104 protein-coding genes are annotated in these 89,591 nt (G+C 50.3%); 52 read left to right on the top strand and 52 right to left on the bottom strand.

Annotated features, from left to right (window positions below; all coding sequences use genetic code 11):
- The coding region (locus HYT77_04250) for a DUF1543 domain-containing protein (GenBank protein ID MBI2067205.1) at positions 1-238 on the bottom strand (238 nt) is incomplete at its 3' end.
- Between the two features lie 76 nt (positions 239-314).
- Between HYT77_04250 and HYT77_04245 the strand changes: the two genes are divergently transcribed.
- On the top strand, positions 315-581 hold the full coding sequence (locus tag HYT77_04245; GenBank protein ID MBI2067204.1) for a zinc ribbon domain-containing protein: 267 nt from the start codon (positions 315-317) through the stop codon (positions 579-581).
- Between the two features lie 16 nt (positions 582-597).
- On the opposite strand, the gene HYT77_04240 is transcribed toward HYT77_04245, so the two are convergent.
- Positions 598-1,629 (bottom strand): zinc-binding dehydrogenase, encoded by a 1,032-nt coding sequence (locus HYT77_04240; GenBank protein MBI2067203.1) that lies wholly within the window; start codon positions 1,627-1,629, stop codon positions 598-600.
- Positions 1,630-1,745: 116 nt separating this feature from the next.
- On the opposite strand from HYT77_04240, the gene HYT77_04235 reads away from it, so the two are divergent.
- The 5 genes from HYT77_04235 to HYT77_04215 all read left to right on the top strand — a co-directional run bounded on the left by HYT77_04235 (position 1,746) and on the right by HYT77_04215 (position 6,198).
- Positions 1,746-2,066: a ferredoxin family protein gene (locus tag HYT77_04235; GenBank protein ID MBI2067202.1), complete on the top strand. Its 321-nt coding sequence runs from the start codon at positions 1,746-1,748 to the stop codon at positions 2,064-2,066.
- A 51-nt stretch (positions 2,067-2,117) separates the two neighbouring features.
- Entirely contained in the window at positions 2,118-2,318 is a 201-nt protein-coding gene (locus HYT77_04230; GenBank protein MBI2067201.1) for a hypothetical protein, read from the top strand.
- 62 nt (positions 2,319-2,380) lie between these two features.
- A complete protein-coding gene (locus HYT77_04225) occupies positions 2,381-3,835 on the top strand; it encodes a hypothetical protein (protein MBI2067200.1) in 1,455 nt (484 codons plus the stop codon).
- A gap of 63 nt (positions 3,836-3,898) precedes the next feature.
- On the top strand, positions 3,899-4,609 hold the full coding sequence (locus HYT77_04220) for a phosphoadenylyl-sulfate reductase (GenBank protein ID MBI2067199.1): 711 nt from the start codon (positions 3,899-3,901) through the stop codon (positions 4,607-4,609).
- A 20-nt stretch (positions 4,610-4,629) separates the two neighbouring features.
- Entirely contained in the window at positions 4,630-6,198 is a 1,569-nt protein-coding gene (locus HYT77_04215; protein MBI2067198.1) for an FAD-dependent thymidylate synthase, read from the top strand.
- A gap of 15 nt (positions 6,199-6,213) precedes the next feature.
- On the opposite strand, the gene HYT77_04210 is transcribed toward HYT77_04215, so the two are convergent.
- The 3 genes from HYT77_04210 to HYT77_04200 form a co-directional block, all read right to left on the bottom strand.
- Positions 6,214-7,887: a carbon starvation protein A gene (locus HYT77_04210; protein MBI2067197.1), complete on the bottom strand. Its 1,674-nt coding sequence runs from the start codon at positions 7,885-7,887 to the stop codon at positions 6,214-6,216.
- Between the two features lie 108 nt (positions 7,888-7,995).
- Positions 7,996-8,298 (bottom strand): helix-hairpin-helix domain-containing protein, encoded by a 303-nt coding sequence (locus tag HYT77_04205; GenBank protein ID MBI2067196.1) that lies wholly within the window; start codon positions 8,296-8,298, stop codon positions 7,996-7,998.
- Between the two features lie 11 nt (positions 8,299-8,309).
- Complete coding sequence (locus tag HYT77_04200) at positions 8,310-8,504, bottom strand: hypothetical protein (protein ID MBI2067195.1); 195 nt, start codon at positions 8,502-8,504, stop codon at positions 8,310-8,312.
- Positions 8,505-8,614: 110 nt separating this feature from the next.
- Here HYT77_04200 and HYT77_04195 point away from each other — a divergent pair, with 110 nt between their 5' ends.
- Positions 8,615-9,259 (top strand): hypothetical protein, encoded by a 645-nt coding sequence (locus HYT77_04195; GenBank protein ID MBI2067194.1) that lies wholly within the window; start codon positions 8,615-8,617, stop codon positions 9,257-9,259.
- A 6-nt stretch (positions 9,260-9,265) separates the two neighbouring features.
- Here HYT77_04195 and HYT77_04190 read toward each other — a convergent pair whose 3' ends face one another.
- Together HYT77_04190 and HYT77_04185 are read right to left on the bottom strand one after the other, a co-directional pair.
- Positions 9,266-9,454 (bottom strand): hypothetical protein, encoded by a 189-nt coding sequence (locus tag HYT77_04190; GenBank protein ID MBI2067193.1) that lies wholly within the window; start codon positions 9,452-9,454, stop codon positions 9,266-9,268.
- Positions 9,429-10,010, bottom strand: coding sequence for a toxin-antitoxin system HicB family antitoxin (locus tag HYT77_04185; protein ID MBI2067192.1), 582 nt, complete (start codon positions 10,008-10,010; stop codon positions 9,429-9,431). Before HYT77_04185 ends, HYT77_04190 begins: the two co-directional genes overlap by 26 nt.
- Before the next feature lie 105 nt (positions 10,011-10,115).
- Here HYT77_04185 and HYT77_04180 point away from each other — a divergent pair, with 105 nt between their 5' ends.
- Positions 10,116-10,550 (top strand): hypothetical protein, encoded by a 435-nt coding sequence (locus HYT77_04180; GenBank protein MBI2067191.1) that lies wholly within the window; start codon positions 10,116-10,118, stop codon positions 10,548-10,550.
- 22 nt (positions 10,551-10,572) lie between these two features.
- On the opposite strand, the gene HYT77_04175 is transcribed toward HYT77_04180, so the two are convergent.
- Positions 10,573-11,547 (bottom strand): polyprenyl synthetase family protein, encoded by a 975-nt coding sequence (locus HYT77_04175; protein MBI2067190.1) that lies wholly within the window; start codon positions 11,545-11,547, stop codon positions 10,573-10,575.
- A gap of 115 nt (positions 11,548-11,662) precedes the next feature.
- On the opposite strand from HYT77_04175, the gene glpK reads away from it, so the two are divergent.
- From glpK to HYT77_04120, 11 genes are all read left to right on the top strand, one after another.
- Complete coding sequence (gene glpK / locus HYT77_04170) at positions 11,663-13,135, top strand: glycerol kinase GlpK (protein ID MBI2067189.1); 1,473 nt, start codon at positions 11,663-11,665, stop codon at positions 13,133-13,135.
- A 97-nt stretch (positions 13,136-13,232) separates the two neighbouring features.
- Positions 13,233-13,469 (top strand): ribbon-helix-helix protein, CopG family, encoded by a 237-nt coding sequence (locus tag HYT77_04165; GenBank protein ID MBI2067188.1) that lies wholly within the window; start codon positions 13,233-13,235, stop codon positions 13,467-13,469.
- The gene (locus tag HYT77_04160; protein MBI2067187.1) at positions 13,470-13,754 is read left to right on the top strand and encodes a type II toxin-antitoxin system RelE/ParE family toxin; all 285 of its coding nucleotides are present in this window, start codon (positions 13,470-13,472) and stop codon (positions 13,752-13,754) included.
- Between the two features lie 48 nt (positions 13,755-13,802).
- The gene (gene ilvD / locus HYT77_04155; protein ID MBI2067186.1) at positions 13,803-15,473 is read left to right on the top strand and encodes a dihydroxy-acid dehydratase; all 1,671 of its coding nucleotides are present in this window, start codon (positions 13,803-13,805) and stop codon (positions 15,471-15,473) included.
- A gap of 104 nt (positions 15,474-15,577) precedes the next feature.
- Entirely contained in the window at positions 15,578-17,125 is a 1,548-nt protein-coding gene (locus HYT77_04150) for a hypothetical protein (protein ID MBI2067185.1), read from the top strand.
- A gap of 170 nt (positions 17,126-17,295) precedes the next feature.
- Entirely contained in the window at positions 17,296-19,299 is a 2,004-nt protein-coding gene (locus tag HYT77_04145) for a hypothetical protein (GenBank protein MBI2067184.1), read from the top strand.
- Between the two features lie 30 nt (positions 19,300-19,329).
- Entirely contained in the window at positions 19,330-20,958 is a 1,629-nt protein-coding gene (locus HYT77_04140; protein MBI2067183.1) for a DUF4215 domain-containing protein, read from the top strand.
- 61 nt (positions 20,959-21,019) lie between these two features.
- On the top strand, positions 21,020-21,640 hold the full coding sequence (locus HYT77_04135; GenBank protein ID MBI2067182.1) for a DUF47 domain-containing protein: 621 nt from the start codon (positions 21,020-21,022) through the stop codon (positions 21,638-21,640).
- Positions 21,633-22,637: an inorganic phosphate transporter gene (locus tag HYT77_04130; protein ID MBI2067181.1), complete on the top strand. Its 1,005-nt coding sequence runs from the start codon at positions 21,633-21,635 to the stop codon at positions 22,635-22,637. Before HYT77_04135 ends, HYT77_04130 begins: the two co-directional genes overlap by 8 nt.
- Complete coding sequence (locus HYT77_04125) at positions 22,634-22,882, top strand: hypothetical protein (GenBank protein ID MBI2067180.1); 249 nt, start codon at positions 22,634-22,636, stop codon at positions 22,880-22,882. Before HYT77_04130 ends, HYT77_04125 begins: the two co-directional genes overlap by 4 nt.
- Entirely contained in the window at positions 22,863-23,600 is a 738-nt protein-coding gene (locus tag HYT77_04120) for a phosphoribosylaminoimidazolesuccinocarboxamide synthase (protein MBI2067179.1), read from the top strand. The genes HYT77_04125 and HYT77_04120 overlap by 20 nt, the downstream gene beginning before the upstream one ends.
- A 65-nt stretch (positions 23,601-23,665) precedes the next feature.
- Here the strand turns inward: HYT77_04120 and HYT77_04115 are convergent, their stop codons facing one another.
- Positions 23,666-24,310: an HAD-IA family hydrolase gene (locus HYT77_04115; GenBank protein ID MBI2067178.1), complete on the bottom strand. Its 645-nt coding sequence runs from the start codon at positions 24,308-24,310 to the stop codon at positions 23,666-23,668.
- 67 nt (positions 24,311-24,377) lie between these two features.
- Here HYT77_04115 and HYT77_04110 point away from each other — a divergent pair, with 67 nt between their 5' ends.
- From HYT77_04110 to HYT77_04100, 3 genes are read left to right on the top strand one after another with little or no spacing between them, the layout of a single operon-like run.
- The gene (locus HYT77_04110; GenBank protein ID MBI2067177.1) at positions 24,378-25,229 is read left to right on the top strand and encodes a hypothetical protein; all 852 of its coding nucleotides are present in this window, start codon (positions 24,378-24,380) and stop codon (positions 25,227-25,229) included.
- The gene (locus tag HYT77_04105) at positions 25,226-25,549 is read left to right on the top strand and encodes a hypothetical protein (protein MBI2067176.1); all 324 of its coding nucleotides are present in this window, start codon (positions 25,226-25,228) and stop codon (positions 25,547-25,549) included. Before HYT77_04110 ends, HYT77_04105 begins: the two co-directional genes overlap by 4 nt.
- A gap of 51 nt (positions 25,550-25,600) precedes the next feature.
- Positions 25,601-27,928 carry a hypothetical protein gene (locus HYT77_04100; GenBank protein ID MBI2067175.1) on the top strand — a complete coding sequence of 776 codons (2,328 nt, stop codon included), beginning with the start codon at positions 25,601-25,603 and terminating at the stop codon, positions 27,926-27,928.
- Here HYT77_04100 and HYT77_04095 read toward each other — a convergent pair.
- Complete coding sequence (locus HYT77_04095; protein MBI2067174.1) at positions 27,880-28,212, bottom strand: hypothetical protein; 333 nt, start codon at positions 28,210-28,212, stop codon at positions 27,880-27,882. The two genes, HYT77_04100 and HYT77_04095, sit on opposite strands and share 49 nt — an antisense overlap.
- Before the next feature lie 64 nt (positions 28,213-28,276).
- Here HYT77_04095 and HYT77_04090 point away from each other — a divergent pair, with 64 nt between their 5' ends.
- On the top strand, positions 28,277-28,660 hold the full coding sequence (locus tag HYT77_04090) for a hypothetical protein (protein ID MBI2067173.1): 384 nt from the start codon (positions 28,277-28,279) through the stop codon (positions 28,658-28,660).
- Positions 28,661-28,667: 7 nt separating this feature from the next.
- On the opposite strand, the gene HYT77_04085 is transcribed toward HYT77_04090, so the two are convergent.
- Positions 28,668-32,036: a LamG domain-containing protein gene (locus HYT77_04085; GenBank protein ID MBI2067172.1), complete on the bottom strand. Its 3,369-nt coding sequence runs from the start codon at positions 32,034-32,036 to the stop codon at positions 28,668-28,670.
- The gene (locus tag HYT77_04080) at positions 32,033-32,923 is read right to left on the bottom strand and encodes a PEGA domain-containing protein (GenBank protein MBI2067171.1); all 891 of its coding nucleotides are present in this window, start codon (positions 32,921-32,923) and stop codon (positions 32,033-32,035) included. Before HYT77_04080 ends, HYT77_04085 begins: the two co-directional genes overlap by 4 nt.
- A gap of 245 nt (positions 32,924-33,168) precedes the next feature.
- Here HYT77_04080 and HYT77_04075 point away from each other — a divergent pair, with 245 nt between their 5' ends.
- Positions 33,169-33,909, top strand: coding sequence for a hypothetical protein (locus tag HYT77_04075; protein ID MBI2067170.1), 741 nt, complete (start codon positions 33,169-33,171; stop codon positions 33,907-33,909).
- A gap of 29 nt (positions 33,910-33,938) precedes the next feature.
- Positions 33,939-34,169: a hypothetical protein gene (locus tag HYT77_04070; GenBank protein MBI2067169.1), complete on the top strand. Its 231-nt coding sequence runs from the start codon at positions 33,939-33,941 to the stop codon at positions 34,167-34,169.
- A 91-nt stretch (positions 34,170-34,260) separates the two neighbouring features.
- On the opposite strand, the gene HYT77_04065 is transcribed toward HYT77_04070, so the two are convergent.
- Genes HYT77_04065 through HYT77_04055 form a run of 3 tightly spaced genes read right to left on the bottom strand, consistent with a single transcriptional unit; the run spans position 34,261 to position 37,198 of the window.
- On the bottom strand, positions 34,261-36,129 hold the full coding sequence (locus HYT77_04065; protein ID MBI2067168.1) for a radical SAM protein: 1,869 nt from the start codon (positions 36,127-36,129) through the stop codon (positions 34,261-34,263).
- 2 nt (positions 36,130-36,131) lie between these two features.
- Entirely contained in the window at positions 36,132-36,611 is a 480-nt protein-coding gene (locus tag HYT77_04060) for a hypothetical protein (GenBank protein ID MBI2067167.1), read from the bottom strand.
- Between the two features lie 17 nt (positions 36,612-36,628).
- The gene (locus HYT77_04055) at positions 36,629-37,198 is read right to left on the bottom strand and encodes a hypothetical protein (protein MBI2067166.1); all 570 of its coding nucleotides are present in this window, start codon (positions 37,196-37,198) and stop codon (positions 36,629-36,631) included.
- A 124-nt stretch (positions 37,199-37,322) separates the two neighbouring features.
- Here HYT77_04055 and HYT77_04050 point away from each other — a divergent pair, with 124 nt between their 5' ends.
- A complete protein-coding gene (locus HYT77_04050) occupies positions 37,323-37,406 on the top strand; it encodes an FAD-dependent oxidoreductase (GenBank protein ID MBI2067165.1) in 84 nt (27 codons plus the stop codon).
- Here the strand turns inward: HYT77_04050 and HYT77_04045 are convergent.
- Positions 37,401-38,375, bottom strand: a complete 975-nt coding sequence (locus HYT77_04045) for an ATP-binding protein (GenBank protein ID MBI2067164.1) — start codon at positions 38,373-38,375, stop codon at positions 37,401-37,403. The genes HYT77_04050 and HYT77_04045 overlap by 6 nt on opposite strands.
- Positions 38,376-38,899: 524 nt before the next feature.
- On the opposite strand from HYT77_04045, the gene mnmG reads away from it, so the two are divergent.
- The 12 genes from mnmG (at position 38,900) to atpC (ending at position 49,207) form a co-directional block, all read left to right on the top strand.
- Positions 38,900-40,696 (top strand): tRNA uridine-5-carboxymethylaminomethyl(34) synthesis enzyme MnmG, encoded by a 1,797-nt coding sequence (gene mnmG / locus HYT77_04040; protein MBI2067163.1) that lies wholly within the window; start codon positions 38,900-38,902, stop codon positions 40,694-40,696.
- 18 nt (positions 40,697-40,714) lie between these two features.
- Positions 40,715-41,353 (top strand): 16S rRNA (guanine(527)-N(7))-methyltransferase RsmG, encoded by a 639-nt coding sequence (gene rsmG, locus HYT77_04035; protein ID MBI2067162.1) that lies wholly within the window; start codon positions 40,715-40,717, stop codon positions 41,351-41,353.
- Between the two features lie 90 nt (positions 41,354-41,443).
- On the top strand, positions 41,444-42,262 hold the full coding sequence (locus HYT77_04030) for a ParA family protein (protein ID MBI2067161.1): 819 nt from the start codon (positions 41,444-41,446) through the stop codon (positions 42,260-42,262).
- A complete protein-coding gene (locus tag HYT77_04025; GenBank protein ID MBI2067160.1) occupies positions 42,223-43,137 on the top strand; it encodes a ParB/RepB/Spo0J family partition protein in 915 nt (304 codons plus the stop codon). Before HYT77_04030 ends, HYT77_04025 begins: the two co-directional genes overlap by 40 nt.
- 16 nt (positions 43,138-43,153) lie before the next feature.
- Entirely contained in the window at positions 43,154-43,555 is a 402-nt protein-coding gene (locus tag HYT77_04020) for a polymer-forming cytoskeletal protein (protein MBI2067159.1), read from the top strand.
- Between the two features lie 88 nt (positions 43,556-43,643).
- Positions 43,644-44,075 carry an ATP synthase F0 subunit B gene (locus HYT77_04015; GenBank protein ID MBI2067158.1) on the top strand — a complete coding sequence of 144 codons (432 nt, stop codon included), beginning with the start codon at positions 43,644-43,646 and terminating at the stop codon, positions 44,073-44,075.
- Positions 44,072-44,563 (top strand): ATP synthase F0 subunit B, encoded by a 492-nt coding sequence (locus tag HYT77_04010; GenBank protein MBI2067157.1) that lies wholly within the window; start codon positions 44,072-44,074, stop codon positions 44,561-44,563. The genes HYT77_04015 and HYT77_04010 overlap by 4 nt, the downstream gene beginning before the upstream one ends.
- Positions 44,560-45,111: an ATP synthase F1 subunit delta gene (gene atpH, locus HYT77_04005; protein MBI2067156.1), complete on the top strand. Its 552-nt coding sequence runs from the start codon at positions 44,560-44,562 to the stop codon at positions 45,109-45,111. Before HYT77_04010 ends, atpH begins: the two co-directional genes overlap by 4 nt.
- An 18-nt stretch (positions 45,112-45,129) precedes the next feature.
- Positions 45,130-46,638, top strand: a complete 1,509-nt coding sequence (locus HYT77_04000) for a F0F1 ATP synthase subunit alpha (protein MBI2067155.1) — start codon at positions 45,130-45,132, stop codon at positions 46,636-46,638.
- Complete coding sequence (atpG, locus tag HYT77_03995) at positions 46,639-47,493, top strand: ATP synthase F1 subunit gamma (protein ID MBI2067154.1); 855 nt, start codon at positions 46,639-46,641, stop codon at positions 47,491-47,493. It abuts the gene before it with no gap.
- A 41-nt stretch (positions 47,494-47,534) separates the two neighbouring features.
- On the top strand, positions 47,535-48,956 hold the full coding sequence (atpD, locus tag HYT77_03990; protein MBI2067153.1) for a F0F1 ATP synthase subunit beta: 1,422 nt from the start codon (positions 47,535-47,537) through the stop codon (positions 48,954-48,956).
- Entirely contained in the window at positions 48,956-49,207 is a 252-nt protein-coding gene (atpC, locus tag HYT77_03985) for an ATP synthase F1 subunit epsilon (protein ID MBI2067152.1), read from the top strand. Before atpD ends, atpC begins: the two co-directional genes overlap by 1 nt.
- Here the strand turns inward: atpC and HYT77_03980 are convergent.
- On the bottom strand, positions 49,195-50,007 hold the full coding sequence (locus tag HYT77_03980; GenBank protein MBI2067151.1) for a hypothetical protein: 813 nt from the start codon (positions 50,005-50,007) through the stop codon (positions 49,195-49,197). The genes atpC and HYT77_03980 overlap by 13 nt on opposite strands.
- A gap of 59 nt (positions 50,008-50,066) precedes the next feature.
- Between HYT77_03980 and HYT77_03975 the strand changes: the two genes are divergently transcribed.
- From HYT77_03975 to HYT77_03965, 3 genes are all read left to right on the top strand, one after another.
- Positions 50,067-50,618: a DUF177 domain-containing protein gene (locus HYT77_03975; protein ID MBI2067150.1), complete on the top strand. Its 552-nt coding sequence runs from the start codon at positions 50,067-50,069 to the stop codon at positions 50,616-50,618.
- Positions 50,615-51,172, top strand: a complete 558-nt coding sequence (locus HYT77_03970) for a hypothetical protein (protein ID MBI2067149.1) — start codon at positions 50,615-50,617, stop codon at positions 51,170-51,172. The genes HYT77_03975 and HYT77_03970 overlap by 4 nt, the downstream gene beginning before the upstream one ends.
- A gap of 208 nt (positions 51,173-51,380) precedes the next feature.
- Positions 51,381-52,637 (top strand): hypothetical protein, encoded by a 1,257-nt coding sequence (locus tag HYT77_03965; GenBank protein ID MBI2067148.1) that lies wholly within the window; start codon positions 51,381-51,383, stop codon positions 52,635-52,637.
- Here the strand turns inward: HYT77_03965 and HYT77_03960 are convergent.
- The 3 genes from HYT77_03960 to hpt are packed head-to-tail and all read right to left on the bottom strand — an operon-like array spanning position 52,618 to position 55,600.
- Complete coding sequence (locus HYT77_03960; protein ID MBI2067147.1) at positions 52,618-53,736, bottom strand: HEAT repeat domain-containing protein; 1,119 nt, start codon at positions 53,734-53,736, stop codon at positions 52,618-52,620. The genes HYT77_03965 and HYT77_03960 overlap by 20 nt on opposite strands.
- 53 nt (positions 53,737-53,789) lie before the next feature.
- Entirely contained in the window at positions 53,790-55,088 is a 1,299-nt protein-coding gene (locus tag HYT77_03955) for an NCS2 family permease (protein MBI2067146.1), read from the bottom strand.
- Positions 55,085-55,600, bottom strand: a complete 516-nt coding sequence (gene hpt / locus HYT77_03950; protein MBI2067145.1) for a hypoxanthine phosphoribosyltransferase — start codon at positions 55,598-55,600, stop codon at positions 55,085-55,087. Before hpt ends, HYT77_03955 begins: the two co-directional genes overlap by 4 nt.
- A gap of 167 nt (positions 55,601-55,767) precedes the next feature.
- Between hpt and HYT77_03945 the strand changes: the two genes are divergently transcribed.
- Positions 55,768-56,658 (top strand): hypothetical protein, encoded by an 891-nt coding sequence (locus HYT77_03945; protein ID MBI2067144.1) that lies wholly within the window; start codon positions 55,768-55,770, stop codon positions 56,656-56,658.
- On the opposite strand, the gene HYT77_03940 is transcribed toward HYT77_03945, so the two are convergent.
- On the bottom strand, positions 56,651-57,463 hold the full coding sequence (locus HYT77_03940; GenBank protein ID MBI2067143.1) for an amino acid ABC transporter ATP-binding protein: 813 nt from the start codon (positions 57,461-57,463) through the stop codon (positions 56,651-56,653). The genes HYT77_03945 and HYT77_03940 overlap by 8 nt on opposite strands.
- Positions 57,460-58,920 (bottom strand): ABC transporter permease subunit, encoded by a 1,461-nt coding sequence (locus HYT77_03935; GenBank protein MBI2067142.1) that lies wholly within the window; start codon positions 58,918-58,920, stop codon positions 57,460-57,462. Before HYT77_03935 ends, HYT77_03940 begins: the two co-directional genes overlap by 4 nt.
- Positions 58,921-59,009: 89 nt before the next feature.
- On the opposite strand from HYT77_03935, the gene HYT77_03930 reads away from it, so the two are divergent.
- Both HYT77_03930 and HYT77_03925 read left to right on the top strand, forming a co-directional pair.
- Positions 59,010-59,633 carry an HAD family phosphatase gene (locus HYT77_03930; protein ID MBI2067141.1) on the top strand — a complete coding sequence of 208 codons (624 nt, stop codon included), beginning with the start codon at positions 59,010-59,012 and terminating at the stop codon, positions 59,631-59,633.
- 24 nt (positions 59,634-59,657) lie between these two features.
- Positions 59,658-59,933, top strand: a complete 276-nt coding sequence (locus HYT77_03925) for a heavy-metal-associated domain-containing protein (GenBank protein MBI2067140.1) — start codon at positions 59,658-59,660, stop codon at positions 59,931-59,933.
- A gap of 56 nt (positions 59,934-59,989) precedes the next feature.
- Here HYT77_03925 and HYT77_03920 read toward each other — a convergent pair whose 3' ends face one another.
- The 3 genes from HYT77_03920 to HYT77_03910 form a co-directional block, all read right to left on the bottom strand.
- Positions 59,990-60,142 carry a hypothetical protein gene (locus HYT77_03920; GenBank protein MBI2067139.1) on the bottom strand — a complete coding sequence of 51 codons (153 nt, stop codon included), beginning with the start codon at positions 60,140-60,142 and terminating at the stop codon, positions 59,990-59,992.
- 62 nt (positions 60,143-60,204) lie between these two features.
- The gene (locus HYT77_03915) at positions 60,205-60,570 is read right to left on the bottom strand and encodes a glutathione S-transferase domain-containing protein (GenBank protein ID MBI2067138.1); all 366 of its coding nucleotides are present in this window, start codon (positions 60,568-60,570) and stop codon (positions 60,205-60,207) included.
- A gap of 13 nt (positions 60,571-60,583) precedes the next feature.
- Complete coding sequence (locus HYT77_03910) at positions 60,584-61,126, bottom strand: hypothetical protein (GenBank protein ID MBI2067137.1); 543 nt, start codon at positions 61,124-61,126, stop codon at positions 60,584-60,586.
- A 243-nt stretch (positions 61,127-61,369) separates the two neighbouring features.
- Here HYT77_03910 and HYT77_03905 point away from each other — a divergent pair, with 243 nt between their 5' ends.
- Positions 61,370-61,588, top strand: a complete 219-nt coding sequence (locus HYT77_03905) for a DUF167 domain-containing protein (protein ID MBI2067136.1) — start codon at positions 61,370-61,372, stop codon at positions 61,586-61,588.
- Between the two features lie 49 nt (positions 61,589-61,637).
- Here the strand turns inward: HYT77_03905 and HYT77_03900 are convergent, their stop codons facing one another.
- Both HYT77_03900 and HYT77_03895 read right to left on the bottom strand, forming a co-directional pair.
- Positions 61,638-62,876 (bottom strand): DEAD/DEAH box helicase, encoded by a 1,239-nt coding sequence (locus tag HYT77_03900; GenBank protein ID MBI2067135.1) that lies wholly within the window; start codon positions 62,874-62,876, stop codon positions 61,638-61,640.
- Between the two features lie 139 nt (positions 62,877-63,015).
- The gene (locus HYT77_03895; GenBank protein ID MBI2067134.1) at positions 63,016-63,210 is read right to left on the bottom strand and encodes a cold-shock protein; all 195 of its coding nucleotides are present in this window, start codon (positions 63,208-63,210) and stop codon (positions 63,016-63,018) included.
- A gap of 226 nt (positions 63,211-63,436) precedes the next feature.
- Between HYT77_03895 and HYT77_03890 the strand changes: the two genes are divergently transcribed.
- Positions 63,437-64,483, top strand: coding sequence for a beta-mannanase (locus HYT77_03890; GenBank protein MBI2067133.1), 1,047 nt, complete (start codon positions 63,437-63,439; stop codon positions 64,481-64,483).
- A 4-nt stretch (positions 64,484-64,487) separates the two neighbouring features.
- On the opposite strand, the gene HYT77_03885 is transcribed toward HYT77_03890, so the two are convergent.
- The 24 genes from HYT77_03885 to HYT77_03770 form a co-directional block, all read right to left on the bottom strand.
- Entirely contained in the window at positions 64,488-64,772 is a 285-nt protein-coding gene (locus HYT77_03885) for a GIY-YIG nuclease family protein (GenBank protein MBI2067132.1), read from the bottom strand.
- Positions 64,756-65,466, bottom strand: a complete 711-nt coding sequence (locus tag HYT77_03880; GenBank protein MBI2067131.1) for an enoyl-CoA hydratase/isomerase family protein — start codon at positions 65,464-65,466, stop codon at positions 64,756-64,758. The genes HYT77_03885 and HYT77_03880 overlap by 17 nt, the downstream gene beginning before the upstream one ends.
- 2 nt (positions 65,467-65,468) lie before the next feature.
- On the bottom strand, positions 65,469-66,317 hold the full coding sequence (locus tag HYT77_03875) for a 3-keto-5-aminohexanoate cleavage protein (GenBank protein ID MBI2067130.1): 849 nt from the start codon (positions 66,315-66,317) through the stop codon (positions 65,469-65,471).
- Complete coding sequence (locus tag HYT77_03870; protein ID MBI2067129.1) at positions 66,314-67,900, bottom strand: acyl-CoA carboxylase subunit beta; 1,587 nt, start codon at positions 67,898-67,900, stop codon at positions 66,314-66,316. Before HYT77_03870 ends, HYT77_03875 begins: the two co-directional genes overlap by 4 nt.
- The gene (locus HYT77_03865) at positions 67,885-69,039 is read right to left on the bottom strand and encodes an acyl-CoA dehydrogenase family protein (protein ID MBI2067128.1); all 1,155 of its coding nucleotides are present in this window, start codon (positions 69,037-69,039) and stop codon (positions 67,885-67,887) included. Before HYT77_03865 ends, HYT77_03870 begins: the two co-directional genes overlap by 16 nt.
- 79 nt (positions 69,040-69,118) lie before the next feature.
- On the bottom strand, positions 69,119-69,532 hold the full coding sequence (locus HYT77_03860) for a hypothetical protein (GenBank protein MBI2067127.1): 414 nt from the start codon (positions 69,530-69,532) through the stop codon (positions 69,119-69,121).
- Positions 69,533-69,635: 103 nt separating this feature from the next.
- Positions 69,636-70,061 (bottom strand): arsenate reductase ArsC, encoded by a 426-nt coding sequence (locus tag HYT77_03855; protein MBI2067126.1) that lies wholly within the window; start codon positions 70,059-70,061, stop codon positions 69,636-69,638.
- Positions 70,058-70,768, bottom strand: coding sequence for an aquaporin family protein (locus HYT77_03850; GenBank protein MBI2067125.1), 711 nt, complete (start codon positions 70,766-70,768; stop codon positions 70,058-70,060). Before HYT77_03850 ends, HYT77_03855 begins: the two co-directional genes overlap by 4 nt.
- Before the next feature lie 164 nt (positions 70,769-70,932).
- Positions 70,933-71,466: a DNA-deoxyinosine glycosylase gene (locus HYT77_03845; protein ID MBI2067124.1), complete on the bottom strand. Its 534-nt coding sequence runs from the start codon at positions 71,464-71,466 to the stop codon at positions 70,933-70,935.
- Between the two features lie 115 nt (positions 71,467-71,581).
- The gene (locus HYT77_03840; GenBank protein ID MBI2067123.1) at positions 71,582-71,872 is read right to left on the bottom strand and encodes a hypothetical protein; all 291 of its coding nucleotides are present in this window, start codon (positions 71,870-71,872) and stop codon (positions 71,582-71,584) included.
- A gap of 32 nt (positions 71,873-71,904) precedes the next feature.
- Positions 71,905-72,333, bottom strand: coding sequence for a hypothetical protein (locus HYT77_03835; GenBank protein MBI2067122.1), 429 nt, complete (start codon positions 72,331-72,333; stop codon positions 71,905-71,907).
- Between the two features lie 31 nt (positions 72,334-72,364).
- Positions 72,365-73,219 (bottom strand): DMT family transporter, encoded by an 855-nt coding sequence (locus tag HYT77_03830; protein ID MBI2067121.1) that lies wholly within the window; start codon positions 73,217-73,219, stop codon positions 72,365-72,367.
- The gene (locus HYT77_03825; protein MBI2067120.1) at positions 73,216-74,124 is read right to left on the bottom strand and encodes a PLP-dependent cysteine synthase family protein; all 909 of its coding nucleotides are present in this window, start codon (positions 74,122-74,124) and stop codon (positions 73,216-73,218) included. The genes HYT77_03830 and HYT77_03825 overlap by 4 nt, the downstream gene beginning before the upstream one ends.
- A gap of 227 nt (positions 74,125-74,351) precedes the next feature.
- Positions 74,352-74,738 (bottom strand): hypothetical protein, encoded by a 387-nt coding sequence (locus tag HYT77_03820; GenBank protein MBI2067119.1) that lies wholly within the window; start codon positions 74,736-74,738, stop codon positions 74,352-74,354.
- 80 nt (positions 74,739-74,818) lie between these two features.
- The gene (locus HYT77_03815) at positions 74,819-75,475 is read right to left on the bottom strand and encodes a TVP38/TMEM64 family protein (protein MBI2067118.1); all 657 of its coding nucleotides are present in this window, start codon (positions 75,473-75,475) and stop codon (positions 74,819-74,821) included.
- On the bottom strand, positions 75,462-76,034 hold the full coding sequence (locus HYT77_03810; GenBank protein ID MBI2067117.1) for a TIGR04282 family arsenosugar biosynthesis glycosyltransferase: 573 nt from the start codon (positions 76,032-76,034) through the stop codon (positions 75,462-75,464). Before HYT77_03810 ends, HYT77_03815 begins: the two co-directional genes overlap by 14 nt.
- On the bottom strand, positions 76,034-77,077 hold the full coding sequence (locus tag HYT77_03805) for a methyltransferase domain-containing protein (protein ID MBI2067116.1): 1,044 nt from the start codon (positions 77,075-77,077) through the stop codon (positions 76,034-76,036). The genes HYT77_03810 and HYT77_03805 overlap by 1 nt, the downstream gene beginning before the upstream one ends.
- 79 nt (positions 77,078-77,156) lie before the next feature.
- Positions 77,157-78,206 carry an arsenosugar biosynthesis radical SAM protein ArsS gene (gene arsS, locus HYT77_03800; protein MBI2067115.1) on the bottom strand — a complete coding sequence of 350 codons (1,050 nt, stop codon included), beginning with the start codon at positions 78,204-78,206 and terminating at the stop codon, positions 77,157-77,159.
- The gene (locus HYT77_03795) at positions 78,203-78,865 is read right to left on the bottom strand and encodes a glycosyltransferase (protein ID MBI2067114.1); all 663 of its coding nucleotides are present in this window, start codon (positions 78,863-78,865) and stop codon (positions 78,203-78,205) included. The genes arsS and HYT77_03795 overlap by 4 nt, the downstream gene beginning before the upstream one ends.
- A complete protein-coding gene (locus tag HYT77_03790; GenBank protein ID MBI2067113.1) occupies positions 78,862-80,361 on the bottom strand; it encodes a mercuric reductase in 1,500 nt (499 codons plus the stop codon). Before HYT77_03790 ends, HYT77_03795 begins: the two co-directional genes overlap by 4 nt.
- A 161-nt stretch (positions 80,362-80,522) precedes the next feature.
- Positions 80,523-81,818: a hypothetical protein gene (locus HYT77_03785; GenBank protein MBI2067112.1), complete on the bottom strand. Its 1,296-nt coding sequence runs from the start codon at positions 81,816-81,818 to the stop codon at positions 80,523-80,525.
- Positions 81,819-81,904: 86 nt separating this feature from the next.
- Positions 81,905-82,393, bottom strand: coding sequence for a DoxX family protein (locus tag HYT77_03780; GenBank protein ID MBI2067111.1), 489 nt, complete (start codon positions 82,391-82,393; stop codon positions 81,905-81,907).
- Positions 82,387-82,893, bottom strand: a complete 507-nt coding sequence (locus tag HYT77_03775; GenBank protein ID MBI2067110.1) for an SPASM domain-containing protein — start codon at positions 82,891-82,893, stop codon at positions 82,387-82,389. Before HYT77_03775 ends, HYT77_03780 begins: the two co-directional genes overlap by 7 nt.
- Positions 82,871-83,497, bottom strand: coding sequence for a radical SAM protein (locus HYT77_03770; protein MBI2067109.1), 627 nt, complete (start codon positions 83,495-83,497; stop codon positions 82,871-82,873). The genes HYT77_03775 and HYT77_03770 overlap by 23 nt, the downstream gene beginning before the upstream one ends.
- 147 nt (positions 83,498-83,644) lie before the next feature.
- Between HYT77_03770 and HYT77_03765 the strand changes: the two genes are divergently transcribed.
- Positions 83,645-83,932 carry a hypothetical protein gene (locus HYT77_03765; protein ID MBI2067108.1) on the top strand — a complete coding sequence of 96 codons (288 nt, stop codon included), beginning with the start codon at positions 83,645-83,647 and terminating at the stop codon, positions 83,930-83,932.
- A gap of 104 nt (positions 83,933-84,036) precedes the next feature.
- On the opposite strand, the gene HYT77_03760 is transcribed toward HYT77_03765, so the two are convergent.
- The gene (locus HYT77_03760; protein MBI2067107.1) at positions 84,037-85,200 is read right to left on the bottom strand and encodes an ATP-binding protein; all 1,164 of its coding nucleotides are present in this window, start codon (positions 85,198-85,200) and stop codon (positions 84,037-84,039) included.
- Between the two features lie 88 nt (positions 85,201-85,288).
- On the opposite strand from HYT77_03760, the gene HYT77_03755 reads away from it, so the two are divergent.
- The 5 genes from HYT77_03755 to HYT77_03735 all read left to right on the top strand — a co-directional run.
- Positions 85,289-85,912, top strand: a complete 624-nt coding sequence (locus HYT77_03755; GenBank protein MBI2067106.1) for a sigma-70 family RNA polymerase sigma factor — start codon at positions 85,289-85,291, stop codon at positions 85,910-85,912.
- The gene (locus HYT77_03750) at positions 85,902-86,189 is read left to right on the top strand and encodes a zf-HC2 domain-containing protein (protein MBI2067105.1); all 288 of its coding nucleotides are present in this window, start codon (positions 85,902-85,904) and stop codon (positions 86,187-86,189) included. Before HYT77_03755 ends, HYT77_03750 begins: the two co-directional genes overlap by 11 nt.
- Before the next feature lie 73 nt (positions 86,190-86,262).
- On the top strand, positions 86,263-87,375 hold the full coding sequence (locus HYT77_03745; protein MBI2067104.1) for an ATP-binding protein: 1,113 nt from the start codon (positions 86,263-86,265) through the stop codon (positions 87,373-87,375).
- Positions 87,376-87,644: 269 nt separating this feature from the next.
- The gene (locus tag HYT77_03740; protein ID MBI2067103.1) at positions 87,645-87,989 is read left to right on the top strand and encodes an arsenate reductase ArsC; all 345 of its coding nucleotides are present in this window, start codon (positions 87,645-87,647) and stop codon (positions 87,987-87,989) included.
- The coding region (locus HYT77_03735) for a glycoside hydrolase family 15 protein (protein MBI2067102.1) at positions 87,979-89,591 on the top strand (1,613 nt) is incomplete at its 3' end. The genes HYT77_03740 and HYT77_03735, both read left to right, overlap by 11 nt.

Here is an 89,591-nt window from a genome sequence, read left to right as displayed (position 1 = left end):
TTCCTGCCGTCGATGTTTTCTCCAAGATCACCTGATAACCATCCACCACGTCGATCTCGTGGATCCCATCAATATGCATCCCCTTCGCAATGTATAATGATTTCTGCTTTGCCTTTTCCTTCGCCTCATGGCGATCTTTTGCCGCTACATAAAAATTATGATGTCCCTCAAAGATGTTCGGCTTTTCATCGCTCATTTTTTGATCGTAAAAGCCGCAATGGACAAGAAAGAGTTTCATGCTGTTCCCTCACAAGGCTTGACAAGCTTATCGATCTTAGGCGATTTTTGGTTGCTAGAAATCAGGAGGTTTGAAGATGCCGCTTTACGCCTACCAATGTGAGGCTTGTAAAAAAGAGCATGAGGTCATCCAGAAATTCAGCGATTCTCCACTGAAAAAGTGCCCTTTTTGTGGCGGACGGCTGAATAAGAAACTCACTGCGACCTCCTTTCAACTCAAAGGGAGCGGCTGGTACAAGGATGGATACTCCTCGGTAAAGCCCTCCAGTGTCAAAGAAAAGAGTAGTGATTCCACTACTGAAAAATCGGAAAAGAAGGAAAAACCGGCCGCTGAAAAGAAATAATTTTTACCCGCTTGCCTTAATCAGGCCTTAAGACAATTTTTCCAAATTGACCCCGCCCTTCCAATCTTTCGTGGGCCTCTTTCACTTGAGAGAATGGAAATATATGATCAATAACCGGCTTGAGTTTTCCTTTGCCCGTGAGTTCCAAAATAGTTTTTAAGGAGGCGGAAGGACCCATTGTTGAGCCGATGATTTGCTGCTGTTTGATGAAGAGATGGGTGAGCTGGAGCTTGACCTCCGCACCGGTTGTTGCCCCGCAGGTAACTATTTTTCCAAGGTGCGCGAGTGATCGGAGACTCGCTTCCCAGGTGGCCGCGCCGACATGCTCAAAAACGATCTCAACGCCACGCCCACCTGTCATCTTTTTTACCTCCTTGGCAATATCGGAAGAACGGTGGTTGATCACCTCATCCGCCCCCAGTTTTCTGGCTAGCGACAATTTTTCATCTGAACCAGCTGTCGCAATGACTCGTGCCCCATGAAGTTTCGCAATCTGTACAGCGGCAGTCCCTACTCCGCTTGATGCCGCAATCACTAAGACAGTCTGCCCCTCCCGAACCTTGCACTTTCCCACCAACATCTCCCACGCGGTTATGAAGGTAACCGGAATTGCCGCAGCCTCCTCAAAGGAGAGAGATTTCGGTTTGGGGAGAAGAATCTTTTCTGAAATGACGGTATATTCCGAATCAAAACCGTCTTGAGTCTCCCCGTAGAGACCAAAAGAGGGGCAGTAATGATCCTCTCCCCGCTTACAAGCAGGGCAATCGCCGCAGGAGATCAGCGGATTTATTACCACGTCATCTCCTTTTTTGAATCGATTCGCCTTGGATCCAGATTCTTCAACAACGCCGGAGGCCTCACACCCCAGAATGATTGGGAGGGGGAGATTGAATCCGGGCAACCCCTTCCGAACCCAAAGGTCCATATGATTCATTCCAACGGCCTTGATCTTTAACAAGACCTCTTCTGAAGATGGCTTTGGGGTTGAAATCTCATCGATCCGGAGCTGTTCAATTCCCCCATGCTCATGGACTCGAATTGCTTTCATAAAATGCATCATCGACATATCACCCCGGCATTCATCTGCCAACCCTTTCTCTCACGAATGCTTGACGGGGCGGGGATGATATCCTAAAGGACCGTTCATCAAAAGGGAGGGTTACGATGCCATACGTCATCAATCAGGAGTGTTTGGGAGAGCAATATGCCGACTGTGTCGATGTCTGTCCTGTCAACTGCATTTACCCCGGAGAGTATAAGGGGGAGCCTTTCATGGTGATTGATCCGGACGTCTGCATTGATTGCGGGGCTTGTCTCCCGGAATGCCCGATTGAGGCGATTGTCGCGACTGTGGATGAAGCACCGGAATGGGCCAAGGTCAATGCTGAATTATCGCCGATGTGGAAAAACAATCCCGCGGTAACACCCCGCCCTCCGCAGGATCCGCCACGCAAAACACACCCGAATCCAACATTAAAGCCGTAAGGTAATAGGCAGTTTTTAGAGGTGCCATTGAGAAAGACGACTCCCAATCGGATGCAAGAACACTGGGAAGAGGTCAGGGCCTTTTTGAAAAGGGAATGGATCCACCTGACGGAAGTTGATCTTGACGAGATCGACGGCGAGTACGATCGACTGATCCGAAAGATAAAGGAAATTTACAAAGGGGCCGATGAAATTACTCAAGAGGCGGCTATCAAGTCGAAATTACAGCGTTTTTTAAATTTGAGAGAATGATAAAATAGGGGCAACATTTTTAATTTTGCTACGAAAATCAGTGTGTAAGGCAGGTAATATAAGTGGCAATAGACTTTATCCGTCCTTCCGATCGGTGGTCTCTTTCCTCTCCTCTGGGAGAGGAAACAGCACCGTTTGCTCCACAATCTGAAAGAGATAGTTTCACAAAAATAACAGTTGCGACTCTCACGACAATCGTCGGCGTTGGCTTGGTAGCAGTGCTTGCCAGAAAGGGGCACTTGAGCAGGGCCTTGGATCTTGTTGGGAGGGCGATAGGCTCCTTTTCTCCATCGGCTATTCGTGGACTCTTGGCAGCAGGAGGTGTTGCTGCCCTGGCGGCGATTGTTGTTGGAGCCGGGACCGTTTTTCAGTCTGATTCCAATCCGGACAGAAACCAATCTCTTCCCTTACCAACCGCTGACTTTTCTTACCGCTCTTTTGACAAAAGGGGGTCTACGTTCGATTCGGGAGGCGTTTCGGAATGGAGGCGATCCGTTCCTGTTTTTCAAAAGGTTGTGGAAAGAGGCGATCTACCGACAGCCGTTTTAATGGTAGAGGGGGCATTGTTTGCAGGAGGGGATGATCTTTCTGTCTCTTCCAAGGCCCCCGCGTCATCGGTTACGAAGCAGGTTGAAAGCGGTGAAGGACCGTCTTTTGGTGTGAGACCAGGTGATGAAGAGGATCGGGCAGGGGAGATTGTACTCTCCGATCTAAGGAACTCATTACAACAGGAGCAGGCTGTTCGACGGTCTTTGACAGCTGAGCCGTCAGTTCCAATCTCATTTTCTCCAGCTCATCGAATTCAGGCTCAGACGTCTCCTTCCATCGAATTTTCTATCAGGATGACTCCTGCAGAGACACCTCTGTCTTCTACGGTTCGAGGAGTGCAGAGGCCCGTCTCTTTGACCGTCCTTGATAGGGGCCATTTGGAAGTGGCGGTCCAGGCGTTTGAACGACAGGCGCCCGGTGTGACAGAGGCGGTTCTTTCAACCTTTGATCGTTTTCAGAGACAGTTTTTGGCAAGGCCGAGTAAAAAATGGCCTAACGGGTTTGAGGCTGGGGCAGTCGCAGTGGAACTTTTTGGTCCGCGCGGTGCCCCCGAGGGAGAGGATTTTCTCCAGGTTCGTGTAAGACAGGAGACTGTTTTTCCGTTCAGAACAGCATCGCTCAGCTCCAGTGCAACCCAGAAAGGTCATGCATCCAACGAGCGGAGAGGAGGGGGGAGCTCCCTTGACAACGGAGGGTTGCGGGGTTCAGAGCCGGACTTTCCCTCATCTGAAAATTCCCTGTTGACGGTTTTCGTTCCCCTCATGGGTGGGTTGCCTTCGCGAGGCGAAAGCCCCTCCTTTGTTGCAAACCATTTAAGGTCCCATTCACAGGAGCCCGAACCGATCTTTGATGACGCCAACCCCTCGGATCATCATGACGATCAAGATTTTTCAGGGCAGGATGGGGGCAATTTTTCGAATGAAGATGAAGAGGATGAGGAATTCCACGGATTGACATTCCCCTGCTAAACCGGTTACCAACCACCAATCGTTCGCTTCATTCTGATTTAAGATTCTTATAAGGAGGAGGATATGAGTGATGCTGCGTTAGCCAAAAAAGCTGAGGAATTAGAGAGCAAGAGTGCGGAGGAGGTCCTTCGATGGAGTCTTGAGGTCTACCATCCACGGATCGCACTGGCCTCAAGCTTTGGGGCGGAAGATGTCGTCCTGGTTGACATGATGTGCAAAATTAATCCAAAGGCGCGGATTTTTACACTGGATACCGGCCGTCTCAACGCGGAGACCTATGAGGTGATGGATCGGATTCGGGAGCGTTATAAAATTAAGCTAGAGGTCATGTTCCCAAAGACGGAGGCAACGGAGGCGATGGTTCGTGAGAAGGGGATGAATCTTTTCTATGATTCGATTGAAAACCGCAAGGAGTGTTGCGGTGTCCGCAAAGTGGAACCGCTCGGTCGTGCCCTCCGAGGATTGGATGCCTGGATCACCGGACTCAGGCGGCAGCAATCGGTGACCCGGACGGCTGTGTCCAAGGTGGAAACGGATGCGGCCCACAACAATATCGTAAAAGTGAATCCGTTAGCCGATTGGACCAGTGAGCAGGTTTGGGATTACATCCGGAAGAACGACGTTCCTTACAACCGCCTTCATGACATGGGATACCCCTCTATTGGTTGTGCCCCGTGCACACGCGCCATCAAGCCGGGAGAAGATGAACGGGCCGGCCGCTGGTGGTGGGAGAATCCGGAAACGAAAGAATGTGGGCTTCATGTGAAGAAGTAGATGTTGGAAAAACCATGGGGATGACATTTCTTTCCGAACCACCCCTCGTTTCCCTCGCGGGAATTATTAAAGAGCCTTATAATTTGGCGATTGCTGCGGCACGGACCTGTTATTCCTCCAAAGGGATCCTGACGGTTCAGGATGTTGTTAAAGATGAAAAATCCCGCGAGCTTCGGGACAAGATCGCCCAATCGACGCTGGAGGCGGGTCATCTGACCACACGACAACATGCGAGCTTCGTTTTTGCGCTGGACAGGATTTCCCGGCAGTTCATCTGGTCGTTCCTCCACAGTCACCCTTTTTACAATTCAGAACAGGTGAGTCAGCGCTATGTAAAAGTGGCGCCGGGACATTACACGGTGCCTCCCTTAAAAGGGCGTCAGGCAGAGAAGTATCATCAGATTGTCCAGCTTCAGATGGACCGGTATCATCAGTTTATTGAACTTTTGATGCCGGAGATTCGCCGCCGATTTTTCAAGATCTTCCCGGCCCGCCAGGCCAGGTCAGACCAATATGAATCCAAGCTCAAAAAGCGGGCGTACGAAGTGGCCCGCTATGTCCTGCCGGTGGCGACACACGCCTATATGTATCACACCATCAGTGCCCTGACCCTTCTGCGCTATTGGCGCCTTTGTCAAATCTTCGATACCCCCTTTGAACAACGTTATGTCGTCGGCCAGATGATTGAAGCGGTCAAAAAGGTCGATCCCGATTTTGGGAAGGAACTGCAGGATCCGATTTCGTTGGAAGAGACACCGGAGTTCCGTTTTTTTCAGGACAGGGGAGATTGCAAGGGAGGGGCGTTGCGTGCAGAGAAGTTTGTGGGGGAATTTGATACCTCTCTTGAATCGCATATCTCAAAACTGGTTGATTACGGCCTCAATGCGGAATCGGTCCTGGCCCAGTCGGTGCGAAATGTCCTGGGGCTTCCCCAGCAACAAATGACAGAGGATGAGGCGATTCTGTTTGTGATGAGCCCCAAACAGAACCGGCATCTTGGTGACACACTGAATTTGACGACCCTCTCCAAATTAACGCGTGTCCTGTTTCACCCCCACTACACCTTCAGGAAGAAAATTTCCCACACCGCTGATTCTCAAGATCAACGTCATCGGATGACGCCGGCCTCCCGTCCCATTTTATCGGCCCACTATTCGGGGCGTGCTGATTATATCGAACCACTGTTGGTTCGGGAAAATGAACCAGCTCGTGAGTTGTATGCCAAAACAATGGATGAGGTTTTTCAGGGCATTAATCAATTGTTGGATGATGGTGTCTCGCCTGAATTTGCCCTCTATCTTTTACCCAATGCCTTTCCGATCCGGTTTGAGGAGTCGGGAGATCTCCTGAATCTTCATCACAAATGGAAAACCCGTGCTTGCTACGATGCCCAGGAGGAGATCTTTTTTGCAACGATTGATGAATTGAAGCAAGTTCAGGAAGTCCATCCGCGTATTGCCCGTCATATTTTGGCCCCCTGCTACCTCCGCAAGGAGGCCGGAAAGAGTCCTTATTGTCCCGAGGGAGACCGTTTTTGCGGAGTGCCGGTATGGAAACTCAAGCTCGAGGAGTATCAGAGGCAGCTATAAGACCTGTTTTGATCATCAGACCTCTTTCTTTCGTAATGTAATCACCCGGTAGGCCTCGAAGATAATGAATGAGGCAAGCAGGCAAAGGATCAGGGCGACAAGTCCGTTAATCAGACCGATCCCGCCGGCCCATCCTTCATTCAGATATTTTTGGTAAGCAGACTGGATCTGTCGTAGAAGTGACCAGAAGGTGATCGTCATCACAAAGAGCATCGGGAGCAAGACATATCCGTAAGGACGTGAGGTTTTGTATAACCAAACAGTCAACCCGAGAAGACTTAAGCCGGCCAATAATTGATTCGATGTCCCAAAAAGGACCCAGAAGTGGAGCCAGCCACCTTCCGGGGCGAAGGCAACGAGAACTCCGGGGATTGCAACGGTCAGCAAGGTGGCGATTCCTCCCGTCACCCGATCCTTTCTGCCGAACAGCTCCTGCAGAATATACCGACCGAGCCGCGTTGTGACATCCAGTGTGTCGAACACAAAAGTGGAAAATGCCATCGTCCCGAAGGTGATGGCAAAGAGGAGTTTTTCTTTTCCTAAAAGGAGCGTCAAAAAACGACCAATGCCGGCACCATAAATGGCGCCGGGGGGGCCTTTAACCTGATCATCGGCAACAATCATGATCGTGGTTAGTGCAATCAGGGCGACAAATCCCTCCAACAACATCCCGCCATAACCGACGGCATGACAGTCGGGCTCCTTGTCAATCTGTTTTGATGTCGTTCCGGAACAGACAAGGCCATGAAAGCCGGAGCAGGCGCCGCAGGCGATCGTGACAAACAGAAATGGGAAGAGAGAACCGGTGAGCCCGGGGGCGTTCCATGTCTTGAAGGCACTTTGCTCAATTGGGTAACCACCAAAGAAGGCCCCAATCACTCCGATCGCTAACACCATATAGAGGACAAAACCGCCAAGATAGCCGCGTGGTTGTAAAAGAACCCAGACAGGGAGGAGTGATGCGATGAAGCAATAGGCGAGGATCCCAATCCCCCAGGTCAATTTGGAAAAGATCAGCCAGGTTGAAATTTTAGTCCCCCCCCAAACAACCAAGAGTGTGGCGGGCACAAAAATGACGGTGATGAGCCAGAGAGGGGGTTTCCATTTCTTTTGTACCACTCCCATGACAACCGCCAAAAGAAGGTAAGAGATACTGGCCGCCGCAACAGCCCCTCCACGCTCAAAACTGACCTGCACCCCCTCGAGCTCTTCAATCCGGCCGACGAAGGTCCCGGCAGTAATATCCGTAAAAGCGATGATCACATAGAGGAGGGCAATCCAGATAAAGATCATCAGCCCCAACCAGGCCTTTTGACCAATGTTGATCCGGATAATCTCGGCAATTGATTTTCCTTGATGACGGACACTGCCAATCAACGTTGAGAAGTCATGGACGGCTCCAATAAAGATCACACCAAATCCGATCCAGAGGAGACAGGGGAGCCAACCAAACTGCTGACAGGCAAGAATCGGCCCGGCAATCGGCCCCGCAGCAGCGATAGCACTGAAATGCTGACCCAGGAGGTAGAATTTTTTTGTCGGGACAAAATCAATACCGTCGTTTTGTTGGTGGGCGGGTGTCGCAACCGTTTCATGAAGGGCAAAAAGTCTCGCAATCCATCGTCCATAGAAGTGATAACCCAGAGAGATGGCAACGAGGAAGAGGAGGGCTATTAAGGGGAGCGATATCACTTTTTACAAGAGTAAATAGTTGAAGGGACTTAAAGATCAAGAAAACATTTAAGGCAGGAAGGCGCCCGGTCATCCGACCGGGCGCCTCGAGAAAGGCACGGCCTTCTAGGGTGCGACTTCGTGAAGAGTAGATGGACCTTGCACGGCAAGGTGTTTTTCAATCTTCCTGAGCATCCCTTGACCAAAGCCCTTGACCTCTGTCAGCTCTTCTGCGGCCTTGAACGGATGGGCCTGACGGTAGGCGATAATCGCCTTTGCCTTGGATTCACCGACTCCCGGGAGGAGTGTCAGCTCCTGGACCGACGCGGTGTTCAGATTGAGTACCCCTTCCAGCCTCTTGGCACCGGCCAGTAGCGGGGTGACGGTAAGAATGGTGGCCAGCAAGGCCATCAATACGGATCGTTTCATGTTAACCTCCTTTAGGTTTTTTCTGGTTTTTTGTTTTCACGAGTCCGGATCTGGAGTTTTCCGTTGACCGGATAGGCATCCAAAATCACGTTAATGGAGTCGTCCCGATTGACAAACCCGATTCCGATTTTGGTCCACCGGCTTTTTTGGTCTCCTTCCCGATCCGAGACGGTGTAGACATCTTTGATAGTGACTGTTTGTTGCATTTGCGGACTCCTTGTTTTTCTCCTCCCGCGGTGAGGATGAATGGCTGTTAAGCAAAGTGTGTGCCAGAGTCCATTAGTGGCCTAACGTCTTAAAACGATTTTTCTTGCGGATGATCGACCGATGCTCGGTCGGTGCCTCTGTTTTTCGATCGATTGATTCCGCTTTGCAGATTAAAACCGGCAACTTTTTTTGTGAGTCAGACGATCCCCACTCAGTCAAAGGGGGGGGGTATTTTATGAGCCTGCCTGAGGTGCGGTCTGCCGTTGATAGAATCATCTCTGATGTCAATGACAATGACGGTTGGTTGAAAGAGGCGAGCGTCAGCCCTCTTTTAAATCGTGTTGATCCTCCCGATCCCCGTTTTTTTAGGAACAAATTCTCTTCCGTAACCCGCCTGTTCTTTAGCGGGAGTATCGGTGACTTTTTGGATCGGAATGAATATCAGGAGGTGCTCAGGCTTCTCTATCTTGTTGAGGAGGGGCAGCTTGGTGCAGAGCCGGCTGCCGTTGCCCGTCTCAAGGCGTTTAAAGACAGGGGGCCCGATTCACGCACAGAAAGTGTCGCCGTTTGGACGGTACTCGCCCCTGTCTTTTCGGGTGCCTCGGCGACTGCAACGGGGGGGCTCATTGCCTTTATCGCAAAGAATATCAAACATCGAGTGCCGGCCATGATGGAGCCAGCCAAGAAATATTGGTTTAGTGCATTAACCGTTATTGGCGGTCTGGGCGCCGTCTATGGTGCCTTGGATGATTAAGCCCTTTTAATGAAAAGCCGCCTTACAGACAGAATAGACCCACCGCGCATTCTCCAAGGCCTCGGTGGCGTCTTCCTCTTCCTGGGCCTCACGAACGACATCGGCATAACTTTTTCTGGCATAAAGAACTTCGAGTGCTGCCAAACGGTGACCTGCTCGCGTGATGTAATCAATGGCCAGTTCTTGATTCTTCATCGGATTTTATCCAATAGGGAGTTCCGTGTGACCAATAACGACGACTTTCATTTTGTTGAATGGAGGATTGAACCCGTTTTAAAAATAAATGGATCTTGTTTCCCCTCTCCCACAGGAGATGCGAGGCCGACGCGATCTCAAGCCAGAGGGAGCTTGCCTCCAATGGGGAGGAGGGGAGGTGTATAAAGTGTGGATTTATTATTTTCTCATCTGGAAATGTTTCGTCCCACCAGCGATAAAGAGAGCGGTTTAACGAAATATTTTGTGAGAGAACGATTACTAGATCAACATCCGATCCTTCCGTTGCCTTTCCTGTTATCTGTGATCCAAAAAGGAGGAGACCTTCAATTTCCTCTTTGAAATGGCTTCTTAAGCATTCCATGGTTGGTTCTAGTGACGGAAATGCCTGAATGAAATCTTCCCTTTTTTGAAGTCCACTCTTGATAAGCCTCATGCAGAGAATATTGAGAGAGACCCCATTTTTTTTGGCCAAATAGGTCAGTTTTTTATGTAAATCAGGGGGTATTCTTAAGACAAATTTTCCAGAAAAATTCATACGTTGGAGTGTATAGTATCATAGTACTATTATCAAGGAAAAAAACATCAGCAACAGTTCTTGTGGAGGAGCGATAAAATAGTCATTCCTTTGGAAGGAGATTCTATGTCCGATATGGATGTCAGATCGGCTGTTAATAATGCGATCGCTAATGGTGCCATTGATCGGGGAGAACTGGATAGAATATTTGCCCCTAATTTGGTGGGAGGGAGAATCTTGACCAGCTTGTTTTTTGATGGACCAATGGGGGATTTTATTGACCGATCTGAATATCAAGAGGCCCTTGTCCCCCTTTATTTGATTGAACAAGGAAAACTCGTCGCCGACGAGTACACGATCGCCCAGCTCAAGGCATTTAGGGACCGGGGACCTGATTCACGCTTGGAACGAGTGGTGGAAAACATCATTCGGACCGGTGGCTTTGCAGGTCTAATGGCAGCCCCCTGGATATTGGATCATAGTTTAAAAATCAGACCAGCCGGATTGATATTAGGTGCAATATCTCTCGTTGGAGCTGTCAATGCAGCAGTTAATGACTAACGGATTGACAAAGTACTACCTGCTAACTCTCCCTCTCAATCACATAGCCGGCTAAGGCAATAAGCGCCTCACGATCAATTGATGGTTTGAAGATCGTCAGGGATTGCTTTGCCTTATTAACAAACTCTTGAGCCTTTCTTTTTGTAAAGGAGATCCCGTCGTATTTTTGGATGATTGAAATAATTTCTTTGAGCCGACGCTCTTCTAACTTTTCGGCAATCAAGGCGTCTTTGATCAATCTCTTTTCGGCATCCCCAGCCTTTTGAAGGGCGACAATGAGGGGGAGGGTCAGCTTCCCCTCCTTGAGATCGGTACCCTTTGTCTTGCCGAACTTGTCCGACTCGGAAACATAGTCCAGGACATCGTCCGCCAACTGAAAGGCGATGCCAACGTTTAGCCCAAAATCTCTAAGCGCTGAACAAAACTCCTCGGAAACATTCCCAAGCAGGCCTCCCATTTCGCAGCAGACCCCCATCAGGATGGCAGTTTTTTGTTCCACAATTTTCAGATAATCCTCCTCCGTTGTGGCAAGGTCGCTCGACTTCGAGATTTCAAGAATCTCTCCCTCGGTCGTGATTCTCATCGCGTTGGTAATAAGCTGGATGATCCGAAGATCTTCTGTGCCGATAATCAGATCGGAGGCGCGGCAATAAAAAAAGTCGCCAACAAGAACGGCCACCTGATTTCCCCACCGAGAATTCGCAGAAGGTTTCCCGCGCCGGAGGTTGGCATCATCCACCACATCATCATGCATCAAGGTGGCGGTATGAAAAAATTCCATCGCTGCGGCGCATTCGATCGTTCTTTGATCGGTGGAGCCGGCGAGTCTTGAGGAAAAGAGAGAGAAGATCGGACGGAGTCTTTTTCCACCATTTTTCACGACATATTCAGCAACGTTGGTTACAAAAGGGACCGTTGAGACCAGTTTTTTTTGGATAACCGATTCCAGCTGGACCAGCTCAGACTTGATCGGGAGGCAGATCTCTTCGAGATTCATTAAGGGAGAGGGGTAAATCAGCCGCGCTTTCTTGTCAAAACCAAATTGTTTACGCACCCCCCCTCTTAAGGTAAGAGGGGGTTGGGGGAGTGATGAGACTGATAGGGGTGATTTTATGAAGGATGTCATTTTAGCAATCGACGAAGGAACGACCGGTGTGACGTCTGTTTTAATCGATCGGAATCTTAATATTCTCGCAAAAATTAATAACGAATTTTTACAACATTACCCAAGACCTGGGTGGGTGGAGCATAAGCCCGAAGAGATCTGGGATTGTACACTCAAAACAATTGAAGTAGCCATTCAACAAGCCGGGATCAATCCGGATCGAATCGCCGGCATTGGCATCACAAATCAGCGCGAAACAACGGTCCTCTGGGAACGGGCCAGTGGAAGGCCGCTCTGTAATGCGATCGTCTGGCAGGACCGACGAACCGCCCCCACCTGTGAAAAGTTGAGAAGAAAAGGGCTGTTGCCCAAGATTCGAAACAAGACAGGACTCGTTCTTGATCCCTATTTTTCGGCAACGAAAATTCAATGGATTCTCGAAAATCAGGGAGACTTAAAAAAAAGAATCCCTGGGATCTGCTTTGGAACCATTGACAGCTATCTGGTCTTCAGGCTGACGGGTGGAAAGGTCCATGTCACCGATGTCTCCAATGCCTCCCGAACCTTGCTGATGAACCTGAAGAGTCTTCAATGGGACCCCGAGCTTTTAAAGATTTTTTCCGTGCCGGCCGAAATCCTCCCAACGATTGTTTCCTCTTCGGAGGTGTATGGGCAGACGTCGGGCCTGAGGGTGTTACCCGACGGGATTCCAGTCTGTGGGATGGCGGGTGACCAACAGGCGGCGCTCTTCGGCCAGGCCTGTTTCAGGCCGGGCGAGGCAAAGTGTACTTATGGGACCGGTTCCTTTTTGATGATGAATACCGGTCGGAAGATTGTTCGTTCGCGCTCCGGCATGCTGACAACCGTCGCCTGGAAGTTAAAGGAAGAGGTGACTTACGCTATTGAAGGGAGCGCCTTCATTGCCGGAGCGGCGGTTCAGTGGCTTCGAGACGGGTTAAAAATCATTCAAAGGTCGTCAGAGGTTGAGACACTCGCCAAACAGGTTTCGGATTCCGGTGGAGTGACTTTTGTTCCTGCCTTTGTAGGGCTGGGAGCTCCCTACTGGAATTCGGAGGCACGTGGTCTCATCGGTGGAATGACTCGTGGAACGACGACGGCCCACATCGCGCGGGCCCTCCTCGAGGGGATTGCGTTTCTCCAATATGACATTCTTCAGGCGATGCAGAAAGACTTGGGAAAGAGACTTAAGGTTTTGAAAGTGGATGGCGGTGCCTGCCTGAATGACCTTTTGATGCAGTTCCAGTCCGATATCCTAGGCATTGAACTTTCAAGGCCGGAGATGATTGAAACGACCGCTCTAGGAGCTGCATTCTTGGCGGGGCTCGCCATCTCTTTTTGGAAAGATACAGCCGAGATTGCTGCCCAATGGAAAGAGAACCACCGGTTCAGACCGAAGATGCCAAAAAAAGAGATCATCATCCATATCCAAAGATGGCACGCTGCCGTCAAGAGAGCCTAGGTAACCTTCCCCATGAACTACGGGAACAGAAAATCAATTGTATTTCTATGTAATTTTATGTATTATACAGTATGTCAGTAAATTACAGGAGGAATTTATGAAACAGGCGAATGTCAGTTTTCGTGTGGATACAGGTAAAATCGAGTCATTGGATGCTATTGCCGAGGCGCTTGATCGAGATCGGACTTATGTCATCAATGAAGCAATTTCCGCTTATCTGGAGATTTATCGATGGCAGGTAGAACACATTAAAGAAGGTCTAAAGCAAGCGGATCGAGGAGAATTTGCATCGGAGCAAGAAGTAGCCAGAGTTCTCAAGGGAAACTCCCGTTAAATGAAAATAATTTGGACCAAACTTGCGGTGCAAGACCTGCAGCAGGTGCGGGATTACATTGAAACGGATCGCGTTGATGCAGCGGATACTGTGATCGAAAAAATCGCAAAAGCCGTGGAAAATTTAGATTCTTATCAAAACTTGGGGCGTCCCGGACGTGTCAAGGGGACTCGTGAATTGGTGGTTGTCGGGACGCCTTTTTTAGTTCCTTATCGAATCAAGAAGGGCCGAATCGAGATTCTCGCCGTGATCCACGGTGCCCGCCGCTGGCCGGAAAGTCTGTAATAGCCGGTGACATTGACAATAAAGTGAAGCCGCACTACGTCCCAACTTATGTTACTCAATAAGCATAGTGTACGGATCACCCAAGACCCAAATCAGCCGGCTTCGCAAGCGATGCTCTATGGGATTGGGCTGACTAAAGAAGATCTGGCCAAACCATTCGTTGGGATCGCCTCGACCGGTTATGAAGGAAATACCTGTAATATGCACCTCAATGACTTAGCCAAGTTGGTGAAGCAGGGGTGCCAAGAATCGGGGTTGAATGGGCTGATCTTTCACACCATCGGGGTAAGCGACGGGATCTCGATGGGAACCACCGGCATGAATTATTCCCTTCAGTCCCGCGAGATTATTGCCGACTCGATTGAAACGGTCATGGCGGCCCATTGGTACGATGCCAATATCTCCGTTGTCGGTTGTGACAAGAACATGCCTGGTTCAATCATCGCGATGGCTCGTCTTAACCGTCCCAGCCTCATGGTGTATGGCGGGACGATCCGCGCGGGTCATTGGCAGGGAAAGACGCTGGACATTGTCTCTTCATTTGAAGGGCTCGGACAATTCATGTCGGGCAAGATTGATGAAGAGGCGTTGACCTGCATTCTGCAAAATTCTTGTCCGGGGGCCGGTGCCTGTGGCGGGATGTACACCGCCAACACGATGGCCTCTGCGATCGAGGCACTCGGAATGAGTCTTCCCTACAGCTCTTCTTATCCCGCAACAAGCCCGGAAAAAAGGGAGGAGTGTTTGAAGATCGGTTCTGCGATCAGGAATCTTTTAGAGAATGATATAACCCCCAAAAAGGTCATGACGCGAAAGGCGTTCCACAACGCGATGACGATTGTGATGGCACTCGGAGGATCGACAAACGCGGTGTTACATCTTTTGGCCATGGCTCGTGCCGTTGGTGTAAGGCTCACGATCGATGATTTTCAGACGGTAAGCGACAAGACGCCATTTCTTGCTGATTTCAAACCGAGCGGAAAATATGTGATGGAGGATTTGCACCAGGTGGGGGGGATGCCGGCGGTCTTGAAGCTTCTCCTCCAGGAGGGATTTCTTTATGGTGATTGTTTGACAGTGACCGGCAGGAGTCTTGCCGAAAACCTGGAGAGGCTTCCGGGTCTGACGGCAGGGCAAAAAATCATTTTCCCCCTTTCAAATCCGATCAAGAAGACCGGTCACATCCAAATTCTCTACGGAAATATCTCGCCCGAAGGGGCGGTGGCGAAGATCACCGGTAAGGAAGGGGAGCAATTCACGGGCAGGGCCAAGGTTTTTGACAGTGAAGAGGCGGCGATCAAGGCGCTTGAAAGAAAAAAAATCAAAAAGGGAGACGTGATTGTGATTCGGTATGAAGGGCCCAAGGGGGGGCCCGGTATGAGCGAGATGCTCAAGGTAACCGCTGCGGTGATGGGGGCTGGGCTTGGCAAGGATGTCGCCTTGATCACTGATGGTCGCTTCTCCGGTGGAACCCATGGATTTGTCGTCGGCCATATCACGCCGGAGGCCCAGGAAGGTGGGGTTCTGGCCGTCATACGGAATGGTGATGAGATTACGATTGATGCACGGAAGCGAAGGCTGACACTGAATATCCCTCATAAGGCGATCCGGGCTCGTCTCAAGAAGTGGAGACCTCCTCGGCTCAAGGCAACGCGTGGCACCCTGCACAAGTATATCCAAAACGTGAAACCGGCATCACTCGGGGCATATACCGATTAATATCAATGGCTTAAGACTTTGCACGCCTCATTTTTCAAGAAGGCAACAAATCCCAAAAATGACCGATAACAACCTTGAGGATGAAGGGATTATTTTCAGCTCTTGTGGCACTCACCTTTTGTCTGTTCGGTTGTCCGGAGCCGTCTACAGACTGGGATCGGCGCCTCCTCTCCGAGGCGGGGGATCCGTCTGACAACGTTGGGATGAACAGCTCGATTGCCGTTGATCCGACCGGCCGGATTCATATCAGCTACCAGGAATATACGGTCGGTAAATATTGGACCCGTTACCTTAAGAGAGAGGGAACGGATTGGAGCTCCTGGGCCTATGTGGATGAGAGTAGTGCCACCGCTGGGCCGGGGACTCGGATCGCTGTCGGCAATAGCAAGGTCTACGTCTCCTCCGTTTTAAAAGGGGATGACTGTTCCGATTCCGAAAGTATCGATTGTCTTCCCGATCCATTTTCTCCAACGGGGGATCTTGTTTTGTCGAGTCGAAACCTCGATGAGCCGGTACCGGAACTCCCCGTCTGGCCGAATCAGGCCTCCAGTGTTCTGGATGAGAGGTCGAATGGTGAATGGACGTCGCTCCTGATCGAACCGTCCGGCAGGAGGCATCTTGCCTATTATGACTCTTCCAATCATGGTCGGATTCGGTACAAGAAGAAGGAGGTCAATGGTGACTGGACAACGGAGACTGTTGCCGAACCGGGCTGCGTCTTCGGTTGTTTCCCCAAGATCAAACCTTACACCGCTATGACATTTGGAGATAACGCCGTCCATCTTCTCTATAAGGATGAATATCGCGCCTCCAACTTCTCAACCGATCTGACGCAGAGGATCCGTTATGCCAAGCGTTCCCCTGATGTAGGAGTCTGGACAAAGACCACTGTTGTAGAGGCGGAGGATGAGGAGCATGAATTTGGCGAGAAGATGGATATCACAATCGACTCCGGTGGGGTTCTTCATATTTGTTATTTTGATAAGACGGCGAGGGTCATGAGGTATGTCAAAAAAAATGAGAATTCATTTTCATCACCTGTGGCGCTTGCCAATTTCTCCTTTGATGTTCTCGACGGATGTGAGATTGAGGTTTTGGGACAGAAGGTCTTCATTATCGGACGGGCCAATCCTAAATTAAACGCGAATGAGGAATTGGAACCTGTTTTAGTCGTTGCCTCCAGAGGATTAAATTCAACCGGTTCATGGAGCTTTGGTATTGTTGACAGTGGAGAATCTGTTTTTGGTTTTGGGAGCAATCAGAAAAGGACTTTTTCTGCGACGGTTGTGTCCGATCGGCTTCATTTGGCCTACGAAGTTTGCGGTGCCGGTGGATGTGAAGAGACTGATCTCAAATACGCCTGTTATCCCGCACCCTGCCTTCTAGAGACCGATCCGACTCCCCTGATGACACCGGATTCTTCCACACCTTCCGTCGATCAGCCGGTAGTAGAGGCTGTTTTGGAAACAACTGACTTATCCGATGGAGAGGAGAATAGCTTATCGGATGAGGATTTGACCCCGGAGGAATCAGCTGCATCGATCGAGGAGCTTCCGGAACCGACCCCTTCCTCATCCGCAGCTCCAAAGGAAGGAATTCCCGGTGTCAATGTTGAGACGGTCTCTTTGGGCGGTTGTTCCCTGGTTCGATAGCTTTTAAGGAAAATACCGTCCCCGTTTCATTATCAAAATGAGAAACCCTATCATTTTGATAATTTGCAAACCGCTTCAGTTTGTATTTAACTCAATGAAATTTAATATTATTTTTCATTGGAGAAATAATACTTTTGTTGGCACGGGCTTTGCTCTATACTCTGTTTGTCATGCGTGGGGCATTAAATCTCAAAAATCGGTGGCTGGTTGTCCTCCTTGCCTTCTCGGCCTTTTCCCTCCTGTTTCAGGAGGAGGGTGCCAGTCAGGGAGCGGCCTCTCTTGCCTGGCAGACGACAGCTGCCGACAGTACCGGTTCTGTGGGTGAGTACCCTGTCATAGATCTGGATAGTCAGGGACGCCCCCATATATTCTACTATGATAGGGCGAACAGATATGTACGATATGCGCGCAATCTGGATGGAACAGGTTGGGTCGTGACCCCCTTTCCAAATCCTCCGGCCACGACACAATCAGGTGAATTTATCGATTTTAAAATTCGGAATGACGATACGACACTTTATGCCAGTGATGTCTATTCCATGTTAGCAGATCCGGCAACGCCTCGTATCGGGACCCGTGTTCTTAACGGGGATGGCAGTCAGGTCAGTTCAACCGGTTTTACGGCAGGGGCAACACATCACTCCATTGCGTTGGGCCCCAACAACAATGCACATATTGTTTTTAAAAGGGGGACATCGACTGCTATTGCAGTTCCTTGTTCCGCCTCTGCCGCAGATGATGCCGGCAAATTAATTCATCGTTGGCAGAAGAATCCGACAACCGTTGGTTGTAGGGTAGCGTCAGGAATAGTTGAGGGACCTTTTAGGTTTACCCTGGATCAGGAGGGGTATGGTCATCTTGTTTATGTCTTTAGCGATGACGTTGACGATGCAGGGGGAGAGGAGGACACGATCATTCGGTACAAGAAGAGCGGTAATAATCCGAATAATCCGACCTCTCCGACCGAGGATGATTACACCTGGCCGACGGCTTCAGGGGACGCCGAGTCATTTACTGTTGTTAATAATAGCGAACTTAATACTACCGTGGGAAGGGGATTGGTTCACCTATCGATGGCCGTTGATACTGCAAATGTCCATATCTGTTTTCATGATCCCAATGAAAAGAGTCTCAAATACTGGGGGGGGAGTCACGCTCGACCGATCCAGAATTGGAGTGCACCCGAAAGGGTTGATGGGACTGCGGATGCCTCTGATACCGATGATACAGGTCGTTTTTGTAGTATAGCGATCGGGCCGGGAAACGTCCTCCACCTCGCTTACTACTCCAGTGATATGGTAAGCGGTACCCGCCAGGGACGGATAAAATATGCCCGCAAGCGGTTGAATCTGCCGGCAGCCGCATGGGAACTCTTTACGGTTGACGCCTCAATCGGTGTTTATGGCACCACCTCCATTGACTTTTATCAAAACCGGTATCTTTCGCTCGATGTCAGTAATGAAGGTGCAATCCATCTTGCCTATTATCATCGGGTTCAGGAAGAGCTGAGGCATGCCGTTTTGTCAGCAGCCGGAAATGGTTTATGCGACCCGGGCGAATCGATATCTGTCTCTCCTCAAGATTGTCCCGGTTGTGGAGACGGGGTCTGTAGCGCAAGTGAGACGGTCAATAATTGTTTTACGGACTGTCATTGTGGAAACGGTGTTTGCGATTCCAATTATGGTGAAACCTCACAGAACTGTTCTGCTGATTGCCTCCCCCCCACACCGGCATGTGTTACCAACGCCGATTGCCCTGGCCTCTCAGCCTGTATCAATGCAACTTGTCAGAGCTGCACCGATAATGCCCAATGTGAAACGGGCAGGATTTGTCAGGAAGGGGCCTGTGTAACCCCTCCTGTGAGAACCGGTTGTACAACAAATACGGAGTGTCCCGGTGGTGCAATTTGTGATGAAGGAACTTGTGTCTCTTGCATGAACGATGCGGAGTGCGGTGAGGGAAAGGTCTGCCGGAGAGGTGCCTGCATTACTCCTGATCCGTCTCTCTGTGGAAATGGGATTTGCAATCCGGAGGTGGGCGAGAACATGCAGACCTGTCTCGCTGACTGCCCTGGGACTGTAACACCAGGTGAAACCCCACCGATTGTTCCTCCGGCACCTCCCGAAGAACCGCCCCAACAGGCGGGTGGTCGTGGGTGTGGCCTGATCCGATAACCGTAGTTCTCCCAAGGGGCAAAAGATTTTATGAAGCGGCTCTTTAACATTCGAGGGATCGTTTTGGCTGCCCTTGTTCACGGGCTGTTTTTTCCCGCAATTCTTGCGGCACAGACCTACAATTGGAGTACCGCGACGCTTGATTCAGCCATAGGAGCTGGCACCTATTCCTCCTTGGCCCTTTCCGATAATGCACCGGCGATTGCTTACGTTGGGGAATCGAGGCGACTCAAGTTTATCAGTCAGAGGGGAGGGGGTTGGTCAACGCCAATCAATCTGACGGCCGTTTACGATCGTCTTGAGGATGTCAGCCTTCTCTCGACTGCAGCAGGGAATCTCTGCGTTACCCTCTATGGGGGACATATTTCAACCAGTTGTGTCGGCAGTTGCCCACCCGTTATGGGCGTTGCCACACTTCTGCAGAGGTCCGGTTCCTGGCCGGCCCTTACGACCGTGATTGACGGGTCAAAGACGGAATCGGCCGGAAGTAGTGCCGCCCTGGCCCTCTCATCGAGCGGGGTTCCCCACGTGATTTATCGTCACGATGATAACGATTTCCGGCTCTATAATTCCCGTTACAATACCTCGACGTCAAGTTGGGTGACCCCCGCTGAGGTCATTGCGCAAACCATGCTTCCTCAACTCTCACTCCTGATTGATAGTGCTGCTAATCTTCATGCCTTTTACACGAGGGTTGTCAGTTCGAAACCGCAACTGTTTTATCACCTGGCTCCATTTAATGGACTGGCTTATGATTGGTCCGGTCCAACGACCACACTCTTCAATCATGAGGCGATGGTGACAACCACCACGAGCCCCAACTTCTACAAGGACGCACTCCTCTCTTCGGGAGGGGTCGTGCATATCGCCTTCTACCAGCCGAATGGGGGTGAGCTCCGTTTTGCGACGATTGGATCAACCGGCACCACCTTGATCGACGGAGAGAACTCCGATGCCGGTCTTTACACCTCTTTGACGGAGTGTCCCAACGGCTCATTGCACATCAGCTACTATGATGCAACCGTCAGGTCTTTGAAGCATGCGAGCCGTGAGCGAACCGAATCAACCTGGCGCGTTGAGACGATTGAAGATCCAATGACCGCAAACCCTGCCTCCTCAGATGTTGGGCAGTATACATCGATCGCTTGTGACTCTAATAATACTCTCCACATCAGCTATTACGATGCGGGGCGGCAGGTTCTCAAATATGCCAAGGGAGCAAGACCGGCGGCGGTTACCACCGGATGTGGTAATGCTTCCTGTGACGCGGGTGAGAGTTGCAGCACCTGTTCCGCTGATTGCGGCGCTTGCCCTCCCGAAGCTATCTGTGGGGATGGGACCTGCAATGGTGAGGAGAACTGTTCTACCTGCGAACGGGATTGCAGCGCCTGCCCGCCGGTCAGGCAATGTGGCAATGGCATTACAGAGCCGGACGAACAGTGTGACGATAGTAACACGAGTGATGGAGATGGTTGTGATTCCCGTTGTCAGAATGAGGCGACGGTTAATGAGACACAGACACCCCTGGGAACACCGGTACAGATTAGCAATGCCCCTGGTTCGCAAGATGAGGTCGCCTCTTCTAACCCTGCGATTGTGGATCAGGGTGGACTGACCGGCTGGCGCGCAGCCGGCAGCGGTTGTTCACTGATTCGATAACCCCCTTGTTACCTGTTTTTATTTGACTTTGACTTGAGAGGCCTTATACAGCTCCACGGAAATGGGGCTCTTCCCGAAAAACGTCCAGTTTTTTGACCTCTTCGAAAAAGCGGCCGTTAATATGGTTCAGGCAGCCCACCTTTTGGAAGGTCTTGTTCAAGACTTTAACCAGGTGGAGGTAAAGCTTAAAAAAATCGAAGATGTCGAGCATTGTGGGGATCAGATAACCCATGATACCATCGAGACACTCAACAAAACATTTATTACCCCGTTTGATCGGGAAGATATTCATCAACTTGCCTCGGAACTTGATGATATCGTTGACCTCATTTTTGGGGCCGCCAACAAAATGATCCTCTATAAGATTGGTCAGCCAACAGAAGGGATGAAAAAAATTACCGGACTTCTTGTGAGGTCTGTTGAAGAGGCCAATAAAGCGATTATTCGATTAAGAGAACACAAGAGCCCGGAGATGATTTTGGCCCAATGCATCGAGGTGAACCGGATTGAGAATGAAGCGGATGAGGCCTCGCGGGCTGCCATTGCGCTTCTTTTTGAGCGTGAAAAGGATCCGATTCGGTTGATTAAAGAGAAGGAGATTTTAGAAACCCTTGAGACAGCAACGGATCGCTGTGAGGATTTAGCCAATGTTCTGGAAGGGATTGTCTTGAAGAATGCCTGAACCTGCTTCTCTTCTCGTCATCGTTCTTGTTACAATCGCTGCTTTGTCGTTTGATTTCATCAACGGTTTTCATGATGCGGCAAATTCCGTTGCGACCGTTGTTTCTACGAGGGTTCTTTCACCGAAAGTAGCTGTTGCCTGGGCCGCCTTTTTTAATTTTGCTGCCCTCTTCGTCTTTAATGTTCATGTGGCACAAACGATTGGAAAGGGAGTCGTTGACCCCTCTGTCATGAATGTCGCTGTCGTTTTTTCCGGTCTCATGGGGGCGATTGTGTGGGACCTCCTGACATGGTGGTGGGGGCTCCCTACCTCAAGTTCCCACGCGCTCGTGGGTGGATTTGTAGGGGCGGCGATTACCAAGGCTGGTCCCTCCTGCCTGATTGCAAGCGGTCTCATCAAAATTGGAATATTTATTCTGATTGCGCCGATGATGGGATTCATCCTGGGTTTTATTGTTATGTCTCTCGTGAATCTCCTCTTCTATCATTCCTCCCCCTCCCGAGTGGATCGTCACTTTCGCCGGCTTCAACTCGTTTCCGCAGGACTGTACAGTTTGGGTCATGGGGGAAATGATGCCCAGAAGACGATGGGGGTGATTGCCATTCTGCTTTTCTCCACGGGCTACTTGGGGGACAAGTTCTATGTTCCCATCTGGGTTATTGTTGTCTGCCACGCAGCTATTGCGTTGGGGACGATGTTTGGCGGATGGAGGATCGTCAAGACGATGGGGATGAAGGTGACGAAACTCCAGCCGGTCGGTGGCTTTGCAGCAGAAACAGCAGCCGCGGCAACACTTTTTTTGGCGACATTCGGTGGAATTCCCGTGAGTACGACCCACACCATTACGGGGGCGATTATGGGGGTTGGGTCAACCAAACGTCTGACAGCCGTTCGATGGGGAGTCGTTGATTCGATCTTTCTTGCGTGGATTTTTACAATACCGGCCTCTGCTGTTGTGGGGGCTCTCGTATACGGACTAACCCGGTTATTTTATTGATGACACTTTTTCATTCTAATTTAAGTCAGCTCAAACTTCTCTTTCGTGGCAAGGTGAGGGACGTCTACGATTTGGGCTCTGAACTTCTGATTGTGACAACGGATCGCCTCTCCGCGTTTGATGTCGTTCTCCCGAATCCAATCCCGGGGAAGGGAAAGGTTCTGACGGCCCTCTCCAACTTCTGGTTTGAAAAGTTGAATGGGATCATCCCGAATCACCTGACGCATAAACCGGTTGCCGGATGAATGGTCCGGAGATCCGAAGCATTGGCAGAGGAGGGTCGGTGGCTACGGGGATTCCGCCAAGAAACCCCGCGGTCTTGCCGCGGGGAGCTTCATTGCTAACCACGAGGAGGTGGCTTCCATCCAGGATCAGGCGGTCATTGTCCGGAAAACCGACCCTCTGAAAATAGAGGCGGTTGCTCGTGGATATCTTGCCGGCTCCGGTTTCAAGGATTATCAGAAAACCGGGATGATCTGCGGAATCAAGTTACCCAAGGGGCTTCGGGAGGCGGAACGATTACCAAATCCGATTTTCACCCCTGCCACCAAGGCGGAAAGGGGGGCGCATGATGAAAACATCAGTTTTGATCGGGCCGTGCAGGTTGTCGGTGGAGAGATTGCGGAACAGGTCCGGGAGATGAGTCTCCATCTCTATCAGGAGGCCGTAAAATGGGCCGAGCCACGTGGCATCATCTTGGCGGACACCAAATTTGAGTTTGGGCTTCTGGACGGAAAACTGATCTGGATTGATGAGGCGCTCACCCCCGATTCCTCCCGTTTTTGGCCCAAGGACAGTTATCAGGTTGGGATCTCACCACCTAGTTTCGATAAGCAGTTTGTGCGGGACTACCTTGAATCGATTCACTGGAACAAGAAGCCGCCGGCCCCCAGTCTGCCCAATGATATTATTCAGAAGACCTCTGAGAGGTATCAGGAGGCACTTCGCCGTCTGAGTTGTTAAAACTCAAAAGTGATGGCGGGTCCTGCCGCCTCTCAACGTGTGAAGTCTAGAAACCGATTTTTGCATCATTCAAAGAGAGACTTGAGTTTTAAAAAGCTATCGATCACAAAATCAGCGTTTGCTTCATGAACCTCTTCTGCAGGACGAAATCCGTAGGTAACTCCGCAGGTGAGGATCCCGGCATTTTTCCCGGTTTCGATGTCGACACGACTGTCCCCGATCAGGACGACCTCCTCGGGTCGGCACCCGCCTTCTTTTATGAGATGAAAAATCATTGTCGGATCCGGCTTCTTGGGAAAGGTGTTTCCACTTCCGATGACTGTCATGAAGTAATGGTCCAGCTTTAAAACACTTAAAATCGGTTCGGTAAAGTATTGGGGCTTGTTCGTGCAGACCGCCATTTTTTTGGATCGAAAATGCTCCAACGTCTCTTGCACTCCCGGAAACGGTCTTGTCTTGTCGATCAGATGGGAGCGGTAGTAGCCTTCGAAAATGCGGATTGCCTTATCAAAACTGGAGCCATGGGCCGCCTCCACTGATTTCTGGATCAGCGGGCGGACGCCATTTCCCACATAGGAGTGGATCACCTCATCCGGAATAGAGGGGAGTCCCATGTCCCGAAGCGTCCACAGGACGCAATTCGTGATATCTGCCTTGGAGTCGATCAACGTTCCGTCGAGATCGAAAATCAAAAGAGAGATTTTCTTCATTGTACCCCCTCACCCTTCCCTAATTTTCTTCATTGATCCCCCACCGGGTGAGGGATAAAGGCTACCTATGTCGATCTCCTTCATTCTTGTCACGTTCCTTTTTCAGATGGCGGTTGGGATGATTGCAACGGTTGCACTGCTTCCGCCGGCGCTGGTCGACCGCCGATTTTTCAAATCAATCAGCTTCTGGACTTTTTTGTTTACCCTGATTGCGCTGATTCTTCAGTACAAAGCAACCTTTCATCTCCCTGAAGTTTTTGGGCAGCCGGTGGGGGAGGGGGCCTTGTTAAGGCGGTTATCGCAGATCCTCTTCCTCTTTTTTCTGGCGATGACCTTTGCCCAGTGGTTTCATCTGCGCTTTTTTAGTGGGCAGGTGACGCGTGCTGGTTTGGTGTTGATCGCCTCTATTGGTTTGAGTGCTATTCTCGTTGATTCGCTGGTTTATCGTCCCGCGATTCCTCCGCTCTGGATACATTCTGTTTTACTCCCGCTTCATTTTCTTTCGGCCTCACTCGTTTTGGGAGGTTTTTTGGCCGGGATGATCTTTGGTCACTACTATTTGGTGAATACCGACATGCCCAAAAGGCTTCTTGTCACAATGGCCTGGATCCTCATTGCAATCCTGATGTTCCGGTTCCTGGCGGTTGGGGTATCTCTTTTAAGCTATCGGGAGCTCGTTTATCCGGGAGAAAACTTCCTGGAAGGTCTCATTTCTTTTGCCGGGCATGGGATTTTCTTCTGGCAGAGGATTTTAGTCGGTCTTTTGGTTCCGGCGGTCGTGGTGGCGATGATCTGGAGCACCGCCCGGATCGGTTCGAACCAGTCGGCAACCGGGATCATGTACGTTGCGATTGCGTTTGTATTTATCGGTGAACTTGCAGCACGATATCTGTTTTTATTATCGGCGATACCGTTGTGATAGAGGGGGAAAAAAACACCGCCAGTAATCCAGAAGAGATGGTTATCCACTGTCTCTCCTGCAACGCCCCGGATCTCTATCTCCAAAAAGATTTTCCAAGAAAGATTGCGATTCCGATTATCCTTGTCGGGATTGTAACGGTCCCCTGGACCTACGGGATCTCCTTGCTCGTTGTTGCACTCATTGATTTTATCCTGTTTCGTCGTGTCCCCTGGATGACGGTCTGTTATCGATGCCGTGCGGAGTATCGTGGTTTTAGGCTGAACCCGGTTCATAAGGAGTTTGATCGCCACTTGGACGAACTTTACCGCTACCGGTAACACGATTCTTTTTATTTGCCCTGCCTCCTGAATCATGAGAAATTCCGGTTTGTGTCGTCCCGGGCGCTTTCCGTCATTCTTTGCTCTCTCCTGCTCCTCTCCTGTTTCGGTAAAAAGGGATCGGACTCCCCTTCTTCCTCCCCATCCGTCACCGGTTCCGAGAGTGGTCCTGCCGAATGCTCTTCAACCCCCGATTCCAACTGGAACCAGTCGGTTGTACTCAAGGGTGAGGGGACGATAGCCACCTCGCAGAACATCACCCTTCTCCTTTCCGCAAGACACGCAAACAGGGTCGCCGGTTACTTTATCTCGGAGAGACTGGAGACCCCCTCTCTCTCCGATCCGTCCTGGGTCCTCGTGACCCCCGTTTCTGAGTATTCGGGGGAGGTTGCATCGGTCCTTTCGCCAGGGGATGGAAACAAGACGGTTCATGTCTGGTTTAAGGAGGGTGACAACAATCTTTCACCCGTGACCTGTCTGACACTGACCCTCTCGACCCAGAGGCCGGCCGGGGCGATCACGATCAACAACGGGGACACGGCTACTGACGATCTTTCGGTGACCGTCAGACTGACCGGCTCCTCCCGCATAAAGATCACACATTATATGCTGTCGGAGGATGGGGCTGTCCCGTCATCCGACTCCCCTCTCTGGAATCCGCTGTTGGAACCGAAAGGGTCGGTAGAGATCGAGACCGATTTTACCCTCATCCCTTCTGTCGGAGCACACACTATTTATGGTTGGGTGAAGAATGAGGCCGGGCAGATCTCCGAGTCTGTCCTGGACACGATCGATCTTGCGGCGATTGAACTCACGGCGGGTCTTACGATCAACAACAATGCCCGTTACACCGCAATGAGGAATCTCTCGCTTGGCCTCTCCGGTCTTAGTTCAACGACGATCACCGGTTATCTCGTCTCGGAGACGATCGCCTCCGCCCCTTCCCCCTTTGATGCCTCGTGGACAGCGATTGAATCCCCTTCTGCCAGTTTGCAGAAAACGGTGAATCTGGAGCTCTCTCCGGGCGATCGGTTGAAGACGGTCTATCTCCATCTCAAGGATTCGTTGAATCGGACCGGAACAACATCCGGCACGATCACGCTCGATGCGAATCCACCGACAGGGGGCCTGAGGCTGGATGATGGAAACAAATTGACCGTCGATTCAACCGTTTCAGCCGACATGACCGGCACCGATTCAATCGGGATCACGGCGTATTATCTGAGTTCCGATTCAACGCCACCCGATCTGAACGATGGCAACTGGATCTCTATTAGTTCGACGACCTCCCTTTCCACCTCCTCCTCCCGGAATCTGACCGATCTCCGGGGGCTCTCGACCCAATACCTCTGGCTTAAGGATGCGGCGGGCAATATCTCGCCAACGATCAGCGACGGGATTGAGGTGGTAAAGATTTATTCCACGAGTCCAAATACGAACAATCACGGACAATATAGCTCCATTACGGTTGATTCGTCCGGAAAGGCTTACATCTCCAGCTATCAGGCCAATGCCCCAAGGTTATCACTCTGGAATCTTACGAATGGGGCACTGATCCATTTGCCGGTCGATGAGAGTGCTGATGTTGGTATTGGTACCTCAATCGCGATTGATTCAAACGACAAGCTTCACATCGCCTATCGAGATGCCACCAATGGGACGCTTAGATATGCGACTAACGCTTCTGGCATCTGGGTTAATGAGAGAGTTGAGGCAGGAGGCTTTTCGCCATCGATTGCGGTCGATTCGAGTGGGGCCGTTCATATCGCCCACTGGATTGAGGGCTCAGGTTATGTCCGATATGTTACCGGCTCTTCCGGTGCCTGGTCCTCTCAAATTATACCATTCGACAGGGGGATCGAGGAACCTTCCTTGACGATTGGCCCGAATAATCGGGTTCATATTGCAGCTCATTCGAATGTTCGTCCCTCGAGCCTGCAGTATGCCACCAATGTGTCGGGCTCCTGGGCCGTAGAAGTAGTTCAATCAGGGAATAATACCGGACTTTCACCCTCCATAACTGTCAGTGATGATGCAAAGGTCATTATTGCCTATTGGGAAAATGGGGATATTTATGTCGCCTCCAAAAACGGTTCGAACTGGGAAGGGGAGCTGGTTGACACGACCTCAGGAGACCCAATCGCCGTTGCGGTCGATTCCCAAGGTTTTGTACATCTCGTTTACTATGAAGACAGCATAGGGACCAACAATCTGAGATACGTCACAAACCTGAGTGGTGATTGGGTAGCGACAACGCTCGACTCTGCCGGCGATGTCGGCAACTATTGTGACATTGCCATTGATTCAAATGATCGCCTTCATATCTCCTATTACGACGCGACGAACGGGGACCTGAAGTATCTGACGACGGCGGATTGATCCCCCCTCACCCCATCTTCCTCTTCTTGGGCCGAGTAGCAGAAGGAGAGGTAGCTATTGCAGAGGTCGAGGCCGTCCATCGCCCGGTTGTAGATCCGCACCTCATCGATGATCCCATAATGGTCTGTTCTCTGAAGAGACCAGTTTTTCTCTTCGAAATGGCAGTTTTTCGCAACAACAAGACTTGTCTGCAGAAAAAAGAAAAAAAAGAGAGCGAAAAAAAATAGAACAGAAAAAAAGGAGGTTCCGATGAAATGTTTGATTTCCCTCGCAGGGGTAGCCACCACAGCTCTTTTGGCCGCTTGCTTACCGAAGCAGAAATGGTCTGGGTTCCCATGTCCAGAAATTATGAGATCCAATGAAAACGGCTGTGATTATCCATCCTCAGGCTCAAAAATCACGATGGTCGGTTTTGGCAACTGTTCTCAGGGCACCGTTGGGGGAGACGTTCGAAAAATAGTTAGCAGCGATCTCCTCTATGCAAAGGTTGATTCGATCCGGGTGATCTATTCTTCTGGGACGGCAAATTATGATATTGATCCCACGAAATATTATAATTATACCAAGTTGGGTATAACAGTAGGTGTTAGGGGGAAAAGTTACAGTTGGAAGGACGCCTCCTTGACTGAATCTGATTCTATTCTTGAAGATGTTGAGCGGGGCCTAAGAAATATTGAAGAGCAGATCGTAGCAGCAGAAAACCGTCCCGTTGATAGTTATGTTTCGGATTGACCCCCCCTCACCCCATCTTTATCTTCAATGGGGGTGAGGGATTCAGTCGGGGATCCTCTTCTTGGGCCGAGTAGCAGAAGGAGAGGTAGCTATTGCAGAGGTCGAGGCCGTCCATCGCCCGGTTGTAGATCCGCACCTCATCGATGATCCCATTGAAATACCCCGTGGGGTAGTCCCGGCCAATTTGCAGATTTGGGTTCCCCATGGAGTCCCTCAGTGGGGCCGTGGCGGATGATTCAAATCGGCCGTTCTGAAAGAGGGCCCCTATGGAGCCGTTGTGGGTTGCGGCGAGGTGCGTCCAGGTATCAGTCCCATTCCCTAATGTTGCAGAGGCCGTGTTGCTCTCGCCCGTCACCCCATCTCCGAAACCGAACGAAATTGTGCCCGATGGATCGATTGCCAACCGGTAGCCGTTGCCACCCGAACTCTTGTTCAGGATACCACAGCTCTCCCCGTTGCAGCCATCGAGCCGTGTCGGGTTGACCCATGCCTCCAGTGTCAGGTTGGCAGGGACCAGGAGGGGGTCATGGGAGATATCGACAAAATCATCATTGCCATCAAAATTGAGCGACCGATCGGTAAACGCACCAAGATCGATCAGGCCGTCGCTCCAGCCAATCCCTCCAAAATTGATCAACTGGCCATCATAACCACCAACGACATCCCCCGCAATCGAACCGGTCCCCTCATAGAAATTCCACCAGGCGACGACGGAGTTATCGGTCAAGAAGACTCGCGTGGCATCAAATCCAGAGAGGATAGAATCATTCTGGACAGGCCGTATCCGTAACTTGTAGGCCCGATTCGGATTAATCTCCTCCGACTCCACATGATGTTCTGAAGACTCGCTCGTTCGATCGCTGATATTGTTATAGCTTGGAACGAATGTCGACTCGAAAGCGCCGTTAGCCAAATTGTTGTCAATATCAAAATCAACCTTATACCCCTGATCAGGATAGACCAACCCCCCGTCCGGATCCTTCTCACCCCTCCAGTTCCAGAAAATTCGGGTCGGTGGGAGGATCTGATTCGGTGTTGGGGCAAGGATGATCGGCTCTTTCGGATCGGGGCAGGAGGTTGGGCTCGGGTGGTTTCGCCGGCAGTCCCTCCTCACCTCATCAATACGGATGACCCGGTTGTAGACCGACACCTCGTCGATCGATCTGCTAAAAGGCTCCGTGCAACTTCCTGGGGATCGGTTACATCCGACAACCAGCGGGGAGTTGTTACTGATGTTCACGCCCTGACATTCCTTCTGATCCTCCAGTTCGCCGTTCAGATAGAGTGAGAAGACCGACCCTCTTTTTGCAACAACGACCTGCATCCAGTGGTCGGTCGGATGACGAACGGACAGAAAGGTGCTGCATTCCTGAACCGAGAAGTTGATATAGTTAGAGAGATACCGGAACAGGTTAAAGCCGTTCCCATCGACATTCTTGCTCAAGATCGATTCGGTTCCTCCCCCTCCCGGAGAGATCCAGGCCGAGAGTGTAAAATCACCCGTGCCAAAATCAAAACTCTCCTCCTCCGGTGCCTCAAACGGGAGATTGATCCCATCCAGACCGCTGGAGCTCCAACGCCCAAGCAGATTGTTATCCAACACAGTTCCGGAGGTTGTTGCCTGACCGGTTGCCCCATCCACATCTTTGGCCGTGAGAAGGAAGGCGTATCCTGACTTGGCCCCTAACCGGAACGGGCTTAACAGCTCCCCGAACCCCTTCGCCGGTTCCGTGCAGAGATTTGAAAGATCACTCATTTCGTTCAAAGAGGAGAGGGTCAGGTTAGAACAGGTCGTCACAGTGACGGGGGGGCCATTCGGATCTTGTCTTGTAATCGTAAGGTCGTAGAGAAGCGTGTCTCTGTCCGGATCGATTGTGTTCCATGAAATGGTGAAGTTGTCGGATAAGATGTCGGTTCCGTTGGTCGGGGTGAGTTGAAGGGTCTCAATGATCGGTGTTGCATTCACAAAGCTGACATCGAATGAGGTCGTTGCCTCTTCCCGGAAACTCCCGTTCTGGAAGAGCAGTCGGCAGCGGACCGTCCTTGACCGTTCGGCCCGTGTCACATTGGGAAGACGATCCAGCCTAAAGCCCTCTCCCATCCCCGATGGATTGAAATTGGCCAGGTCGGTACAGTTCCATTCGTAAAGTTTTAGCTGATTGGGGAATGGGCCGACCGATTCTCGGGCACTGAGTGTCAGACCGGCATCTTCCGGTATAGAGCCCGGAACAGCAGAGATCTTCGCACCAAACTGGCTGACGGCCCTGCTGTTTTGAATCCTTACAGGAATTGTCTCAAAAAGGGGATTGCCGGCACTATCTCTGGTTAAAAACTCCATCTGGTAGGTTCCATCGGGATACCCGATTGTTTCGAGACCGATTTGTGAGAGGAGACGTGAGGCCTCCGGTTTTTCATCTGTGACCACTATTCCAACGGTAAAGTTTCTATCCAGGCTCCTCAAGAGGACCGAGGTGTTGGAGCTATCGATCCCTGAGGGGTCGTCGAGTTCCCAGGAAAAGCTGATAGAGTCCCGGAGAGCGGTCTCCCGTGAAAGATCATATTCATCAACAACCCGGATGACCAAAACCATCTCTCCTACCTTGTTTCCCGTCACAAACCGTTTGGTGTTGATCCTGACCTTCATCTTTTTGGCCTCAAGGATCTCTTCGGCGGATGAGAGGATTTCAATGCCATAGCCGGGGGACAATAATTTAAACTCCTTTAAGTCAAATGGAGTCGTTGTCTCGAGCAGGACCTCCTCTTCTCCCTTGAGTGCGGCGGTGATGTCAGCGCCGGGAGGAGGAAGCGCGACGTCCTGAGAACCAAAAATTGGATCTTTATGGGTTGCTGAGGTCTTGGCCCCTTCCGGGAGGCTTTCCGAATTTTCGGGATGGCTGCCATACGCCACCTCGATAAAATTGTTGTAGGCGTCCCCATCCAGATTCAGGTCGTTAGGTATTCCGGGAGAGAGGTCAAAGAGGGTCTGCCAGTTGTTCTCGTCTCCGAGGTAAATAACCTGTGTCGTCTCCGTCTCAGCAAGCACCTCTTTCCGAACATAGTGAGCGATCTCGATCACCTTCCCCGATATCGGATCATCCACTGTATAGATGACTGTCAGATCAAATTGACTCCCGAGGGGAACCTTGACCTCTCCCTTGAAGCTGTTGGTTGAGGAATCCAGAAGGAGGGGATGTCTTGTGGCAGGATCCAACGAAACAACAACAAAGGCCGATAACGGCAGCCCCAGCGCCTGCAATTTCTGAGGAGGAATAGTTTCAAATCCCGGTTTTTTATTATCCCCTCGAGATCCAAGACAGCCGATCTGGAGAGAGAGGCAGAGAAAGAGCACCGGGAGGAGAAGTAATCGAACCTTCATCGTAGGCTGCCTCCCAAGACCGGTGTTTGAACCTGAACGGACGAGCTTCCGCCGCCCCCTGCTGAGTCGTCACCTCCCTGACTTAAGGCAAGGCCGACCCCCGTTCCTGTCCCGACGGCAATCCCTGCAATGATCCAGAAGAGGGGTCTCCTCCAGAACGGTTTTCGGATCGATCGGCCCTCCACAACGTCCATTTTGGGAGAATCCTGGATAAAATTTGTGTCTGAGGAGAGGTGTGTATCGATGGGGGCCTCTTTCTCAAGCCGGAATGAGACCTTTAGTGAGGAGTGCGGTGAGACCTCGACACGATGGACCTCCGCCTTGAACCCCTCTTTAACAAGGCTCACCCGGTGAGGCCCCAGGGGAAGAGATTCAAGCCCCAACGGACTCTTTCCCTTCAGTTGGCCATTGAGAAAGACCTGGGCCCCCTTGGGACGTGAGCTGATCTGCACCGATCCAAATTCATCGCGATGGGAAAAAACCTTCTCCTGCGCCTTTTGAAAAATCTGACGGACCGTGGGGGAATAATCATTTTCACTCAAGATGGTTGAGGGGGAGAGTCTCGCAACCTCTTCAAACGCCTGCAGCGAATCGGCGTTCTCTCCATTGATATGTTGAAGCAGACCAAGCAGGGTGTAGGCCGGAACGAGGGAGAGAAGGTCTGTGTGGTTCAACTCCTGCCCTGATAGAGAGGAAAGCGCTTCACGCAGAAGATTGCGTGCCTGTTCAAATTCGAAATTTTCGTAGAGGGATTGGGCCTCGTCGATCGCTCCTTTAAGGCTGTTTTCTGTGAGGGGGGATGATGGTTCTGCAGATAGCGGCTGGCCGGCCATGAGCAGCGAGGCGATCAGACTGCCAGCTAAAAGCCTTTTGAAAGTGGATGCCATCTTCGCCTTATCCAAAAACGGTCGCCCTTCATTATCGACTTCTTAAAACGATTTGTTTCGGACGAACGGTTGTTTTTTTACCCAAGTCATTACAAATCGTGTGCCATCAATGGCGAACCGGACGATACACGCAAGAGACCGTTTTTAATAGTCTTTTTATAAGGCTCCGTATTGTGAGGAGACAAAGCAGGGTTTGATCGACCGATTTGTAGACGGTGTCGTCTAAAAAAGCTATGGACGCCATAATGAAATGGAAAATCAGACCCCTTGTCTCGTTCCTGTTGGTCATTCCGTCTCTCCTGCTGGCAGAGGAGGCTAAGCCAAAATATGGCCCAGAGGCAGTCCCCCTCTCGAAGCGGAATGAGTATCTTAGAAAGAGACCGGCCCCCGATTACTGGGCCTTGGCCCCCTATTATGCCGCCCAGTTTAATGAAAAGGCCTGCTCTGTGGCGAGCGTTGCAATGGTTTTGAATGCGGCGAGAAGAGGATGGCGATTGTCGTCTGACGAACCGCTCATTACTCAAACAACTCTTCTGGAGAAGGTTAAGAGCCCCCGATGGGATGAGGCAATTTTATCCAAGAAGACGGTTCGTACCTTGTCCATGGATGAAGTGGGTGATCTCTTGAAAAAGAGTTTACAGAGCTATGGTCTCAAGGGATCGGTAGAGCTCTTTCATACGGATGACACCTTGCCTGAGACGGAAAAGCGTCTCCACGAGGTGCTTGTTCAAAATGAAAAATCAGGGGACGATTTCCTCATCATCAACTTTATCCAGGGGATCTACACCGATGATGCGGATGTCGGTCATATCGCGCCGATCGGGGCCTACGATGCCAAAAGAAGGCAGGTGCTTGTGATGGATCCGGATCGAGAATGGTATGAGCCTTATTGGGTCTCTGAGGGAACCCTCCTCAAGGGGATGGCAACGATCGATCGAGACTGGGACCGAAACCGTGGATATATTTGGGTCAAGATTACGAACTAGGGGCCTGGTGGAACTCGGGGAGGAGGACGATGGGTGAGGTAGTTAATGCCGATGGCGGCTCCGAGAGATGCGATGAAGAGCAAGAGGCCCCACAAGACTCTTTGTTGATCACCCCCACTCAATCTTGCGTTAGGACAGGGCCGGCTATTGCCGCTGGACAGTTGTGCCCACCGCTCCCTGCAAAGAGGCTCCAGGATGGCACAACCATCTCCCCCATCAACATTCGGATCCCTAGGCGTTATCCCGCTGCCTGGATATAACAGTTTACCCTTGCAGGGTCGTTACATAACGCTTTTGTCAACGCTCCGCTCATAACTGGAGGTATTGTCGATCGATGGGGCACATTTGTTTCTAGTTATTTGCAGAGGCTCCTGACCTTCGAAGAGGGACCAAATCGGATGGAGAGTCGAGCCAAAGCGCCATATGGGGACTCTTTGGCTGCACCTTTTTTGCAACGGGGCTATAGCCAACCAATAAGGTCTCCATATTCCAACAGCGCGCCATCGAATAGATAAAGGTCCAGAACCGGTAGATGCCGTAGGTAGACCAGGAATCGACAGCGTCGTGAATCGACCCCCCCTCATCAACAGGTCGACGCGATTCCTTCTGAATGTTCGACGCCAAAGAGGCGACCTTGCGAAGGGCATCAAAAAAGGGATTGTTACGGATGCCAACCACGGTCAGATCATCACCCCTCTCGATAGCCCTCATGTAGGGGACTGTGTCGTACGGATTGACATACGCGTAGGGCCCAAAAAAAGAGTAGGCGCTTGGTCCGAAGCCGACGAAATCGACTGTAGAGGCGATCATGCTGGTATCGGCATAGGGGCTGTACTCCTTCGCCTCTTCCCTCGAGAAGACAAAGGTATCTGACTGACGGTAACCAGCTGTCTGCATCTCCTCACGAACAAGATCGATCATCCCTTTCTGTCTTTGCCAGAGTGACCATCGACTCTCCTCCCCCGTCATCCGACGATGGGTCGTGGTGTAGCTGATCGGCATATAGGCGTAGGTTGTGATCTGATTGGGACGGATCTGCAGGGCCCTCTGAACGGTCCTCTGCCACGCCTCAAGCGTTTGTCCGGGTGCCCCGAAGATGAGATCAATATTATACTCCACGCCCAAACGGCTTAAGATCTGGAGACGTTCAAGAACTTCATCAGGAGAAAAGACGAGTTTGAAATCTTGTCTCTCTTTAGGATCAAAGGTCTGCACCCCTACGCTAAAGCGGTTGATCCCCATCGCCATGTAGGCCCTCATCTTCTCTTCGGTGATGCTGTCGACCCGTACCTCCATCGTGAACGGCAGTCCGTTCGAGACATTCAGCCTCTTAAGACTTGTGACGATTCTTCCCAATTGGGCTTCCGTCAGGGTCCCCGGTGTGCCTCCTCCAAAATAGATCCACTCGACTTTTCTGTTCGGATACCGTTTGGCAAACTGTTCGATCTCGTTCGCCACCGCCCGACTGTAACGCTCCCGAACGTCACCCTTGTCGATATCGACCTTGAAGCCGCAGAAGGAGCAGATGGTGGGACAAAACGGGATATGGATATAAACCCCCATGTTTTGGGAGCTGTCCGGGACATCACGATAAATCTGGGAGAGAGGAATCGGGTGGAACATTTTGTCGATGATCCGGGTCATCGCACTTCGATGGATGACCTTGTCGGGTTGATCAAAAATCCTTTTTCGGAGTGCGAGAAATTCGGCCCGTTCCGTCCGTCCTCCGTTGAATAGGACGAGGGTGGCTGCCTGGTAGGCGATCTCCTTTGCGCTCGCATCGTTGCTGATCGCATTTTTGAGTCCGATACCGTCAATAAGAAGCGCTCCGGAAAGACTGGCTGCACGGACCAGTGTGGAACCATTGGGTCCGGCGAGTGTTGAGAGATTCAGGAGCGTGAGAAGACCGCTTGAGAGGATGATCCCGTTTTGGTCTTTGTTGGCGCCTTCGTCTCCGCCAGCCCAATCGATGATCCCTTCACCGGTCTGCCAGAGGGTGCTCAGCGAGGAGACAAAGAGAATCGTCTTGAGAGGACGACCGGTCGCCGTCGTTAACAGTCTTTGAAATTTTTGGGCCGATGCGGCAAGGTTTACTTTCTGATATTTGAGCGCCCCATCTTCGACAAACTCGCCAATTCGGGTGAGCCCCACAAGACCGGTCGTGAGATAGCCGGAATAACTGACCGCCTCTTCACCTATCGAGATAATCGAATCGGTCATCTTTACACAAATTGCCACCCATCAAGCATCCCATCCATGAGGGGGGCTATTGTCCTTACGCTTTCTGACGATAATGCCTGTCCCATCTGAAGAATCCTGCCAACGACCTTATTGGCTGCCTCATCAACACTGAGGAGACAGACACCGAGTGAAGGGCTAAGGTCCAAGGGCAGATCAACACTATTGGCGAGGGTCAGTTGGTTGAGTCCCCACGGAATTGGTCGCGTGGTGAGGAGAAAGTAGAACGGTCTTATTCCAGAAAACAGGAGGCCGAAGACAGGTTGGCGTGGATCCTGCCCCGGAATAAGTATCTTAACGGCTGCCGCAGCCCCTGCCTGTTCGGCGTCCAATCCCCCCCTCAACAATACGTCTCTCACCTCAGCGGTAGCGACATTGAGTGTATGAGCCGAGGTTGGGAGATCAAGCGTGATAGTCCTCAGGGCCGTTACAGCCTGACGATAGAGATCTAACGATAATTTCATCGATCCTCCTTAAAGATTTATCTTACTGCCGTGAGAGTCCGCTCTTCTCTCTGTTGCTTCACGATTGATCTGCCGTAAAGAAGAAGGATACCGGCAACAGCCAGTAGTGAGAGACCAATGGCACCCCCTCCTTGGGTCATCTTGGTCCAACGAAGATCTATTCCATAGCGTACATCTCTTCTTCCAACTATTCCCCTGGAAATCCATAGTGACCCAAACACGCCAGTAACAATTGCACCAAGGCACGCGGCGTAGAGACTGGCGCTGCCTGTTTCAGGAACAACCCCAGAAACCTCAAAACAGAGGTTTCCATCTAACGCCCTGTTCTCTGTCTCTCTCCGCCAGCCCGTTCTCAAAAGCTGACGACCAATGGAATCTAATGTCTCTTGATCGACCACACTCTCAAATCTTGGAAAATGTCGCCCTTCAATTTCATAGCTATAAAGCGTTCCGGCATCAGGACCAAGACAGACCATATCATCCCCATCGATCCCATTTCGATCCGTGTCGACCACGAACGCCTCAGGGACCTCAGGGTGGGTGTAGATATGCGGTGAACCCGAAGGGACGAACGGTATGCTAGCCATAGAAGCCTCCTAAAAGGTTAAGCAGCCTACCTAAGTTCTCGGTTGGCTGCCGAAAATGTTGCCAAAATTCCTCTCTGATTCCTCTCTTGATGGATATCGGGGTTCCAGATAGTGAGCCCGTATAATGAGTTCCTACGACATCGTTGTGATCGGCGCCGGTCATGCGGGGTGCGAAGCGGTGCTGGCGACCTCGAACATCGACTTATAGGCTTGCCTCTAACAAGGGATCTGAAATTCGGTAGGTTTGTTCTGCTTTTTCAACAAACCCGTAATCAACCATCCTTTTCAGCATTTCACCCAACTGCGTATCTGAAGTTTGTGCCCGCTTCTTGATCTCTTCCCATCGGTCTCCCTCTTTCATGGTCTTGAGGATTCTCAAATATTTTTTCTCGGAACGGGCCGCAAAACTAAGAAACTCCGCGTAGGCAACATGCTTTCCATCTTCAATTGTTTTTTGCAAGGCCGTTTTATGAGGAAGCCGGAGCCGGTACCAACCATATTTTGTTAACCACCCAATGATGCCATCGAGTGATTGAATCGCGTCGAGAATTTCCTCTTCTTTTATCGGTGTATCCAGTTTTTTTGACCCCTCACGCAAGAAATGGAGGCCTTCTTCTTTGGTCAGTCGTCGTGTTGACAGTTCAAAAACTGCCCGTCCGTAGAGGGGCGCCTTGGCATTCGCCTGGCCCAGAAAATTGACGAGCATCCCCCGTTCCGAACCCGAGACAACAATTTTGATTTGAGGGTGGTTATCATAAATTGAGGCGAGGAGATAATCGACTTTCATTTTTTTGAGCAATTGAACCTCATCAATGACGAGTGTTATTTTTTGCTTGTTGAGGAAATCCAGGTCTTTTTTATGGAGATCCAGTGACCATGAAACCCCCTTCAAGGAGATCCCTTTTATTTCAAACCGCCTCAATTTGCTGACCTCTTCGGAGAGTTTCAGGAAAAATTCGTTTCGGGAGACGATTTCACGGCCATCCAGCCAGACATATTTTTTTCGGGACGCATTCAGAACAACACGAATAAGACTCGTCTTTCCGGTTCTGCGGAGGCCATGAACCGCAATCAGGGGGGTGTGGGGATCTTCGAGGACCTTTTTGAGCTCTTGTTGCAAGACCTCAAAGTTGTAGAAGTCTTCGAGCTTCTGTTTTGCTTGAGGGTCAAAATACATGAACTCCCCTGTAAGGGTTAGCAACTAATACATAGTATTAGTAACTAATACTTGTTTAGATGCATGTGTCAAGGCGAGAACTTCGCAACTTCTCTCCCCCCCTCTCGATAATATAATGGTTCTGCTGAAAAACTTAAGAGGAAGAGGAGGAGGAGGAAAAATGCTTGGGAAAATATTTAGTAATGTTAGAGTAGGACTTCTACTCATGATTGGTGGAGCAGCAATGTTATCGGACAATTGCGGTTGTAACACAACCTATAGTGCTGGCAAGAAACCCGCTGGGAAGGATCAATTCACCATGGAGAATGTCAGGTTCAAGGTGAAACAATACTTCTTTCCACCGATTGCGAGTCGTCTCTTTGCAAAAGATACTCAAAAGTTAAGCTAAGTGGCAAAGATCCGGATTTTGCTTTGTGACTCAAAATCCTTGTCACAAAGGTTTTGTGCCTGGCACACTTGGAAGGTTCCGAAAAATAACGATTTGTTTTGAAAATCTGCTGGGGATATCGTAACGGTTCAGCCCCATGAAACAATACGACATCATCGTGATCGGCGCCGGTCATGCCGGTTGTGAGGCGGCACTTGCCTCATCCCGTATCGGATTGAAGACCTTACTGGCCACATCCAACATCGATAACATCGCCCAGATGAGCTGCAATCCGGCGATTGGGGGGATCGGAAAGGGTCATCTCGTTCGGGAGATTGATGCCCTCGGTGGTGAGATGGGGAAGATTGCCGATGCCACGGGGATCCAGTTTCGTCGACTTAACACCAAAAAGGGGCCGGCTGTCCGGGGGACACGATGCCAATCCGACATGCTCGCCTACAAGGTAAAGATGCGACAGGTTTTGGAAAATCAACCGAACCTTTATCTCAAGCAGGTGATGGTGGATCGGCTTGTTATTCGAAATAATCAGATTGAAGGGGTCAGGACGAGCATCGGTGAATTTTTTCCAGCCAAGGCGGTTATCGTTTGTACAGGGACCTTTCTTCGTGGATTGATTCATATTGGTAGAAATAACTATCCAGCAGGCCGTGCCGGCGATTTTTCTTCAGAAAGATTAACGGAAAGTTTTAGTCAACTTGGATTTCCTGTTGGTCGCCTAAAGACAGGAACCTGTCCGAGACTTGATGGAAGAACAATCAATTTTGAGACTCTCGAGAGACAGGATGGAGATGATCCACCGCCTCGATTTTCATTTTCAAATGTTCCACAGGAATTGACCCAGGTCCCATGCTACATCACCTACACCAACGACGAGACACATCGGGTAATAAAAAATAATATAAAAGAATCAGCTATTTACAGTGGAATCATTAAATCGACAGGCCCACGTTACTGTCCCTCTATTGAAGATAAGATTGTTCGGTTTGCGGGGAAATCAAGACACCAGATTTTTTTGGAGCCTGAGGGGCTAACGACCCGTGAGTGGTATCCGAATGGGTTATCCACCTCCCTCCCGCTCAAGGTCCAGATAGAGATGTTAAGGACAATGAAGGGATTAGAAGATGTTGAGATTATGAAGCCAGGTTATGCGATTGAGTATGATTATCTCCCGCCTACGGAACTGCTTCCGACCCTCGAGACAAAGAGGATCAGCGGACTTTACCATGCCGGACAAATCAATGGTACGACTGGCTATGAAGAGGCGGCGGCACAAGGCTTGATGGCTGGTATCAATGCGTCGCTCAAAATTTTGGGGAAAGGTCCGTTTATCCTCGATCGGGCCGAGGCCTATATTGGGATCCTTATCGATGACTTGGTGACAAAAGGGGTCTCCTTTGAGGGAAGGGCGGAGCCTTACAGGATGTTTACATCAAGGGCCGAATATCGTTTGTCTCTCCGCGAGGAGAATGCCGATCTTCGATTAAGGAGGCATGGGTTTTTGTTGGGGTTAGTCACGAGTCAGGAGTTCAACCGCTTTGAAAAAAAGGTCTCCGACATTTTTCTCTTAAGGGGGTACCTCAACAATACACGCCGTAATGGTCAAACGCTTGAGGAGTTATTGAGGAGGCCTGAGGTCTCTCTTACAGGGCTCATCCCTTCCTCTGAGTTTAGCCTGGAAGTCATGGAGCAGGTGGAGATTCAGGTGAAGTACGATGGGTATCTCCATCGCCAAGAGGAAGAGGTGAGGAGGTTTAAAAAAATGGAATCGATGAAGATCCCAGAGAGGTTTTGTTATGATCGGATACCTGGTCTTTCCCATGAGATGGTTGAAAAATTGAGTCAGATCAAACCTGGGTCCCTTGGTCAGGCATCAAGGATATCAGGAATTACACCAGCGGCCCTTCAGATCCTCATGGTAAATATAATCAAGTAGTTGATATAAAACATATTTATGAATTATTTAGACCTCGAATCATTTTTTAACAAGATGACTTCAAGTCGATATGATTTCAAGCCGTTCTATGAATATCTCCAAATCCTTCTGCAGTGGAACAGTAAAATCAATCTCACCTCACTGAACGATCCAAGGATTATACTGGAAGAACTTTTTGTAGATTCGCTCTTTCTTGTTGACCAAATCAAGATGGCGGGAAGTTTAGATATAAAAATTTTGGATATTGGCAGTGGCGCCGGACTTCCGGGTATTCCATTGAAAATAGCACTTCCAGCAATTCAATTGACCCTTGTAGAATCAATCAAAAAGAAATCAGACTTTATCAAGGCAGTCGCTAGAAAGCTGTCCATGGACAATCTCGAGGTGCTGAATTTGAGACTCCATAAAGATTCAGAGATTGGACGGTATGATATCGTTGTTTCACGTGGAACAATGTCCTTGAGCGATCTCGTAAGGCTCTCACTTAATTTTGTCGTTAAGGCAGGAACGATTATAACAATGAAGGGAGAAGAGCCGTCGTCTGAAATTTCAGAGCTCCAAAAAATAACGAAGAACAATTTGATTGTCGAAAAAATCCCATATTCACTTCCCATGTCCGGAAAGAAGCGAACTCTAATTGTTGTCAGTCATATTTGAGGTGTCATAAAAATGTTTCACGTGAAACATTTTTGTTGATTTCATCAAGACATTAATTTACCTTTGGCATGGGGCTATTTAATAAAATAAATGACTGAAATAATAGGGTTTTGTAATCAAAAAGGTGGTGTCGGCAAGACAACGAGCGCCGTTAACGTTGCTGCGTCGATTGCCTTTCTTGGTAAAAAGGTCCTTTTGGTTGATATTGATCCACAATGTAACGCTACATCAGCCCTTGGTTTAGAAAAAAATTCATTAATATCAAATAGTTATAATCTATTTACCCATGAAAACATCCCATCCCCCGTTGCGACCGACCTTGCAAATCTGGATATTGTCCCCTCGACAACCGAGCTTGTTGGGGCCGAGATAGAGCTTGTCAGCTTTGATGAGCGTGAGACGAGAATCAAATCCTCCTTGAGACACTATCTTGGGAGATACGATTTCATTTTCGTGGATGCCCCTCCCTCTCTGGGTCTTCTCACCCTTAATTTACTGACGGCATCAACGTCACTCCTTATTCCGGTTCAATGTGAGTACTTCGCCCTGGAGGGGCTTACGGAACTCTTAAAGACAATTGATCTCGTCAAGAAAAGGTTAAATCCAACTCTTTCAATTGGCGGCATTATTCTTACGATGTTTGATGGGAGGAACAGGCTCTCTCATGATGTCGAACGGGAATTAAGAACCCATTTCAGCGAGAAGGTGTTCAAGACCGTCATCCCACGATCTGTTCGTATTTCAGAGGCGCCGAGCCACGGTATGCCGATCATTGTTTATGACCATAAATCAAGAGGGGCCCAGAGCTATCTGGATCTCTCTCAAGAAATCCTTGAGAGGTACAGTCTTCAGGCTCCAGGAGGTGATACATGGAAAGAAGAGCGCTTGGTCGAGGTCTTGCCTCGCTGATATCAACCGTCAAAGAGACATCTTACGAAACTCCTGTAGTGGCTACCTCCATGGAAGTCCGTTCGGGAGATGGTATGCGAATGGTGCTGGTCTCTTCAATCCGCCCCAACGAGTTGCAACCGAGGATGCACTTTGATGCTGCAAAGATTGAAGAGCTTGCTGATTCGATCAGGCAAAAAGGGATTTTGGCCCCATTGATTGTTTCAAAAAAGGGGGAACAATACGAACTTATTTCTGGAGAGCGTCGTCTTCGAGCAGCCCAGATTGCCGGATTATCCGAGGTGCCCGTGATAATTCGCGAGGCCGACAGTTCTGAAAAGTTGGAAATTGCCCTTATTGAGAATATTCAGCGTGCTGATTTGAATTCCATTGAGGAGGGATTGGCCTACCAGTCCCTCATGGAGCGATTCGGTTATACCCAAGAAGAGGTGGCGGTAAAGGTCGGTAAAGATCGTGCGACGATTGCCAACATGCTGAGACTTTTGAAGCTCCCCTCTAAGGCGAAGGAAGCGCTTCAACAGGGTCTGATAACCATGGGGCATGCCCGTGCCCTGCTCGGGATAACCGAGATCGAGAGACAGATCTATTTTTTGGAAAAAATCATTTCGGAAGGTCTTACCGTCCGTGATTTGGAGAGGCGAATTGCCGATGGACGATCGGTGCCGAGGGGGCGCCGCCGTGCCTCAAAGGTTCTTCCAGACCATCTTGTTGAAATGGTTGATCAATTTCGGAGGCTTTTAGGAACCCAGGTTCATTTGCTTCCATCCCACCCGCTGAAAAAGGGAGAGGTTTTGGGCGACAAGGGAAAGATTGTTATTGATTATTATTCACAGGGCGATTTAGACCGAATTTATAGGACTGTTACAAGGAGTTGAAAAAAAGGAGGAGAGTATGTTTGGTGAAAAAGGGATAACCGAGTCACATAAGAGTGGACCCATTAGCGGTCTTCTTGAAAGGGGATGTGAGTTCGAGGGAAAACTGACCTTTGAGGGGACTGTTCGGATCAACGGAAAGTTTACGGGAGAGATTTTTTCCGAGGGAACTCTTATCATTGGGGAAGGGGCTGTTGTTGATGGAAAGATTGAGGTTGGCAATATCATGATTCATGGAGAGGCAAACGGGAGTATCAAGGCGACGGATCGTATTGAGATGCATGCTCCCGCTGTCGTTCAGAGTGATATTACAGCACAGACCCTGGTCATCGATGAAGGGGTTGTGTTTGAGGGCTCTTGTTCAATGGGTAAAAAGGGAGTTCTCCGGTCTGTTGAAGAGGAGAAGAAAGCAGCCTCTTAAGTCGTCAGATTGTTTTCATAAGTAGGCCTTGCGAATGCCGATCGATCCTAGTAAGGGGTCTGCCGGCATTCTTTAATTATCAGGATCTATGGATCTATTACCAAATCAAACTCTGGTGTTTCAGTGGTTTATCTTTATTACGGCCGCTTTGGCCCTTCATTGGGGGGTGTTCCGGCCGATCATCCGAATTTTGAGCCTTCGTGAAGAAAAGACGGTTGGAGAACAGAAGAGGACCGTTCAGTTGATCAAACGGGGTGAAAGATTGGCGAACGACTATGCCAGGAAGATTGATGAGGCACGTACCCTGGGGGGGCGTGAGCGGGGGAGCGTTCTTCGAGAGGCGGAGGAGTTTCAACGACAGACTTTGCAGCAGGCCAAGGAAGAGGTAAACCGTCAGATTGAATCGTTACGCCTGACGTTGGAGAGAGAGGCGAGGCAGGCATCGATAGAATTGAAAAAATATTCTAACGAGGCAGCACAAGAGACGGTTGAAAAAATCCTGGAGAGAAAACTTTCATGATGAACGATTTTTTGAACGCCGGGATGCATTGGAAAACGCTCAACTTCGCCCTTTTTCTGACGTTCCTCTATTTTGTGTTGCGAAAGCCTGTTGCAGAATTCTGGAAGACACGAACCCACAAGATCGAATTCGACCTGGAAGAGGCGGCGCGCCTCCACAGAGAGGCGGCGGTCAGAGTGATTGATTTGGAGAAACGGATTGACCACTTGGATCAGGAGTCAAAAAAAATCATTCAGACCTTGCGTGACGAGGGGGAATCCGAAAAGAAAAAAATCTTGAATGAAACAGGCGGTCTTGTTGAAAAAGTCAGGCAGGATGCCGATCGAATTATGCATCAGGAGATTCAGAGGACAAAGGAACAGTTGAAGAGAGAGATCGTTGAGGCGTCACTGGAGCGGGCCAGACAGCTTCTACAGGAAAATTTCAACGATTCCGATCAGCAAAAGTTGGGTCAGAAATTTTTGCACCAGTTGGGAGGACAATTATGATGAACGGATCACTGCCAAGACGGTATGCGAGGGCGGTTTTCTCCTTGGCTCAGGAGGGTGGGCGGCTGGGGGAGTATGTTTCCTGCCTGGAGGGCCTCGGCAAAATTTTTGTCGAATCCTCCATCGCCCTGGAAACAATGGCCGAGTCCTCTTATTCAAGGGCGGATCGCCTCAAGATTCTGGAAGAGATCCTCAAAAAGGTTTCAATTCCGTTGCTACTCAAGAACTTCCTGTTTTTGCTTGTTCACAAGGAGAGGTTCTCTCTGTTTCCGCAAATCTGCCGGGAGTTCTTTTCACTTCGTGATGAGGTTGAAGGGGTTATTCGTATTCAAGTCTATTCCCCCAAGACTCCCACAGAGGAGGACTTGCGATCGATCGAGACCCTTTTGTCCACGCGGCTTCGCAAAAAGATCAAGGCGTCGGCTGTTGAAAGTCCTGAGCTGATTGGTGGCATGATGGTTCGTGTGGGAGAGACCCTTTATGATGGATCGATCAAGAGGGATCTCGAGAGAATGAAAAAGGCGATGTTGGAGAGAAGTTTTAATTAAGGAAAGGAAGGATCACCTATGGAGATACGAGCAGAAGAGATCAGCAATATCATCAAGACCCAAATAAAAAATTTTGGAAAAATGGTTGAGGTCTCCGAAGTCGGCACCGTTCTTTCGGTAGGAGACGGTGTTGCGCGGGTTCATGGCTTGGAAAAAGTGATGGCGGGCGAACTCGTGGAATTTCAGTCGGGACTTCGCGGCATTGTCCTGAACCTGGAAGAGGACAATGTCGGTATTGCCGTCATGGGGCATGATACGGAGATCCGCGAGGGAGACACCGTTCGAAGGACCGGTCGTATTGCTGAGGTTCCGATTGGTCCCGCCTCGATGGGGCGTGTTGTGAACGCCCTTGGGGAACCGATTGACGGTCTTGGGCCGATCAACACCAAAGAGACACGCAAGATTGAGGTGAAGGCACCTGGTATTGTCTATCGTCGTTCGGTCCACGAACCTCTTCAGACCGGGCTTAAGGCGATTGATGCGATGATCCCGATCGGTCGTGGCCAACGCGAACTTATTATCGGGGACCGACAGACGGGCAAAACGGCGATCGCGATTGACACGATCATTAATCAAAAAGGCCAGGGTGTCTATTGCTTCTATGTGGCGATTGGGCAGAAACAGTCGACCGTTGCCCAGGTGGTTGAGAAACTCAAGAATGCCGGCGCGATGGAATATACGACTGTCATTGCAGCTAATGCCTCCGATCCCGCACCGCTGCAGTTTTTGGCCCCCTATTCCGGTTGCGCCATGGCGGAGTATTATCGGGATAGCGGAAAACATGCCCTTATCATCTATGATGATCTTTCCAAGCATGCGGTTGCCTATCGGCAACTTTCATTGATTTTGAGGCGCCCTCCCGGACGCGAGGCATTTCCTGGCGACGTTTTTTATCTCCACTCACGTCTCTTGGAGCGGGCCGCCAAGATGTCGGCGGAACAGGGAGGTGGCTCCTTGACCGCCCTGCCGGTCATTGAAACGCAGGCGGGCGACGTCTCGGCCTATATCCCGACAAATGTTATTTCGATTACTGACGGTCAGATCTATCTTGAGGCAGACCTCTTTTATGCCGGTGTGCGTCCGGCGGTCAACGTGGGGCTTTCCGTCTCACGCGTGGGTGGAAATGCCCAGATCAAGGCGATGAAGCAGGTGGCGGGAACGCTTCGGCTGGAACTGGCCCAGTATCGCGAACTGGCGGCGTTTGCCCAGTTTGGAAGCGATTTGGACAAGGCAACGCAGGCCCAATTGGCACGTGGCGAACGCCTTGTCGAGGTGTTGAAACAGGGGCAGTACCAACCAATGCCGGTGGCCCACCAGATCCTGCAAATCTTTGCCGCAACCAACGGCTATATCGATGACTATCCCGTTGCCTCGGCCCAAAAATATATGAAGGAGATGATCCGGTTTATACAGACCAATCACCCTGACTTGGAAAAGAAAGTTAATGACAAGAAGATGCTCGATGATGAGATCAAGGGCGGCGTTAAAAGGGTCTTGGACGAATTCAAGATCAGTTTTCAGGCGTAAATGGCAACCCTAAAGACCATTCGAAAAAGGATCGCCTCGGTCAGGAACACCCAGAAGATTACCAAGGCGATGAAAATGGTGGCAGCGGCAAAACTCCGCCGTGCCCAGCAGCGGGTTGTTCAGGCACGTCCCTATTCAATGAGGGTTGAGGAGATGCTTCAGTATGTGGCGGCCCTTTCTCCATTGCATCCCCTTCTGCAGGAAAGGGAGAATCCCACCCGGGCTGAATATTTAATCCTTACGTCGGACCGTGGATTATGCGGCGGGTTTAATGGAAATCTCTTGAGAAGGATCGAAGAGCAGATCCGCCAACCAGATTTAAATTACACCGAGACACGCCTGCATGTCATTGGCAAGAAGGGGCGGGATTTTTTTAAATCGAGAAGTCGGGATCTGGCCTCCTGTGAAACTGGTCTCTATGAGAAGTTTGAATTTGGTCAGGCAGAAAAGATGGCGGATGATTTCATTCGTGGATATCTGGAGGAGAAGTTTGATCACCTCTACCTCGTTTATAATTACTTCAAGTCAGCGATCTCTCAGGAAGTCCGTATCGAAAGAATTTTGCCTGTGAGGCGCCAGAGCCTCTCGGATTATCTGCCGGAGTATCTTTATGAACCGGATCGGAATACGATTTTGGAGACGTTGATTCGGAAGAGCCTTGGAACATTGGTCTACCGGGCCTTTTTGGAATCAATGGCCAGTGAGCTTGGGGCCAGGATGTCTGCCATGGAGAGTGCTACAAACAATTGTTCCGATTTTATTTATCGATTGACGCTTCAACTCAACCGTGCCCGTCAGGCCTCTATCACGAAGGAGTTGATGGATATCGTTAATGGAGCGGAGGCGTTGAAATAATAGGAGGAGATGTTATGAAGCTTGTCAAAGGAGAAGGTGGTATGGCCCAGAAAGAGTTACCCAAGGGAAAGATTACGCAAGTTATGGGGCCGGTGGTTGATATCCAGTTTCCTGCCGGTGCCCTGCCGGACCTTTATACGGCCTTGAAGGTCTCCAATCCTTCCATCAATAATAAACCCTGGAATCTGGTGCTCGAGGTGGCTCACCACTTAGGTGAGAGTATCGTTCGTTGTATTGCGATGGACTCGAGTGAAGGTTTGGTCCGTGGGGCCGAAGTGCTCAATACCGGAGAGCCGATCAAGGTTCCTGTGGGAAAAGAGGTATTGGGACGGATTATCAACGTAGTTGGTGAACCGGTAGATGAGCAGGGACCGGTTCAGGCAAAGGCCTACTATCCGATCCATCGTTCGTCGCCAAAATTTGTTGAACAGAGCACCACAACCGAGATTTTTGAAACCGGAATCAAGGTCATTGACCTGCTGGCCCCCTACGTCAAGGGGGGGAAGATCGGTCTCTTCGGAGGTGCCGGCGTCGGAAAGACCGTCATGATCATGGAACTGATCCATAACGTCGCCATGGAGCATGGGGGCTATTCGGTATTTGGTGGTGTTGGTGAGAGAACACGCGAGGGGAATGACCTTTGGCATGAGATGAAGGAGTCAGGGGTTATTGGCAAGACGGCGCTTGTTTACGGCCAGATGAACGAGCCGCCGGGTGCGCGTGCCCGCGTTGGACTAACCGCCTTAACGGTGGCCGAGTATTTCCGCGACGAAGAACGTCAGGATGTCTTGCTTTTTATCGACAACATCTTTCGGTTTACGCAGGCCGGTTCGGAGGTTTCGGCCTTGCTCGGTCGTATTCCATCGGCCGTCGGTTATCAACCAACCCTTTCGACCGACTTGGGTGAGTTGCAGGAGAGAATCACCTCAACCACCAAAGGTTCTATCACCTCGGTACAGGCGATTTATGTCCCTGCAGACGACCTGACCGATCCCGCCCCGGCGACCACCTTTGCCCATCTTGATGCTACAACCGTCTTGTCGCGGCAGATTGCCGAACTGGGAATCTATCCGGCCGTTGATCCCCTGGATTCGACCTCCCGTGTCTTGACCCCCGAGGTCCTTGGTGAGGAGCATTACCGTGTGGCCCGTGATGTTCAGAAGATCCTGCAGCGTTACAAGGATCTGCAGGATATCATTGCGATCCTCGGCATGGATGAATTGTCCGAGGAGGACAAGCTGGTTGTCTCCCGTGCCCGAAAGGTTCAGAAATTTCTTTCCCAGCCGTTCTTTGTGGCGGCCCAATTCACGGGCTTGGAAGGAAAATATGTGAAGCTGGCAGAGACGATCCGTGGATTTTGCGAAATTATTGAAGGGAAATATGATGATCTGCCGGAGCAGGCGTTTTATATGGTTGGGACTATTGAAGAGGTTATTACAAAGGCACAAAAACTGGCGGCCTGATGTCAAAATTGAGACTTATTATTGTGACGCCTGAAAAACCGATTGCCTCGGAAGAGGTGGATGAGGTTGTTCTTCCTGGTATTGAGGGCCAGTTTGGCGTCCTTCCGGAACATACCACCCTGCTCAGCGAATTGGGAAATGGAGCCTTGACCTTCAAAAAGGGGAACCAATCCCAGACAGTTCAGATTTTCGGTGGTTTTTGTGAGGTGCGACAAAATCAGGTCACCGTTTTGGCGGATCAGGCCGGTTGAGAGAGCAATCCTTCAATAAAATGTCGTTTTGAAAAGTCGCCGAGCGTCAGATAAGTCCAGACCCCTTCCCTTCCCAGGAGTTTTTTGGCGATTTCAGAAATCGCAAGCCCTTCTTCTCGTAACTTTTTTGCCTTGAATTGGATCTCTTCCATAAACTCCAGTTTCTTTTGAAGGGCCTCTTTTCCTCGCCCCAAAACGGGTGAATGACCGCAGAACAGGTCTGCAAAATCGAGGGTGATCGCCTTCTTGATCCCTGCCATCGCCTGGAGAGGGTTCTCTTCTTTTCTCCAATAAATTTTCCGGGCGGCGATGTAGAGATCAGCGGAAAAAAGCCAACCCTCTTTCTTTTCGTAAAAGATCTGCATGTCGTCGGAGTGGCCTGGGCTTGAAATCACTTCGAAACAGTGTCGTTCCGTCTCCAGCTTTTGAGGCAGTGGATCGGCAAGGCCGCCCAAACTTTTTCCCCAGAAAACAAGACCGTAAGGTTGAGTTTTATTAAACGGATTCACAATTCCCCGCTTGATCCGGTCGAGACTGGATTGAGGAGCCAAAATCGGGATTCCGGAAAGGTTCAGACTGATGACATTTCCTGCATGATCCTCGTGATAGTGTGTGATGGCTGCACGAGTCACCTCCTCACTATCCAAAAAACCCTGAAAGGGGCGTGTGACACAGGGGCAACCGCTGTCGATCAAAAGCCCGTCAACCAGATAGGCATGACAGTGATAAAAAGTTCTTCCCCCCAGGCTACGGGCCATCGTCAATCGTTTTGTGGGACCGAACCGGTCGAGGCGAAGCATAACTCTTCCACTTCATAACCGTATTGTTTTTCCGGTCAACCTTTGTTAGCCCCTATTTTGTGAAGATTAAGGTTTCCGAGATTCTTCCCGAGGGTCTCGTACTTCGGGCAAAGGAGAGAGAACCCTGGTTTGCCGAGGTCTTGCGTGACGCCTTTCAACAAGATTACCAGGCTGGCCAGAACGGGGGCTTGCACCTCAAGGTTCTAAAAACCTGTGACAACGTCAGTCTTGAGGGAGAAGTAGAGGTTGACCTGAATCCGGTCTGTTCTCGCTGTCTGAAGGCTTTCCCTTTTCATTCGCAGATTCCGATTGATCTTGTGATGGCCCCGTCTGAAGGGGTTGATAGTGAGCCTGTTGAGGAGGAACTGGTTGTGGATGATATCGATTTTTCCTTCTATGAGGGGAATGAGATTGATGTCGGCAAGATGGTTCGGGAGGCGTTGGTTTTGTCTGTCCCGATTCGCTGGCTCTGTCGGGAAGACTGTCGGGGAATCTGTCCTCAGTGCGGTCAGAACTTAAATGAGAAGATCTGTGAGTGTCTCCCCCGTCAGAGTAATCGGCCGCTTGCTGTACTCAAGGATTTTCCAGTAAAAAAAAGGAGGAAGCATTGAAATTTTTACTCGTCACTTGCCTGCTGCTTTTAGTTCCACAAACAGCCAGGGTTGAAGAGGAGGCTGTTTCTGCAGAAAAAATCTTAGTTGAGAGAGGAGCCTTTTTTATTGGGGCGGAGCCGCAGCTAGGGGTTCTAGTCAATGATTTTCGCCGGGCAACCGGTGGGCTCAATCTGCGTGGCGGTTACGGGATTACGGATGATTGGTCGGTTTTTTTGGATAGCGGCTGGCGGTTCACGCGTCAGTTTAATGTCCTCTTTCACTTTATCGATCTGGCTCCCCATGTGAGCTATCTTGCCGCCCCTGGCTTTTATCTCCTGGCCGGTGGCGGGCCTACTTTTGCGGATGCCTCTTCGGGGACGCGGATCGCTGGCTTCTCAATAACCCAGGGGGTTCAACGTTGGGGTTATCTAGTCGGTGCCGGTGCAGGGTACATTTTTGTGGAGAAAGCGGGATTGAGTTTAAGTGGCGAAGTGGAGGGGTTTTATCGAAAGATCAAGGCAGGCAATTTCTTTGAGCCGGTCTTGAGATTGTCCCTTGCCTATCAGTTTTAGGTTTTCTGTCCTCACAACAAACCTGTTTTCTTGACGATAATCATCGTTGATGGGTGTCTCTTTCGTCCGACCCTCTTCTCCCATAGTTTCAGAACCTTATGGCACCTCTATTTCTCAAGTATTTTCACCCGATTCTTCTTCATTGACCGCAGGATGGGCCACCCCTTTCCTGTCCCCTCCCCATTTTTGGTACGGGGGGATTTTTAAGATGCATCTGGATAAGGAGGCACGCGAGAATCTGATCTCGGGCGGGGTTTTTCTCTTGGGCTATGCGGCCCTCCTCGTGGGGTTCCGGTTTCTTTCTGGTTTTAGTTTCCGGCAGGCGTTTATCTATTCAACAGCCTCCCTCATTCTTCATGGAATTGCCATTTATGGATTAACGAGATGGTTGCGTGAACCGCCAAAAGATCCGGAGATTTCTGTGATTGATCTGGAGATCGTGGAAGAACCTCCTCCTGTATTCGAAAAACGAGATCCTGAGGTGGAGGGAGGATCAGTTCTATCTGGACAAGAATCACAGGCTCATTCTGGAGATTCGGATGAGGTCCCTGTTCATAAAAAGAGAAAGAGGCGAATCATCTCCTCCATTGGAGTGATCGGTTCGGTGGGAGAGAAGGCAGAGGGACAGGGCACAGGAGATCCAGGTGGTTTTCCTCTTGGGATCGGAGGTTCTCCTGGGAACGGAACAACGATACAGGGACAGGGTGGTGAGGGAGGGGGCCTCTCTCTTAAAGATCTTTATCCTACTGAAGAGACCCTTCAAGAGATTGCTGAAGAATCATTACGCGAACACCCCCCACAATTTTCCAAAACAAGGGTCGGTCCCGGTCGTTATTATCGTGCAGAGGATTTGACCAAAGACCCTCTTTTTAAGCGGCATGCTGAGCGAGAACTCGCTTTAAATGGTGATGATCCACGACGGGAACGACTCCTTGAGAAGGAGGGATTCAAGGTTCGGCCTGACGGATCGGTTGTTTTTTGGGAGAGGCCGATTGCCCAAAAGGGGGTTGATACGGTTCTCCAGTTTGTCCCTCAACTAGGGGTTCTCGTCTCTCCTTTCTATAAACCAAATCCTGAGCCCACAGAGGGAGAGAAGACGAAGATTCTGGAAAGCACGTTTGAGGAGAGGGCGGAGATGGCTGAGGCGTTTCGTAAACTGGCTCGTGAGGCGGCCCTGAAAAGGATCGACAGTGATCTTCAGGCTATTTGGAATAACCCGGGCAAGCGCCTTGATGAGAAAAAGAGGATCTTTTTTGATCTATGGGATGAGACCCTTGAGGCAGGAAAGGATGACTGGGCCGGTGAAGAGGTTCTTCAAGGGGCGATGGTGATGAGAGAGGGAATTCTTTCCTTTATCAGGCAGACGATACCGGCTGGATCGCCTCGGGCCTACACGCCAGAGGAGTTAAAACAGCTTAATCAGATAAGAACGTCAGGCGTGGTATTCAATCCTTATCCAAATTGACACGTTGCCAATCGGGTGGGTTGGCTTTTATCTTTTCGTATAGCTGATCGTCCAGGATAGTGACGATGTATCTGTCGCCGGGATCGCGTGAAATACGGGCAACAATTTTCTCTCTATCGGGACGGTAGCGATAATCTGATCTGAGCACTTGGGTTTCAAAATGGCTGGTGTGATTAAAGGTGTATCCCAGATCCATGAAATAGGAGTAAGGGCTGGAGTAACTCACAATTCTACGATCACCCAGTTGACCAGCACGCTCGCGGATCTTCCATATTGCCTTGTCCAGCAAAGCCTCCATGTCGTACTTCATCTCTTCACCAATCTTCCGGATCCGTTCACGAGACTCCTCGAGTCGCCTCAACGCGGCTGGGGTCCCCATCTCGTAGAGTGCATCCAACGCCAAGACTGCTGTCTCATTCGAATCAAACGCCTGAAGCAAGACCGATTCAGCACGGGGGGTACCGATGTTCTGTAGCCCCTCAACAGCCGATGCCTTTTCGTGGTGCGACGTCTTATCCTCAGAGAAAACGGCTCTTTCGAAAATCGGGATGAGATGTTCTGTATCGGGACCACTCATAAAGCGGAGCAGGAACAAGGCACCTGAATCTTTTCTGGATTGTTCTTCAAAATAGGTCAGTCCTCCGAGCTCGACGATGATCCTTGCGAGGCGGGTCTTAATCTTCCTTTCGTGGTCTGGGCTTAAATCTCCTCCCAAAAAACGTTGGCCTCCTGTCACGATACTTGCCAAGTAATGGATGGCCGGAAGGCGGCCATCCGGGATGTTAAGTCCTTGGAGAACGGCGTTATAGTTTTTCTCCAATGTCTCATCCTGGAAGGTGTGACCTCCGCAAACCTTGTCTCTTAGATTGGTAATGAGGCCGGCATCGTAAAGGGCAGCTTGAACGAGTCCAAATTGATAGCCAGACCATTTGGAAGGGGTGGCTGTACAGTCAAGATAACCGTCCGGCCTCTCCCCAGGAGCTTTCGGTTGATCGATCTCTGATTTCTCAATGATTTCATCCCGGTTGCCAATCTGGCGAAGGAGGGCCTGAGTTTTTGGGTTGGGGGTAATCTCGGATACTTTCAGCTTCTCAACCATAGGGGGCTCGAGCTGTCCTTATTATCGACGTTCTAGGGGGCTTTGTTGCTATGTCAGATTGTTAAATGCAGGCCGAGGGCGAGCGACAGAAGGTACATCATCCAATGCACCTCTCGCCACCGCCCGGTCAGGACCTTGATTAGGGTGTAGCTGATAAACCCGATTGCGATCCCCCTGGCAATAGAGAAGGTGAACGGAATCATGATAACCGTGAGGAAGGTTGGCAAGGCGTTCGTATAATCTTCCATATCTAATTCTTTAATGGACGCAGCCATCATGAGGCCGACAACGATCAAGGCTGGTGCTGTGGCGGAGGCTGGTATAATGGCGATGATTGGTGAGAAAAAGAGGAGACAGAAGAGAAAGAAGGCGCAGGCGATAGCCGTGAGACCGGTTCGTCCCCCATCCTGGATCCCGGCGGCACTTTCAATATAAGTGGTGACGGTTGAGGTTCCCAAACAGGCACCGGTGATGACGGCGAATCCGTCCGTAATCAAGGCCTGTTGCATCCGGTTGAGATTTCCCTTGGCGTCCATCATCCCCGCCTTTTTGCCGAGCCCGATCAAGGTCCCCATATTGTCAAAGAAATCAACGAGCAAGAAGGTGAAGATGATGGCAACTGGCCCAAGGGCGAGCGCCGCCTTCAAGTCCATCTTCATCCATAAAGGGGCGAGCGAGGGGGGGGCGCTGATCCAGGCAACCGGCAATTTTACGATTCCGAGAAAAATGGAGAGAACTGTTCCGACTAAAATACCGATGAGGATCGCCCCTTTCATCTGTCGGGACAGGAGGGCAGTCATCACAAGAAGACCGGCGGTTGAAACGATCACATCGCGTGATTTCAGATTTCCAATCGTGAGCAGCGTTACATCATGCGCCGTAATAAAACCGCCATTTTTGAGTCCAATAAAGGTGAGAAAGAGTCCAATCCCCGCGGCGATTGCGATCTTTAAGCTCAACGGAACGGAGTTGATAATGTAAAGCCGTGCCTTGGTGATGCTCAACAGAACAAAGGCAATACCGGAGAAAAAGACTGCCCCTAACGCCGTTTGCCAGGGAAGTCCCTGGCCCAGAACAACGGTATAGGCAAAATAGGCGTTGAGGCCCATCCCGGGAGCGAGTGCAAATGGCTGTTTGGCAAAAATCCCCATCAGCAGAGTTCCGATAACCGCACTCAAAATGGTTGCGGTGATCAGGGCCCCTCCATCCATTCCGGTCTGTTTCAGGATCGTTGGATTGACAAAGACGATATAGGCGAGCGTCAAAAAAGTGGTGAACCCCGCCAGGACCTCTGTACGAAGCGAACTCCCCGCCTCTTGCAAATTAAAATATCGTCGTAGAATTCCCTTCACAAGTTTATCACCCTGGCAAGATAGGGGAGATGTCGGAATTTACCGTCCAAGTCCAAACCATAACCAACAACGTATTCATTGGGAATTTCAAACCCAAGATAATCGATCGGGACATGGACCTTGTCGACCGGTTTATGAAGGAATGTGCACAATTTGACCGTCTTTGGATTCTTCTGCTTCAGATGTTTCAACAGGTAAGAGGCGGTGAGTCCGGTGTCGACGATATCTTCCACGAGAAGGACATGCTTTCCTTCGACCGGTTGGGTCAGATCAAATTCGAGACGGATCGTACCGGTCGACTTTCCATCGGAGTCGTAGCTCGACATCCTTAAAAAATCACATGTTAGGGGACCCTTCAGGTATCGGACGAGGTCCGCCATAAAGACAAACGCCCCCTTGAGCACCCCAACAACGGTAATCTTCTCGCCCGCAAAATCTTTGTTGATCTGATTGGCAAGCTCCTGAATTCGCTTTCGGATCTGTTCTTCACCCAAAAGAGGCTCGATATCCATGTCGGCCCTCTAATCTGATCCTAAAAAGAAATGCAACGACTACTTTCTTAGTCCTTCGAGTAATTTTGTTGATTTTCTTGGCTTTGTATATACGTCATAGTCATTACGAGTCGAAGTACTTAGCAACTGAATATCGCGGTGTGCGATAGGGTCTGCATAGTAATTCCATGTCATTTATCTCTTTGATACAGACCGTTCCTTGGGATGCCTGGATGACGGCTGGCGCAGGTCTTCCGGCGGCTATTGCCGTGAGCCGCATGGGACATCGAAACGTAGTTTTGAGGCCGGGTCTCGGCATGTCGACTCCAAACCAGGGGTTGGCGCTTGTTGCCGCGGGCATTGCCGGTATTGCCATGATGGCCCCGACGATCTGGCATCGGGAGGAGGCGAAGGAGGCGACCCCCGATTATCAGATCAACAATGAGACTAATCGGCGTGGTTTGGCGATTATGGGGGGGACATTGCTTGTATTAGGTGTTTGCTCCTATTGGAGGCCGCTCCGTGGTCTGGGATTGATGGACTCAAAATTTGGCCGTTTTTTTTCCGTTTTAGCCCCCCTTTCCATGGGGGTGGTGGCGGAAATCCTCAACCAGGTGGTGGCCAAGGGGAAAACTCTGGAGGAGCTCAATATTTTTCCTGCCTCCGTCTTTTCCATGATCAGTTGCGGCTACGGCCTTTTTGGCAAGCATTTTGGGGCTGAACTCAAAGGGGCCTCGTTTGGATCCCATGCCTGGTCTTGGAATCGTTGGGGCGCCTGGAAGGGGGCCGTTCTACTTAATGGAGCGGCGACCTGTGCAATGATTCCACTCCAGCTTTGGTACGGACTGGCGAATGGGAATAGTGTTGAGAAATCTTCGCTGATTACGGTTGAGTTGAGTCTCGTGAATCTGATTTGTGGAACCCTGAATGAAAGATTTATTTATCGTAATTTTTTAAGTCCGGCCTCCATTCACGCCATCTTGGCGCGTCAGCTCTTGATTGCGGGAGAGTTTGCTGTTTACTTCCGGTGGTGGAAGGAAAAAGGGATCCATCACGAAACCAAAGACCACACTATTTAACAACAACCAGATTTTGTGGTGGAACCAGCAGAGGCTTCTTTCGGAGCCTCCGTCGCCGGACGACACGACGTAAAAATGCCTTGGTCCTTTCCGATTGGGGGTTGTTAAAGACCTCTTCCGGGGAGCCCTGTTCAATGATCTCCCCCTGATTGAGTACAATAATGGTATCGGCCATCTCCCTTGCAAAACTCATCTCGTGGGCTGCCATGATGGTGGTCATCCCTTCATCAATCAGATCGCGGATTACCACCAGAACCTCGCCGGTCATTTCCGGGTCAAGGGCCGAGGTTGGTTCATCAAAAAGCATTGCCTTTGGTTTCATGGCTAACGCCCTTGCGATGGCAACCCGTTGCTGTTCTCCACCGGATAGGGTCGCCGGATAGCGGTCTTCTTTCCGATGCAGATTGACCTTCTCAAGAAGTTCCCGCGCCCGTAAAATCGCCTCTTCCCTGGAAATTTTCAGCACCGAGACGGGGGCCTCAATAATATTCTGCAGGACGGTCATATGGGGAAAGAGATTGAGATGCTGAAAGACCATTCCTAGCGTCAAGCGAATCTGGCGGATCGCCTCCCGATCCTTGGCCTTCGGTTTGAGCCTCTCGATAGAATGCAGTTCAATCGGTCCGACATCGACTTCTCCCTGCTGAAAATATTCAAGGCCGTTAAGGCACCGAAGGAGTGTGCTCTTCCCGCTTCCGGAAGGGCCGACGATTGCCACCGCCTCCCCCTCTTTCACTTCCAGATTAATTCCCTTAAGCAGGACCTGCTCATCGCAGATCCGGTACAGATTCCTGACATGAATCATACAAATCCCCTTTTCATCTTTTTTTCCAGATGTCGACTCAAGAATGACAATGGATAACTCATTGCGAAGTAGAGAAAGGCTGTGACCAGTCCCAATTCAAAGAATCGCATCTTGGTTGTTGCAAGAATGGTATAGGTCTTTGTGAGTTCGACCATTGCCACCATCGAGACAATCGAAGAATCTTTAAAAAGGGCGATAAAGTCGTTTGTTACGACAGGCAGGCTGATCCGGATCGCTTGGGGAAGCAGGATACGGCTGATAATATGGACTCGCGTCATTCCGAGGGCCGAACCAGCCTCCAGCTGTCCCTTGGGGATGGCGGAAATGCCTGCCCGGTAGGCCTCTGCCTCGTAGGCGGCGTAATTCATCCCCAGTCCTATGATAGAAGCGGCAATAGGACTTAAGGTAATCCCGATATTTGGAAGGCCATAGTAGAGGATAAAAAGTTGAACCAGGATCGGGGTTCCCCGATAGATCTCAATGTAGAGGTAGGAGAGGTCGCTGAGAGGTCTTGGGCCGTACAGTCGGATCAGTGTAAGAAAGAGGCCCAATAGAATTGCCAGTCCCATCGAGGCGCAAGAAAGGAAGATTGTGGTCCTGGCCCCCCGCAGGAGGGTTGGCAGAAAACTGGAGAGAGGCACCTCCGAATGGGCCTGTTCCAGCCCTGTGATACTCGTCCTTTCGTCCCACTGGAGGAGTTTTTCCTGAGATTTATTCCAGATCCCCCATTTCTCGTAAATTCCCTGTAGCGTCCCGTTCTTTAACAGTTTTTCAATGATACGGTCGATCTCCATTTTAAGTTCTACATCTTCCTTGCGGATCGCGACACCGTAGTATCCCTCCCCAATCGGTTCCCCCAGAAACTTGAGCTTTGGGTTTGGCCTTCCAAAATATTCCGCGATGGGCAGATCGAGAAAGACGGCGTCGATTCTTCCCAGCACCAGATCATCGTAAGGCTGGACCTGCGATTCGTAGACCTGGATATGGACCCCACCGAGATTTTCCAGGATTTCCATGGCGGCTGAGGCAGCAAGCGTTCCAACCTTTTTCCCCTTCAGATCTTCAAATTGCTTGATGTGGCTTTCATCTTTTCGGACAACGAGCTGTTCCGTGTAGACAAAGAACGGCCTTGAGAAGAGGACCACCTTTTGGCGGTCAGGGGTAATTTCAATCCCGTCCAGTGAAAGATCGAAATCTTTTTTTTGAAGCGATGGGATAAGACTCTCCCAATTGATCTGGACCTGTTTCCCGGCCACTCCCAGTTCTTTTGCAAAGGTATGGGCCAGTTCTACTTCGAAGCCGATCAGTTCGTTTGGGTCTCGCGGATTTGGAAAAAGGTAGGGAGCGGCTCCGGCGGCATCGGCACCCCACAGCAGAACACCGCGCTCTCTGATCTTATCGAGGGTGTTGGCTTGTGCCAAAGAACAAAAAAAAGTAAACAGTAGAAAAAACTTCATCGACGAAGCGTGTGACACTATTCAAATCGAAAACAAATGCAAACTTATTTTGCTTGTTTAGGAATGAGGGATCTTAGTAGTGAGCGGCCATGGAGCGGTCTGTTATCGTTTTTGACCTTGGGGGCGTCCTCATCGACTGGAATCCGCGGCACTTCTACCGGAATTTTTTTGGCGGGAATGAAGAAGAGATGGAATGGTTCCTCGCGGAGGTCTGTAACTATGAATGGAACTCGCACCACGATCTGGGAGCTACTTTTGAAGAGAATTCTCGGGGCTTGATTGAGCAATATCCTCAGTATAAGGCCGCGATTCAGGCCTACTTTTTTGAGTTCGAAAAAATGCTCGGTCCGCCGATGCAGGGGAGCCTGGATATTGTAAAGGAGCTCTCTGACAGGGGGCAACCGCTGTACGTATTGACCAATTGGTCGGCAGAGACTTTTCCGCGCGCCCGAGAGATATTCCCATTCTTATCATGGTTTAAGGGGATTGTCGTGTCAGGGGAGGTTCGCATGGCCAAACCGGACCCGGCTATTTTTTATCGACTCCTCGACACCTTCTCATTTCGTGCCGAGGAGGCTGTTTTTATTGATGACCGTGAGGAGAATGTCGTTGCCGCAGAAAGAATTGGGTTTTACCCGATCCATTTCCAATCTCCCCAGCATCTTCGTCATGAGCTGGTTTCTCTTGGGTTGCTTACATCACGGGCGTTATGATAGCGCATCTTAAAGGAGGTTAACATGAAACAGATCAATCGACTGATGCTCGTCGTATTATTACTTCTCTCAGTACAGCTCTTTGCCGCTGAGAAGCAGGCGCTCAAGATGAAGATTGAAGGGATGACCTGCGGGATGTGTGAGGCAAAGGTCAAAAAACAGCTCTCCTCGGTCTGCAAGGAGGTCGTGATCGATCGTGAAAAAGGGGAAGGTGTTTGCTCCTATCAGGCCCCTGTGACGGTTGAACAGATCCTTTCCGAGGCCAACAAGACCGGTTTTAAGACCACGAAGCTGAATTAGTCCTGTGTCTTTCATCTCAATCAATCAGCCCCGTTTTGCGTTGATTTTAGTCATTCTTATGATGGGGGGCTGTCTCCGGACCGATTTCGGGAGCTTCCCTTCGGTCTCATCGTTTCCACACCGGTTACAATCCGGGTGGCGGATGGGAGATTGACACCACGGCTGCCATCCCGATCAATTCTGGCCTCCACGCTATTCTGTATGATCATGGGAAGACCCTCTCTGAATGGGATGCCCTAACAGAAACTTGGATTTCCGGCGAATAGGTCGACTAACTCGAGAATTTCTCGGTGAGGTAGCGGGTAATATCCGTTGATTCATACAGCCACTGAGCGGTGCCGTCTTCCTTTACGATACGAAGACAAGGGACCATGTACTGTCCTCCCTGTTCAATCAGCTCTTTTTTGTGAAGGGGATTGTTTTGCGCATCCCGTGTAACAATGTTCAACCCCAACCGTTTCATCGTGAAGCGGACCTTGACGCAAAAGGGACAGGCCTTGAACTGATAAAGGGCCAGTTGCATGGTTTGTTGATCGACCTTCGCTTGCTCTTTGGCAGAACGCTCAATTCCTCTGGGGGCAAAGAGTGTCTCAACAAGCAAGATGATTTTTCCTAAAAGCCAGCGGATTATTTTCAAGGATCGACTCCTCTTAAGGCTCTTCACGGACTCGGATTCCATCGATATTCATAATGGGATGGAATACCCCGTCAACATTATAGATATGGAAGACAAAACCCTGGATATCGACAAGAAAGTCCTTGGAAGAAGTGAAGACATCCGAAAGGGTGTCACAGATCTGGGCTGCACGAGGACCATCCGAAGGGTCTGCATAGGCAATCAAACCCCCTACGCAATTAGAAGTGGCTTTCTGAAAGAGAACTTCACATCCGAGATTGCCGTACATGATTGTGCCTGGCCAGGTAGAACCTAAGGCGAAATCATTAACAGTGAATGAGGCCATCCGAAGGTCAATAACTCGATAATCATTGTCATCTATGATGCTGTCAAAACACAGATCCTCAAGAGCAATGATGGAATACGTTTTTAAGGGATTCCTGCGTTTGATATGTTGTTGAATCGATTTTTGAGATATCCCTTTTTTCTCCATGGATCCCTTCTGAGGCCCACCACCGGCTGTAAGATAAGTCGATGCGAATAGGAACAAGGTCAACAAGATAGATAAGAATTTCATCGGACCGCCTCCTTTTGTTCATTCATAGTTTAAGGGAGTCTACCTCTTTTAGAAGGGGAAAAAAAGAAAGTTATTTTCATATTGTCTTCTTCCACTTTTGACTTACAAGTTAGTTCATTAATCTCTATTCATAAGACCTGACAGTACTAAGGAGAATATGCTTCATTTTTCTTTTCCAATGTATAGTGGGATATGAACTCCTTAGTATAAAACGAAAGAAAATCAATGAGCGATGCGTAAGAAGTGAAGATCAGTCTGATTGTTAAACCTAATTCCCGGAAAGAGTCTGTGGAGGAACTCCCGGACGGCGCCCTCCAGGTCCGGGTCAATGCCCCACCGATTGAGGGACGGGCCAACGAGGCGGTGATTGAGGTGCTGGCTAAACATTTCTCAGTCCCAAAATCAGCCGTGACGATCCTCAAGGGGGCGAAGGGAAAGAGAAAGATGGTTGAGATTGCCTGAACGGGTTCAATCATGGAAAGAGAATTAAAACCAAAGGAGAAAAAGGCCCTTAAGGTCGGCCTTGCCTACGATGCGACCCTCTCCACTGGGAATGCCTGTGCTGCTGGGGTGGGTGATGGGGTACGTCCAGCTTTGGTTTTTTGTAATCAAAATCAGGAAGGGTTACCCGCGGCAACGCCTGCTTCAGTAAGCGCTCAATATCCCGAATCAATGGCTCCTCTTGACGGTCGACCAATGTAAAGGCATCTCCCGTGGCATCGCCGCGCGCGGTACGACCGATCCGATGAATGTAGGTCTCCGGGGCCTCTGGAACATCCAGATTGATGACATGCGTAATCTCTTCCACATCGATCCCCCGTGCAGCCACGTCGGTGGCAACCAAGATCTGGCTTCGTCCACTCCGAAAATCGCTCAATGCCCGAAGGCGCTGATTTTGATTGCGGTCTCCATGAATCACGGAGACCACAAAACCCCTCTTTTGCAGTTTAAGCCCCAGTCGATCGGCATTCCGTTTGGTGCGGGTGAAAATCAACACCGATGTCATCCCTTGACCCCGCAGGATATCCACCAAAAGCTCTATCTTAAGATGGCGTGGCACCGGATAGACGGCATGCCGGATCCCCGTGGCGGCAGAAGATCTTTGCCCCACTTGAACCGTCACCGGGTTCGTTAGAATTTTGTGCACGAGGGCCGACATCTGAGCTGAGAGCGTTGCCGAAAAAACCAGATTTTGCCTCGGTGAAGGCAAGAGTTGTATGATTTTTTGAATGGCGGGAAGGAAGCCCATGTTTAACATCTGATCCACTTCATCCAATACAAACGTTTCAATTTTGGAGAGTTTCAGGCGACCGGCCTCTACATGGTCAAGCAAGCGGCCTGGTGTTGCCGAGAGAATGTCAATCCCGTTCTGGATTGCCGAAATTTGAGGTTGAAACGAAACGCCACCAAAAATGGCGGTTCCTTTTAAATGAACAAACCGGGAAAGTGCCTTCAGATGATCCATCGACTGGAGCGCCAATTCTCGTGTCGGTGCAATAATAAGTGCCCGTGGCGACCTGCATGAGGGTGACTTGAGCAAGCGATGGAGGATGGGGAGAACGAATGCCGCGGTTTTTCCGGTTCCCGTCTGGGCAAGTCCAATAACGTCCCGACCCGCGAGAATCGGTGGAATTGCCTGGGTCTGGATCGGCGTCGGCCTTAAGAAACCTAGGTGGTGGATTCCCTTTAAAAGATTAGGATCAAGCTTGAGTGTTTCAAAATCAGCACCGTCACCCTCAGCTGTTTTCACAAGTCTCCTGATTGCAAAGTCCTGACTGGGCACCTGAATACAAAGGGAAGGTCAACCGCCGTTGAGCTACCACACCAACTAGAATAGTTTGTTGAATCCGGGTCTAATTCCCCGCGGTCTTGCCGCGGGCAAGCTTCAGCTACTTACGACTTACTTTTTCAGCGCAAGGACCTTTTTTGCCCTGGCCGATTTCGAACTCAACCTTGTCATCTTTGGTAATAGGACCATTCACGACGGCGCTAGAGTGGACGAAGAGATCCTTTCCACCTTTGTCAGGCGTGATGAATCCAAAACCCTTTTCTTCACTGAAAAACTTTACGGTACCGGTTTCCATGATCCTCTCCTTATTGTTGGGTTATAAGTTACCCACTAAGCTACAATAATTTGTATCCATATGTCCAGTCTTGTAAGAGATTGACAGTAAAAAAGTCGACATTCGACTTTTGACCATAAATCGAGGTAGAAAAGTTCTTGGAGGCGAGCTGTAACTATTTGAAGGTGGATACTTATCTTTTGATTGAAGGTTCGAAGAAAGAGAACCGAAAATGAAAAAAATGACTATGGCTTTGGAAATTTGGATTGTTGTTTTGGGATTGATGAGCTGTTTCTCTTCCAAAGAAGAGAGTACACCCCTCATCTCCCACGGTATTACAACCCATCGTTGGAGTAGTTTTGTTACACGTGGCGAGGGTCAGGTAGATGCCATCAAGACTGAGGTGGATGCCTATGAGGCTGCTGCGGGCCGTGCAGTTGCCTGGGTGGCGTTCGGACACGAATGGGAGACGGACGGCCGCGCGTTTCCTTCGAGTGTTGCAACTTCTATCAAGGATCGAGGAGCCACCCCACTGATCTTTCTGAATCTTCGCAGTGTTGATGAAGGAGCAGATCCGATTTACACGTTGGCCAAGATTATTTCTGGCGAGTTTGACTCGGATCTCGCCGCCTGGGCAGACGGGGCCAAGAACTTTGGATCAGAACTCATCGTAAACTGGGGATGGGAAATGAATGGGGATTTTAACCCATGGAACGGTTCCCATAACGGCGGGGAGACCGAAGGACCAAAGAATTTTCAAAAGGCATATCGCCACATCATTGAACTGATGGACAACCGTGGAGCGACCAATATTCATTGGGGATTCCATGTCAATATTCCAGCAAGCCCGAAGGAGGCATGGAATGATTTCGAGAATTACTATCCGGGTAATGACGTGATCGATTGTACCGGTGTTTCCCTCTATGGGGCACAAGCACCAACGGACGAGTCCATGATTGAATTTATTTCAAATTTCGACGCGTTCTATTCGCGGCTGATTGCGATGGCACCCGACAAGCCTGTTTTTGTCTTCGAGTTTGCGACGACATCGATCAACTCAGGCGGAAAAAACCAGGCGACGTGGGCCGACGAAGCGTTAGAAGCAATCCTCTCAGGTCGCTGGTCCCAGGTTCGTGGTTTCGCTTGGTGGAATGACTATTGGGATTGGGCTGGCGATGATAATCCCGCCAATGACACAGAAATGCGTGTTGAGGCAGTGCCCGATCTGACAACTGTTTTCAAAACGAGACTTTCAGCGAGTAATATTGGTGATCGCCCGCCGATTTTTAAATGACTTGTCAAGGCATCTGCGGGTCACTTGTTAACCCCTCACCTTTGGGTGTGTTGAAAAATGGCTTTTGGGGACTGTTCAAAAATGCCCAGCTGCAAGGCACCTCGAGGAGCCGCGACGCAGGCGTACTTGAGGGTACGTCGAGGAGCCGGCGACGAGGGGAACGCAGCAGATGGCATTTTTCAACAGTCCCTTTCATGAGATTTGGAGAACCGGATTGATGCTCTTTGAGTCTGCGATCAAGATTGGTGGTGTATCCTGTGTAAAAAAGGCCGTCATGGCTTTGGAGGATGTAAAGGGGATCGTCCTAAAAGAGCCAAGAGTTCCTCACCCAGTTTTTGAAATGAGGGCCCCTCTCTCACGGTACGTTTCCCTCGCTGGAGGGTTTCCAGGGGTGCCTTCGCAATAAGGCCCGCCAAGGAAAACAGGCTACCGCCAAGCATTTCCGATGTGACAACCTCATTGACCAGCCCCCACTCACGTGCCTGGTCGGAACCAACAGGCCTTCCGGTGTAGACCATCTCAAAAAAATGCTTTTTGCCGATGACCGGTACGAGGAGTGGAGAGATGATGAAAGGGAAAAGACCCAATGTCAGCTCAGGCGTCCTGAAATGCGCCTTCTCGGAGGCGATTACCAGATCGGCAAGGGCTACCAGTCCAAGCCCCCCTCCGACCGCCCCCCCCTCAACGCCGACAAGAAACGGTTTCGAAAACTGCTGGATCGACTGAACCAGCTCACAATATCCTTCAACGGCCCGTCGACGTCCTTCAGCCCCTTTCTTGAATTCATCGGTATCCGCCCCGGAACAAAAATTTCCTCCCACACCCGTCAGGGTGATGACCAAAAGATCCGCTGCCTTTTCCGCTGATTGAAAGGCGAGGTGCAACGCCTCAATCAACTCCGTCGAAAGGGCATTCGCCTTTTCAGGGCGATTGAGCGTGAGCGAAAGGATCGCCCCTTGTCGTTCTGAGAGAAGAATGGACATCGCTAGACAAGTCCCATAATTTTCCGCGCCTCCTGGACCGTTGCGACCTCTTTCCCCGTTTGTCGGATCATCTGGCTTGCTGCCATGACCAGCTCTCCATTTGATTTTGCCATCTCACCCTGCGGGAGATAGAAGTTGTCCTCGAGTCCCACACGAATATCTCCCCCCAGTTGCAACGCCTCACGGACGAGTCGCCATTGATCCCGTCCGATCCCGATCACTTCCCAATGAGAACCGTTCGGGAGATTATCTACCATGTGTTTCAGATTTCCCGTGCGGGTTGAGATGCCGCCCAGGACACCGAGGATGAGTGAAAAATGGGCTGGTGTTTTGAGTAGTCCCATATCGATGAACGGTTCTGCGTTGGCGATATGGCCGGTGTCAAAGCACTCAAGTTCCGGTTTGGCACCTGCTTCGACAATCTGTCTCAGACAATACTCAATATCCCGAAATGGATTGGCAAAGACATGATCATGATAAAATTTCTTCGCCTTCGGGCTGTAGAGTGCGTAGTTCATCGAGCCCATATTGAGGGCGGCGATCATCGGCCGATGTTCTGCGATATGAAGCGTTCGTTCCTGGATTGGAACCCCAATTCCGCCGCTGGAGAAATTGAGAATGACAGGACAACGTTTCTGGATCTCGGCCTTAATTTCTCCAAAGACTTCTGGTTCCCAACAGGCCCCACCTTGTGGAGTTCGTGCATGGATGTGAACAATCGCTGCGCCGGCATCGTAGGCCCTCTTCGCCTCTTCGGCAATCTCAACCGGTGAATAGGGAATCGCCGGGCACTGCTCTTTTTTAGCGAGAACGCCCGTCAGGGCGCAGGTCATGATGACCTTAGGGCTCATACGGGAGCGACCCCGTGTTTCTTTTTTGGCCAATGGTTCTCTCTGTTTTGAGCAAGTTCAACGGTTCGGACGATCCAGCGCTTCGTCTCTCGCGGGTCGATGATGTCATCAATATAAGCCCCGCGGGCCGCCTTTTCGAGACTGATCTCCTTTTGATATCTCTCAACCAACTCCAGGCGCGTCTTTTCAGGCTCTTTGGAGGAATCAATCTCCTTTCGAAAGATAATGTTGACGGCCCCCTCAGCCCCCATCAACGAGATTTCGGCGGAGGGCCAGGCGACGAGGCCATCCGGTTCGTAGCCCCGACCGCACATAACATAGTAACCGGCACCATACGCCTTTCGAATGACCACGGTCAGTTTCGGCACCGAGGCGCGTGAGACGGCATAGAGCATCTTGGCCCCATGTCGGATGATTCCCTGCCTCTCCACCTTGGACCCGACCATAAAGCCGGGGACATCCTGCAAGAAAAGGAGCGGAATATTAAAGGCATCGCAGAGGTTGATGAAGCGGGATGCCTTGTCGGCCGCATCGACATCGATCACACCACTGAGTACCGCCGGTTGGTTCGCCACAATCCCTAAGGGCCATCCACAGGTTCGGCCAAATCCGACCAGTATGTTTTTTGCAAAGGCTGGCTTGAGCTCGAGGAAACGACCATGATCAACCAATCGCGTAACCACTTCATGCATGTCGTACGGCTTTTTTGGATTATCGGGCAGGACGTTCAGGATTGAATCATCAACATGATCGTCGGGGGCCTCTTCGAAATCGAATCCCCCACTCCGGAGATATCGCAACGGCTTTTCGCCGGAATGGGAAGGAAAGTAACTTAAATACTCTTTGATAACCTCAAGACAGGTCCGGTCGTCCGGAGTTTCGAGATCTCCGACGCCACTCACCTCACAATGGATTCTCGATCCTCCTAACTCCTCCATGCTGATCTCCTCACCGATCACTGCCTTGACCAGTGGTGGCCCTGCAAGGGCCATTGAGCTCGTCCATTTGACCATCGGGACAAAGTCGGAGAGGGCCGGGATATAGGCGGTACCAGCCGCGCAGGGCCCCATCATCGCGGCGATCTGCGGAACGACCCCGCTCATTTTTACCTGGTCATAAAAAAGTTTTCCACTGCCGGCAAACTGCGAGCCGGCCAGTTCCTGGATCCGGGCCCCGGCTGAATCGAGGAGCCAGATCATCGGAATTTTTTCCCGCAAGGCAATTTCGCGCAGCCGTTCGACTTTTCTCTCCTGAACCTCGCCGATGGAACCGGCCATAACGGTAAAATCATAAGCGGCACAGGCGGCCCACCGGCCTTGGATCTTTCCATAACCGGTTACACAGCCATCGGTCGGCGTATAACGGCCTTGCATATCGGGATGAGTCGACTGATGGTGACCGAGGATTCCAATTTCGATAAATGTTCCCTTGTCAAACAGGAGATCGATTCGTTCGCGTGCGGTCAGTTTTCCTGCCTGATGCTGACGTTGCACCTCATCGGGTCCGCCCATCTGCCGGATCTTTTCTTTCTTCTCAGCTAACGACTCTAACTGTCTCTTCGTTTTGGTCACGACACGCCCCATCCCATTTTTTTGGTGATGATCTCCTTCATAATCTCCGATGATCCACCTCCTATAGTGATCAGGCGGATGTCCCGCACAAATCGTGCGCTGTCATATTCTTCCATATAACCGTATCCCCCATGGGCTTGGAGGCATTCATAGGCGACCTTCTGCGCCAGATCTCCGGCAAAGAGCTTGGCCATCGAGACCTCTTTCACGCATTCCCTCTTGGCATCAAAAAGGGCGACCGCATGGTATGTCAGCCGACGGGCTGCTTCGAGCTCGGTAGCGAGTGTTGCGAATTTGTGCTGCCAGATTTGAAAATCAATAATTCGACGTCCAAAGGCCTGTCGTTCTTTTGTGTAACGGATGGTATCCTCAAGGGCCAGCTCGGCACCCGCCATCGCCATCAGGGCTGCCACCAATCGCTCCCCTTGGAAATTTTCCATGATGTAGGCAAAGCCCTTGTTTTCCTCACCCAAGAGATAGCGACAGGGGATCCGACAGTTCTCAAAGAAAAGGAGTGCCGTATCGGAGGTATGATTTCCCAATTTCTCCAACTTTTTACCTACCTTAAAACCGTTCGTGTCGGTCGGAAAAGTGACGAGGCTGATACCACCATACCCCATTTTCCCCGTCCGGACTGCCAGTGTAATAAAATTTCCACGCCCGCCGTTCGTGCAGAACATCTTGGCACCATTGATGACATAATCATCTCCTTCGCGACGGGCGGTTGTCTTGATTGCGGCGACATCCGATCCACAACCCGGTTCCGTAATTCCCAACGCCCCGATTTTTTCACCGTGAATGGCAGGGATCAAAAACTCCCTCTTCTGTTCCTCGGTGCCGAGGGCGTAAATGACCGGTGTCGAAATATCAGCCTGAACAAGGAAATCCATCACCAGACCGGTCATCCGACAGCGGATCATCTCCTCGCAGAAGACGACCTTGAACCAGTAGTCTCCTCCGCTTCCCCCCACCTCTTCCGGATAACAAATTCCAAAGAGGCCGAGTTTTCCCGCCCGACGGTAGATCTCGCGAGGGAAGCCACGGGTCTGTTCCCACTCATCTTTATGTGGAAGGAGCTCCTTTTCGGCAAAGTCCCGCACCGCCTTGCGAAAGAGTTCATGTTCGGTAGTGAAGGGAGACAAAAGGCCCACACGAGGCCTATACCTTAAAATCTTTCGTTCTTTAAAGAAGAAAATCGGACAGTGTGGAATAGGCTGTTGCGGGTGAGCTTCATAACCTCTTGTACAGCATCCCGATAATTATGCCAGCGACCAGCATGTTGATCATTGCGATGACGAACCACGCAACTGCGAGAAAGAGAGAAACCGGCCACATGATGTAAGTCCAGACCGACATTGGGATGGAGGTGAAGAGACCCATCATTAAACCAAAGCGCAACCCTTCGGTGAGTTGGCTCCCCTTCCCCTCATAGCCACGGTGAAAGATGTAGACGACGATGAATGACGTGATGAGCGTCGAAAGCCAGCCCAGAGGCATGAGCCGGTTCATCTCGATCATTGGTCTCCAGATCGATGCGGTCGCTGCATAAGTCTCCTTCAAGAACACGCCGTGGAAGATCGCTTCGAGTATTGTAATGACCACTGTCACGACAACGGCTGTTAGTACCCACCTCTTCTTATTCATAAATCCCCCTTTCAAGATTTAAAATAATCGTGCGGCACTCATGTGTCGGGCATCTACATAGCTGTACCCAGTAGATCTCCAACGAGTTGGAAATCAAGTTGTTTTAATATGCGGAGCGAACTCTCCGCGGTCGTTCCCACCCCTTTCTCTGGATGAGTGCCTGAACTCTTCTTGAGATCTCATCTCGAATCAACCTCACCGCATCAAGGGTCTGTCCTTTCGGATCAGAAATTTGCCAGTCGTCTCGAAAGAGGCCCGGCACGAGAGGGCAAGATTCACCGCAACTCATAGTAATCAGCATCTGTCCCTTTCTCGCCAATTCATCGGTGAACTTTTGGGGCTTCATACGAGAGAGATCGATGCCAACTTCTCTCATCACCTCCACCACTTCGGGATGAATCTTTTCCGCTGGTTTTGTCCCCGCCGAGAGGGCCTTTGCCTTTCCTGGATCGGCAAGCGCATTAAAGAATGCTGCCGCGATCTGAGAGCGACCTGCGTTATGAACACATGCAAAAAGGACAATCGTCATAACGATTCTTGCGAGCAGTCCTTATCGGGAAATAGGAATCGGAATAAAAACATCGCGAATATGGCCCCGATGAGTTGTGCGACAATAAACCCGGGTATGTCTTGGGGGCGTATTCCCGTGAATGTGTCCGTCAGACCACGCGCCAATGTAACAGCCGGATTTGCAAAAGAGGTGGAGGCGGTAAACCAGTAAGCGGCCATGATATAGAGTCCGACGGCCGCGGGAACCGCGCGAGGGTGATTCCGGACACAACTCAAGATGGTTAAGAGCAGTCCGAAGGTGGCAATAGACTCGGCGAAGATTTGGGGGTATCCCTCACGAACATGACTTGAAACCATGAGGATTGGCTCTCCGAACATCGCATGGGCGATCCAAACACCCCCCATGGCACCCAGTACCTGGGCGATCATGTAATAAAGAATCTGGCCCCATGACATGTTCGCCCGTCGCCCAAGAACAAGCGTGACTGCTGGATTGAAGTGTGCCCCGGAAACCTCTCCGAAAATAAGAATCAAGATAACGAGAGTGGCACCTGTCGCAAGACTATTGGCCAACAGGACAACGGCCAGATTTCCGCCGGCGAGCCGTTCCCCCATAATTCCCGATCCGACAACGGCCGTTAGAAGCAGGGCCGTGCCGACCGCCTCGGCAACGACTCTGCGCAGAATTCCCGTGATCTGCTCCTCGGCAAACCGTGTCCTCTTCATATTTTCCTCTCTAACCACCTCTTAGTACTTCGACTCGTAATTACCATGACGTATCTAAAAAGCCAAAAAAATCAATGAAATTGCTCGCTCAGCACTAGTCCTGAGTGAATAAATTCATCACCGAATTTATGAATCGAAGGACTTAGATGATCAATTTGGAAGTTTCAACCTCTCCGGTTTTGGGCAGCGTTCAATGCTCGATGCCATCGTGCCTTCTTTTGCTCCCTCGTGAGTGAGGCGTGTGCGGGGCTCGTGGAGGGGAGTCTGACGAATTTAAGTTTTTGAACCCTCTCTCCTATATTGCTTAAGACCAGCCTCGTAAAAAGTTGTTCCGCCTTTTGGCCGTTAAAAAAGACAGAACGAATCCGACGGTGTTTAGCAAAAAATGATTGAAAATCATTCGGGGTGACGGCTCGGATATTAGAATCAAGGCTGCCATTCCGCTGACATTGGAACGCCACGTCCCAGAGGGCGACACGATTCTCTTTCAGCATTTGAAGCCTCTTCTCATACTCCAGTTGATGACCTGCGCCGAAGATATGCTCCATCAGGTCCCAAAAAGAGTTGTGGGGGTGGGCATAATACTGATTCGCCTCCAGCGATTTTTGTCCGGGCATTGAGCCCAGGATCAAAATCTCCGCGTTGGTTGAGGAGACAAAAGGAAAACTCTGTCGAAGCAAGAAAATGGGAGATTGCATGAAGGATGGGATACATGACGCACGGACCAACTCAAGGGAATTAAACTTTGATCTTTCGGACTTACCGGCCGGCACATGTTATCCACAAGTGAATTTTAGATATTATTATTATTTCTCAACTGGTTGTAAGCGTGCCTGGCACGCGTGTACGCCTATTGTCCCGATAACGGGAAAGCCGCTTCTTCGAGAGCTTCGCATCGTGGGCTATCTCAAACTCGTAGCGGTGACCCTCTCGCACCTCAAGAACGAACGAATCAGCTTCGACTTCGATGATCCGTCCCACAAGAATCTGGTGATTATTGTCTTTCTTCGTTTGATGGGAACCCATCATGCCGTGATGAAACATCATGCAGGAAGATAACAGGAAAGCAGCAACGAACAGGGTACCGACAACAATTGATCTCATAAATTGTCTCCATTTTTGATTCGTTTTCATGATTATTTCTCCTTGTGGTGGTGTTCCTCCGTAGATTCCTTGGGAGGGTAACTGAACCGTCCGGCATTCGGCTTGCCGTCGATCTTCACGGTGGCAATGGCGATAAAACTTGTGGTGGACCCAAGATCAACGGCTCCCTTGAGGTGTTCTCCGTCAGGTTGCAATGTAACCTCCTTCTTCGTCTTGTCCGGCAATTGAAGGAGAAGTCTACCTTCCATTCCCTTGAGGGGTAATGTGGCGAGCTTGCCATCCAACACGTAGAGATTGATCTCTCCCGGCTTGACGAGCATTTCATAGTGATACGATCCAACGGTAATGACCTGCCCGCCATGTGGCGATTTGTGTGCATGTTCTTGAGCCGTCGCCACGGACCCTGCCATAAAAACCATGGCCACCATAATCGCTACTCCTGCTGCTCTTGTGCTTTTCATAGTTTTCCTCCTTTGGGTTTGGTTTTCTACCTCATTTTATTATTCCAAGTTCCTTCGATTTCGTGATTCCAAGAATGCCTCCGAGGACAGCCATCATTCCCAAAAATTGCAAAAAATCGGGGACTTCACCCCAAAAGAACCACCCCCCCAAGCTTGTAAAGACAACAATAGAAAGGGTGACAACGCTTCCCTCGGATGCTGAACAACGCAAGAATCCTTCGGTTAAAAAGATTTGGCCCGTTGTTCCAGCCAAAGAGATGGCAAGCAGGAGAAGCAGATCAGGCACATCCCTCCAAACCCAGTTACTGACCGCAACAGGCAAAGCCCCAAGGCTCGCAATGAAATTGTAATACCAGACAATTCTCCAGGGAGGCTCCCTTACTGTGAGGTGCTTGACGGTCGTAAAGGCAGCTCCCGAAAAAATACCGGCCCCAAGCGCTAAAAAATAACCCCACTCTGGCCTCCCATCAAACGGCTTAAGGATACAAACGAGTCCCAAGAGTGCCACCGTGAGACAAATAATACCAACTCGGGTTACTTTCTCACCAAGAAGGCAGCTCGCAAAGAGGGTTGTGAAGATGGGGGAGGAATAATTCAGCATGACGGCGGGAGCGAGCGGGATATTGGCCAGCGCCCAAAAATAGAAGAGCATTGCCAGAAGACCCCAGATTCCTCTGAGGCTTAACAAAGGCCATTGAGGGCTTCTAAACGTCACCCCCAACCGTTTCATCAAAAAAAAGAGGGGGACCAATGCCAGTGAGCTTCTCAAAAATGAGAGTTGAAAAAGAGGAATTCTTCCATCAAGCAGTTTGATCATCATCCCCATGATGGCAAAAAAGAAAGAGGACCCAAGAAGAAAGAGTGTTCCACCAACCATTTGAATCATTCTTCTTCCGCCTGATAGATTGAAGTGGAGAGATATTTTTCTCCCCGATCCGGAAAAATCATGGCGATCGTTCCTTTCATACCGTCATGTACCAATTTGAGAGCACCCGCAAGGATTGCTCCGGAACTCGGTCCGTAAAGAAGGCCACACCGTTCCATAAGTTGCCTGGTTCTTAAAATTGCCTCTTTGTCCTGTATCTCTAGAATTTCATCCAACAGTTTCCTGTCAAAGATTTCTGGCGTAACTGATTTATTGACGTTTCGAAGTCCTTCTTGCCGGCTTAAAATTTCCTCTGGTTGAACTCCGATGATCCGGATATTGGAGTATGTCTCTCTAAGTCTTCGGGAAATACCCATCAACGTTCCACCAGTTCCTATCCCCGCGACAAAGGCATCGATTGGTCCAGGCACCTGCTCCAGAAGTTCTCCGGCCGTCCACTTATAGTGCATGTTGACGTTCTCGCGAGAGCGGTGCTGAGAAAGCCGGAAGTAGAGATGGGGTGATTTTATGGCCGTTTCGTCGGCAACGCGACGGGCTTCGTCAGCGCCTCCTTCCCGGGAGGTCAGGATTAATTCGACGCCGTAGGCACGTAACATCGCGATCCGTTCCTGACTCGCCTTTTTTGACATCACGATCGTGAGAGGAAATCCTTCCAATCGACAGACCATCGCGAGCCCAATACCGGTGTTACCGCTTGAGGCCTCCACAATTTTCATTCCGGGACGGAGAGAGCCGCTCGCTTTTACCGCTTTCAGCATCGCAAGCGCCGTTCGGTCCTTGACGCTTCCCGATGGATTGAATCCCTCCAGCTTAGCGTACAAACGGACCCCTTCTGTTTCAAAAGGGTGCAGCCTTAAAACAGGTGTGTTACCAACGAGTTCTAATAGGTTATCTACCGTTTTCATGATTATTCCTCCTCGTGATGACGGAGCTGCTGGCTATGATCCCCATGATGATGACCCCCACGCCCAGACAGATCTGGCCCGCCAATAACAAGTCATGCCTATTATTGAAAACCTCTTTCAAGCCATGAAATCCGAGAAATGAAAAATCCATAAAAATCCTTTCTTAAGGTGAATGCAGAGCGGGCGGGCGTAAAATCGCCAGCCAACCAAAAACAACAGGTGGCTCGCTACATCAGAAGGGATGATTGTGTAATATAGAGTGGGCGGGTGGAAGGCGGCGAATGATAGGAGACCATTGGCTTTGTGGCATGATGGTCCGGAAACGAATCAAGACCGATCGAAGTGAGTGAACCAATAAAAAACGAGAAAGCCGGACTGAACTGGTATGTTTGTAAGGCAACACCCTGATCAACATGGGCACAAAGACAGTCGTCGTGGTAAGGTTCAGGGGGCGAATCATGCTCGTGAGCGTCTTGTTGGGCTTTTGCATGTTGATGATCATGACTTGCCGCTGAAAACGACTCACAGGAACAAACCGTCCTTGCGGTGAGGAGTGCGAAGCTCAACAAAAAGACAAATGGGAAGTTGAAGCGATGCGCCAGAATGATTTTCATTTCTAGCTTAGTTAGTACACCAACTGCTACAGACTTTCCATTGTTTTTTCTCAACCAAGCCGTAGGGAGCATTCATCGGCTCACTTCCTGAATTGTTTATAAATCACCGGAATGAGGGACAACAGTACGAACAGAACCGTTGAAAGTATCAAGTGGAACGTTGCTTCCTCTTTGGCCCCTGTGGTCCTACTCAAAAGGGATGAGGCGAAGTAGGTATAGACGAAGGTGCCGGGGATCATCCCCAACAATGAAGCAACCGCGTAATCAGTGAATCGGACCTTGGAAAGACCGGCACCGAAGTTGATTCCATTGAAAGGGAAAAGAGGGACGAGGCGAAGATAAAAGATCAGGCGAAACCCGTGGCTCGCCGCTTGTTCATCGAACTCCTTCCATTTTCCTTTCAGAAAACGGGAGACAAAATCCCGTCCCAAGTATCGCGCCCCGAAGAAACCGGCACCGGCGGCAAGGTTTGAGGCAATCACGTTGTAGAAAAATCCGGGGAGGACCCCATACAGGGCACCGATGGCTAAAGTCAGGGCCGATCCGGGAAGACCAAACAACCCCCCGATGCCATAGAAAAGAATGAGGACGACCGGCATCCACCAAACTCCATGTGTCGAGTGGGTTAAGGCGACGAGACGAGCTGGCGTCATGACTTGTCGAAGTGGTGTGAAAAAATAGGCAGCCAACCCACCCACCAAGATCAACAGAAAAAGAAGTGGCTTAAAATTCTTCATCGAGATCCGAGAGTGTTTTGAACAGTTCAACCTTGAGGCGGTCCCTCTTGGCCTTTTCAAGAGTCTCATCAAGGACCTTCTCCGTACTCCAGGGGATCCCCTCAAAAAGAAAGGGATGCGTCTTCTTCATCCCGATCAAATAATAACCTCCGTCCTTGGCCGGGCCGAGGACAAGATCAGCCTTATCCAGACGATCAAAGGCCTCACATAAAAGAGATCGGTTGATCTCGATGCAATCGGTGCCGATCAACACCGCTCGATTCGAACCCTTTGCCAACGACTCTTGAAAAGCGGCTGACATTCGTTGTCCCAAATCCCCACCTCCTTGTCGCCTCAAATCGAGTGAAGGAAACCATTTTCTAAAATCGTTTTCCCTTTCGGGAGGATCAAAACAGAGAGCCCGTTGGTACTCACCATTCAAGGGAAGACTCTTTTGCATAACCATCTCGACCATGCCCCGATAACGGAGGGCCGCTTTTACAGGACCGACAGTTCGCGCAAGTCGCGTCTTGACCCGTCCCGGTTCGGGATATTTGGCAAAGATGAGAAGTTCGTTCATCAGCAACATCCCCCTGACGAAACTCTTTCCCTGTCGGTGGCCGTTGTACCACCGCAATCAAAAAGTCCATAGTGAGTCGAGAGATCGCCGGTTACTTTGAAGTGCGAGGCAACCCTTGTCTGTTGAAGCATTGCCGCTGTATTGCTACAGACTGGAACCGAGCGCCCTTTTTCAAACAGGTGGTGGTCATCAAGAAAGAAGGCATGAGGTGATTCCGGAATCGTTCCCAAGTAAGTAGCGATCTGTCCGTAATCCTCACATCGGTCTTCGAGTTTCAGCTTGAACGCCCGGATCGTCATCGACCAGAAGTCGATCATCCCCGCTTTTGCCTCGACCTCCGGATTTTTCAATTCAATTTTGGAACGGGAGGTAACACGATAATCGTGGCATCCAACCTCAAGAAGCAATCGGCGAAAGTCTTCGAGGTAAAGCGCGCCGCCGAGACATTCGCCCAGGAGGACTGGATCTTCCGACAATTCCCTCGGCATCCGGCGCCCGGTAAAAATATCGGCGAAATAGAGTTCCCCGCCCGGTTTCAAAATGCGGAAGATTTCGGAGAAGACGCGCCGCTTGTCGGGCGAGAGGTTGATGACACAGTTGGAAACGATCAGATCAACTGAATGATTTGCAATCCCCAATGATTCAAGATCCTCAATATACCCTTTCAAAAAACGGACGTTCGGTTTCGAAAATCCAAACTGTTTCATTTGAAAGGGGAGATGGTGTTGCGCCACTTCCAGTTGTTCATCGGTCATATCAACACCGATGACCTGACCTTCTGGACCGACCAACTTGGAAAGGATATAGGAATCGCGTCCCGTTCCGCACCCAAGGTCCAAAACCGTCAGCCCCGCCAATACTGATGGGATGGGTGAGCCACAGCCGTAACATTTTTCAATAATCTCCGGATGGATCATCTTTACAATCTCACGGAGATGAGCCGGGAAACTATCGGTGCCGCAACAGGCGTTGGTCTTGAGGTCTTTCTTTCCCCTGAGGACCTTGCCATAATAATTTTTCACGTCTTCTCTAGGGGCTCGCATCGCCCCCTCCACCCCGCCTTGGCAACGGCGGGTTGGAGCCTCCCCCTCAACGCCGCTTTGCGGCTGGTTTTCGCTAAGACTATTTATCATTACGATATCCTCCTTTCTTCACAAGTGAACCGGAACACGAACTTCCAGCTCCTGCGGTGCAACCGTAGCAATGATTGGCAAACGCAATCGACTCTGAGACCAATTCATCAAGCGACTCAATCTCCCAGATTGTTCGCCTCTTTCCACCCAGCGGAATCTCCAACATCTGATTAAAATCACAATCGTAGATTTTTCCGTCCCAGCCTATGGAAACAAGATTACGGCACATCACACGACCGACTGCCTCCTGGTTGAAATGGGTAGCGAGAAGGTCTGCGTATTGGTCTAACTCACCTCGGCGTTCCAAATAATCGTGAAATCTCTTGATTGGCATGTTGGTGATGGTCAACAGGTGATTAAACTCAATTCCAAAGAGTTCTTTCAGCTCTTTTTTGTAATCGGCCTCCAACTCCGATTGAGGTGGCGGCAGGAAGGGACCGACCGGATTGTAAACAAGGTCGAGGAGAAGACCGGTCCCTTCCTTTCCGTATCCCAATTCATTCAGGAACCGAAGTGCCCGGATGCTTTTATCAAAGACCCCGCGACCCCGTTGTGCCTCGACGTTTTCCTTGGAATAGCAGGGGAGCGAGGCAACGATCTGCACCCGGTGTTCTTTCAGAAAATAGGGGGTCTCCTCTTGTCCCTTTTGAAAGAGGACAGTCAAATTACACCGGTCAATTACAGGGGCTTGCGTCGCCCCCTCCACCGGCAAAGCCGGATGGAGACTCCCCCTCAACGCCGCTTTGCGGCTGGTTAGAATCTTGCTGGATTCTTCGACCAAGTAGCGGAAGTTCGGGTTGAGTTCTGGCGCCCCGCCGGTCAGATCAACGGTCTGAACAGCAGGTGACTTCTTCAAAAGTTCCATGAGCCGCTCGACAGTCTTCCGTTCCATAATCTCCTTGCGTTTTGGCCCCGCCTCCACATGGCAGTGGAGACAAGCGAGATCACACAGCTTGCCGACGTTGATCTGCAAAATCTCGGTCTTCTGTCGTGTCAGACTGAGACGATGCCGTTTCAATGTATCTTGGAACGGGGTCATGAGAAAAACCTCCTCCGGAAGGTGTGCAAACGCTCCAACGAGACACCCGATTTCCATAGAATCATTGTCGCCAAATTCACGACTGTCGTCTTGAGATATCCATGGCGCTCCCAACGACGGACGCTTGTGATTGCCGGTTTTGAACAGAAAAAGAGTTTTCCCTGTTTCTTCATCTTTTGGATAAACAAAACATCTTCCAAGAGAGGAACCTCCGGGTAACCTCCCATCGCTTCGAAGCGTGACCTTCGAATGAAGATCGCCTGGTCACCGTAAGGGAGATGGAAAATTTGTTGCCGGAGTAAAACCCCTAATTCAAGAAGGCGCGCCTTGGGAGATTGGGTATCGAGAGTGAACCGAAAGACGCCTCCGACGAAGGAAGGATCCTCTTTTAGTCTTTGATAAGTTATCCACAGATCCTTGGGATGAATTAAGGTGTCAACGTGAAGAAAAACAAGCAGTTGACCACGTGCCTGGCACGCGCCAAGGTTCATCTGATAGGCGCGGTTGGCTACACCGACCTTTTCTGCTTCAACCACGATGACCTCGATTCGTGGGTCCCCTTGGAGTTGAGTGAGATTTTTAACCAAATGCCGATCCTCTTGATGAACAGGGACAATAACGCTGACTAATGGAATGTGGTGAGCTTGTCGAACCATCATCCGAATCTCCATCGGAAATATCTTTCCAGCCACTTTTTGTAACGAGGCGTGAGTCTCGTTCTCTGATACGCATCGCCAACGCGCTTTGAAATTTCGGCAAGTGTCGGATAGACATGGATCATCGAGGCGACTTTTTTCAGTCCGATCCTTTGATGCATCGCCAACGCGAGTTCGTGAAGCAGATCCCCGGCGTGGGGTCCAACAATCGTCACCCCCAATAATTGATCCGAGCTTTTTTGGGTCAAGACCTTGATGAATCCCTCGTCCTCACGGTCACAGACGGCACGATCCAAATCTTTGAAGGAATAAGAATAAATGTCATGGTGGAGACCTTTTTCCTTGGCTTCTTTTTCGTTCAAGCCAACCCGCGCCACCTCCGGATCGGTGAAGGTGCACCACGGAACGACCCGGTAGTCGATCTTTGATCTGCCGGGAAAGAGTGCATTTCGTAAGATCAGCCGCGCCTGAAAGTCGGCGGTGTGGGTGAATTGATAAGGACCGACGACATCGCCACAGGCATAGATATGTTTGGCGGATGTTCGGAGGTAATCGTCCACCGCGATTCCTTTTCTGGAGAATCTTATTCCCGCCTTTTCCAAATCGAGGTTGTTCACGTTTGGGGCACGGCCGACCGCGACAAGAATCTGGTCAAATGGGATTCGTTTTTCCTTCTCGCCTTCTTGTGCCATCAGTTCAAAGGACTCACCCGATTTCTTGATGCTTCGACTGCGCTCAGCATCAACTCTGAGCAGAGTCGAAGGGTTGATTTCAACCGCCTTGTGACCGGTCAAGACCTCGATTCCTTCTTTTATAAAGCGTTCTTTGATGGCTTGTGAAACCTCCGCATCCTCCCGGATGAGAAGGGAGTCCAACATTTCAACGACAGTGACCCTCGATCCAAGTCGGGCGAAGACTTGAGTCAGCTCAGCACCAATCGGGCCTCCACCCAAGACCACTAACCGTTTTGGAATTTCCTTGAGGCTCCAAACATTATCGCTTGTGAGAATCGAGATTTCTTTGATCCCCTTGATCGGTGGCACAAAGGGAGAGGCACCGGTCGCAATGACAAATCGTTTTGCCGATAAGGTAACAGTTCCATCGGTGATCTCGTACGGAGAGATGAATCGAAAGGTCCCAAAGTGGAGATCGACTCCCAATTTTCGGAACCGGTCGGGTGAGTCATGCGGCTCCAATTTTCCCTGAACCGATTGGACCGATTTAATGATTTGGGAAAGATCAACCCTGAGCGGCGTTGAAGGGTTGATATCGGCGTTAAGATCGGAAAGACCAAACCGACTTCCGGTTTTCGCATCATAAATCAGTTTCGCCGTTCGGATAATCGCCTTCGAGGGGACACAACCGGTGTTGAGGCAATCACCCCCCATTTTGTGCTTCTCGACCAATGCAACCTTGGCCCCAAGTCCTGCCGCCCCAGCCGCCGCAACGAGTCCCCCCGACCCGGCGCCGATAACGATCAAATGATAGTGTTTACTCATATGGGGAATCTGGTTCTTTACGTGGCACAGGTCCGATCCTGATCTTTATAAGTCCCCCTTTTTTACCCTGAGCGAGGCCCGTTGAGGGCCAAGTCGAAGGGTTTTTGGTTTCTATACGCTTTGATGCCGTGGAAACGAAAAGGTCTTCAAATCTGGCTGATTCAATAGAGCAGCACGTTTAAGAGGTTATCCCGAAACGTGATGTCTCCCGGCATCTCTTCATGATCGCGGCAAAGAAAGACAAACGCCTCAATCGGAAAGTACCCCGTCTGCTTCTGTTCCGGATCAAGCGTCGTCCTCGCCAGGACCGAGGCCTTGGTGACCCTTCCGTCTCCCGGCTCCAACATCAATCGCTCGTAATCAACACCCTCAATCTGGCGGACGACTTCGTCAGGCCGGAGCCGGATCATGACCCTTCCATGAACCGTTTCCATCAGGCACCGGGCCGGTGTCTGATGACAGTCCCCTCCAAAGACGATATAATGTGTGGGTGATTTTCCGACAGGAATTGAGAGATAATGATGAAACCACCGGGCTCGGACCAACGATTGGGTCATCAGGCGTTCGAGAGATAGAAGATAGCGATTGGCATCTTCCGGATGGTGAAATTTTTCGCCGATGCGACGCCGGATCTTCGGGTCAAAAATCCACCAGGAGCCTTTTTCCCATGTCTCGATGTTGTAGAGGTCCATGCTGATCTTTTGACCGTACTCATCGACCATCCAGTCGCGATCCGGATGTGGCAGGAGCTGGTAGGTGCTCGGGAAAGTCGCGAGTGTCTCCGGCTGTATTGTCCCGAAGGGGCTGATCCGATACCCCATCATCGCCACCTGAAGGGCGGTGACCGATCCGAAGTTGGGCGGCGTGATCAGGACCGCCTTGCGGACCTTTGCGGCACCCGCCTGAGTGACGACGGCGTTTTCCCGGTTGAGCACATCTTCTCCCCCAAAACGGAGGTAGTAGCGTGCCACGAGGGCACCGGCGCTATGGGCCACGATGTCGACCTTGAGGTGCGTGTCTCCAGCGCGACGCCGGATGCTCTCAATCAAACGGTCAAGCTCCGCGGCCGCCTCGGTGAAATCCCTCCTCCAATCCCAGGAGAAAAGGTAGCAATCGGTCTCCGGTCTCGGTCGGTCGGCCGGCGCGCAATGGTAACCACCCGGTCCTTCGAGGGTCTTGATAATTTCCCCGTAAAAGTCGTGCCCCACCGCCTCGAAAAAGAGACCGGCCGGCTGCATGGAATCGCGGTTTTTATGAACGTCTTCGGAGGTTACCGGGATCGCCAGATCGTTGAAGTGGCGACCCGTCATCAGGTTAAAGAACCCGCCGGGCCAGACCTCTTTCCCGCTCTTCTTATTGACCAGACGGGACCCGAAGACACCCGGGATCAGGATCACAGGGTAATGTTTCCTTCGGGCAAGATCCCCATAGAGTCGATTCAAATTTGGTCGTGTCACCGCGCAGGAGACAAGGGTCATCAATACCAGTAGGCAAAAAATAAGGAAAATAAAGTTTCTGCAAAGCCGTCGAGACTCCATTGGAATCAACCTTTATCCTCCGCGCAGGAGTAGGATTTTGAGAAAAATCTTCCGATGAGCCTGTCGACGGAGAAGGTACCCGCTCCGAAGAAGAGGACCGTCAGGACCGTGATCAGAAACGGAAACGGTGTCGCCTTCACAAACGCCTCCGTATCGGAGAAGAATGAGAAAAAGGCGGCCTGATCGGCGGTCAGATAGGCGACGAACATCGTGATCGCCAAAGGGATCGTGATGATCCGGGATCCGAGCCCCAAAATCAAAAAGAGGCCACCCAAAAATTCCGTCAGGCCGACCAGATAGACGTTGAAGGTCGGAAACGGTATCCCGAGTCCTTGAAAGAATTCGATCACCGGACCGGGATTCGCGAGCTTCCCTTTGCCCGTAACCAAAAACTGCCACCCCCAGTTGATTCTTGTGAGTAGAAGAAAGAAGCTTGCCAATATCCCCGTGCAGAGCAACCATTTTTCGTAGATGGCTTTAAGTTTGGTCAACATAAATCCTCCTTGAGGTCGCCCTCATTGTAAAGTTTTTTGATCAATTCGAGTGAATCATTCCTCTCCTCGTTGGTGATTTGAAGCGTCTCCTGGGCCTCCCCAATAGTCATCTGCCGGTTCTTCAATAACAGATTCAGAAATCTTGCTGTCTTTATTGTCTCTACTGTCGATCTTTTCCCAATCTTGAAGAAAAGTTCGGGGTCGATCCCCTCTTCTGCAAACCGCGCATAGATCTCCTTCTTGATCCGGCAATCGACCGATTTCCCTTCCTCCCGTGTGAGCGGACAGCCGCTGTGACAAATCGAAAGGTAGGGACAGGACTGACACTCCGGATCGACAGGCCGTGATCCGTAGAGGCTCTGCCTCTTGGACACTACCGTTTCAAACGGCTCCTCGAACCAGTTCGCAAAGACCCCGGTCTCGAGGTAGTTCTTGTTGCACGAGTAGCAGTTTCCATCGATGTCGAATTCATAAAATTCACATTCGTTGCCGTCCTGGATGCAGAGGTCCGGCTGGAACGCCGGTTAGCCCAAATCCATGCTCACCAAGCTTAAAGGTGATGCTGTGGACAAGCGGTCTCATGTATTCCACCCAGAGCCCAAATTCCTTCAGGTGTTTGAGGGTCAAGCTCGTGACGACTGCCAGGAGCCCTGTCTGAAAATTCCGGGCGCGGAGTTCCATGATGTTCCGAAAGACGAGATCCCACGTGTCGTTTCTTTGTGGATTATGGATCACGGCGCTGCCGTCCATGCTGATCCCGATAAAGAATTTTGCGGGATCCTGTATTACCCCCAGCAAGTCATCCAGATATTTCGGTGTAAAATGGGTCCCGTTGGACTGGATTCGAACATCGTTGTCAGTTGGTTTCGCAAAGAGATTTACGATTTGGCCCAGCGTCCTGGCTGTGAGGATCGTCGGTTCAGCCCCATGCAGTGTGACGCTCTCGAGCGGGAGTTTTTCTGTCCCTGCTTTCTCAACAAATCTCTCCGCAGCCGACAGCGCCCGTCGATCGTAGTCGTCCTGGTGGCTCTTGTTATATTCCGAGACATAACAATAGCTGCACCGGAGATTACAAACCTTGCTGACGGCAAAATAACAATGCATGGTGGCCTCTCAAGACGATTAGATGACTCTTCTCAATAAAAGTTTCTTCGGAAAGTTCCGATATGATATTGATCATATGGATTTTTGATTCACTCCATGAGACTTTTCGTCGGTCTCGTCATCTAACCCTGTCAAAAGGAGGAAAAAATGGACAAGAAAAAGCTAATCACCAGTCTCACACTCGCCGGTTTTCTGGCGACGACATTCGCCCCGGGGATAGGAAGCCTTGCCTTTGCCGGGGATGAACCTGCCAAGCAGGAGAAGAAAGAGGAGAAGGGGAAGGGAGGATCGTGCGCCGGTGGTTCCTGTGGCGCCATGAAGGACAAGAAGAAGGAGGAGGCGAAGGAAGGCTCCTGCAGTGGGATGAAGGATAAGAAAAAGAAGGGCGAAAAGGAGGAGGGAAAGAAAGGTTCCTGCACCGCGATGAAGGAATAGTTCCCTGATCCCGATTAAGTAAAAGCCCTCGGACCATTATCCGAGGGCTTTTTCATTGCAAGAACCCGAGAACGAAAAGGTCTCTCCGGGCGGGAGAATCTTTCTTACGCGTCACTTACGATACGATCGATCGCCTCAGCCCATGGACAGGCTGAAACAGTTGAGAAACGCTTTTGATCCGGATCATTCGAGATTAAATATTGTTTGGGTGATTTAAAATCACTCCCCAGTGTCAGAAGTCCCTTTGCGTGACGTTCGTCTACCCTGTTCGCGGACTTGATTTCTACCAATGTTGGAGCCAATTTTCCACGTTCGATAATCAAATCGATCTCCAGGTCTTCCTTGACCCGCAAGTAGGACAGCTTAAATTGCTTGCCTTGGTAGGTGAGGCGACGATGAATCTCATTGATAATAAATGCCTCAAACAATTGTCCGTATTCAAAGCTCCGTGGGACCAAATCGTAATCAACCTGTCCGGCCAAAGCTCGCGCAACACCCGTGTCAAACAGATAAAATTTTGAAGCTTTTTTTTGCTGTTTTCGGATGGACGTGTGGTAGGCGGGAAGTCTGATTCCGAGCAGGGTATCCTCTAATATATCGTAATACCCGCTCACGGTTTTCGGATCGGAATGAATATCCCGCGCGATATTGGAATAACTGATAACGCCGGTATTCATTTGGGCCGCAACGTCCAGAAAACGGCGAAACGGCGGCAGATTGCGAACAATTTGTTCCGTCATTATCTCTTCCTTGAGATAGGTCTTGGAGTAAGCCTTTAAGAAGCTCGCTTTATCCGATTCATTTTCGAAATTAAAAATCTCCGGAAGTGTTCCGAACTTCAGCGCTTCATCAAGAGAAAATCGGGCTTGCAGCTCAGTCACCGTCAGTGGAAACAAATGGTAAATAAAGGCCCTTCCGGCCAAAAGATTCGCCGCGCCCCGTTTCAGTTTTCTGGCGCTTGAACCGGTCAGGGCAAATTTGAACCGTTTTTCTTTGATAAACTTATGCACCAGGTCCAACAACGGGGGCGCCTTTTGGACTTCATCAATCACCACCCAGGCCCTTTTACCCGCGTAGGGGGCGAGACGGTTCAGCAGATTATTGGGATAGCTTGCCAGTTCGTTGGCAAGTTCAAAATCCAGCAAATTCAACACCACACTTTCTTCGGGCTCGAAAAAACGATCTAAGAGGGTCGATTTTCCGGTTCCTCTTGGTCCGAACAAAAAAAAAGAGTGCGATTTCGATAGGTTGATTGATCTTTGGAACACGACCCAAATACTACGTTGTTTTTTGGGTCATAGTCAAGAGGGGTTTTGTCTTCCCATTCCTTGAGATTTTGCTAGATTTGCAGCCCCTGTGGAAACTCTTCCAAAATCGCGAGATTTTCAGCCAGCCGCCGCATCTAATCTCAGTGAGAAGGAACTGATTCAGGGCCTCCGCGAGAAGGCCGATTGGGCCTTTCGTGAATTGATCTCCCGCTGGTCGGATAAACTGTACAGGCTTTCACTCCGGTTCGTGAAACGCCCCGAAGAAGCCCAAGAGATTGTTCAGGAGGTGTTACTCAAGGTGGTGGAAAAGATCGACACGTTTGAAGGCTCGTCTTCATTATATACCTGGCTCTATCGGGTCACCGTGAACGAGTCGTTGATGAGGCTTCGGCCCGATAAAGGGAAGAAGACGGTTTCGTGGGAGGAGGTCTTGCCAAAATACGAAAGCGGTATCCATCTGGAAAATTTCTCAGACTGGTCAAAGCTCCCGGATGAGAAATTTGTCGAGAAGGAGTTTCAACAATTTGTCCAGGAGTCGATCGAGCTTCTGCCCGATGACTTAAAGACCGCCTATCTCTTGAAGGATGTCGAGCAACTGCCGGAAGAGGAGGTCTGCAAGATTTTGGAACTGACCAAACCGGCGATGAAAAATCGAGTGCATCGGGCGCGATTGTTTTTAAGGAAAAGGATTGAGGAAAGATATGTCCATTAAGCACAAAATGATCCGGGCCATGTTTGGCCTCATGGGGCTACCTACCTGTGAAGAGGTCGAGCAGTTCGCCTACGACTTTTTGGAAGGGTCCTTGGATTCATCGACCATGAAGGCAGTAGAACGTCACCTCAAGGCTTGTAAAAACTGTCAGCGTTTCATCGCGGCCTATCGCAAGACGGCGGCGTTGGTAAAGACGTTTCAGAGGCCGATGCTCGATCCGGAATTCAAAGAAAAACTGTTTGAGTTTCTGGTTCAGAAGGCAGGGGAGAGGGTGTGAGGCAAGTTATTTACTTATAAATATATAAGTAAACATAATTGACTTTATATATATATTACTATATAAAATAACTGTGGCCAAGTTGTTTAAATTCGACGTGATTTTGGATTCGGAGGATCTTTGTGACCGCCAAAAGGAGATCAAGCGGGTCCTCTCTGTCATGGAGCGTCAGGGTCGCTTGGTCCTTTATAGTATTCGGCGCATGGGAAAGACCTCTCTCGTGCATGTTTGTAGTCAGAGGAGGCGAGCTGTTCAACCAAATGCCTTCCATCTCTATGTTGACCTGAATGAGACAAGTTCACTCGAAGAGGTGGCGCAGAGATTTCATACTCACAGCGATCTGGCGTTCAAAAAACAGTTTCCTGCCCAGAAGGTCAAAGGCTTGTTCAATGACCTCCTGGCCCGGCTGAAGATCAACCTTCCCGGTGGCGTTGAATTATCAATGGAAAAAATGGCCTTTCATCATCCCGAAACTTATTTAATACAACTGTTTCACAAATTGGCGGAGATCTCCGAAAAAAACGAATTGGTTCTCATCATTGATGAATTCCAGGCTATTGCCGAACTTAAAAAAGTCCAGGCCTTTCTTCGCAGAGAATTCCAGCAGCTCTCCAAGGCGGCGATTCTTCTCATGGGGAGCAATCAAAGACTGCTCTATAAAATCTTCAATGACAAGAAACTCCCATTTTTTAGTTTTGGGGAAGACATGGAATTAAAACCAATCCCCGTCGAAGACTATCTGCCTTATCTGAACGAGCGATTTGCGGCCTCGAACATTTTGATCCAGAAAAAGGAGGCGCAATATATGTTGGATCTCATGAATAATGTCCCAAACTACGTTAATGAACTAGGGGCCTGGATTGTGGAGAATTTTTCAAATCTGGAAATCACCCAAGGCCACATCGACAGCGCCTTTGAATCGGCTGTGGAATCAAAGCGGGGCCGCTATTTCTCTGCCCTGTATGGTTACAGTTCATTGCAAAAAAAATTCATTGGGGCAGTCGCGAAAATAGGGCCGGTTAAAAAATACTCCGGCAGTGATATGCAGGAAGAGTCGGGGTTACCGGCTTCCGAACTGGCCCGTATCAAGAAAGAACTGGAAGACTGCCCCCTCCTCTCCCTTGATACTGAAAATCACCTTTTCATTATTGATCCCTTTTTAAGAAAATTTTTGGAGATCATGTGAAGAAAAGAATCGGACATATGAAAAAAAACAGAAAAAATGAGTTATAAATTTCCCCCTTTAACTTCGCCAGAAAATCCTCGCTCCGTTTGTCGAGTTTGTCTGTGGGGCGCGGTTCGATCGCAAAACTTTGGATCACATTCATTCTATCAAATCGCTTAAGGTGATTCGCACGACCTACTTGAAGGCGGATACCTATTTGCTGATTGAAGGAGAGAAAATATGAGCGAATCTAACTTGACAGCATGGGAGGGCAAAATACACTTGCCCCGGTGAAAATTCTCTTTGTTTGTGAATACAATGCTTGTCGGAGTCAAATGGCGGAGGGGCTGGCCCGTGCGTTCCTTCCGGGAAGTTTTTCAATAACAAGCGCCGGTCTTTATCCTGGTGAGTTGAATCGAATTACCATTGAGGTCATGAGGGAGATCGGGATCGACATCTCAAGTCAGAAGTCCAAGATGCTTGCGGAAGTGTGTGAGATGTATTTTGATCGGGTGATTGTCCTTGCCAAACCGGCATGGGGGGCCACTTCAATACTCAAAACAGATAAAAAAATCCTCTGGCCCTTGGAGGACCCCGTGGCCATTCCCGGCGAAGAAGAGTGGCTTGAGCATTGAATGGTGCTGCCTCCCCAAGTTCGACAGCCCCTCCGCCTTCGCCAGGATACTGGACGCCCAAGGGGGTCATTTCCAGGTCTCTCTTGCCGGCGCCGCAAGAATTTCGCAGGTCTACCTGCCCCAAACCAACATCCTTCAAACGGAATTCGATGACGGGGAAAACGCCTTTGCTTTGCTTGATTTCATGCCTCGCTACCGAGAAGGGACGGACTACCGGAGGCCCGTCGAGATCATCAGGATTTTGAAACCACTGCGCGGTCGGTCTCTTCTCAAGGTTTCATTTCAACCCAAAATGAACTACGCCCAAGGCGAGACGTCCGTCCGAAAAAGACAGGCGGTCATCACCGCCTCCAACGGCCTCGAAAGCCTCTTTCTCTACTCAAGCCTCCCTCTGAACGGCGTCCTGACAGAGAGCCCCCTCCCACTTGAGCGGGAAGAATACCTTCTCCTAACCTACCACGAAAAGATCGAGGCCCCCACACTCGTCTATGCCCATGAGATGTTTGAAAAGACAAAAGGCTACTGGGAAACCTGGTCGGGCCATTGCCGATTACCGAACCTCTATTCCGAGACAGTCCTCCGGTCGGCACTCACCCTGAAACTGATGACCTATGAGGAAACCGGTGCGATCATTGCGGCACCGACGACCTCCCTTCCGGAGGTCATCGGAGAGGGAAGAAACTGGGACTACCGCTACTGTTGGCTCCGTGACGCCTCCCTCATGTTGGAGGCCTTGAAGAGTATCGGCCACTTCGAGGAGGCACGGGCTTTTATTCATTTTCTCCTGCACCTCTTTGAGAGCAAGCAGACCAAGGTTCAGATCGTTTATGGAATCGGTGGGAGGGCCGATCTCGAGGAAAAAATCCTAAGCCATTTCAAGGGATATAAAAACTCCAGCCCGGTTCGGATCGGCAACAACGCCTGTCATACGCAACAAAACGATATCTTCGGTGAGATCGTAAACACACTCTATCTCTACTACCTTCACTACGAATTTGAAAAGATGCCGGATGAAGTCTGGTCGCTTGTCAAATTCCTCGTCAATACGATCGCGAGGGACTGGCATACGGAAGACGCCGGGATTTGGGAGTTCCGGCATCGGAAGGCACATTTTACTTTTTCAAAAACCCTTTCCTGGGTTGCTCTTGATCGGGGGATCAAAATCGCTCAGAGGTTGGGAAAGGATTACGCTGTTTCCAATTGGAAGGCGATCGCCGACCAGATCCGGGGAGAGATTGAGGAAAAGGGATGGAACAGGTCCGTCGGAAGTTTTACGCAATCTTATGGTTCTGAACATCTGGATGTCGGCCTGTTGCTGATGGAGAGGTACGGTTTTCTGAAAAAGGACGATCCCCGCTGGATTGCCACAGTCCGCCAGTGCGAACAATCGCTGATGCAGAACGGTTTCGCCTTCCGCTACACCAACGCCGACGATTTCGGGAAACCGAAAAACGCCTTTATTCTCGCCTCCCTTTGGCTCGCCAAGGCGCTTTATACGATCGGCGAAAAGGACCGAAGCCGCCTCCTTTTTGAAAATATCCTTTCGCACGCCAACCATTTGGGGTTACTCTCCGAAGATATCGATGTAGAAACGGGCGAGCT

Source organism: Deltaproteobacteria bacterium, assembly GCA_016180855.1.
Lineage (GTDB): Bacteria > UBA10199 > UBA10199 > JACPAL01 > JACPAL01 > JACPAL01.
This window is presented reverse-complemented; position numbering and strand designations above follow the sequence as displayed.

Excerpts from the sequence above, each read along its gene's own strand:
- HYT77_04240 (MBI2067203.1), bottom strand. The coding sequence starts at position 1,629 with ATGAAAGCAATTCGAGTCCATGAGCATGGGGGAATTGAACAGCTCCGG.
- HYT77_03765 (MBI2067108.1), top strand. The coding sequence starts at position 83,645 with ATGGACAAGAAAAAGCTAATCACCAGTCTCACACTCGCCGGTTTTCTG.
- HYT77_04190 (MBI2067193.1), bottom strand. The coding sequence starts at position 9,454 with ATGAAGAATCAAGAACTGGCCATTGATTACATCACGCGAGCAGGTCAC.
- HYT77_04215 (MBI2067198.1), top strand. The coding sequence starts at position 4,630 with ATGACATTTCTTTCCGAACCACCCCTCGTTTCCCTCGCGGGAATTATT.
- mnmG (MBI2067163.1), top strand. The coding sequence starts at position 38,900 with ATGAAACAATACGACATCATCGTGATCGGCGCCGGTCATGCCGGTTGT.
- HYT77_03840 (MBI2067123.1), bottom strand. The coding sequence starts at position 71,872 with ATGAGATCAATTGTTGTCGGTACCCTGTTCGTTGCTGCTTTCCTGTTA.
- HYT77_03875 (MBI2067130.1), bottom strand. The coding sequence starts at position 66,317 with ATGAGCCCTAAGGTCATCATGACCTGCGCCCTGACGGGCGTTCTCGCT.
- HYT77_03870 (MBI2067129.1), bottom strand. The coding sequence starts at position 67,900 with ATGGGGCGTGTCGTGACCAAAACGAAGAGACAGTTAGAGTCGTTAGCT.
- HYT77_03910 (MBI2067137.1), bottom strand. The coding sequence starts at position 61,126 with ATGAAATTCTTATCTATCTTGTTGACCTTGTTCCTATTCGCATCGACT.
- HYT77_03850 (MBI2067125.1), bottom strand. The coding sequence starts at position 70,768 with ATGAAGAGGACACGGTTTGCCGAGGAGCAGATCACGGGAATTCTGCGC.
- HYT77_03845 (MBI2067124.1), bottom strand. The coding sequence starts at position 71,466 with ATGCAATCTCCCATTTTCTTGCTTCGACAGAGTTTTCCTTTTGTCTCC.
- HYT77_03830 (MBI2067121.1), bottom strand. The coding sequence starts at position 73,219 with ATGATTCAAATGGTTGGTGGAACACTCTTTCTTCTTGGGTCCTCTTTC.
- HYT77_03780 (MBI2067111.1), bottom strand. The coding sequence starts at position 82,393 with ATGTTGACCAAACTTAAAGCCATCTACGAAAAATGGTTGCTCTGCACG.
- HYT77_04205 (MBI2067196.1), bottom strand. The coding sequence starts at position 8,298 with ATGAAACGATCCGTATTGATGGCCTTGCTGGCCACCATTCTTACCGTC.
- HYT77_03940 (MBI2067143.1), bottom strand. The coding sequence starts at position 57,463 with ATGATTCATGTCAGGAATCTGTACCGGATCTGCGATGAGCAGGTCCTG.
- HYT77_04015 (MBI2067158.1), top strand. The coding sequence starts at position 43,644 with ATGGATCTATTACCAAATCAAACTCTGGTGTTTCAGTGGTTTATCTTT.
- HYT77_03980 (MBI2067151.1), bottom strand. The coding sequence starts at position 50,007 with ATGCTTCGCCTCGACCGGTTCGGTCCCACAAAACGATTGACGATGGCC.
- HYT77_04010 (MBI2067157.1), top strand. The coding sequence starts at position 44,072 with ATGATGAACGATTTTTTGAACGCCGGGATGCATTGGAAAACGCTCAAC.
- HYT77_04145 (MBI2067184.1), top strand. The coding sequence starts at position 17,296 with ATGCGTGGGGCATTAAATCTCAAAAATCGGTGGCTGGTTGTCCTCCTT.
- HYT77_04130 (MBI2067181.1), top strand. The coding sequence starts at position 21,633 with ATGCCTGAACCTGCTTCTCTTCTCGTCATCGTTCTTGTTACAATCGCT.
- ilvD (MBI2067186.1), top strand. The coding sequence starts at position 13,803 with ATGTTACTCAATAAGCATAGTGTACGGATCACCCAAGACCCAAATCAG.
- rsmG (MBI2067162.1), top strand. The coding sequence starts at position 40,715 with ATGAATTATTTAGACCTCGAATCATTTTTTAACAAGATGACTTCAAGT.
- HYT77_04245 (MBI2067204.1), top strand. The coding sequence starts at position 315 with ATGCCGCTTTACGCCTACCAATGTGAGGCTTGTAAAAAAGAGCATGAG.
- HYT77_03960 (MBI2067147.1), bottom strand. The coding sequence starts at position 53,736 with ATGGTTGAGAAGCTGAAAGTATCCGAGATTACCCCCAACCCAAAAACT.
- HYT77_04160 (MBI2067187.1), top strand. The coding sequence starts at position 13,470 with ATGAAAATAATTTGGACCAAACTTGCGGTGCAAGACCTGCAGCAGGTG.
- HYT77_04075 (MBI2067170.1), top strand. The coding sequence starts at position 33,169 with ATGAAATGGAAAATCAGACCCCTTGTCTCGTTCCTGTTGGTCATTCCG.
- HYT77_03965 (MBI2067148.1), top strand. The coding sequence starts at position 51,381 with ATGCATCTGGATAAGGAGGCACGCGAGAATCTGATCTCGGGCGGGGTT.
- HYT77_04175 (MBI2067190.1), bottom strand. The coding sequence starts at position 11,547 with ATGAATCTCGAAGAGATCTGCCTCCCGATCAAGTCTGAGCTGGTCCAG.
- HYT77_03795 (MBI2067114.1), bottom strand. The coding sequence starts at position 78,865 with ATGATGGTTCGACAAGCTCACCACATTCCATTAGTCAGCGTTATTGTC.
- glpK (MBI2067189.1), top strand. The coding sequence starts at position 11,663 with ATGAAGGATGTCATTTTAGCAATCGACGAAGGAACGACCGGTGTGACG.
- atpH (MBI2067156.1), top strand. The coding sequence starts at position 44,560 with ATGATGAACGGATCACTGCCAAGACGGTATGCGAGGGCGGTTTTCTCC.
- HYT77_03805 (MBI2067116.1), bottom strand. The coding sequence starts at position 77,077 with ATGCGAGCCCCTAGAGAAGACGTGAAAAATTATTATGGCAAGGTCCTC.
- HYT77_03890 (MBI2067133.1), top strand. The coding sequence starts at position 63,437 with ATGGCTTTGGAAATTTGGATTGTTGTTTTGGGATTGATGAGCTGTTTC.
- HYT77_03855 (MBI2067126.1), bottom strand. The coding sequence starts at position 70,061 with ATGACGATTGTCCTTTTTGCATGTGTTCATAACGCAGGTCGCTCTCAG.
- HYT77_04185 (MBI2067192.1), bottom strand. The coding sequence starts at position 10,010 with ATGAATTTTTCTGGAAAATTTGTCTTAAGAATACCCCCTGATTTACAT.
- HYT77_04140 (MBI2067183.1), top strand. The coding sequence starts at position 19,330 with ATGAAGCGGCTCTTTAACATTCGAGGGATCGTTTTGGCTGCCCTTGTT.
- HYT77_04025 (MBI2067160.1), top strand. The coding sequence starts at position 42,223 with ATGGAAAGAAGAGCGCTTGGTCGAGGTCTTGCCTCGCTGATATCAACC.
- HYT77_04045 (MBI2067164.1), bottom strand. The coding sequence starts at position 38,375 with ATGTATTTTGACCCTCAAGCAAAACAGAAGCTCGAAGACTTCTACAAC.
- HYT77_03945 (MBI2067144.1), top strand. The coding sequence starts at position 55,768 with ATGTCATTTATCTCTTTGATACAGACCGTTCCTTGGGATGCCTGGATG.
- HYT77_03935 (MBI2067142.1), bottom strand. The coding sequence starts at position 58,920 with ATGAAGTTTTTTCTACTGTTTACTTTTTTTTGTTCTTTGGCACAAGCC.
- HYT77_04020 (MBI2067159.1), top strand. The coding sequence starts at position 43,154 with ATGTTTGGTGAAAAAGGGATAACCGAGTCACATAAGAGTGGACCCATT.
- HYT77_03770 (MBI2067109.1), bottom strand. The coding sequence starts at position 83,497 with ATGCATTGTTATTTTGCCGTCAGCAAGGTTTGTAATCTCCGGTGCAGC.
- HYT77_04200 (MBI2067195.1), bottom strand. The coding sequence starts at position 8,504 with ATGCAACAAACAGTCACTATCAAAGATGTCTACACCGTCTCGGATCGG.
- hpt (MBI2067145.1), bottom strand. The coding sequence starts at position 55,600 with ATGGATATCGAGCCTCTTTTGGGTGAAGAACAGATCCGAAAGCGAATT.
- HYT77_03930 (MBI2067141.1), top strand. The coding sequence starts at position 59,010 with ATGGAGCGGTCTGTTATCGTTTTTGACCTTGGGGGCGTCCTCATCGAC.
- atpD (MBI2067153.1), top strand. The coding sequence starts at position 47,535 with ATGGCCCAGAAAGAGTTACCCAAGGGAAAGATTACGCAAGTTATGGGG.
- HYT77_04090 (MBI2067173.1), top strand. The coding sequence starts at position 28,277 with ATGAGATCCAATGAAAACGGCTGTGATTATCCATCCTCAGGCTCAAAA.
- HYT77_03750 (MBI2067105.1), top strand. The coding sequence starts at position 85,902 with ATGTCCATTAAGCACAAAATGATCCGGGCCATGTTTGGCCTCATGGGG.
- HYT77_03860 (MBI2067127.1), bottom strand. The coding sequence starts at position 69,532 with ATGAATAAGAAGAGGTGGGTACTAACAGCCGTTGTCGTGACAGTGGTC.
- HYT77_04220 (MBI2067199.1), top strand. The coding sequence starts at position 3,899 with ATGAGTGATGCTGCGTTAGCCAAAAAAGCTGAGGAATTAGAGAGCAAG.
- HYT77_03925 (MBI2067140.1), top strand. The coding sequence starts at position 59,658 with ATGAAACAGATCAATCGACTGATGCTCGTCGTATTATTACTTCTCTCA.
- HYT77_04065 (MBI2067168.1), bottom strand. The coding sequence starts at position 36,129 with ATGACCGATTCGATTATCTCGATAGGTGAAGAGGCGGTCAGTTATTCC.
- HYT77_04195 (MBI2067194.1), top strand. The coding sequence starts at position 8,615 with ATGATCGACCGATGCTCGGTCGGTGCCTCTGTTTTTCGATCGATTGAT.
- HYT77_03835 (MBI2067122.1), bottom strand. The coding sequence starts at position 72,333 with ATGAAAAGCACAAGAGCAGCAGGAGTAGCGATTATGGTGGCCATGGTT.
- HYT77_04135 (MBI2067182.1), top strand. The coding sequence starts at position 21,020 with ATGGGGCTCTTCCCGAAAAACGTCCAGTTTTTTGACCTCTTCGAAAAA.
- HYT77_04030 (MBI2067161.1), top strand. The coding sequence starts at position 41,444 with ATGACTGAAATAATAGGGTTTTGTAATCAAAAAGGTGGTGTCGGCAAG.
- HYT77_04085 (MBI2067172.1), bottom strand. The coding sequence starts at position 32,036 with ATGAAGGTTCGATTACTTCTCCTCCCGGTGCTCTTTCTCTGCCTCTCT.
- HYT77_04235 (MBI2067202.1), top strand. The coding sequence starts at position 1,746 with ATGCCATACGTCATCAATCAGGAGTGTTTGGGAGAGCAATATGCCGAC.
- HYT77_04060 (MBI2067167.1), bottom strand. The coding sequence starts at position 36,611 with ATGAAATTATCGTTAGATCTCTATCGTCAGGCTGTAACGGCCCTGAGG.
- HYT77_04070 (MBI2067169.1), top strand. The coding sequence starts at position 33,939 with ATGGGTGAGGTAGTTAATGCCGATGGCGGCTCCGAGAGATGCGATGAA.
- HYT77_03815 (MBI2067118.1), bottom strand. The coding sequence starts at position 75,475 with ATGAAGAATTTTAAGCCACTTCTTTTTCTGTTGATCTTGGTGGGTGGG.
- HYT77_03880 (MBI2067131.1), bottom strand. The coding sequence starts at position 65,466 with ATGTCCATTCTTCTCTCAGAACGACAAGGGGCGATCCTTTCGCTCACG.
- atpG (MBI2067154.1), top strand. The coding sequence starts at position 46,639 with ATGGCAACCCTAAAGACCATTCGAAAAAGGATCGCCTCGGTCAGGAAC.
- atpC (MBI2067152.1), top strand. The coding sequence starts at position 48,956 with ATGTCAAAATTGAGACTTATTATTGTGACGCCTGAAAAACCGATTGCC.
- HYT77_04000 (MBI2067155.1), top strand. The coding sequence starts at position 45,130 with ATGGAGATACGAGCAGAAGAGATCAGCAATATCATCAAGACCCAAATA.
- HYT77_04115 (MBI2067178.1), bottom strand. The coding sequence starts at position 24,310 with ATGAAGAAAATCTCTCTTTTGATTTTCGATCTCGACGGAACGTTGATC.
- HYT77_04165 (MBI2067188.1), top strand. The coding sequence starts at position 13,233 with ATGAAACAGGCGAATGTCAGTTTTCGTGTGGATACAGGTAAAATCGAG.
- HYT77_03895 (MBI2067134.1), bottom strand. The coding sequence starts at position 63,210 with ATGGAAACCGGTACCGTAAAGTTTTTCAGTGAAGAAAAGGGTTTTGGA.
- HYT77_03790 (MBI2067113.1), bottom strand. The coding sequence starts at position 80,361 with ATGAGTAAACACTATCATTTGATCGTTATCGGCGCCGGGTCGGGGGGA.
- HYT77_04050 (MBI2067165.1), top strand. The coding sequence starts at position 37,323 with ATGAGTTCCTACGACATCGTTGTGATCGGCGCCGGTCATGCGGGGTGC.
- HYT77_04180 (MBI2067191.1), top strand. The coding sequence starts at position 10,116 with ATGTCCGATATGGATGTCAGATCGGCTGTTAATAATGCGATCGCTAAT.
- HYT77_04110 (MBI2067177.1), top strand. The coding sequence starts at position 24,378 with ATGTCGATCTCCTTCATTCTTGTCACGTTCCTTTTTCAGATGGCGGTT.
- HYT77_03820 (MBI2067119.1), bottom strand. The coding sequence starts at position 74,738 with ATGAAAATCATTCTGGCGCATCGCTTCAACTTCCCATTTGTCTTTTTG.
- HYT77_04055 (MBI2067166.1), bottom strand. The coding sequence starts at position 37,198 with ATGGCTAGCATACCGTTCGTCCCTTCGGGTTCACCGCATATCTACACC.
- HYT77_04080 (MBI2067171.1), bottom strand. The coding sequence starts at position 32,923 with ATGGCATCCACTTTCAAAAGGCTTTTAGCTGGCAGTCTGATCGCCTCG.
- HYT77_04230 (MBI2067201.1), top strand. The coding sequence starts at position 2,118 with ATGCAAGAACACTGGGAAGAGGTCAGGGCCTTTTTGAAAAGGGAATGG.
- HYT77_03920 (MBI2067139.1), bottom strand. The coding sequence starts at position 60,142 with ATGATCATACAGAATAGCGTGGAGGCCAGAATTGATCGGGATGGCAGC.
- arsS (MBI2067115.1), bottom strand. The coding sequence starts at position 78,206 with ATGACCCCGTTCCAAGATACATTGAAACGGCATCGTCTCAGTCTGACA.
- HYT77_03810 (MBI2067117.1), bottom strand. The coding sequence starts at position 76,034 with ATGAACGAACTTCTCATCTTTGCCAAATATCCCGAACCGGGACGGGTC.
- HYT77_03825 (MBI2067120.1), bottom strand. The coding sequence starts at position 74,124 with ATGAAAACGGTAGATAACCTATTAGAACTCGTTGGTAACACACCTGTT.